The organism is Pseudomonas sp. DWRC2-2, from assembly GCF_049897885.1.
In the GTDB taxonomy this organism is placed as follows: domain Bacteria; phylum Pseudomonadota; class Gammaproteobacteria; order Pseudomonadales; family Pseudomonadaceae; genus Aquipseudomonas; species Aquipseudomonas azotoformans_A.
Genome location: NZ_JAFCXD010000011.1, coordinates 1 through 102846, shown reverse-complemented (window position 1 = coordinate 102846; position 102846 = coordinate 1). Strand labels below are relative to the sequence as shown.

At 61.3% G+C, this 102846-nt stretch carries 95 protein-coding genes and 3 pseudogenes; 46 read left to right on the top strand and 52 right to left on the bottom strand.

From position 1 onward, the window contains the following. Nucleotides 1–272 precede the first annotated feature (272 nt). The 8 genes from ACP7EW_RS29645 to pedF form a co-directional block, all read right to left on the bottom strand. Nucleotides 273–1736, bottom strand: coding sequence for a DASS family sodium-coupled anion symporter (locus ACP7EW_RS29645; protein WP_426221663.1), 1464 nt, complete (start codon nt 1734–1736; stop codon nt 273–275). A gap of 64 nt (nt 1737–1800) precedes the next feature. Beyond that, nucleotides 1801–3171: an ATP-binding response regulator gene (locus ACP7EW_RS29640; RefSeq protein WP_426221662.1), complete on the bottom strand. Its 1371-nt coding sequence runs from the start codon at nt 3169–3171 to the stop codon at nt 1801–1803. Further along, the gene (gene ercA / locus ACP7EW_RS29635; RefSeq protein WP_033899789.1) at nt 3155–4318 is read right to left on the bottom strand and encodes an alcohol dehydrogenase-like regulatory protein ErcA; all 1164 of its coding nucleotides are present in this window, start codon (nt 4316–4318) and stop codon (nt 3155–3157) included. Before ercA ends, ACP7EW_RS29640 begins: the two co-directional genes overlap by 17 nt. Before the next feature lie 104 nt (nt 4319–4422). Then, a complete protein-coding gene (gene pqqA, locus ACP7EW_RS29630; RefSeq protein WP_010209364.1) occupies nt 4423–4494 on the bottom strand; it encodes a pyrroloquinoline quinone precursor peptide PqqA in 72 nt (23 codons plus the stop codon). A 234-nt stretch (nt 4495–4728) separates the two neighbouring features. Next, nucleotides 4729–6249: an acetaldehyde dehydrogenase ExaC gene (gene exaC / locus ACP7EW_RS29625; RefSeq protein WP_426221661.1), complete on the bottom strand. Its 1521-nt coding sequence runs from the start codon at nt 6247–6249 to the stop codon at nt 4729–4731. Between the two features lie 14 nt (nt 6250–6263). After that, a complete protein-coding gene (locus ACP7EW_RS29620) occupies nt 6264–7202 on the bottom strand; it encodes a quinoprotein relay system zinc metallohydrolase 1 (RefSeq protein ID WP_426221660.1) in 939 nt (312 codons plus the stop codon). Beyond that, complete coding sequence (locus tag ACP7EW_RS29615) at nt 7199–7906, bottom strand: quinoprotein dehydrogenase-associated SoxYZ-like carrier (protein WP_426221665.1); 708 nt, start codon at nt 7904–7906, stop codon at nt 7199–7201. The genes ACP7EW_RS29620 and ACP7EW_RS29615 overlap by 4 nt, the downstream gene beginning before the upstream one ends. Before the next feature lie 39 nt (nt 7907–7945). Continuing rightward, complete coding sequence (gene pedF / locus ACP7EW_RS29610; RefSeq protein ID WP_426221659.1) at nt 7946–8407, bottom strand: cytochrome c-550 PedF; 462 nt, start codon at nt 8405–8407, stop codon at nt 7946–7948. A gap of 253 nt (nt 8408–8660) precedes the next feature. Here pedF and exaA point away from each other — a divergent pair, with 253 nt between their 5' ends. Together exaA and ACP7EW_RS29600 are read left to right on the top strand one after the other, a co-directional pair. Next, nucleotides 8661–10559, top strand: a complete 1899-nt coding sequence (gene exaA, locus ACP7EW_RS29605) for a quinoprotein ethanol dehydrogenase (protein WP_426221658.1) — start codon at nt 8661–8663, stop codon at nt 10557–10559. Nucleotides 10560–10644: 85 nt separating this feature from the next. Beyond that, on the top strand, nt 10645–11292 hold the full coding sequence (locus ACP7EW_RS29600) for a pentapeptide repeat-containing protein (protein ID WP_426221657.1): 648 nt from the start codon (nt 10645–10647) through the stop codon (nt 11290–11292). Here the strand turns inward: ACP7EW_RS29600 and ACP7EW_RS29595 are convergent. Next, nucleotides 11289–11915, bottom strand: a complete 627-nt coding sequence (locus tag ACP7EW_RS29595; RefSeq protein ID WP_177113218.1) for a response regulator — start codon at nt 11913–11915, stop codon at nt 11289–11291. The two genes, ACP7EW_RS29600 and ACP7EW_RS29595, sit on opposite strands and share 4 nt — an antisense overlap. Nucleotides 11916–12070: 155 nt before the next feature. On the opposite strand from ACP7EW_RS29595, the gene ACP7EW_RS29590 reads away from it, so the two are divergent. Both ACP7EW_RS29590 and ACP7EW_RS29585 read left to right on the top strand, forming a co-directional pair. After that, a complete protein-coding gene (locus tag ACP7EW_RS29590; RefSeq protein ID WP_122729259.1) occupies nt 12071–12610 on the top strand; it encodes a PQQ-dependent catabolism-associated CXXCW motif protein in 540 nt (179 codons plus the stop codon). A 27-nt stretch (nt 12611–12637) separates the two neighbouring features. Then, nucleotides 12638–13303 carry a response regulator transcription factor gene (locus ACP7EW_RS29585; RefSeq protein WP_028616973.1) on the top strand — a complete coding sequence of 222 codons (666 nt, stop codon included), beginning with the start codon at nt 12638–12640 and terminating at the stop codon, nt 13301–13303. 4 nt (nt 13304–13307) lie between these two features. Here ACP7EW_RS29585 and ACP7EW_RS29580 read toward each other — a convergent pair. From ACP7EW_RS29580 to ACP7EW_RS29570, 3 genes and pseudogenes are all read right to left on the bottom strand, one after another. Further along, nucleotides 13308–14420: pseudogene (locus ACP7EW_RS29580) on the bottom strand (hybrid sensor histidine kinase/response regulator); the annotation flags it as partial. 262 nt (nt 14421–14682) lie between these two features. Then, nucleotides 14683–15828, bottom strand: a complete 1146-nt coding sequence (gene nosP, locus ACP7EW_RS29575; protein ID WP_426221656.1) for a nitric oxide-sensing protein NosP — start codon at nt 15826–15828, stop codon at nt 14683–14685. 95 nt (nt 15829–15923) lie between these two features. Beyond that, nucleotides 15924–16742, bottom strand: coding sequence for a shikimate 5-dehydrogenase (locus ACP7EW_RS29570; RefSeq protein WP_426221655.1), 819 nt, complete (start codon nt 16740–16742; stop codon nt 15924–15926). Between the two features lie 156 nt (nt 16743–16898). Between ACP7EW_RS29570 and ACP7EW_RS29565 the strand changes: the two genes are divergently transcribed. The 3 genes from ACP7EW_RS29565 to ACP7EW_RS29555 all read left to right on the top strand — a co-directional run bounded on the left by ACP7EW_RS29565 (nt 16899) and on the right by ACP7EW_RS29555 (nt 17966). Next, complete coding sequence (locus ACP7EW_RS29565) at nt 16899–17270, top strand: hypothetical protein (RefSeq protein WP_061436074.1); 372 nt, start codon at nt 16899–16901, stop codon at nt 17268–17270. A 228-nt stretch (nt 17271–17498) separates the two neighbouring features. Beyond that, complete coding sequence (locus ACP7EW_RS29560) at nt 17499–17693, top strand: hypothetical protein (protein ID WP_010211349.1); 195 nt, start codon at nt 17499–17501, stop codon at nt 17691–17693. A 90-nt stretch (nt 17694–17783) separates the two neighbouring features. Next, nucleotides 17784–17966 (top strand): hypothetical protein, encoded by a 183-nt coding sequence (locus tag ACP7EW_RS29555; protein ID WP_033899763.1) that lies wholly within the window; start codon nt 17784–17786, stop codon nt 17964–17966. Between the two features lie 3 nt (nt 17967–17969). Here the strand turns inward: ACP7EW_RS29555 and ACP7EW_RS29550 are convergent, their stop codons facing one another. From ACP7EW_RS29550 to ACP7EW_RS29540, 3 genes are all read right to left on the bottom strand, one after another. Further along, entirely contained in the window at nt 17970–19037 is a 1068-nt protein-coding gene (locus ACP7EW_RS29550; RefSeq protein ID WP_010211353.1) for an AI-2E family transporter, read from the bottom strand. 103 nt (nt 19038–19140) lie between these two features. Next, nucleotides 19141–20349 carry a cytochrome c biogenesis protein DipZ gene (locus tag ACP7EW_RS29545; protein WP_426221654.1) on the bottom strand — a complete coding sequence of 403 codons (1209 nt, stop codon included), beginning with the start codon at nt 20347–20349 and terminating at the stop codon, nt 19141–19143. Nucleotides 20350–20375: 26 nt separating this feature from the next. Continuing rightward, the gene (locus ACP7EW_RS29540; protein ID WP_269133474.1) at nt 20376–20639 is read right to left on the bottom strand and encodes a DUF2790 domain-containing protein; all 264 of its coding nucleotides are present in this window, start codon (nt 20637–20639) and stop codon (nt 20376–20378) included. A 224-nt stretch (nt 20640–20863) separates the two neighbouring features. Between ACP7EW_RS29540 and yegQ the strand changes: the two genes are divergently transcribed. Further along, the gene (gene yegQ, locus ACP7EW_RS29535; protein ID WP_426221653.1) at nt 20864–22177 is read left to right on the top strand and encodes a tRNA 5-hydroxyuridine modification protein YegQ; all 1314 of its coding nucleotides are present in this window, start codon (nt 20864–20866) and stop codon (nt 22175–22177) included. Here yegQ and ACP7EW_RS29530 read toward each other — a convergent pair. The 6 genes and pseudogenes from ACP7EW_RS29530 to ACP7EW_RS29505 all read right to left on the bottom strand — a co-directional run bounded on the left by ACP7EW_RS29530 (nt 22174) and on the right by ACP7EW_RS29505 (nt 27864). Beyond that, nucleotides 22174–23376: a pyridoxal phosphate-dependent aminotransferase gene (locus tag ACP7EW_RS29530; protein WP_426221652.1), complete on the bottom strand. Its 1203-nt coding sequence runs from the start codon at nt 23374–23376 to the stop codon at nt 22174–22176. The two genes, yegQ and ACP7EW_RS29530, sit on opposite strands and share 4 nt — an antisense overlap. After that, the gene (locus ACP7EW_RS29525; RefSeq protein ID WP_426221651.1) at nt 23373–24032 is read right to left on the bottom strand and encodes an RraA family protein; all 660 of its coding nucleotides are present in this window, start codon (nt 24030–24032) and stop codon (nt 23373–23375) included. The genes ACP7EW_RS29530 and ACP7EW_RS29525 overlap by 4 nt, the downstream gene beginning before the upstream one ends. After that, complete coding sequence (locus ACP7EW_RS29520; RefSeq protein ID WP_426221650.1) at nt 24029–24697, bottom strand: RraA family protein; 669 nt, start codon at nt 24695–24697, stop codon at nt 24029–24031. The genes ACP7EW_RS29525 and ACP7EW_RS29520 overlap by 4 nt, the downstream gene beginning before the upstream one ends. 102 nt (nt 24698–24799) lie before the next feature. Then, nucleotides 24800–25555, bottom strand: a complete 756-nt coding sequence (locus ACP7EW_RS29515; protein WP_426221664.1) for a methyl-accepting chemotaxis protein — start codon at nt 25553–25555, stop codon at nt 24800–24802. Nucleotides 25556–25657: 102 nt separating this feature from the next. Next, nucleotides 25658–26479, bottom strand: a pseudogene (locus ACP7EW_RS29510) (cache domain-containing protein); the annotation flags it as partial. Nucleotides 26480–26544: 65 nt separating this feature from the next. Beyond that, entirely contained in the window at nt 26545–27864 is a 1320-nt protein-coding gene (locus ACP7EW_RS29505) for a Na+/H+ antiporter family protein (RefSeq protein ID WP_162240118.1), read from the bottom strand. Between the two features lie 247 nt (nt 27865–28111). On the opposite strand from ACP7EW_RS29505, the pseudogene ACP7EW_RS29500 reads away from it, so the two are divergent. Then, nucleotides 28112–29401: pseudogene (locus tag ACP7EW_RS29500) on the top strand (HAMP domain-containing protein); the annotation flags it as partial. Nucleotides 29402–29503: 102 nt separating this feature from the next. Then, complete coding sequence (locus ACP7EW_RS29495) at nt 29504–30259, top strand: methyl-accepting chemotaxis protein (RefSeq protein ID WP_420492067.1); 756 nt, start codon at nt 29504–29506, stop codon at nt 30257–30259. A gap of 25 nt (nt 30260–30284) precedes the next feature. On the opposite strand, the gene ACP7EW_RS29490 is transcribed toward ACP7EW_RS29495, so the two are convergent. The 4 genes from ACP7EW_RS29490 to ACP7EW_RS29475 are packed head-to-tail and all read right to left on the bottom strand — an operon-like array spanning nt 30285 to nt 32882. Beyond that, nucleotides 30285–31604 carry a sensor histidine kinase gene (locus tag ACP7EW_RS29490; RefSeq protein ID WP_426221649.1) on the bottom strand — a complete coding sequence of 440 codons (1320 nt, stop codon included), beginning with the start codon at nt 31602–31604 and terminating at the stop codon, nt 30285–30287. Then, entirely contained in the window at nt 31601–32269 is a 669-nt protein-coding gene (locus ACP7EW_RS29485; RefSeq protein WP_177111839.1) for a response regulator transcription factor, read from the bottom strand. Before ACP7EW_RS29485 ends, ACP7EW_RS29490 begins: the two co-directional genes overlap by 4 nt. Continuing rightward, complete coding sequence (locus tag ACP7EW_RS29480; RefSeq protein ID WP_426221648.1) at nt 32269–32580, bottom strand: PepSY domain-containing protein; 312 nt, start codon at nt 32578–32580, stop codon at nt 32269–32271. The genes ACP7EW_RS29485 and ACP7EW_RS29480 overlap by 1 nt, the downstream gene beginning before the upstream one ends. Next, the gene (locus ACP7EW_RS29475; protein WP_426221647.1) at nt 32580–32882 is read right to left on the bottom strand and encodes a PepSY domain-containing protein; all 303 of its coding nucleotides are present in this window, start codon (nt 32880–32882) and stop codon (nt 32580–32582) included. Before ACP7EW_RS29475 ends, ACP7EW_RS29480 begins: the two co-directional genes overlap by 1 nt. Nucleotides 32883–33039: 157 nt before the next feature. On the opposite strand from ACP7EW_RS29475, the gene ACP7EW_RS29470 reads away from it, so the two are divergent. The 9 genes from ACP7EW_RS29470 to codA all read left to right on the top strand — a co-directional run bounded on the left by ACP7EW_RS29470 (nt 33040) and on the right by codA (nt 40319). Next, a complete protein-coding gene (locus ACP7EW_RS29470; RefSeq protein ID WP_426221646.1) occupies nt 33040–34119 on the top strand; it encodes a patatin-like phospholipase family protein in 1080 nt (359 codons plus the stop codon). Nucleotides 34120–34242: 123 nt separating this feature from the next. After that, nucleotides 34243–34599: a 6-carboxytetrahydropterin synthase QueD gene (gene queD, locus ACP7EW_RS29465; RefSeq protein WP_003190259.1), complete on the top strand. Its 357-nt coding sequence runs from the start codon at nt 34243–34245 to the stop codon at nt 34597–34599. Nucleotides 34600–34726: 127 nt separating this feature from the next. After that, nucleotides 34727–35101, top strand: a complete 375-nt coding sequence (locus ACP7EW_RS29460) for a hypothetical protein (RefSeq protein ID WP_426221645.1) — start codon at nt 34727–34729, stop codon at nt 35099–35101. Further along, on the top strand, nt 35098–35295 hold the full coding sequence (locus ACP7EW_RS29455) for a helix-turn-helix transcriptional regulator (RefSeq protein ID WP_016980040.1): 198 nt from the start codon (nt 35098–35100) through the stop codon (nt 35293–35295). Before ACP7EW_RS29460 ends, ACP7EW_RS29455 begins: the two co-directional genes overlap by 4 nt. Nucleotides 35296–35321: 26 nt before the next feature. Then, nucleotides 35322–35768, top strand: a complete 447-nt coding sequence (locus ACP7EW_RS29450; protein ID WP_426221644.1) for a GNAT family N-acetyltransferase — start codon at nt 35322–35324, stop codon at nt 35766–35768. 3 nt (nt 35769–35771) lie between these two features. Further along, nucleotides 35772–36395, top strand: a complete 624-nt coding sequence (locus tag ACP7EW_RS29445; RefSeq protein WP_426221643.1) for an NUDIX hydrolase — start codon at nt 35772–35774, stop codon at nt 36393–36395. 190 nt (nt 36396–36585) lie between these two features. Continuing rightward, nucleotides 36586–37854: a cytosine permease gene (gene codB / locus ACP7EW_RS29440; protein ID WP_426221642.1), complete on the top strand. Its 1269-nt coding sequence runs from the start codon at nt 36586–36588 to the stop codon at nt 37852–37854. Next, nucleotides 37851–39056 carry a PucR family transcriptional regulator gene (locus ACP7EW_RS29435; protein ID WP_426221641.1) on the top strand — a complete coding sequence of 402 codons (1206 nt, stop codon included), beginning with the start codon at nt 37851–37853 and terminating at the stop codon, nt 39054–39056. The genes codB and ACP7EW_RS29435 overlap by 4 nt, the downstream gene beginning before the upstream one ends. Before the next feature lie 27 nt (nt 39057–39083). Next, on the top strand, nt 39084–40319 hold the full coding sequence (codA, locus tag ACP7EW_RS29430; RefSeq protein WP_426221640.1) for a cytosine deaminase: 1236 nt from the start codon (nt 39084–39086) through the stop codon (nt 40317–40319). Between the two features lie 9 nt (nt 40320–40328). Here the strand turns inward: codA and ACP7EW_RS29425 are convergent, their stop codons facing one another. From ACP7EW_RS29425 to ACP7EW_RS29405, 5 genes are all read right to left on the bottom strand, one after another. Next, a complete protein-coding gene (locus tag ACP7EW_RS29425) occupies nt 40329–42479 on the bottom strand; it encodes a lipase family protein (RefSeq protein ID WP_426221639.1) in 2151 nt (716 codons plus the stop codon). 14 nt (nt 42480–42493) lie between these two features. Beyond that, entirely contained in the window at nt 42494–43258 is a 765-nt protein-coding gene (locus tag ACP7EW_RS29420) for a hypothetical protein (protein WP_426221638.1), read from the bottom strand. Next, complete coding sequence (locus ACP7EW_RS29415) at nt 43251–44087, bottom strand: DUF4123 domain-containing protein (protein WP_426221637.1); 837 nt, start codon at nt 44085–44087, stop codon at nt 43251–43253. Before ACP7EW_RS29415 ends, ACP7EW_RS29420 begins: the two co-directional genes overlap by 8 nt. Then, nucleotides 44087–46105, bottom strand: a complete 2019-nt coding sequence (gene tssI, locus ACP7EW_RS29410; protein WP_426221636.1) for a type VI secretion system tip protein TssI/VgrG — start codon at nt 46103–46105, stop codon at nt 44087–44089. Before tssI ends, ACP7EW_RS29415 begins: the two co-directional genes overlap by 1 nt. Nucleotides 46106–46410: 305 nt before the next feature. Then, nucleotides 46411–47385 (bottom strand): diaminopimelate epimerase, encoded by a 975-nt coding sequence (locus ACP7EW_RS29405; protein WP_426221635.1) that lies wholly within the window; start codon nt 47383–47385, stop codon nt 46411–46413. Between the two features lie 350 nt (nt 47386–47735). On the opposite strand from ACP7EW_RS29405, the gene ACP7EW_RS29400 reads away from it, so the two are divergent. Next, on the top strand, nt 47736–48887 hold the full coding sequence (locus tag ACP7EW_RS29400; RefSeq protein WP_426221634.1) for an MFS transporter: 1152 nt from the start codon (nt 47736–47738) through the stop codon (nt 48885–48887). Nucleotides 48888–48945: 58 nt separating this feature from the next. Here ACP7EW_RS29400 and ACP7EW_RS29395 read toward each other — a convergent pair whose 3' ends face one another. The 14 genes from ACP7EW_RS29395 to ACP7EW_RS29330 all read right to left on the bottom strand — a co-directional run bounded on the left by ACP7EW_RS29395 (nt 48946) and on the right by ACP7EW_RS29330 (nt 63511). Next, the gene (locus tag ACP7EW_RS29395) at nt 48946–49863 is read right to left on the bottom strand and encodes a hypothetical protein (RefSeq protein ID WP_426221633.1); all 918 of its coding nucleotides are present in this window, start codon (nt 49861–49863) and stop codon (nt 48946–48948) included. Between the two features lie 649 nt (nt 49864–50512). Next, nucleotides 50513–51322 carry a hypothetical protein gene (locus tag ACP7EW_RS29390; RefSeq protein ID WP_426221632.1) on the bottom strand — a complete coding sequence of 270 codons (810 nt, stop codon included), beginning with the start codon at nt 51320–51322 and terminating at the stop codon, nt 50513–50515. A gap of 224 nt (nt 51323–51546) precedes the next feature. Continuing rightward, the gene (locus ACP7EW_RS29385) at nt 51547–53952 is read right to left on the bottom strand and encodes a TonB-dependent siderophore receptor (protein WP_426221631.1); all 2406 of its coding nucleotides are present in this window, start codon (nt 53950–53952) and stop codon (nt 51547–51549) included. A gap of 97 nt (nt 53953–54049) precedes the next feature. Beyond that, a complete protein-coding gene (locus ACP7EW_RS29380; RefSeq protein WP_426221630.1) occupies nt 54050–55003 on the bottom strand; it encodes a FecR family protein in 954 nt (317 codons plus the stop codon). Between the two features lie 26 nt (nt 55004–55029). Further along, on the bottom strand, nt 55030–55530 hold the full coding sequence (locus ACP7EW_RS29375; RefSeq protein ID WP_426221629.1) for a sigma-70 family RNA polymerase sigma factor: 501 nt from the start codon (nt 55528–55530) through the stop codon (nt 55030–55032). Nucleotides 55531–55613: 83 nt separating this feature from the next. After that, on the bottom strand, nt 55614–56258 hold the full coding sequence (locus ACP7EW_RS29370) for a CGNR zinc finger domain-containing protein (protein ID WP_177077853.1): 645 nt from the start codon (nt 56256–56258) through the stop codon (nt 55614–55616). Nucleotides 56259–56354: 96 nt separating this feature from the next. Continuing rightward, nucleotides 56355–56957: an adenylyl-sulfate kinase gene (gene cysC, locus ACP7EW_RS29365; protein ID WP_177111857.1), complete on the bottom strand. Its 603-nt coding sequence runs from the start codon at nt 56955–56957 to the stop codon at nt 56355–56357. Continuing rightward, nucleotides 56954–58183 (bottom strand): MFS transporter, encoded by a 1230-nt coding sequence (locus ACP7EW_RS29360; RefSeq protein WP_426221628.1) that lies wholly within the window; start codon nt 58181–58183, stop codon nt 56954–56956. The genes cysC and ACP7EW_RS29360 overlap by 4 nt, the downstream gene beginning before the upstream one ends. Before the next feature lie 10 nt (nt 58184–58193). Continuing rightward, nucleotides 58194–58964 carry a class I SAM-dependent methyltransferase gene (locus ACP7EW_RS29355; protein WP_426221627.1) on the bottom strand — a complete coding sequence of 257 codons (771 nt, stop codon included), beginning with the start codon at nt 58962–58964 and terminating at the stop codon, nt 58194–58196. A 7-nt stretch (nt 58965–58971) separates the two neighbouring features. Continuing rightward, nucleotides 58972–60108, bottom strand: a complete 1137-nt coding sequence (locus ACP7EW_RS29350; RefSeq protein WP_426221626.1) for a hypothetical protein — start codon at nt 60106–60108, stop codon at nt 58972–58974. Next, nucleotides 60105–60830: an SDR family oxidoreductase gene (locus tag ACP7EW_RS29345; protein WP_426221625.1), complete on the bottom strand. Its 726-nt coding sequence runs from the start codon at nt 60828–60830 to the stop codon at nt 60105–60107. Before ACP7EW_RS29345 ends, ACP7EW_RS29350 begins: the two co-directional genes overlap by 4 nt. 10 nt (nt 60831–60840) lie before the next feature. Next, nucleotides 60841–61569, bottom strand: coding sequence for a sulfotransferase family protein (locus ACP7EW_RS29340; RefSeq protein WP_426221624.1), 729 nt, complete (start codon nt 61567–61569; stop codon nt 60841–60843). Then, on the bottom strand, nt 61566–62789 hold the full coding sequence (locus ACP7EW_RS29335) for a transaldolase family protein (protein WP_426221623.1): 1224 nt from the start codon (nt 62787–62789) through the stop codon (nt 61566–61568). The genes ACP7EW_RS29340 and ACP7EW_RS29335 overlap by 4 nt, the downstream gene beginning before the upstream one ends. Nucleotides 62790–62806: 17 nt before the next feature. After that, nucleotides 62807–63511, bottom strand: a complete 705-nt coding sequence (locus tag ACP7EW_RS29330; protein ID WP_426221622.1) for an HAD family hydrolase — start codon at nt 63509–63511, stop codon at nt 62807–62809. Between the two features lie 253 nt (nt 63512–63764). On the opposite strand from ACP7EW_RS29330, the gene ACP7EW_RS29325 reads away from it, so the two are divergent. The 7 genes from ACP7EW_RS29325 (at nt 63765) to ACP7EW_RS29295 (ending at nt 69600) form a co-directional block, all read left to right on the top strand. Beyond that, nucleotides 63765–64565: a glucose 1-dehydrogenase gene (locus ACP7EW_RS29325; RefSeq protein ID WP_426221621.1), complete on the top strand. Its 801-nt coding sequence runs from the start codon at nt 63765–63767 to the stop codon at nt 64563–64565. Then, entirely contained in the window at nt 64558–66381 is a 1824-nt protein-coding gene (locus tag ACP7EW_RS29320) for a glycoside hydrolase family 15 protein (RefSeq protein WP_426221620.1), read from the top strand. The genes ACP7EW_RS29325 and ACP7EW_RS29320 overlap by 8 nt, the downstream gene beginning before the upstream one ends. A 48-nt stretch (nt 66382–66429) precedes the next feature. Next, a complete protein-coding gene (locus tag ACP7EW_RS29315) occupies nt 66430–66903 on the top strand; it encodes an isochorismatase family protein (RefSeq protein ID WP_426221619.1) in 474 nt (157 codons plus the stop codon). Continuing rightward, a complete protein-coding gene (locus ACP7EW_RS29310) occupies nt 66900–67460 on the top strand; it encodes a GNAT family N-acetyltransferase (protein ID WP_426221618.1) in 561 nt (186 codons plus the stop codon). The genes ACP7EW_RS29315 and ACP7EW_RS29310 overlap by 4 nt, the downstream gene beginning before the upstream one ends. A gap of 149 nt (nt 67461–67609) precedes the next feature. Then, nucleotides 67610–68242, top strand: coding sequence for a BRCT domain-containing protein (locus ACP7EW_RS29305; RefSeq protein ID WP_426221617.1), 633 nt, complete (start codon nt 67610–67612; stop codon nt 68240–68242). Beyond that, on the top strand, nt 68239–68601 hold the full coding sequence (locus tag ACP7EW_RS29300) for a VOC family protein (protein WP_033899695.1): 363 nt from the start codon (nt 68239–68241) through the stop codon (nt 68599–68601). The genes ACP7EW_RS29305 and ACP7EW_RS29300 overlap by 4 nt, the downstream gene beginning before the upstream one ends. 84 nt (nt 68602–68685) lie before the next feature. Next, on the top strand, nt 68686–69600 hold the full coding sequence (locus tag ACP7EW_RS29295) for an alpha/beta fold hydrolase (protein WP_426221616.1): 915 nt from the start codon (nt 68686–68688) through the stop codon (nt 69598–69600). Here ACP7EW_RS29295 and ACP7EW_RS29290 read toward each other — a convergent pair. Further along, on the bottom strand, nt 69534–70538 hold the full coding sequence (locus tag ACP7EW_RS29290; protein WP_426221615.1) for a GlxA family transcriptional regulator: 1005 nt from the start codon (nt 70536–70538) through the stop codon (nt 69534–69536). The genes ACP7EW_RS29295 and ACP7EW_RS29290 overlap by 67 nt on opposite strands. A 90-nt stretch (nt 70539–70628) precedes the next feature. Here ACP7EW_RS29290 and inhA point away from each other — a divergent pair, with 90 nt between their 5' ends. Continuing rightward, the gene (inhA, locus tag ACP7EW_RS29285; RefSeq protein ID WP_038845009.1) at nt 70629–71309 is read left to right on the top strand and encodes an isonitrile hydratase; all 681 of its coding nucleotides are present in this window, start codon (nt 70629–70631) and stop codon (nt 71307–71309) included. Nucleotides 71310–71394: 85 nt separating this feature from the next. On the opposite strand, the gene ACP7EW_RS29280 is transcribed toward inhA, so the two are convergent. Then, a complete protein-coding gene (locus ACP7EW_RS29280) occupies nt 71395–72024 on the bottom strand; it encodes a LysE family translocator (RefSeq protein ID WP_426221614.1) in 630 nt (209 codons plus the stop codon). A gap of 159 nt (nt 72025–72183) precedes the next feature. Here ACP7EW_RS29280 and ACP7EW_RS29275 point away from each other — a divergent pair, with 159 nt between their 5' ends. The 15 genes from ACP7EW_RS29275 (at nt 72184) to ACP7EW_RS29205 (ending at nt 92020) form a co-directional block, all read left to right on the top strand. Next, the gene (locus ACP7EW_RS29275) at nt 72184–72699 is read left to right on the top strand and encodes a sigma-70 family RNA polymerase sigma factor (protein WP_426221613.1); all 516 of its coding nucleotides are present in this window, start codon (nt 72184–72186) and stop codon (nt 72697–72699) included. Next, complete coding sequence (locus ACP7EW_RS29270; protein WP_426221612.1) at nt 72686–73636, top strand: FecR domain-containing protein; 951 nt, start codon at nt 72686–72688, stop codon at nt 73634–73636. Before ACP7EW_RS29275 ends, ACP7EW_RS29270 begins: the two co-directional genes overlap by 14 nt. A gap of 107 nt (nt 73637–73743) precedes the next feature. After that, nucleotides 73744–76227, top strand: a complete 2484-nt coding sequence (locus tag ACP7EW_RS29265; protein WP_426221611.1) for a TonB-dependent siderophore receptor — start codon at nt 73744–73746, stop codon at nt 76225–76227. Nucleotides 76228–76659: 432 nt separating this feature from the next. Beyond that, on the top strand, nt 76660–78099 hold the full coding sequence (locus ACP7EW_RS29260; protein ID WP_426221610.1) for an undecaprenyl-phosphate glucose phosphotransferase: 1440 nt from the start codon (nt 76660–76662) through the stop codon (nt 78097–78099). Continuing rightward, nucleotides 78099–79559: a mannose-1-phosphate guanylyltransferase/mannose-6-phosphate isomerase gene (locus ACP7EW_RS29255; protein WP_426221609.1), complete on the top strand. Its 1461-nt coding sequence runs from the start codon at nt 78099–78101 to the stop codon at nt 79557–79559. Before ACP7EW_RS29260 ends, ACP7EW_RS29255 begins: the two co-directional genes overlap by 1 nt. 1 nt (nt 79560) lies before the next feature. Further along, nucleotides 79561–80472: a glycosyltransferase family 2 protein gene (locus ACP7EW_RS29250; RefSeq protein WP_038845015.1), complete on the top strand. Its 912-nt coding sequence runs from the start codon at nt 79561–79563 to the stop codon at nt 80470–80472. A gap of 29 nt (nt 80473–80501) precedes the next feature. After that, a complete protein-coding gene (locus ACP7EW_RS29245; protein ID WP_033899680.1) occupies nt 80502–81278 on the top strand; it encodes a polysaccharide biosynthesis/export family protein in 777 nt (258 codons plus the stop codon). A gap of 14 nt (nt 81279–81292) precedes the next feature. Next, nucleotides 81293–83284: an exopolysaccharide transport family protein gene (locus ACP7EW_RS29240; RefSeq protein WP_314533723.1), complete on the top strand. Its 1992-nt coding sequence runs from the start codon at nt 81293–81295 to the stop codon at nt 83282–83284. Continuing rightward, nucleotides 83284–84474, top strand: a complete 1191-nt coding sequence (locus tag ACP7EW_RS29235; RefSeq protein WP_426221608.1) for a glycosyltransferase — start codon at nt 83284–83286, stop codon at nt 84472–84474. Before ACP7EW_RS29240 ends, ACP7EW_RS29235 begins: the two co-directional genes overlap by 1 nt. Beyond that, on the top strand, nt 84464–85792 hold the full coding sequence (locus tag ACP7EW_RS29230) for a GH39 family glycosyl hydrolase (protein WP_426221607.1): 1329 nt from the start codon (nt 84464–84466) through the stop codon (nt 85790–85792). The genes ACP7EW_RS29235 and ACP7EW_RS29230 overlap by 11 nt, the downstream gene beginning before the upstream one ends. 8 nt (nt 85793–85800) lie before the next feature. Beyond that, nucleotides 85801–87018 carry a glycosyltransferase family 4 protein gene (locus tag ACP7EW_RS29225; RefSeq protein ID WP_426221606.1) on the top strand — a complete coding sequence of 406 codons (1218 nt, stop codon included), beginning with the start codon at nt 85801–85803 and terminating at the stop codon, nt 87016–87018. Further along, complete coding sequence (locus tag ACP7EW_RS29220) at nt 87009–88112, top strand: glycosyltransferase family 4 protein (RefSeq protein WP_426221605.1); 1104 nt, start codon at nt 87009–87011, stop codon at nt 88110–88112. Before ACP7EW_RS29225 ends, ACP7EW_RS29220 begins: the two co-directional genes overlap by 10 nt. Nucleotides 88113–88114: 2 nt before the next feature. Next, the gene (locus tag ACP7EW_RS29215; protein ID WP_426221604.1) at nt 88115–89542 is read left to right on the top strand and encodes an O-antigen ligase family protein; all 1428 of its coding nucleotides are present in this window, start codon (nt 88115–88117) and stop codon (nt 89540–89542) included. After that, the gene (locus tag ACP7EW_RS29210; RefSeq protein WP_426221603.1) at nt 89542–90951 is read left to right on the top strand and encodes a lipid II flippase MurJ; all 1410 of its coding nucleotides are present in this window, start codon (nt 89542–89544) and stop codon (nt 90949–90951) included. Before ACP7EW_RS29215 ends, ACP7EW_RS29210 begins: the two co-directional genes overlap by 1 nt. 22 nt (nt 90952–90973) lie before the next feature. Beyond that, on the top strand, nt 90974–92020 hold the full coding sequence (locus tag ACP7EW_RS29205; protein WP_426221602.1) for an acyltransferase family protein: 1047 nt from the start codon (nt 90974–90976) through the stop codon (nt 92018–92020). A gap of 26 nt (nt 92021–92046) precedes the next feature. On the opposite strand, the gene ACP7EW_RS29200 is transcribed toward ACP7EW_RS29205, so the two are convergent. From ACP7EW_RS29200 to ACP7EW_RS29185, 4 genes are all read right to left on the bottom strand, one after another. After that, nucleotides 92047–92622 carry a DUF4174 domain-containing protein gene (locus ACP7EW_RS29200; protein WP_426221601.1) on the bottom strand — a complete coding sequence of 192 codons (576 nt, stop codon included), beginning with the start codon at nt 92620–92622 and terminating at the stop codon, nt 92047–92049. A gap of 164 nt (nt 92623–92786) precedes the next feature. Continuing rightward, the gene (locus tag ACP7EW_RS29195) at nt 92787–93419 is read right to left on the bottom strand and encodes a glutathione S-transferase (RefSeq protein WP_269133410.1); all 633 of its coding nucleotides are present in this window, start codon (nt 93417–93419) and stop codon (nt 92787–92789) included. Between the two features lie 12 nt (nt 93420–93431). Then, nucleotides 93432–94010 carry a GNAT family N-acetyltransferase gene (locus tag ACP7EW_RS29190; protein ID WP_426221600.1) on the bottom strand — a complete coding sequence of 193 codons (579 nt, stop codon included), beginning with the start codon at nt 94008–94010 and terminating at the stop codon, nt 93432–93434. Between the two features lie 70 nt (nt 94011–94080). Then, the gene (locus ACP7EW_RS29185; RefSeq protein WP_426221599.1) at nt 94081–96438 is read right to left on the bottom strand and encodes a DNA polymerase II; all 2358 of its coding nucleotides are present in this window, start codon (nt 96436–96438) and stop codon (nt 94081–94083) included. Between the two features lie 197 nt (nt 96439–96635). Here ACP7EW_RS29185 and ACP7EW_RS29180 point away from each other — a divergent pair, with 197 nt between their 5' ends. Together ACP7EW_RS29180 and ACP7EW_RS29175 are read left to right on the top strand one after the other, a co-directional pair. After that, entirely contained in the window at nt 96636–98867 is a 2232-nt protein-coding gene (locus ACP7EW_RS29180; protein ID WP_426221598.1) for a TonB-dependent receptor, read from the top strand. Nucleotides 98868–98954: 87 nt separating this feature from the next. After that, nucleotides 98955–99542 carry a hypothetical protein gene (locus ACP7EW_RS29175; RefSeq protein ID WP_426221597.1) on the top strand — a complete coding sequence of 196 codons (588 nt, stop codon included), beginning with the start codon at nt 98955–98957 and terminating at the stop codon, nt 99540–99542. 41 nt (nt 99543–99583) lie between these two features. Here ACP7EW_RS29175 and ACP7EW_RS29170 read toward each other — a convergent pair whose 3' ends face one another. After that, on the bottom strand, nt 99584–100051 hold the full coding sequence (locus ACP7EW_RS29170; RefSeq protein WP_426221596.1) for an SRPBCC family protein: 468 nt from the start codon (nt 100049–100051) through the stop codon (nt 99584–99586). 171 nt (nt 100052–100222) lie between these two features. On the opposite strand from ACP7EW_RS29170, the gene ACP7EW_RS29165 reads away from it, so the two are divergent. Beyond that, the gene (locus tag ACP7EW_RS29165; RefSeq protein WP_426221595.1) at nt 100223–100624 is read left to right on the top strand and encodes a GFA family protein; all 402 of its coding nucleotides are present in this window, start codon (nt 100223–100225) and stop codon (nt 100622–100624) included. Nucleotide 100625: 1 nt separating this feature from the next. Here the strand turns inward: ACP7EW_RS29165 and mrdA are convergent, their stop codons facing one another. After that, nucleotides 100626–102518, bottom strand: coding sequence for a penicillin-binding protein 2 (gene mrdA, locus ACP7EW_RS29160; RefSeq protein WP_016974809.1), 1893 nt, complete (start codon nt 102516–102518; stop codon nt 100626–100628). Between the last annotated feature and the right edge of the window lie 328 nt (nt 102519–102846).

Here is a 102846-nt window from a genome sequence, read left to right as displayed (position 1 = left end):
GCGCCCCGTCAAACACGCTGGCCGAACGCAGGCTTGAATCCGTGGGTAACCCGGCAGGACGCCGGGTTAGCCGCGCTGGGCCAAGGATGGCCCATCGCGGCGGCCCACGGATTCAAGCCTGCGTTCGGGCACACCGAGCCTAGGCGAGGTGCCGAGTGTTGGGGCGGAGCGTTTTGGTTACTTTTTGCGCTCTTCAAAAAGTGACCCGCTGTAAGAGCGGAACCATAAGCAGCCGTTACCCAAATAACGGATATACACCCAACCCAACCCAATCAAACCCACCCCAACCAACTCCAGTAAGTCACCGCAAACACCAACATCAACAAATAACCAACCAGCGTCACCAAAACCCCCACCTTGGCAAACTGCCGCGCCGTAAACGTCCCCGTCCCCAGACACACCATATTCTGCGGCGCATTGATCGGCAGAATAAACCCATAACTCATCACAAACCCCAACAGCATCGTCATCCCCAGCCGACTGAACTCCCCCGGCAACGTCTGCAACACCGCAATCAAAATCGGCAGCAGCGCCGAGGTCAACGCCGTCGCACTGGCAAACCCCAAATGAATCACAATCAAAAACGCCCCCAGAATCGCAAACACCCCCAGCGGCCCCACCTGATCCAACCCCGTGTGCGCCACCACCGCAGCCCCCAACCACTGCCCCGCCTGGGTGGTCAACAGCGCCGTGCCCAGACTGATGCCCACCCCGAACACAATCACCGTGCCCCACGGGATCCGCGACTGCACATCTTTCCAGGTCATCACGCCGATACCCGGCAGCAACAGCAACACCAACCCCGCGTACGTGGTCGAGGTGGTGTCAAAACTGTGCAAACGCCCTTCCGTGGCCCAGGCCAGCAGCAACATCACCGACACCGTCAACAGGCGCTTCTGCGGCCCGGTCATCGGCCCGATATCTACCAGCGATTGCGCCACCGCCTCCTTGCCACCGGGAATGCTGTCGGTCTCCGGCGGCAACAATTTGAGCACCAGGAACAGCAACACCGCCGACATGATCAACGCCCACGGCGCCCCCGCGATCAGCCAGTCGATCCACGACACGCGCTGACCAAGCATCTTGTCCATGAAGCCAACGGTCAGCAGGTTCTGCGCGGCGGAGGTCTGGATACCAACGTTCCAGATACTGGTGCCCTGGGCCACCACGATCATGATGCCGGCGGCAATGTTCGAGCGTTTGTCCACGCCGAACGCAGCGATCACGCCCATCATGATCGGCACCACGCAAGCACTGCGCGCCGTGGCGCTGGGCACCACCAGGCTGAGCAAAATAGTCACCGCAATCGCCCCCAGCAGGATGCGTCGGGTGCTGGTGCCGACGCGGCTCAGGGTGACCAAGGCGATACGCCGGTCCAGGCCGGTGTGGGTCATGGCGGCGGCGATAAACAATGCGCCCGCCACCAGCGCCAGCGCCGGGTTGGAGAAGCCGGTCAGCGCCATGCTGATGGCCGGGCTGCTGCCGATCAAATGGGTAGGGTCTTGCAGCGACGGCGCGGTGCCGAGCAGAAAGGCCATGAGCGAGGTGATCATGATCGCGCTGGCTTCATAGGACACCGCTTCGGTGATCCACACCACCACGGCAAACGCGAGGATCGCCAGCATGCGATGCCCGGCCACCGGCAAGTCGGCGGGCAGCGGCAACAGCAGCACGCCGGCCATCACCAGCACGGCGACCACCAGGCCCAGGGGTAATTTATAGGATGCCGCGCTCATCGGGTGCTCCAAGGCTCTAGATCAAGCCTTGAGCATGGGGCAAAACCATCTGGGACCTGTTGACCTAGGCCAATAACTGACTCAACACCGCCCGCAACTTGCCGGGTTTGACCGGTTTGTTCAGCAACGGTGCGTCCAGGCGGCGCAACGCACGGCGGCATTGGTCAGTGCGATCGGCCGTGATAATGACCGCCGGGATCTTGCAGGCAAAATGCTCGCGCAGCTGCTTGACCACCGCACAACCCACCACGCCATGGTCCAGGTGGTAATCCGCCAAAATCAGCTCCGGCGCCCTGCCTTGCAAGGCCAACAGCGCACCGGCCTGATCGGTGGCGGTGACCACTTCACAGCCCCATTGCCCGAGCAGCGCACGCATGCTTTCGAGGATGCTCACTTCGTTGTCGATCACCAGCAAACGCCGCCCCGGCAGCGGATTGCCGGTGGTCGGTTGCACCGGCAATTGGCTGATCGGCAACGGCATCTCATCACTCAACGGCACTTCGATGCTGAACATCGAGCCCCGCCCCGGCCAGGAACGCACGGCGATGGGGTACCCGAGGATCTCGGCGATTCGCTCGACAATCGCCAACCCCAGCCCCACGCCTTTGCGGTCGGAGGCGCGGCCGACATCGAGCTGGTTGAATTCCAGGAAGATTGCCTGCAGCCGGTCCGCCGCAATCCCACGCCCGGTGTCCCACACTTCCAGGCGCAAACGATCGCCGCGCCTACGGGCACCCAACAGGATGCAGCCATCGTCGGTATAACGGCAGGCATTGCTGAGGAAATTGCGCAGGATCCGCGTCAGCAGCCGCAGGTCGGTGCTGATCGCATAACGCCCGGTGTGCACCCGCAGGTTCAGCCCGGTCGCCTGGGCCACTGATTGGAATTCCGAGACGAGCGGCGCGAACAGTTCGTCGAGGCGATACAGCGCCACATCCGGTTTGACCGCCGCCTGGTCGAGCCGCGAGATATCCAGTAAGTCAGTGAGCAAATCCTCGGCGCCTTCCAACGCCTGGTGCGTGCGCTCCACCAGCACCTGTTCGACACTGGGCAACTGCCGTTCACGCAACGTGGCGATCAACAGCCGTGCGGCATTCAGTGGTTGCAGCAGGTCATGGCTGGCGGCGGCGAGGTATTTGTCCTTGCTGCGGTTGGCGGCCTGGGCGGCGTCGCGGGCGTCGCGCAGGTCCTGTTCGATCTGTTCGCGCTGGGCGATCTGCTGTTGCAGGTTGTGGTTGGCTTCCAACAGCTCATCGGTGCGTGCAGCGACGCGTTGCTCCAACTCGTCGTTGAGACGGATATAGCGCTTGCGCTCGGCCTCCAGTTCATCCAACCGCGCGGTGAGCTCCGGGTAATGGCTCTTGCGGGCCGACTGGTCGCTGAGCCCCAGTAGCCCCGCGAGCGCGCGCTGCTGGTCGTCAGAGAGCTTCGCCATAGACGACCTCGACATCACGCTGGCTCGACTCCCTCGGGTTGGTGAGGATGCACGGGTCGCCCATCGCATGCTGGGACAGGAACGGAATATCCGCCACGCGCACCCCATGCAGGCCGAGGGTTTCGTGGAAGCCGATGGCGTGCTTCAGCGCGATCAGGTGCTCCACCAGCCGCCCGCAGATCTGCCGGTGATTGAGGCCGCGACAGTCGATGCCAAAGGTTTCGGCAATCACCTTGAAGCGCTCCGGCGCCGAGCTGTAGTTGAACGCCACCACATGCTCGACCAGCACCGCGTTGCACAGGCCGTGGGGCAGATCGAGAAAACCACCGAGGCTGTGGGACATGGCGTGCACCGCGCCGAGGATCGCATTGGAAAACGCCAGCCCGGCCTGCATGCTGCCGAGCATGATTTTCTCACGCAGGGCAATGTCCGTGGGGTTGGCGATCATCTGCACCAGGTTGCCATTGATCAGGCGCATCGCTTCCAGCGCATGGGGGTCGGTGAGCGGGCCGTGGCCGGTGGAGACGAACGCCTCGATGGCATGCACCAGCGCGTCGATGCCAGTGCAGGCAGACAGGAACGGGTCCATGCTGGCGGTGGTTTCCGGGTCGATCAGCGACACGTCCGGCACCACCGCCTTGCTGACGATGGAGAACTTCATGCGTTCCTGCTGGTTGGAAATGATCACGAACTGCGAGACATCCGCCGAGGTGCCGGCAGTGGTGGGAATCAGGATCAGCGGCGGGCTGGGCACGCGAAGGGTGTCGACGCCCTCGAACTCAAGAATGCTGCGTCCGTGGGCCACCACAATGCCAATGGCCTTGCCGCAGTCCATGGGGCTGCCGCCGCCGATGGCGACGATCACGTCGCAATGGTTTTCGCGGTACACCTCGGCGCCCGTCATGACTTCTTCGACGCGGGGGTTGGGTGAAACGGCGCTGTACAGGCAGTAGTCGATGCCGAGGGCTTGCAGGCTGGCTTCCACATCGGCCACCCAACCGGCGGCGATCACGCCGGGGTCGCTGACCACCAGCACCTTGCGCGCACCGAAGGTCTTGGCGTAGTTGCCGACGTTGTGCCGGCAGCCGGCACCAAAGATGATTTCAGGCGAGACGAATTTACGCAGTTGGCTCAGGGTCTGGCTCATTGGAAAGCCTGTTTTTATTATTTTGGAAGAATGCGCTCCACACTAACCGATCCGGCTGCGAATGCAATCAGACCAAAGAGGCATCCTTCCAGCCGCTCCCGCGATCAGCGGCTAGCGAAGTACATCGTGACTTCGAAGCCGATACGCAGGTCGGTAAACGCAGGTTTGGTCCACATGGGGGCAATCCTCTTGTTGTGCCGGAGGGTTCCGGTAAGGGCATTAATGCATGGGTGGTTGAGGGGGCGAATACTACTTTCGAAGTAGCGAAGACACTGCATTAGTCGCGAATGTACAGAAGTCAAAATGTGGGAGCGGGCTTGCTCGCGAATAGGGTGTGTCAGCCACATATAGGTTGACTGATCCACCGCTTTCGCGAGCAAGCCCGCTCCCACAGTTTTGACCGCGTTGAATCAGAAGAAACCCAGCGGATTGATGTCGTAGCTCACCAGCAGGTTCTTGGTCTGTTGGTAATGGTCGAGCATCATCTTGTGGTTCTCACGCCCTACCCCGGATTTCTTGTACCCACCAAATGCCGCATGCGCCGGGTACAGGTGATAACAGTTGGTCCACACGCGCCCGGCCTTGATCGCCCGGCCCATGCGGTACGCACGGTTGATGTCGCGGGTCCACAGGCCGGCGCCCAGGCCGAACTCGCTGTCGTTGGCAATCGCCAAGGCTTCAGCTTCGTCCTTGAAGGTGGTCACGCCCACCACCGGCCCGAAGATTTCCTCCTGGAACACGCGCATCTTGTTGTGGCCCTTGAGCAGGGTCGGCTGGATGTAATAGCCGCTGGACAGGTCGCCCTCCAAACGCTCGGCCGCGCCGCCGGTCAACAGCACCGCGCCCTCCTCCTGGGCGATCTTCAGGTAGGAGAGGATCTTGTCGTATTGCTGCTCGGACGCCTGGGCACCGACCATGGTCTCGGTGTCGAGCGGGTTGCCGCGCTTGATCTTGACGATCTTCTTCATCACCTCCGCCATGAACGCCTCGTAGATCGACTCCTGCACCAGCGCCCGCGACGGGCAGGTGCACACTTCACCCTGGTTGAAGAACGCCAGCACCAGGCCTTCGGCGGCTTTTTCGATGAATTGCGGCTCGGCCTGCATGATGTCTTCGAAGAAGATATTCGGCGACTTGCCGCCCAGCTCCACGGTGGACGGAATGATGTTCTCGGCGGCCGCATGCATGATGTGCGCACCCACCGGGGTGGAGCCGGTGAAGGCGATCTTGGCGATGCGTTTGCTGGTGGCCAGCGCCTCCCCGGCTTCGCGGCCAAAGCCCTGCACGATGTTCAGCACGCCAGGCGGCAGCAGGTCGCCGATCAGCTCGGCGAAGACCATGATCGACAACGGCGTCTGCTCGGCCGGTTTAAGCACGATGCAGTTACCGGCCGCCAAGGCGGGGGCGAGTTTCCAGGCGGCCATCAGCAACGGAAAATTCCACGGGATGATCTGCCCGACCACGCCCAAGGGTTCATGGAAGTGATAAGCCGCCGTGTGTTCATTGATCTCAGCGGCGCCGCCTTCCTGGGCGCGGATGCACCCGGCGAAGTAGCGGAAGTGGTCGGCGGCCAGGGGCACGTCGGCGTTGAGGGTTTCGCGCACGGCCTTGCCATTGTCCCAGGTCTCGGCCACGGCCAGCACTTCGAGGTGTTGCTCGATGCGGTCGGCGATTTTCAGCAGCACCAGGGCACGGTCCTGGGCCGAGGTCTTGCCCCAGGCATCGGCGGCGGCGTGGGCGGCGTCGAGGGCCTTCTCGACATCGGCGGCGCTGGAGCGCGGGAACTCGGCAATCACTTCACCCGTCACCGGCGAAGTATTGGTGAAGTACTCACCCTTGATCGGCGCGACAAACTCACCGCCGATGTAATTGCCGTAGCGCGGCTTGAAGCTGACGATGGCGCCGGGGGTGCCAGGTTGGGCGTAGATCATGGTGAGGCCTCTGCTTATTGTTGGGTGTGGATGGGCTGCATCTGGGTGCGTTCGTAGTGGGGGTACAGGTGGGTCACGCTGCGGATCAGTTCATAGCGGCTGAGGCTGATCGCGGCGAATCGCTCGGGGATCGGGCTGCGGATCAGCTCGGGCATGTCGCTGCCCTGGGCCGCGCCGTCACGCAGCAACTGGTCGAGCCAGGCGAGATAGTCGCGCATCTGCTCGAAGGGTTTGGCGTCGCTCGCGACAGGGCCGTGGCCGGGCACGATCAGGGTCCAGGGCAAGCCTTGCAGGGTGGCAAGATCCGCCAACCAGATCGACAGCCCCGGTGAATGAGGCGTGGTGAGCGCACGCTGGTAGAACACCAGGTCACCGGCAAACAGCACGCCAGTCTTCTGGTCGAAGATCGCCAGGTCATCACCGGTATGGCCGCGCAGCTGCAGCAGTTGCAGGTCGTGGCTGCCGAAGCTTTTTACGCCGGGTTGCAGGGTCTGGTTGGGCAACACCACTTCGGTGCCGCGCATCCAGTCACCGACCCTGCGGTACAGGTTCTCGGCCAGGCTGTCGCCCTGCTCATGCAATCGCTCGGTGGTGCCGGCCAGGGCGCCGATCGGCACGTCCTTGAAGGCTTGGTTGCCCAGGGCGTGGTCGGGATGATGGTGAGTCAGCAGCACCTGGATCACCGGTTTGTCGGTGACACGGGCGATGGCCTGGCGCAGGGCTTCGCCGTAGCGTTTGGACGGCCCGGTGTCGATCACCACCACGCCAGGTTCGGTGACGATGAACCCGACGTTGACGATATTGCCGCCGTTGTCCTTGGCAAAGTTGTCGGTGCTGCCTTCCAAAAGCCAGGTGTTGTCGGCAATCAAACGCGGCTTGAGGCCGTAGTCCAACTCGGCCAGCACCGGTAGGCTGAACAGCAGCAGCCACAGCAGAATCCAGCGCTGGGTCATGGGATGGCCGCCTCGAACTGGCTGCCGCTGGTGTCGCGCAGGGTCAGGCGCGTGGGCCCGGCGCCCTCGATGTCGAAGGCCAGGCTGGGGTTTTCGCTGACCGCAGGGAACAGCGCCAGCCGCGCCAACAGTTGGTTATTCGCACCGTGCAGTTCGGCCTGGTTGATGAAGAATTCGGGAATGCCGCTGACCATGCCGTTATCCATCGGGTGGGCGACTTGCAGCTTCACGCGGCTGAATTCGGCAAGCGGGTAACGCCCGCCAAGCACCTCGCCGAGGTGGTCTTCCCAACCGGGCTGGGTGCGCACCACGCTGGGCGCCGTGCATCCGCCGCCGGCGGCATCGATCAGAGTCGAGCCCACGTGCCACAGGCCATCCCGGGTCAACACCGCCGCGCGTAACGGCGTGGCCTGTTCGATGCGAATCCGGATCGACAGCCACGGCAGCACGCGCTCCACGGGTTGGAAGTCGACGATCTGCGGCAGCGGATTCAGCTCGGCCCAGGCGAGGATCTTGACCACGTCACCCTTGAAGGCGCGGGCGTCGATTTCCAACGGCACCTGCCGCGCGTCCTCGGCGAACGGCGGCGCCATTACCTTCACCCGCTCGTCGAACACGAACGGCGCATTGTCGAGAAAACGCTGGTGATAGTAGGCCCACATCACCGAGGGCACCGGGTCGACAGGCGCGCCCCAGGCCAGCATCGGCAAACAGCATACCCACCACCCGCGCAGGCCCACGGCTTACTCCTCGACGTGCACGCTGTCGAGGTAGGTACGCACCGCCCACAGGGCTTCCTGGCTCAGGTAATCGGCCATTTTCGGCATGTACACCCGGCCATCGCGCACGGCGCCGTGGCGCACCCGTTCCACGAACCACTCATCCCCGGCGTCACCGGCATCGAGCATGCGCAGGTCGGGGGCGATGCCACCGGACTTGGCTTCCAGGCCATGGCACGCCGCGCAGTTCTGGTTGTACGCCGAGGCGCCGACTTCGACGGCCTTGTCATGCTCGGCGGTGGTGCGATAGGGGTTGGTGGCGGCCCAGCCATCGGCGTCCACCGGCACGCCGGCATCCTTGATCGGGGTGAGGCCTTTGGTTTCCACGGCGGTGGGCGTCACGTTGCCATGGGCCCAGACCGAACCGGTATTGATTGCACCGGCGAGCAGGCAGGCGGTGATCAAGGCGTTGCGTTTTGTTGTCATTATTTTTCCCTCAGGAGTGCACGCAAAACCTCTTGGCAGAGGCTATGGCAACCATCTTAGGAAGCCCCCGGCAGCGCCCGTATGCTGCTTTGGTGGGCGGGTTCTCATCCGTTGGTAGCAGGCCTTGTGGGGCACTGCTAAATCAGAGGCGGTTCGGGAAATTGTCCCGGCAACACCGGGACTTTTTCCGTATTCGCCAACCCAGCCAGGCAGCAACCTGTGCAGGCCAAAACCTCCACTGGGAACTGCAACCATGACAATAAGATCGCTACCCGCCCGCTCACCGCTAAGCCTTGCCGTGCAAGCTTTTGTGCTGGTGGGCAGCCTGTGCCTCAGTGCTGCGAGCTTTGCAGCCGCCGAACCTGCCGTCGCCAAGCAAACCCGTAATGTCACCTGGGAAGACATCGCCAACGATCACCTGACCACCAAGGACGTGCTGCAATACGGCATGGGCACCAATGCCCAGCGCTGGAGCCCCCTGGCGCAGGTCAACGACAAGAACGTGTTCAAGCTCACGCCGGCATGGTCCTATTCGTTCGGCGACGAAAAACAACGCGGACAGGAATCCCAGGCCATCGTCAGCGACGGTGTGGTCTACGTCACCGGCTCCTACTCCCGTGTGTTCGCCCTCGATGCGAAGACCGGCAAACGCCTGTGGACTTACAACCACCGCCTGCCCGACAACATTCGCCCGTGCTGTGACGTGGTCAACCGCGGCGCCGCGATCTTCGGCGACAAGATCTACTTCGGCACCCTCGACGCGCGCCTGATCGCCCTCGACAAAAACACCGGCAAAGTGGTGTGGAACAAGAAGTTCGGCGACCACGCCGCCGGCTACACCATGACCGGCGCCCCGGTGCTGATCAAAGACAAGGTCAGCGGCAAGGTGCTGCTGATCCACGGCAGCTCCGGCGATGAATTCGGCGTGGTCGGCCAGCTGTATGCGCGCGACCCCGACACCGGTGAAGAAGTCTGGATGCGTCCGTTCGTGGAAGGCCACATGGGCCGCTTGAACGGCAAGGACAGCACCCCGACCGGCGATGTGAAGGCGCCGTCGTGGCCAGATGACCCGACCACCGAAACCGGCAAGGTCGAAGCCTGGAGCCACGGCGGTGGCGCCCCTTGGCAGAGCGCGAGCTTCGATGCCGAGACCAACACCATCATCGTCGGCGCCGGCAACCCCGGCCCGTGGAATACCTGGGCGCGCACGTCAAAGGACGGCAATCCCCACGACTTCGACAGCCTCTACACCTCGGGCCAGGTCGGCGTCGACCCCAGTACCGGCGAAGTGAAATGGTTCTACCAACACACCCCGAACGATGCCTGGGACTTCTCCGGCAACAACGAACTGGTGCTGTTCGACTACAAGGACAAGGACGGCAAGGTCATCAAGGCCACCGGCCACGCCGACCGCAACGGCTTCTTCTATGTGGTCGACCGCAACAACGGCAAGCTGCAGAACGCCTTCCCCTTCGTCGACAACATCACCTGGGCCAGCCACATTGACCTGAAGACCGGCCGCCCTGTGGAAAACGAAGGCCAGCGTCCGGCCAAGCCGCTGCCGGGTGAAACCAAGGGCAAGCCGGTGGAAGTCTCGCCGCCGTTCCTGGGTGGCAAGAACTGGAACCCCATGGCCTACAGCCAGGACACCGGTCTGTTCTACATTCCGGGCAACCAGTGGAAAGAGGAATACTGGACCGAAGAGGTCAACTACAAGAAGGGCTCGGCGTACCTGGGCATGGGTTTCCGCATCAAGCGCATGTATGACGATCACGTCGGCACCTTGCGGGCGATGAACCCGACCACCGGCAAGGTGGTGTGGGAGCACAAGGAACACCTGCCACTGTGGGCCGGCGTGCTGGCAACCAAGGGCAACCTGGTGTTCACCGGTACCGGCGACGGTTTCTTCAAGGCCTTCGACGCGAAAACCGGCAAGGAACTGTGGAAGTTCCAGACCGGCAGCGGCATCGTCTCGCCACCGATCACCTGGGAACAGGATGGCGAGCAGTACATCGGCGTCACCGTCGGCTATGGCGGCGCAGTGCCGCTGTGGGGTGGCGACATGGCCGAGCTGACCAAGCCGGTGGCACAGGGTGGGTCGTTCTGGGTGTTCAAGATTCCGAGTTGGGATCAGAAAGCTGCCCAGAAATAACCCATGGAATATGCGGGGGCCGCCTTTTGTGGCGAGGGAGCTTGCTCCCTCGCCACAGGTACCCCGCCACCTTCGAGGTTTTGTGATGAGATATCTGCCGTTGTTACTTCTACTGTCCCTACCCTTCGCCCACGCCGACGACGCCGACGACGCCCCCCTGGTCATCAACGGTTGCACGCTTGCCGAGCATAGCCAATGCCCCGGAGCCAATCTCAAGGGCGCCAACCTGCGCAACCAGAACCTGAGCGGCATGAACCTGGCCGGCGCCGATCTGCGCGATGCCGACTTGCGCCACGCCAACCTGGACCTTGCCAACCTGGAAAAAGCCCAGTTGCAAGGCGCCAACCTGACCCGCGCCAGCCTGCAACAAGCCAACCTGCGCCTGGCCGACTTTACCGGCGCCGCATTGATGGCCGTGCAAGGCTGGGGGATGTTTGCCCAGGGCGCGCAATTTGAGAACGCCAACCTGAGCGCCGCCTACCTGCAATTTGCGCGGTTGTCGGGGGCCAAAATGCACAAGGCCAACCTGCGCGCGGCCGACCTGGAAATGACCTGGCTGAGCAAGGCTGACCTGCAAGGCGCCGACCTCAGCGACGCCAACCTGCAAGAAGCCAAGTTCGGTGAAAGCAACCTGGAAAAAGCCACCCTCAGCGGCAGCCGCCAGCACTATGCCAACTTTCAGGACGCGAATATGGAGGGCTGCAAAGACTGCCCCACCACCTGGGACCGCTAACCCGCCACCCGCACCACGCCCATGTCGATGCCCAGGTGCACCAGTTCGGCATGGGAACTCACCTGCAACTTGCTCTTGAGCAAAGTCAGGTGGTTGGACACGGTCTTGTTGCTGATACTCAGCTGGGCCGCAATCGAACGGGCCGGGGTGCCCTTGGCGAGCATCAGGAAAATCTCCAACTCACGTTGGGTCATGCTGTGCAGGCGGCGATCGGTGGGGTGGTACGCCAGCTGGGTAGCCAGGTCCTGTTCGATATAGGTGTGGCCATCGAGGATGCGCTCTACCGCTTCAAGCATCACCGCAGGCGAAGCGCGCTTGGTGAGATAACCCGACGCGCCCGCCTCCAGAGCCTGGCGCACCAGGGGCAGTTCGGCATGCTGGCTGAAAAACAGCACGCGTAATTGCGGCAGGCGCTGACGCAGGCGGCGGGTGGTTTCCAGGCCACTGATACCGGGCAGCCCAAAGCCGATGATCACCAGGTTAGGCACCGCCTCATGCACCCGCGCCAGGGCCTCTTCGCCGCTGGCCGCTTCGCGCACGTCTACACCCGGCAAGCCGCTGCGCAACAGCCCGGCATAGCCCAGGCGGACCACGGCGTGATCGTCGACCAACAGGATGTTCATAGCGGCCTCCAATGGCAGTGCTTGCTGTGCATGCTAGAACCCGAGGGCTTGCGGCGACCTACTACTTTGGTACTGGTTTTGCTGTCTATCGTCGCATTCCCAAGGCAGCGGGACTCGCGTGTAATGGGCGCATAACGATAAGGATTGGACCCGCCATGCTGCCCGCTCGACTGCCCCTTGCGGCACTGTTGTGCCTGTTCATCAGCCACGTACAGGCCGACACCCCATTGTTTTCCGCCGAGGGCTACCGCACCAGCCTGTATCGAAGCCCTACGCCCGATCATCTGCCCGGCGCAACCATCGTCGACACCCCAGCCCTGCAGACCCTGCTCAACCAGACGCCCGCACCGGTACTCATCGATGTGTACCGCCGCCAATGGCTGCAAGGCCGCTTCATCGAAGACCAGCCCCACGCCAACCTGCCCGGCAGCCACTGGCTGGCCAATACCGGCGACGGCGACCTCACCCCTGAATGGCAGGGCTACTTCGTGCGCCACCTGTACAAGTTCACCGACGGCCAACTGGCACGCCCGCTGGTGTTCTACTGCCGCTCCGATTGCTGGCTGAGTTGGAACGCGGTAAAACGAGCCGCCAGCCTGGGCTATACCTCTGTGTATTGGTACCGCGATGGCTTGGACGCATGGGAAGCGGCAAAACTGCCAGTGATGGCTGCGACACCCGAACCCTTTGAATAAAAAACCACAACAAGAAGGTGAACGGCCATGTACAAAATTTTGATTGCCGACGATCACCCGCTGTTTCGCGAGGCGATTCATAACGTCATCAGCGACGGCTTCCCCGGCAGCGACGTAATGGAAACCGCCGACCTGGACAGCGCCCTCGCCCTGACCCAGGAACACGACGACCTCGACCTGATCCTGCTGGACCTGAACATGCCCGGCATGCACGGCCTCAACGGTCTGATCAACCTGCGCAACGAGTCGCCTACCATCCCGGTGGTGATCGTCTCGGCCGAGCAGGACAAGCAGATCGTGCTGCAAGCCATCACCTACGGCGCCGTGGGTTTCATCACCAAGTCATCACCGCGCCTGCAAATGACCGAAGCCATCCAGCAGATTCTCAATGGCAACGTGTACCTGCCGCCGGACATCATCCGCACCCAGAAAAATACCGGGCAACGGCGCATGCACGACAGCCCGGGGTTTGCCCCGGAGCTGCTGCAGGCCCTCACGCGCAAACAGTTGCTGGTGCTGGAACGCATGACCAAGGGCGAGTCGAACAAGCAGATCGCCTATACCCTGGAGATTGCCGAGACCACGGTGAAGGCCCATGTGTCAGCGATTCTGCGCAAGTTGAATGTGCATAATCGGGTACAGGCGATCTTGAGTGCGGGAGACATCGATTTCGGCTCGTACCTGCGCCGCTGAACCCTCAGGGTCGGCTGAGCAGGTGACTCATCGCGGTTTTCAACTTCATTGGCCTTACCGGCTTATGCATCAACGTATGCCCCAACTCACGAATTTGCTGCTTTAACTCGTTGCTGTAGTTCGCCGTGATCATCATCGCCGGAATCGCACGGCCGCGGCGGGCGTTGATCCGCGCCACGGCATCCACGCCGTTCTGGTTGTCATCGAGGTGGTAATCGGCAATCAGCAGGTCCGCCTCGGCATGGTAGTTGTCTACCTGGCGCGCCAGGTCCTGTTCCGACAGCGCGGTGATCACACGGCAGCCCCAGCCTTCGAGCAAGGTGCGCATGCCGGCGCAGATTGCCGCGTCGTTATCCAGCACCCACACCCGCGCGCCTTGCAGGCGTTCGAGCATCGGCTCGCTCATGCACGGCGCCGGCAATGCCTTGGGCGCGGTCGCGCTCAACGGCACTTCTACCGAAAACATCGAACCCTGGCCCGGCCAGGACTTGACGCTGATCCGGTGGCCGAGGATGCCGGCAATCTTTTCCACGATGGCCAGGCCCAACCCCAGCCCGCGATCCTGATCCGGACGCTGCACATCGCCGCGCTTGAACTCCTGGAAAATTTCCTCCAGCCGGTCTTCGGCAATGCCCATGCCGCTGTCCCACACCTGAATCAGCACGCGCTGCTGCTGGCGCCGGCAGCCCAGCACCACACGGCCTTTGTAGGTATAGCGAAGCGCATTGCTCAGCAGATTGCGCAGGATCCGCGCCAGCAGCTGGATGTCGCTGTGCACCAGCGCCGAGCAGCCGATGAAGTGCAGTTCAAGCCCCTCGCTGCGGGCCAGTTCGGTGTATTCGGCGGCCAGGTTGTCGAGCAGTTCACTCAGGGCGAACGGCGCGATATCCGCCTTGATCACCCCAGCGTCCAGCTTGGAAATATCCACCAGGGTGCCCAACAGATTTTCCACGTCTTCCAGGGAGTTACTCACGTTACGCACCAGGGTTTCGCTCGGGCGCTCCAGCAAGGCACTGGTGAACAGCCGGGCCGCATTCAGCGGTTGCAGCAGGTCATGGCTGACGGCGGCCAGGAATTTCGTCTTCGACAGGTTGGCCTGCTCGGCCTCCCTTTGCGCCGCCACCTGCTGCCGGCACAAGGCCTCAGCGCGCAGCCGGGCGTTGATCAGCAGGTGGTTGCTGGCCTTGAGTTCGGCCATCGCCTGGTTCAGCGCGTCGGTGCGTTCGCGCACTTGCTCGGCCAGCACCACTGAATGCTGGAAGATGGTGTACGGGTCATTGCCCTGGGTCATGCCGGACTCGATGCGCTCGATCAGCGCCGCATTGATCCGCATCAACTTGTGGTTGTCCTGTTGCAGCCCGGTCACTTGAGCGGACAGGTCAGCGCCGGCCTCGGGCAATGGCGACCCCGGTAAAGGTCTGGTTGATGTGCATGCCATTGAACTGTTCTCCGTAGGTGTTGAAGCCCATCACCCGGTGGTCGCGCAAATAAGCACCGATCGGCTCCAGCTGGCCGGTGTCTTCCAGCTCCAGGCGGCGCAGGAAGCAATCGCAGCCGATGGTCAGCAGCAGGTCGCCAAGGCGCGCTTGCAGGCCGTCGAACAGGGTTTGCAGGTTGGGCAGGATCGGGCCTGGCTGCATGACGGTGAGCACGATGCCGTTTTCCACCGCGCAGTAGAAACTCAGGCTGAGGTCGGCATGCACCTGCTGGATCGAGCGCACGTAGTACTGGTCGTGAATGCGCACCGCCAGCGGGTGGGCGGCGAAGACGCGGTGATCGAGGTCGGCCACGGCCACGCCGATATGCCGTGCGTACTCTTCGGCGGCGGGCTCGGCGTTGAGTTCGAAGACGCGACGTGACGGGCTGTCGGCGCCGGTCACCACCAGTTTTTCCGTGCGCGGCAGGATGTGGTGCGTGGTGAACACCTCGAAATCCAGCCAGGTATTGACCAGCACCACCACCGCCGCTCCGCTGTGGAAAACACCGTTGAAGTACACGTGGGTGCGGGTGAGGAAGTTGTCGTCACCGGCCGAGCCGCCGAAGTGCGGGATATCGCCCAGGGCGGCACTGAGGGCGGCCAGCACCATTTCTTCACGGCTGGACAGGCCATCGAGCAAGGTCAGTGCAAAGGTATTGCCCTTGATCGGCGCCAACGTATTGCTGCGGCAGCCGCCGACCAGGCGCTCGACCATCTCCTGGGCGTTGATCAGGCTGAAGTGCTCCACCTGGTCGATGAGTTCGGTGGCGATGGAAAAGTGCGCGTGGTTGAAGCCCACGGCCGTGATGCAATTGCGCCCATAACCGTGGGCGGTGATCTCGCCGGCGCTGGTACAACCCACCACGCGCACGCTGCCGAAGCACTGTTGCAGCGCCTGGCCCAAGGCCTGCAAGTCATAGGAGGCCGAGCAAAAAAACAGCACGAAACCCAGGTACGGATGCAACAGCTGCCGGGCCAGCTCTTCGGCGGCCTGCCCGGCATCCGTGGCCTGGGACATGGCACTGACTACGCCTTCACTGTTGTGCATCGTTGGCTCCCCCTCTGAAGCACCAGTTTACGAAGCGCCAGGGGGGAGACCTATGCTACTTGGGTACTGGGTCGGGGATGCGATGGGATGAGGCGTCAGGCACGGGCAAAGGCCACGGCTTTCTCAAACTGCTCCGGGGTAGGACGCACTCCGGTGTAGAGCACGAACTGCTCCAGGGCCTGGATGGCGATCACTTCCAAGCCGGTGATCACCCGCTTACCCTTGGCACGTCCACGCACGATAAGTGGTGTTTCGGCGGGGATCGCCACCACATCGAACACAGTTTCGGCAGCATCCACCGCTCCAGCGTCGAATGCCAACGCATCTGCCTCAGCCCCGCCGGTCATGCCAATGGGCGTCACGTTGATCAGCATTTGCGGGCGCAGGTCACCCAGTTCGGCCAGCCACTCATACCCCAGGTTTTGCGCCAATGCCCGGCCAGCGGTTTCGTTGCGCGCCACGATCACGCCATTGGCGTAGCCACCATCGCGCAAGGCACTGGCCACGGCCTTGGCCATGCCGCCGCTGCCGCGCAGGGCGAAGGTCGAGTCCTGCGGCACCGCGTGCTTTTTCAGCAGTTGCTCGATGGCGATGTAATCGGTGTTGTAAGCCTTGAGGTGCCCGTCAGTGTTGACGATGGTGTTCAGCGAGTCGATGGCTTGAACCGAATCGTCGAGTTCGTCCACTAAGGCAATGGCAGCCTCTTTGAACGGCATGGACACCCCGCAACCACGGACGCCGAGCGCGCGGATACCACCGATCGCGCCGGGCAAATTCTGGCTGCTGAAGGCTTTATAGTAGAAATTCAGACCCAACTGCTCGTACAGGTGGTTATGAAACCGCAGGCCGAAATTCCCGGGGCGCGCCGACAGAGACATGCACAGTTGGGTGTCCTTGTTGGGGTGCATCTGCATGGGTAACTCCTTTGAGTAAGCAATTGGGTACAGACCTTACACAACCTTTACCTAGCGGCTGTGCTGTTTTTCAGAAATACGTTGTCTTAAAAGTATCCCCGCGACATTACTTGAGTCTATTGATTGCAGACCACAAGCGCTGGGGCTAACCGAGGAATGACCATGATTCGTACAATCCCCAAGATCGCCTTGCTGGTTGGCGCACTCGCGATGGCAGGCCAAGCCTCCGCCCACGGTGGTGGTTGGGGTGGCCCGGCCGTATTGGGTGCTTTAGTCGGCGCAGCCGTCGTGGGCTCCGTGGTTGCCAGCCAGCCACGTGAGGTCTACGTGCAGCAGCCGGTGTATGTGCAACCGCAGCCGGTGTATGCCGCGCCGCCGGTCTACTACGCACCGCCACCACCGGTGTATGTGCAGCAGCAGGTGTATTACCGCCCGGCGCCAGTGTATTACGGCCCACCGCGTGGCTATTACGGCCCACCACGCGGCTACTACGGTCCTCCCCACGGCTACTATGGCCGCGGCTGGTAATCGGATCGTCTGACAAAACAGGCCTCGCAGCGTTGCGGGGCCTTTTTTTGCCTGCAAAGTCCGGATTCAGGGGGTCAAGGTCGTTCTGGGGACAATACCCGGCGCCCAATCGCGCATCATCGACACCTATGTCTACTTGCCTGAACAGGCCTTGCGCTGTCATGTTTGTGTCACGACATACTTCCACTATCGATCCTGTCCACCCAATAACAACAAGGACGACTGACCATGCCCACGCAAAACCCGCACCGTACCGCTGGCCTTTGTACGTCCAGCAAGGTCTATAGCGCCCTCACCGAACTCAAGCACCTGGAAGGCCACCGCAGCGCCAAGTTTCTCGCGCTGCTGGCGGAAAACCTGGTGCGCAAGGGTCTGCTCAGTGAGCAGGAGGTGGTGAACATGCTTGATCAAGTGGTGGACTGACGCTTCGCGTCGATGACGACTATCGAGACAGGTGATTTTTCCTGCATCACCCCGCCCCGTAAAGTGACCACCATATCGTTGGAGGTCCTTATGCACACTGTTCAAATCATGTCCGTCATCGGCAGCGCCGTTCCCGCCCCTCTGCGCAAGCTGGGTCTGCTTGCCTGCTGGTACCTGGTACGCGATGGCGAAACCATCAGCGGCCCGCTGACATCCCTGTCCGACGCTGAGAAACAGCTGCAACACGCCTCGAATTTCAGGCTCCACGCCTGAGGTTCAGGGTAATGGCAACTTGACTCGCGGCTTGCTCTCCACAAACAACGCCCAACTGGACATGAACAACGCCGCCACCAACGGCCCGATCACAAAGCCGTTCAAGCCAAACACCGACAAACCGCCCAGGGTCGAGATCAGGATCAGGTAATCCGGCATCTTGGTGTCCTTGCCCACCAGGATCGGACGCAGCACGTTGTCCACCAGGCCGATCACAAACACGCCAAACAGCGCCAGCACCACGCCTTGCCAGATGGCGCCGCTCAACAGGAAGTAGGCGGCCACCGGCCCCCATACAATCCCCGCGCCCACCGCCGGCAACAGCGACAGAAACGCCATCAGTACCGCCCAGAGCAATGCACTGGGAATATCCAGGAACCAGAAGATAAGCCCGCCGAGCGCACCCTGTGTCACGGCCACCAGCACATTGCCCTTGACCGTGGCCCGCACCACACGATTGAACTTGAGTTGTAACCGGCGCTTCTGCGGCTCGGCCAACGGCACCGCCGTGCGCACCTTGCGCACCAGCTCCGGGCCGTCGCGCAGCAGGAAATACAGCAGGTACAGCATGATGAAAAAGCTCACCAGGAAATCAAACGTGCCCTGGCCGAAGCTGAACGCCTGGGTGGCAAAGAACTGGCTGCCCTGCATCGCGCTCTTGACGATCTTCTCGCGCAAGCCTTCCAGGTTGCCCATGCCGAAACGGTCCAGCAGGTGCTGGAAGTACGGCGGCAACACATTCTTGAACTGCTCGATGTACCCCGCCACGTCCAGCTTGCCGCTTTCGATGTTCTTGTAGAGCGTCGCGCCTTCCTGCACCAACAAGGCACTTGTGATGATCACCGGCAGGATCGCGATAATCAGGCAGGCACTCAAGGTGGCCAGGGAAGTGAGGTTGCGGTTCCAGCCAAAGCGCTGCTGCAGGCGGCGCTGCATCGGGGCAAAGATGATGCCGAGGATCACCGCCCAGAACACCGCGCCGTAGAACGGCAGCAGTATCCAGATAAACGCGATGGTCACCAGGCCGAGCAATAACAGCAAGGTCTTGAATTGCAGGTTGGTTTGATTCATGTCCGGTCCATGTCAGAAAAGCAACGGGCCCATGTAGGCCCTGTTGCTTAGTCCGCAGCGAAACCTGGGAGTGCCCTCGGTTATCGAACAAGCATAGACCGCCTCACTGAATCCCCTTCGCCTCCTTCAACAGTGTCTGGATCATCTGCTCCTGGGCGTCATAACGACCTTCGCCAAAATGGGTGTAACGCACCTGCCCCTTGGCGTCGACCAGGTAATGGGCGGGCCAGTACTGGTTGTCGAAGTTGCGCCAGATCGCATAGTTGTTGTCGATGGCCACCGGATAGGTGACGCCCAGCTTGCGCACCTGGTCCTTGACGTTGCCGATGATGCGCTCATAACCGTATTCCGGGGTGTGGACGCCGATCACCACCAAGCCGTCCTTCTCATAGGTCTTTGCCCATTGCTTCACGTAGGGCAACGTGTGCTGGCAGTTGATGCAGTCGTAGGTCCAGAAATCCACCAGCACCACCTTGCCTTTCAAGGATTCGCGGGTGAGTTCGGGTGAGTTGAGCCACTCGACCGCGCCGGCCAGCGACGGCATGGCACCCTTGGCATTGTCCCGCGCCGGGTCGGCCTTGACCGTGCTCACCACGTAATCCAGCACTTTGGGGACGGTTTCCAGCACGCCTTGCTCCAGGCTGCTGACGCCTTCGGACGAAGTACCGGCCAGCAGGGTTTTGTCGGCGCCAGTGGAAATCACCACCGCCGCCGCCAGCACCGCCACCCCAGCCCCACGGCGCAGCCAGCCAGTCACCGGAATGGAGGCCTTGAGTCGATTGACCAGGCCACGCCCGGCAAAAATCAGCGCGCCAAGGGACAACGCGCTACCCAGGCCGTAGGCCACCAGCAACAGGCTGGTCTGCGCATTGGCGCCTTGCAGCATCGCGCTGGTCAGGATCACACCCAGGATCGGCCCGGCGCACGGCGCCCACAGCAGGCCTGTGGCGACGCCGATCATCACCGACTTCAGCGGGCCGGACAGCGTGCGTCTGTCAGGATCGATACGGTTGCCCAACAACACAAAGGGGCGTGCCAGCCAGCCACCGACCCGCGCCGAGATCAGAGACAGCGCGAACAGCCCCATCACGATCAGTGCCACGTGGCGGCCGGTGTTATTGGCCTGAATCACCCATTCCGTGCTGACCACCGCAAGGCTGGACACCAGCGCGAAGGTCAGGACCATGCCGCCGAGCGTCAGCAGGATCGACCGGCGGGAGCGGTCGACGCCGGCGAACAGAAACGGCACCACCGGCAGGATACAAGGGCTGAGGACGGTCAGGATGCCGCCCAGGAATGCGATCAGTAGCATGACGTTCACCTTATGGCTGGAAGGACTCAGTTATCGCCGACGCAACCGTCGCCAAACTTGAGGTAATCCAGCACCTGGGTCTTGTCGTGGGAGTCCAGGTAGGTCATGCGCGCATTCACCACGCCGCAGGTGGGCTTGGAGTCCTGGCTCATCGACAGCACTTGCTTGATGTCCAGGTGAGTGCCGTAGTGGTAGGTCTGCGCGGTAACGGCGGCTTCGGCGCGGGCCGACAAGGTGCAGATGTTCAGGGCGGCAAACAGGCAGGCGGCGTAGATGGCTTTGGTGTTCATGGTGGTTGACTCCAGGTTCTCAGGGTTGGAGGCGATGTGCCTCGTTGGAATCAATTGAAAGCCCCTGAGGTATCGCGCCTGTGTCGGAAAACCGCGCGGATAAATCGATACGTATCCACAGCCCCCACCGATACACAGCGATACAAAAAGCCCAAAGGACGACCTGGATCAATAAACCGCCCTCGCCGCTCGGCTACCTTCGCGACCTTTTGCGACCCGTGCCCATGCCTCCGATCCTCGCCCCCGAACTGCTCGCCCCCGCCGGCACCCTGAAAAACATGCGCTACGCCTTTGCCTACGGCGCCGATGCGGTCTACGCCGGCCAGCCGCGCTACAGCCTGCGGGTGCGCAATAACGAGTTCGATCACGCCAACTTGGCCCTTGGCATCCAGGAAGCCCACGCCCTGGGCAAGCGCTTTTATGTGGTGGTGAACATCGCGCCGCACAACGCCAAGCTCAAGACCTTCCTCAAGGACCTGGCGCCGGTGATCGCCATGGGCCCGGACGCGCTGATCATGTCCGACCCTGGGCTGATCATGCTGGTGCGCCGGCATTTCCCCCAGATGCCGATCCATCTGTCGGTGCAAGCCAACACGGTGAACTGGGCCAGCGTGGAGTTCTGGCAACAGCAAGGGATCTGTCGGGTGATCCTGTCGCGGGAATTGTCGCTGGAAGAGATCGATGAGATCCGCCAGCAGGTACCGGCCATGGAACTGGAAGTGTTTGTGCACGGTGCCTTGTGCATGGCCTATTCCGGGCGCTGCCTGCTCTCGGGCTACATGAACAAGCGCGACGCCAACCAGGGCACGTGCACCAATGCTTGTCGCTGGAAATACCAGGCCACCCCCGCGGTGGAAAACGCCACGGGGGATATCGTCCAGCAATATCAGCCCACCCTGGGCATTGGCGCGCCCACCGACCAGGTGTTCCTGCTCCAGGAAGCCAATCGCCCCGATGAACAGATGCCCGCCTTCGAAGACGAGCACGGCACCTACATCATGAACGCCAAGGACCTGCGCGCCGTGCAGCACGTGGAGCGCCTGACCCGGATGGGCGTGCACTCACTGAAGATCGAAGGCCGCACCAAGTCGCACTTCTACTGCGCGCGCACCACTCAGGTGTATCGCCAGGCCATCGATGATGCGGTGGCCGGTCGCGCCTTCGACCGCACCCTGATGACCGACCTTGAATCCCTGGCCCAGCGCGGCTACACCGAAGGTTTCCTGCGCCGCCATGTGCACGACGAATACCAGAACTACCAGAACGGCAGCTCCGTGTCAGAGCGCCAGCAGTTCGTCGGCGAGCTGACCGGCGAACGCCGGGGCGAGCTGGCCGAGGTCAAGGTGAAAAACCGTTTTGCCGTGGGCAATCACCTGGAATTGATGATCCCTGCCGGCAACTTCCACTTCGACCTGGCCACTTTGCACAACGCCAAAGGCGACGCCATCGACGTCGCGCCGGGGGATGGGCACACCGTGTATGTGCCGCTCCCGGCGCAGATGGACCTGCGCTTTGGCTTGCTGATGCGCGACCTCTAACGCGTCGCCGCGCAGAACCGGTGGATCGCCGCGCAGGCCTGGCGCAACGAGTCGTCATCCAGGGCATAGGCGATGCGCAGGTACGGCGCCAGGCCGAAGGCGCTGCCGTGCACCACGGCCACATTGGCTTCGTCGAGCAAGGCGTGGGCGACGTCCTCGTCCGTCTCAAGCAACCTGCCGGCGGCCGAGGTGCGCCCCAGTAGGCCCGCGCAAGAGGCAAAGGCGTAGAACGCGCCGCTCGGGCTGATGCATGCCAAGCCAGGCGTGGCGTTGAGCAAGGACACGACCAGTTCGCGGCGCCTCTCGAAGACCGCCCGTGATTGTCGGATAAAGTCCTGTGGCCCGTTCAAGGCAGCAATGGCAGCGTGCTGGGAAATCGCGCTGGCCCCCGAGGTCTGCTGGCCTTGGAGCTTTTCCATGGCCTCCAGCAGCCAGCGCGGGCCGGTGGCGAAGCCGATGCGCCAGCCGGTCATGGCATAGGCCTTGGAGACGCCGTTCATGGTCAGCACCCGAGGCGCCAGGCGCGGCTCGACCTGGGCCAAGGTGTGGAACGCCTGGCCGTCGAACAGCAGGTGCTCGTAGATGTCATCCGCCAGCACCAGCACATGGGGATGCTTGAGCAACACGTCGGCCAGCGCCTGCAATTGCGGGCGATTGTAGACAGCGCCCGTCGGGTTGGACGGTGAATTGAGGATCAGCCAGCGGGTGCTGGGGTTGATCGCCTGGTCGAGGGCGGCCGGGGTCAGTTTGAAGCCGTCCTCGGCGTTGCACGGCACAATCTTCGACGTGCCGCCACACAGCTCGACCATTTCCGGATAACTGACCCAGTACGGCGCGGGCACGATCACTTCGTCGCCTTCGTTGAGGGTGGCGGCGAGTGCGTTGTAGATCACATGCTTGCCGCCGTTGCTGACGAGGGTGTCTTGCCAGGTCACGTCCAGGCCGTTTTCGCGACGGAATTTCTCCGCCACCGCTTCGCGCAGGGCGCGCACGCCAGCGACCTGGGTGTAGCGCGTATGGCCATTGCGGATCGCTTCGATGCCGGCCTGGCGAATGTGCTCCGGCGTATCGAAATCCGGCTCGCCAGCGCACAACGAAATGATGGTTTCGCCTTCGGCCCGGCGCGCGGCGACGCGGTCGATGATGCGGTAGGTAGCGGACGGTTGCGCCTGGGCCAGGCGCTTGTTCAGGGTGTTCATGAGCCCTTCCTCTGCAAGGTGTGATAACCCAGGGATTCACGGGCCTGCTTCAGCGTCTTGCCCGCCTCGATCTGTGCGCGGATCTGCGATTCCACCGCTTCAATCTGCCGTGCCACCTGCGCGACCTCAGCGGCACGGGCGCGGGGCACCACCAGTACGCCATTGGCATCGGCCACTACGATGTCCCGGGCGCACACGCGGGTTTCGCTGATTGCCACCGGCTGGTTCACCGACAGCACTTCGACGCGGTCCTTGCCGGTGCGCATGTAGCGGCCACGGGTGAACAACGGGTAGCCATCGCCCAGGGCTTTGCTGACGTCACGGCACACGCCGTCGATCACCGTGGCGGCTATCCCGCGCGCGCCGGCGTACTGGGTCATGATGTCGCCCCACACCGTGCAATCGGTGCGCCCGGCGTTGGCGATGACCACCACATCCCCTGGCAGCACGTCTTCGATGAAGTCGCCCACCGAGCCCGGTGGCGTGTTGGCCGGCACGTATTGCACGGTAAACGCCGGACCGACCACAGTGCCACGGTAGTTATCCAGCGGCGCGATGCCCAGGCATTGGCCGGGGATGCCCAGCTTGTCCATGGCGTCCGAGACGCCAGGGGTGTCCAGCCCTTCGAACAGGGCAACCCAGTGTTGATCGTTCATCGGGCAGACTCCACGCGGATGGCTTCGAATTGGCTGTCGTGCATCACATCGGCGACCGAACGGCCACTGCGCACGGCGTCAACCATGCCCGCTTCACGGGTGGCGATGCGCTCGCCCAGGTCGAGCACCTGCTCGATCACCGCAGCCGGGATGAACACCGTGCCGCAGCGGTCGGCGATCACGAAGTCATCTTGCGCGACGTCGACACCGCCTACGTTGAGGGTGACGCCGGCGTCCACCTGCACCACACGGTTACGCGCGCTGATCATGGTCACGCCACGGCCGTACACCGGATAACCAATGGACGCGCTGCCGTCGATGTCACGGCTGAAACCGTCGATCACCGAACCCCGGATATGTTTGGCGACCGCGGCGTTGGCGATGATGTCGCCCCAGCAGGAAATGCCATCGATGCCCCCTGCAATCACCAGCACGCGGTCATCCGCGGTGATCGCGTCGATCACCGGGGAAATCAGGTGCGCCGTGGGCGCGTCATCGGTCTTGGGGGCCAGTTTGACCGTGCTGGCCCGGCCGACCACTTTGGGACAGTCCCACAATGGCCGGATGCCGACCACCGCGCCCGTCAGTTGCAGGAAATCCAGTGCGTCGGAAACCGTGTTGGTATCGAGTTCAGCCAGGCGCTGAAGCGGGTCGACAAGTGACATGAAATGAGCCCCTGTTGTGGTTGGGGCTCAAGTCTCACTGAGGGGCGGTGATCGGTATATTCGTATTAACGTTAGGCAAACATACGCTTTACCTATGAAAGATCAGATGCGGAACTGGCCGACCAACTGCCCCAGGCGCTGGCCCAGATCCGCCAGGCTGCGAGAGGTCTGGGCGCCCAGTTGGGTCTCATCGGCCACGCTGTCCACCGCCACGGCAATCTGATGCACGCTGCGGTTGATCTCTTCGGCCACGGCGGTCTGCTCCTCGGCGGCGCTGGCAATCTGGGCGTTCATCGAATTGATGGTGCCGATCAACTGGGCCATGGTGTCCAGGGACGCCCCGGCTTCGTTGGCCTGGGCCGAGGTGCCGTCGCCGGCATCGCTGGAACGGCGCATGGCCTCCACCGCCGCCTCGGTGCCTTTTTGCAGGCGGTCGATCATGCCCTGGATTTCCTGGGTGCTGGTCTGGGTGCGACTGGCCAGGGCGCGCACTTCATCGGCGACTACCGCAAAACCACGCCCGGCCTCCCCTGCCCGCGCCGCTTCGATGGCGGCGTTGAGCGCCAGCAGGTTGGTCTGCTCGGCGATAGAACGGATCACGCTGAGCACACTGACGATGGAGGACACGTCCTGCTGCAGGCTGTCGAGGGATAAGCCGCTGCTACGAATATCGCTCACCAGCGCATGGATCTGTGCAATGCTGCCATCTACCACACGCTTGGCGGCCTGGCCTTCGGCGTCGGTCTGCTGGGCCGCGACCGAGGCACCTTGGGCACTGCGCGCCACTTCTTGCGCAGCGGATGACATCTCATTGATCGCGGTGGCGACCTGATCAGTCTCATGGCGCTGGCGTTCCATGGCTTGTTCGGAGCGCTGGGCCTGATCGGAGACCTGGCTGACCAGGCCGGTGAGCTGGCTGGTCATCTCGGTGATCTGGCGCACCAGCCCGTGGATCTTGTCGACAAACCGGTTGAACGCGCCCGCCAGGTCGCCCAGCTCGTCCTGACTGGTGATGGCCAGGCGGCGGGTCAAGTCACCTTCGCCGGCGGCGATGTCGTCGAGGTTGGCTTTCATCAAGTGCAGCGGACGCAGGATGGTATTGGCCAGCAGCATGCCGACGGCCGCGATCACCAACAGCACCACCACCGCCACGCCGAGAATGCTCAGCAGCACGCCCTCCATGCGTTTCTGCACCTTGGCTTCGACCACCGCCACCTGGGCTTCAATGCCGTCCAGGTTCACCGACGTACCGATGACCATGTTCCATTTCGGCAGGTATTCGGTGTAGCCGAGCTTGGGCACCAGTTCGGTCTGGCCCGGCTGGGTCGAGCTGTATTGCAGGTAGTGGGTGCCGTCCTTGCCGACCTTGACCAGGTCGCGATTGACGTACACACCATTGGGGTCGCGGTTGTCCTTGAAGCTCTTGCCCACGCCGTCGGGGCTGTTGCCCTTGAACAGGCGGATGGTCTCGGAGTCGTAGCCGAAGAAGTAACCGTCCTTGCCGTAGCTGGTGTTCGACAGGAGCTTGACCACTTGGGCGCGGGCGGCGGTATCGCCGGGGGCCGCCGCGTCGTAGAGCGGCTTGACGGTGGTCATGGCCACTTCGACATAACTTTGCAGCGTGGCCTTGGCGTCGTTGAGCAGGCGCTGGCGGGTTTCATCCACCTCATTGCGCGCCTGCCCCTGCAGGATCCACACGGTGGTCAGGCTGATGACCACGGCAAACAGCAACACCGGCACTACGGCGAGGGACAGGACTTTGGCCTTGAGGCTCAGACGCATGGCTTTTCTCTCTCTTATTAGTGGCGACTGGAGAGGTTATCGGCCGGTTACGCTGAACCTGTAGATCAGAGGGTCATCGCCGCCAGCCAGCCAAACGCCAGCAACGGGATGTTGTAGTGCAGGAACGTCGGTACCACCGTGTCCCAGATATGGTGATGCTGACCGTCGACATTCAGGCCGGAGGTCGGGCCGAGGGTGGAGTCCGAAGCAGGCGAACCAGCATCACCCAGGGCACCGGCCGTGCCGACAATGCACACGATGGCCACCGGGCTGAAGCCCAGCTGCACGCACAGCGGTACAAAGATCGCGGCCAGGATCGGCACCGTGGAGAACGACGAGCCGATGCCCATGGTCACCAGCAGGCCCACCAGCAACATCAGCAACGCGCCGACCCCACGGTTATGGCCGATGAACGCCGCCGAGGTTTCCACTAGCGAGCGCACGTCGCCCGTGGCCTTGAGTACTTCGGCAAAGCCTGACGAGGCGATCATGATGAAGCCGATCATCGCCATCATCTTCATGCCTTCGGTGAACAGGTCGTCGGTATCGCGCCAGCGCACGATGCCCGACACCGAGAAAATCAGGAAGCCGGCCAGGGCGCCGATGATCATCGAGTCCAGCCACAGTTGGATGATGAACGCCGAGGCAATCGCCAGGCCGGCCACCAGCAGGGTCAGCGGGTTGTATTGCACCGCCACTTGCTCGACGCGCTCGATTTTTTCCAGGTCATACACGCGTTTTTTGCGGTAGCTGATAAACACCGCCACCAGCAGGCCCACCACCATGCCCAGCGCCGGCAGGCTCATGGCGTGAGTGACGTTGACCTGGCTGATGTCCACCCCGCTCTTGGCCACGTTGGCCAGCAGGATCTGGTTGAGGAAGATATTGCCAAAGCCTACCGGTAGGAACATGTAGGGCGTGATCAGGCCGAAGGTCATCACGCAGGCGATCAGGCGGCGGTCCAGTTGCAGCTTGGTCAGCACGTACAGCAGCGGCGGCACCAGCAACGGAATGAACGCGATGTGGATCGGCAGAATATTCTGCGAGGCAATCGCCACCACCCACAGCAAGCCGATCAGCAGCCATTTGACGTGATTGCCGCCGCTGGCCTCCTGACGGTCCACCAGCAACAGCGCCTTGTCAGCCAAGGCGTGGGCCAGGCCGGATTTGGCAATCGCCACGGCGAAAGCGCCGAGCAAGGCGTAGGACAATGCAACGGTTGCACCACCGCCCAAGCCGCCGTTGAAGGCTTTGAGCGTGGCGTCGATGCCCAGGCCACCGGTCAAGCCACCCACCAGGGCGCCGACGATGATGGCGATGACCACATGCACGCGGGACAAACTGAGCACCAGCATGGTGCCGACCGCGGCAATGACTGCGTTAATCATGGTTACCTCAAGCAGAAAAACATAAAAAACAGGCATGCCCGCGCCCAGGCGGCCATGGGGTGGCAGCCAGCGTGCAGGCTTGAAGGAGGTCTTATTAGAGGGCGCGCACTTTGCAGCAGGTGGCGTCGCATGTCAAAAAACGGCGCCGCTTTCAAATTTCAATTGAACGTTTAAATAATAAAGATTCGGAAAAAGTGGCCGATAACCTGACTCTCTGTGTTTTCAGGTTTAAGGATGCTCCTCGATGTCCCTCAGACAGCTCTCCATTCAATGGAAAATCACCCTGCTCGCTGGCCTCTGCCTGCTGGGAATCGTGACCCTGCTGGTGGGTCTGTCGTTGTATCGCATGGAGCAGAGTTCGCAGCAGGTCAAGGCGTCCAGCATGCAGATGCTGGATGAAGCCGCCCAGGCGCGCATCGAGGCCCAAGGCGAAGTGCAGGCATTGGGCATTCGCCGCCAGTTCATGGACGCCTATCAGTACGGCCATGGTTTTTCCCGCCAGGTGCTGTTCTTGCGTGAGCAGGCCGAGAAGCGCTTTCTCGATGCCTTCGACACCCGCGAAGACTTGACTCGCCAGGTCAAGGCCGCGTTGCAGGCCAACCCGGATTTGCTCGGCCTGTCCCTGGTGTTCGAAGCCAATGCCCTGGACGGCAAGGATGAGCTGTTCGCCGGCCAGGCCGAGCTGGGCAGTAACGACAAAGGTCGCTTCGCCCTGTACTGGTCGCAGCCGACACCCGGCAAGCTGGAGTCGATGGCGTTGCCGGAAAGCGACATGTCCGACACCCGCGTCGGCCCCAGCGGTGAAAAGGCCAACGCCTGGTTCACCTGCCCCCGCACCACACTCAAGCCGTGCGTGATCGAACCGTATTTCTACAGGATCAACGGGCAAAACGTGCTGATGACCAGCATCGTGTTCCCGTTGATGGTCAACGGCAAAGTCATCGCCTCGCTGTCGGTGGACATCAACCTCAACAGCCTGCAGGCCGTGAGCCAACAGGCCAGCCAGAAGCTGTACGACGGCCAGACCCAGGTCAGCATCCTCAGCCCCACCGGTTTGCTCGCCGGCTACAGCCCGGACGCGAGCAAGCTCAGCCAGCGCCTGGACCAGGTCGATACCGCCAACGGTACGCAATTGATCAGCGCCCTGGCCAGCAGTACGCAAATCCGTAGCCTGCGCACCGACCACCAACTGAAGGTACTGGCACCGTTCGCGCCAATCCCGGACGGCAAGTCTTGGGGCGTGTTGCTGGATGTGCCGGAGAAAGTCCTGGTCGGCCCGGCTGAAGCATTGAAAGCACAGATGGACGCCGATAACACCCGCGGCACCTTGCTGGAACTGGGCCTTGGCCTGCTGGCTGCGGTGGCCGGCTTGATCCTGGTGTGGTTGATGGCCCGCAGCGTGACCCGCCCGATCCTCGGCGTGGCCCGCATGCTCGAAGACATCGCCAGCGGCGAAGGCGACCTGACCCGGCGCCTGGCCTACGACAAACAGGACGAGCTGGGCCAACTGGCTGGCTGGTTCAACCGCTTCCTCGACAAGCTGCAACCGATCATTGCCGAGGTGAAACGCTCGGTGCAGGACGCCCGTGGCACAGCCGATCAATCCGCTGCGATTGCTACTGAAACCAGCGCCGGCATGGAACAGCAATATCGCCAGGTCGACCAGGTGGCCACCGCGTCCCATGAAATGAGCGCCACTGCCCAGGATGTGGCGCGCAGCGCTGCCCAGGCCGCACAAGCCGCCCGCGACGCCGACCAGGCCACCCGTGATGGCCTGAAGGTGATCGACCGCACCACGCGCAATATCGGCGAGTTGGCGGCCGACATGAGCACGGCCATGACCCAGGTCGAAGGCCTGGCCGCCAACAGCGAAAAAATCGGTTCGGTGCTTGAAGTGATTCGCGGCATTGCCGAACAGACCAACCTGCTGGCCCTCAATGCTGCCATCGAAGCCGCCCGCGCGGGTGAGGCCGGCCGTGGCTTTGCGGTGGTGGCCGACGAAGTACGCAACCTGGCGCAGCGCACCCAGGAATCGGTGGAAGAAACCCGCCTGGTCATCGAACACCTGCAAAGCGGCACCGAAGAGGTGGTCGGCTCCATGGGCAACAGCTACCGCCAGGCCCAGGGCAGCGTCGAGCAGGTGGGGCAAGCCGTGACGGCCCTGCGCCAGATTGGCGATGCCGTGACGGTGATCAGCGACATGAACCTGCAGATCGCCAGCGCCGCCGAAGAGCAAAGCGCCGTGGCCGAGGAAATCAACAGCAACGTGGCAACCATTCGCGATGTGACCGAGTCGCTGTCGGAGCAGGCGAATGAATCGGCACGGGTGAGCCAGGCGTTGAACAGCCTGGCGAATCAGCAGCAGGGGTTGATGGATCAGTTCAGGGTGTGATCAGCCCCTTGCCGAAGCGACAGGCTTATCCCTGGCGCTTCGGCAATTCGATCAGCACTTTCAGCCCGCCCAACTCGCTTTCCTGCAACTGCAGCACCCCGCCCCACACCTCGACGATATCCCGCACAATCCCCAACCCAAGGCCATGACCATGGATCTGTTCATCCAGGCGCGTGCCACGGCTGAAGACCTGGTCACGCTGGGTTTCAGGAATGCCGGGGCCGTCATCTTCTACCGCCAACAAGTAGCTGTGCTCGGCCTCGGTAACGGTCAAGCGCACCTCGGCATCTGCCCATTTGCAGGCGTTATCCAATAGATTGCCAAGCAACTCCAACAGGTCTTCTCGGTCCCAGGGCAGCTGCAAGCCGGGCGCGGCGTGGGAGCTCAGGTCCAGGTGTTCGCCGTGGATCATGTTGAGGGTAGCGAGCAAGCCGGGCAGTTCTTTTTCGCAATCAAACAGCGCGCCCGGTAGGGTTTCGCCCGCCAGGCGCGCACGGTTGAGCTCGCGGTTGAGGCGGTGCTGCACCTGTTCCAGATGATCGCGCAACAGCTTGCCCAGCTCGGGATGATCCTTCAGCGCGTCGCTCGACGCAGCGCTCAACAGCACCGCCAGCGGGGTCTTGAGGGCATGGCCGAGGTTGCCCAGGGCATTGCGTGAACGCTTGAGGCTGTCTTCGGTGTGAGCCAGCAGATGGTTGATCTGCGCCACCAGCGGCTCCAGCTCCTGCGGCACCTGGGTGTCGAGTTGTGAACGCTGGCCCTGTTGCAGTTGGGCGATCTGGTTACGCGCGGTTTCCAGCGGGCGCAAGGCGCGGCGCACAGTGATCCGTTGCAGGATCAGCACCAGCAGCAGCGCCGCCAGCCCCAGCACCAGGCCGATCTGGCGCATCAGGCGGAAGCTTTCCCGCACCGGCGTGTAGTCCTGGGCCACGCTGATGGAGATTGGCTGGCCGAAGCGTTTGTAGTCCTCGCGCAACACCAACAATTGCTGGCCTTCCGGTCCCAGTTGCAGGTTGCCCTTGAGTCCCGCCTCGGGAAGATGCGGCAGGTCCTGGTCCCACAACGAGCGGGAGCGCCAGTGCTTATCGGCAAAATCGATACGGAAATAGTGCCCCGAAAACGGCCGTTGATAGGCCGGCGACAGGCGTTTCTCATGCAGTTGCAAACCTTCAGGACCCCGTACCAACGCCACCAACAAGCTCTCGCTGTCGTTGCGCAAGCCGGCTTCCAGATAGCGCTGCAACCCCGTTTCGAATAACCACAGGCTGGTTTGCGCCAGCGCTACGCCGACGACCACCATCACGCTGACCAGGCCCAGGCTCAGGCGCCGTTGGATCGACCTCATGCGCCGCTGGCGCCAAACCGGTAACCCTGGCCGCGCCGGGTCTCGATCACACTGCGGCCCAGCTTGCGACGCAGGTGGTTGACGTGGACTTCCAGCACATTGGAGTCGCGCTCGGTTTCGCCGTCATACAGATGCTCGGCCAGGTGGCTTTTCGACAGGATCTGTTCGGGGTGCAGCATGAAATAACGCAGCAGGCGGAATTCGGCGGCGGTCAGCTGGATCTCCGCGCCATCGCGCAGCACGCACTGGCGGCCTTCATCCAGGTGCAGGCCGGCGGCCTGCAGGGTCGGTTGATTCGCATGACCGTGGGAGCGGCGCAACAGCGCCTGGATGCGCAGGTGCAGTTCCTCGGGGTGAAAGGGTTTGCTCAGGTAATCATCGGCACCCGCCTTAAGCCCTTCGATGCGCTCGGCCCAGGAATCGCGAGCCGTGAGGATCAGCACCGGGATAGCCAGCGCGGCGGCACGCCATTGCGCCAGTACCTCAAGCCCAGGCAATCCCGGCAGGCCCAGGTCAAGAATGATCAGGTCATAGGGTTCGCTGCGCCCCTGGTACGCGGCGTCGCGACCATCGGCGAGCCAGTCGACGGCATAACCCTGGCGTTGCAGCCCGGCCAGCAGTTCATCGGCCAGGGGAACGTTGTCTTCCACCAAGAGCAGGCGCATCAGTCTTCCTCGTCTTTGATCAGCACACCCGTGGATGCGTCCAGCTTGATCTCGCGCACCACGCCGTCGGCGGTGACCAGTTCCACTTCATAGGCATATTTGCCGTGCTTTTTTTCAAGTTCGGCCTCCAGCAGACGCGAACCCGGATGACGCCCCATGGCCTGCTCCAGTAACTGTTCCAAAGGCAGGATGACCCCTTGCTGGCGCAGCGCCAAGGCCTCGTCCTGATCGAGATCGCGGGCCGCCAGACTGGAGCAAAAAACCAGAAGCACCAACGCCATTCGACTGCCGGTGTTTAGATTTACCTTCATTACGTTTCCTGATGATTCTTGAGAATCTGCCCGGTCAGCGCGTCCAATTCAATCTCCCACTCGATGCCGTTGGTGTCTTCCAGTTCAACTTGGTACAGGTACTTGCCGTACTCCTCGTCCAGATCGGTATCCAGCAGCGTCGAACCGGGATGCAGGGCCAGGGCCGTGGCTTCCAGTTGATCAAAGGCGATAATAGTAACAGTGGCAGGCACTTTCAGTGACTTGTCGGGGTCCACGGCTCGGGCCTGGGTCGCCGTGAGAGCGATGATACCGGTGGCGACCAGCACTGTAAGTCGCTTCATGAGAGTCTCCGTTTCAAGATTTTTCCTACGTCCGCCACCGTACCGTCTGCAACTTAACTGAAACTGAATTGCCACCATGGCAATTTCCCACAAGCCTCTTCACCCATCGCCGTGAGAGATTTCCTATACTGCCCCGCTCGTTGCATGAGAGACCGGAATGACAGCCATCCACATCAAGTTTCCCGCCCTGACCCTGAAGGCCGGCAAACGCGCCTTTGCCCGCATTCGCGAGCAAGGTCTCAAACCCGCCGACGTCGGTATCCTGCCCGGCGCGGCCGGCGGCCCCAAGGCATTGGGCATCCAGGGCCTGGACCTGGCGCTGTTCGGTGATTGGCTACCCCGCGCGCCACGGGAACGGGCATTGGTCGGCGCGTCCATCGGCTCCTGGCGGTTTGCCAGTGCGTGCCTGCCCGACCCGGTGCAAGGCCTGCTGGACCTCGGCCGCCTGTACAACGAACAACGCTTTGCCAAGGGCGTGACCATGGCCGAGGTCAGCCAGAGCTGCCAGCGCATGCTCGACGACCTGCTGGCCGGTCGCGATGCACGGGTGCTGGACAACCCGAACTATCGCCTGAACATCATGGTGGTCAAGAGCCACGGCCTGCTCGCTGATGACCACCGTGGGCGCCTGGGGCTGGGCCTGTCGTCAGTAATCGCCGACAACCTGCGCGGCCGCGCGCGGCTGTCGCGGCACTTTGAACGGCTGATCATCCACGACCCTCGCCAGGCGCCCCCGGTGCATCCCCTGAAAGACTTCCCGTCGCGCTTCCTGGCCCTGGAACTGGGCAACCTGCGCCAGGCCCTGCTGGCCTCGGGCTCGATTCCCATGGTGATGCAAGGCGTGCGCGACCTGCCGGGCGCAGGCGCCGGCACCTACCGCGACGGCGGCCTGCTGGACTATCACCTCGACCTGCCTTACCACGGCGACGACATCGTGCTGTACCCACACTTCACCGATCGGGTCATCCCCGGCTGGTTCGACAAGGGCCTGCCATGGCGGCGCAGCAACCCGCAGGGTTTGCAGGATGTGTTGCTGCTGGCGCCGTCCAGGGACTACCTCGCCCGCCTGCCCCACGGCAAGCTGCCAGACCGCAGCGACTTCAAGCGCTTCATGGGCGACGACCCAAGCCGTAACAAGTACTGGCAGACCGCGATGAGCGAGAGCCAGCGGCTAGGCGATGAGTTTCTGGAACTGGCGGATAACGGCCAATTGGGCGAGCGCCTACAGCCCCTGTAGCCGCTGGCCCAATTGGCCGTTATCCGCCAGCAAGCCGATGCCTACAGAGGGACGGTATGCGCGGCAATGGCTCAAGCTGTTAAACTCGCCGCCTGCCAGATACCTGACCGAGCTGAAAACACTGTGGAAATCTTCAAAGAATTTACCTTCGAGTCCGCCCACCGCCTGCCCCACGTACCGGAAGGCCACAAATGCGGGCGCCTGCATGGGCACTCGTTCAAGGTGGCGATCCACCTGAGCGGTGACCTGGATCCCCATACCGGCTGGATTCGCGACTTCTCGGAGATCAAGGCGATTTTCAAGCCGCTCTATGAACGCCTCGACCACAACTACCTCAATGACATCCCAGGCCTGGAAAACCCAACCAGCGAAGTGCTGGCCAAGTGGATCTGGAACGAGTTGAAGCCCCTGCTGCCTGAGCTCAGTGCAATTCGTATCCACGAAACCTGCACCAGCGGTTGCATCTATCGCGGCGAGTAATCAGCTGCGTGCAAAAGAACCACCTGCGGGTGGTTTTTTTGCGCCTGCCAGTCATCCATGTAAAGCACCCTTGACACACCAATAGCCTGCGCCTAATGTAAAGCACCTTTTACTCATGGAGATGGTTATGTCGGTCAAGCGCTCCTTAGTGGAATTCACCGTGACCCTGCTGGCGTATATAGCCTGCGTCGTGGTTTCCAGTGCCTACATGTCGTCCATACCCGACGGCGCCGGCAAAATTGCCCTGGCTTTGCTGCCGGTCATCCCGATGATCGCCATGGCAATTGCGATCATCCGTCGGCTGAACGCCATGGATGAAATGGGCCGCAAGATCCAGTTGGACGCGCTGGCCGTGGCCTTTGTGTGCACGGCGCTGACGACCTTCAGCTATGGCTTCCTGGAAACCGCTGGCTTCCCACGGCTGTCGGCCTTTATGGTATGGCCGATCATGGGCGGCGTCTGGTGCGTCGCCACGATCATCGGCGCAAGGCGCTACCAATGAACAACCTGATGCGCCAGTTGCGCTCGGAACTGGGCTGGTCCCAGGCCGACCTCGCCGAACGCCTGGGGGTGTCGCGTCAAACCGTCAACGCCATCGAGACCGGCCGCTACGATCCAAGCTTGCCCTTGGCGTTCAAGATCGCCAAGGTGTTCGAGCGGCCTATCGAAGGCATCTTCGAAGCGCCGGCAGACTGATCGACTGTCCAGAGGAGCCCGCTGCAATGATGCGCCCCGCCACTGCTGATGATGTTGCTGCCATTGAGGCGATTGTCCAGGCCGCCTATTCACCGTATATCAAGCGGATCGGCCGCAAGCCCGGGCCGATGCTGGAGGATTACCGCGCGCGGGTGCAGGCCGGTGGCGTGCACGTACTGGAGCATGCCGGGCAGGTTCAGGGGTTTATTGTGCTGCTGGCGGATGGTGACGCACTGTTGCTGGATAACCTGGCGGTCGCCCCGGACGCCCAAGGGCTGGGCTTGGGCCGACTGCTGATGGATTTTGCCGAACGCCAAGCGCTCGATGCCGGCTTCATGGCCATTCGCCTATACACCAACGAAGCCATGACCGAGAACATCACGCTGTACACCCGTCGAGGCTATGTCGAGACCCACCGGGCCAAAGAACACGGCCTGCGCCGGGTGTACATGACCAAACAACTCGCGGAGTAACCCATGGAGAACACTTGGCTGACCCAGGCCAAACGCTTGCAGGCGTTGGCGTCCACGGGGCTGCACTTTTGCACCGATGATTTCGAGCGCGAGCGCCTGGAAGAAATTGCCGAGATTGCCCACAGCATGCTCGCGCAGTTGGGCAATGTGCCCTTGGAGCGCATCACCGGGTTGGTTACGGACTTCGCCAAACGCTACTCGACGCCGATGATCGATGTGCGCGGTGCGGTGATCCAAGGCGATCGGATTCTGTTGGTACGGGAGTTGACCGACGGCTGCTGGGCGCTGCCAGGGGGTTATGCGGATATCGGCTTGTCGGCGGCGGAAAACATCGTCAAGGAGATTCGCGAAGAAGCCGGGCTGACGGTGACCGCGCGGGCCCTGTACAGCGTGACGCACAAGGCCAAGGGCTTGTATCGGCCGGATGTGCGCGATTTCTACAAGCTGTACTTCCTCTGTGAACCGGTAGACCAGTCGGCGCCGATGGCGGGGTTCGAGACCACCGAGGTGGGCTTTTTCCGCCTGGACGCGCTGCCGCCGCTGTCCCGCGGGCGCACCATTGAAAGTGACCTGGAAGCCGCATTCGCCTTCCATCGTGGCCAGACCACCCAGACGCTGTTCGACTGATCCAATTTGTATCACTGCTGCACCGCTTTCGTGCCCGACTGGGCACGGCGAACACTCCTTCCAGCGTTTCTCCCCTGTTTGGCTATAAATACTGTGCACGGTGCACAGCGCCCGCCGTGCGCACATCACTGCCGCCGGTTTGGCACGCGCGGTGCAATAGGCCTGCGTCACTCACTCAGGGAGCAAGCACATGACGCAGCAAGAACCGGGCAACGATTACCCCCTCAGCGAAGTCCCGATGCATGCGCGCAAAGGCCTGGCGTCTACCGCCATGGTGCTGCTGGGCTTTACCTTTTTTACCGCGACCATGTTTGCTGGCGGCAAGCTGGGGGTGGCGTTCAGCTTCACCGACATGCTTGGCGTCGTAGCCATGGGTAACCTGCTGCTGGGCATTTACGCCGCAGGCCTGGGTTACATTGCCTTCAAGAGCGGGCTGAATTCGGTGTTGATGGGGCGCTTCTGCTTTGGCGAAGTGGGCAGCAAGCTCAGTGACTTGATCCTCGGTTTCACCCAGATCGGCTGGTACGCCTGGGGCACCGCCACGGCCGCCGTGGTGCTGGGCAAGTATTTCGAGCTGGGCCAGGGCAGCGTCCTTGCGTTGATGGTGCTGTTCGGCCTGGTGTTCTGCGCCACGGCGTACATTGGCTATCGCGGGCTGGAGATCCTGTCCTACATCGCGGTACCGGCCATGGGTATCCTGCTGTTTCTGTCGATGTGGGTGGCCACGGTCAAAGTCGGCGGGCTGGATGGGCTGCTGGCGGTGGTGCCGACTGGTGAACTGGACTTGTCCACGGCGATCACCCTGGTGTTTGGCACCTTTGTCAGCGGTGCGACCCAGGCCACCAACTGGACGCGCTTTTCGCGCTCGGCCAAGGTGGCGGTGTTGGCCAGCCTGATCGGTTTCTTCGTAGGCAACGGCTTGATGGTGCTGATCGGCGCCTACGGTGCCATCGTCTATCAGCAACCGGACGTGGTCGAAGTGTTGCTGCTGCAAGGTTTTGCCATGGCGGCGATGGCCATGTTGCTGCTCAACATCTGGAGCACCCAGGACAACACCATCTACAACTTCGCGGTGGCCGGCTGCAACCTGCTGCGCACCAAACGCCGCAAGACCGTGACCCTGGCCGGCGCGGTGATCGGCACGCTGCTGGCGTTGCTTGGCATGTACGACATGCTGGTGCCGTACTTGATTCTACTGGGCACGGTGATTCCGCCGATTGGCGGGGTGATCATGGCGGACTTCTTCTATCGCTATCGCGGCCACTACCCGCGCCTGGCGGATGCGCGTCTGCCGGCATTCAACTGGCCGGGGCTGGTGGCCTATGGGGTGGGCACGTTGCTGGCGTTCAACTCGCCTTGGGTCGCTCCATTGGTGGGTATCGTGGCCGCGTCGTTGACCTACATCGTGCTCACCGCCGTAATGCGCGTGCGTGCGCCCTTGGCTGACGCCCAGGCATGAGCCTGACCCTCGCCGATGTGCTGGCCTTGCCGGGCCTGGAGTCCATGCACCTGCGTGCCGGCGCCGCTGGCCTGGATAATCGCGTGCGTTGGCCGTATGTGGCGGAAAACAGCGGGATCGCTGAGTGGGTGCTGGGCGGCGAACTAGTGTTCGTCACCGGGATCAATCACCCACGCGACGAAACCAACCTGCTGCAACTGCTGGAGGAAGCCTGCGAACGTCAGGTGGCCGGACTGGTGATTCTGACGGGGCCCGCTTATATCCAGGCGATTCCCCAGCGTTTGCTCGACGCCGCCGAAGCCGCCGGCATGCCGCTGATCGAACAGCCCTACTCGTTGAAAATGGTGCTGGTGACCCAGGCCATTGGCTCGGCGCTGATCCAGTCCGAGCAATTGGGACGCTCGCGGCATGATGTGCTGGAGCGCTTGCTGACCGGCGATTACCAGTCACTGGATTTGTTGCTGCATCGGGCGTCACAACTGGGCATGGCATTGGCCGGGCATTGGCAGGTGGTTCAACTGCAACTGGAAGGCAGTGAGTTGCTGTTTGCCCAGGGTGATGCGGCTTCTGTGGAGGTGCAATTGGCCCGCCAACATGACGGTATCAGCCGTCGATTGCGTCAACTCTCGGCCGGTTTGCCGGTACTGGGGCGGGCCGGGCAATGGACGATGCTGCTCCCGGCTCCGGATGCTGTCGCAGCATTGGCTAACCGCCAGCAATTGGCCAACTGGCTCAACCCATTGAACCTGCGCCTGGCACCGCTCAAATTGTTTATCGGCCTGAGCGCCGCCGCTCACCCACCGGCACGCCTGGCCCAGGGGCAGGATGAGGCCCGCCAGGCGCTGGCGGCTGCACGACGCTTCAGCGAACGCGCCGGGTTATGCGTGTACGACGAACTGGGCGTACTCAAATTGCTCAGCGGCGTGCGTGATCGCGCCCTGCTCGACCAATTCCTGAATGAACGCCTGGGTCCATTGCTGCGCCACGACCTGCACCACGGCCCCAGCCTGATGCCCACCCTGGAAGCCTGGTTCCATGAGAATGGTAACCTTGTGGCCGCCGCCCAGCGGCTGGCCGTGCACCGCAACACCCTGACACACCGCGTCCAGCGCATCGAAGCCCTGTGCGGGCTGACGCTGGATAATGCTTATGATCGCCTGGACATCGGTATCGCGCTGATGATCTGGCGACTGTCCGCCTGATTGTTTTTAGCCAAGAGGAACTTGCCCATGCACATCATCAACGCCCGCCTGCGCAACCGTGAAGGCCTGCATGATCTGCACCTGGAACATGGCCGGATCGCCAATATCACATTGCAATCGGGGTCAACGATTGCGGCGGCCGACGACCTGGACGCAGCCGGCAATCTGGTGATCCCGCCTTTCGTCGAGCCGCATATCCATCTCGACGCCACCCTGACCGCTGGCGAACCGCGCTGGAACATGAGCGGCACCCTCTTCGAAGGCATCGAGTGCTGGGGCGAACGCAAAGCCACCATCACCCAGGAAGACACCAAGACCCGCGCCAAGAAGACGATCCAGGCCCTCGCCGCCCACGGGATCCAGCATGTGCGCACCCACGTTGACGTCACCGACCCGGACCTCACCGCGCTCAAGGCCATGCTGCAAGTACGTGAAGAAAGCACGCACCTGATCGACCTGCAGATCGTGGCATTCCCCCAGGAAGGCATCGAGTCCTATCGCAACGGCCGCGAACTGATGGAAGAAGCCATCCGCCTGGGCGCCGACGTGATCGGTGGCATCCCCCACTTTGAATACACCCGCGACCAGGGCGTGAGTTCGGTGAAGTTCCTGATGGACCTGGCCGAACGTACCGGCTGCCTGGTGGACGTGCATTGCGACGAAACCGACGACCCGCACTCGCGCTTTCTCGAAGTGCTGGCCGAAGAAGCCCGCAGCCGCGACATGGGGGCCCGCGTCACCGCCAGCCACACCACCGCCATGGGCTCCTACGACAACGCCTACTGCGCCAAACTCTTCCGTCTGCTGGGGCACTCGGGGATCAGCTTCGTCTCTTGTCCCACCGAGAGCATTCACCTGCAAGGCCGCTTCGACAGCTTCCCGAAACGCCGTGGTGTCACCCGGGTCAATGAACTATTGGAAGCCGGCATGAACGTGTGTTTCGGCCAGGACTCCATCGTCGATCCCTGGTACCCCCTGGGCAACGGCAACATCCTGCGGGTATTGGAAGCCGGTTTGCACATCTGCCACATGCTCGGCTACCGCAACCTGCAAAGCGCCTTGGACCTGGTGACCGACAACAGCGCCAAGGCCATGGCCCTGGGTGAGCGTTACGGCCTGGAGCCCGGACGGCCAGCCAACCTGTTGATCCTCTCGGCGGACAGCGACTATGAGGTCATTCGCAGCCAGGGCTTGCCGCTGTACTCGATCCGCAACGGCAAGGTGTTGATGAAGCGTCAGCCGGCGCAGGTGGAGTTTGTGTAAACGCCAGGCTCAGACGATCGAGTCGATATCCAGCGTTTGCGCCCTCCCCCATTCGTGATGCAACGCGGGAGGAATGCGGGCGACTTGCGACAGTTCACGGTTTTCACGGTGGCTGAACCAGCGCTTGAGGCTGGGTTGCAAGTGGGCGCTATGGGCCTGGCTGCCGTAGACATCACGGGCTTCCAGGCGTCGCCAGCGCAGGGTCGCAAGGCGCTCACGGCTGGTGTGCAAGCGGTCGATCTCGCTGTTCAAGGCATCATGATGTTCATAGCCCCGATCGTTGGCGGGCCTGAGACGGGCCAGCTCCCGACGCTTGTTGCGCAGTTGCTCGCGCATGGTTTCAAGTGCCAGGTCGAGCAACTCGAACTCTCTTGGCGTGACCAGCGGGCCGTTGCTTTCCTGGGTTTGTTGCCAGCGACGGAGCGTCGCCCAGGCCGCCGGGATGTAGCTGGCAGTCATGAAGTGCTGGTTGGCCTGGAACAGCTGTTTCAGCAGGTTATCCCGCTCGGGCATATCGCCATGGAGTTGCAAGGCTCGGTTGCAACCCGCCTCCTGGATGGACTCACAACCGGGCTTCCACAACACCGAAGACTGTATGCCGTCTGGCAGCATGATCGGCATGAAGTGGTGTTGTTCGCCGTGGTGTTGGTAAGGGTTTCCACCAAGGCGAACCAAACCGGCGGCGAACAGCAGGCCGCCCGGCGCGGGGGCGCTGAACAGGGTGATGGCGCCGGGGATCCAGAGTTTGGCGGTGGTGTTCATCCACGGGGCCGGCACGCTGGGGACGGGGTCGTTGTGATTGACGATGCGATGGTGGACCAGGGTTGAGGCGCCCTCGGTAAATTCGGAGTCGGCGGCACGGGGGGCGCCGTAGGTGTAGAGGAGGATGTTGTAGTTACGGTCCTGGGTACGACGTAGCCCTTCTGCCAATAACAAGGCAATTGCACCGCCAAGGCTGTGGCCGCAGATGATTATTCGTTGGTCGGTATGGAATTGATCGAGATACCGCAGCACGAAATCACGCATTGCCCGGTAAGCCTGATAAAAACCTTGGTGGGCCTTGCCGACACCTTCTGTGAAAGGGACCTGATGGGCGTTTGCATCTCGCATCCCGTCTGCGGCGCTGGCAGTTCCACGCACTGCAATCAGGATTGCTTCATCGTGGTGGGTGATAAACGCTTGGGTATCTGTACCAAAATGCTCATCATCGAAAAAATGCAACCGCGCTGGATGTTCTTGCTTTTCCCTAAGCTCTGGTCGGTTTTGTGGGTACAACGAGGGATCGAAGGGCAGAATCTCGAAGCGCTGAGAGTAAGAGACCTCTTCGTAAATGGGGTAGAAACGCTTCACTTGTTCTGCATCAAACCGCCAAGCCTGTTGGTAACCCGAAAGACTTTCAGCGAATAGATGCCCAACACTGGGATCGTGGGGGAAGCCAACTTGGTCTTGGGGACTTTTAGATGGCTCCTGACCGAAATTGCAGTAACTCAAAGTCGCCATCAATGCTAGTTGATAGAGATTCAAGGCGCAAAAGCTGTCGTCGGTTGAAAGTATCGGACGGAAGGCCCGTAGTGGTCGAACCTCCAGAGCGGTGTGGTTGTTGGGAAACAATACGATTCCCGCCAAGTTTGATTGGGGTGGTCCGAACCCCAGGTCGCCCATCATTTTCAATGCGTGCCGCTGGGGCTCATGACTCCGAGGTGCAATCGGTGGCAAGTGGGCGACATGCCGGACTAAATCACGCACTTCCACCTGATAGAACCGGTTGGCCTTTTGCTGAGCAGGATTACTTTTGGGGCGCTGACCATCAGCGGCAGCAAAGCGAGCCTGCTCAGCCCGAACTTGAAGCTCGGTGATAGGGAGCTTGTAGGTAGAACGCAACATCAGCCAATGATATGGCTGCTCTTCGCCTGAATACAGGTCATCAAAAATAAGTACCACGGGCCCACAGTAAATATCTTGCACCTTGCCAAACCCTTCTCCATTGAGCCTGCCTTTGTACTCCTGCCCTGCACTATCGTAGACGGTGTAAGGCAGGCCACCGTATAACGTTCCCACGCCCAGTTCATCGACCAGGCTAAAGCTCACCCAATGCCCGCGCAACGAACAGGCTGGTTTGCTATCACTGAAAAAAGCTTGCTTCCTTGCATCCAGCTTCATGGCCTTGCTCCTTGTTATTCACATGACGGATAGACATCACAGACGCGACCATCCGGCATTTTTACTGGTTTAAAGTCGGAGGTGTTGCCGTTACAAAACGCATAAAGATCCTCAAAGTTTTTACCTTTACAACGCTTCCAGCCGCCTGGTACTGCTACCCAGTTGTCACCAACAGCGGGTTCTTCCTCACCAACGACAGTCACTACCATCCTGAGCGTTTTCCCTGGTAGCTGATCTCTTTGCACAAGACCTGACAACGAACTCACTTTGCTCGCATAACTGCATTTTAGAATCTTGATGATCGCGTGCTGGGGCCCCACCGTCCGAAACGACCACTGACAACGCCGATGCAACTCCTGAACCCCCGTCGCTGGCATCCCCAATTCATCAACGTCCGAATCATCTAAAATTGGGAAACCTGTGAGGTCTCCCCCAACATCCGTATCTCGCTTCCCCCACTTCGCATACAGATCAAAGTCCACACTTCGTAAAACCGTAGGGCAACCTTCAATCATCTCACTCAACGGCAACTGAAAACTCACGCGTTCGGCCACAGGCTTGTAGCTCGCAATAAAAATCTTTCGCTCCGGTCGCTTGCCCCGACGCCTAGGCAACATGCAGGTTTCCCCTGTCGCAGGCCCGTAGTTGGCACCACCGATGAAGCGGAACTCCGCCGGCAGATCCACCTCCAGCGTAAAGCTATCAACCGGCTTGCCCGCACACCCTGTCAGCCCCAGCATCCCCACCACACCCCATACACCCAGGCTTCCTTTATTCATCCTTTCCTTCCATTGTTCGCCACTGCTCCACCACCCGCTCAAAGTGATCCGCCGGTGCTTCCCCAACCAACGGTTGCCACCGAATGACACTGCTTCGGGTGGTCTCCTCCAACCGTCGTACCACCAGAAACTCCAATCGCTCCGGCCCCCGCCATTGCCAGGCACGTGCCTGCTCCAGCACCTGGCTCAGCCAGATTTTCGGGTCCTGGAATTCCACCAATGCGACTAGGTCTTCGCTGTGTTCGGCCAACAGATAACGCAGGATATTGGCGTGCAGGATCGCTTCGGCGTTTGGGTTGGGTGTGTTCAGCCAAGGGACCGGATCAGGCAGCGGATACTCGCCGGGAGCCGGGTTATCAGCCATTCGCCAGCGGTCTTCGTGCCAGTAACACAGGCTGATCAAGGGGCCGAGGAATACCGGCCAGTGCTCAGGACATAGATAGTCCAGCGCACGCGCGAGGGTACGGTTGTCGTGAAAGCGGTACAGCGATTGCTCGCCCTCCGGCCCCGTCAGCAAACGGTCGCGCCAGTGCCGGGTCACGCTTGTCAGGTCCTCGCCTGGCAAGCTGCCCAGCCAGCCCCAGTGACCCTCGGGCTGTTGCAAGAGGTCTCGTAATGCAGGCTCGCTCATCTGCTTCAGCAGTAGGATGACGGGACCTTCCATCATGAGTTCCGCCAGCAAAGTCTCACCATAGAAGCTGCGGTAGTCCGACAAGCTGCGCACCGCCAGCAGTCGTTCGCGTGCGGCGTTCTGTCCCTCAAGGATCAAACACAGATGCCGCCCTGCCTGCTGTTGTTGGGCCATCCATTGGCCTGGCATGTCCTGCATCAGGCAGCCCTCCCCGGCAGATCACAGAGGCCTTCACGGCAGCGTTCGCACACTGGGCAGTAGTCCGCCCCCAGTTGCCGGGCCAGGTTCATGGTCGAGCCTTGTGCCTTGGAGACCTCTGGCGCACCGGACATTCTCAAGGCGCTCGCCAACGGGGTCGCAGACGGTGAGCCGCCAACGGCAATGGGACGACTGCTGAAAATGCCACCAGCCTGGATGACCAGATGCTCTCCACCAGCCTTGAGACTCAGCTGCGCACCGGCATCGATTACCAGGCTGGCACCGGACTTGAGGTGAAGTTGCTGCCCAGCCTCGATGACCAGGGTCTGCGCCACCTGGGTCCGGCTATCGCCTTGTACATCAAGGTAGTCATTGGCCTTGAGCACCACTTTGCGGTCGCCGGTGATGTGGCGATGTTCTTCGCCTTCCAAGTGAGCCGTGCTCAAGCCATGGACGACTTCTCGCCGCTCCCCCATGACCTCCAACCGACTGTCATGGCCGACCCTTTGCTCCAGGTCCCGATGTGCACGCAGGTAGACAAGCTCCTCGCCACGGCGATCTTCCAGGTACATCTCGTTGGCGCCTTCGCCCCCAAGGGAACTGCGGCTGCGCAAAACGCTACGGGTCTTGTGCTGCGGCAAGGGATAGGCCGGCCGGTGCAACGCATTCGGCAGGCAGCCGTTGATCAACGGGCGGTCGGGATCCCCGTCCAGGAAGGTCACCAACACCTCCATGCCCACACGCGGGATCATCATTGCGCCAAACCCGTCACCGGCCCAGCCAGATGCCACTCGCACCCAGCAACTGCTTTTATCATCCGCAGTGTCCAGGCGGTCCCAATGAAAGCGCACCTTTACCCGACCATAGGCGTCGCAATGCACATCCTCACCGGCGGGCCCGGTCACGGTTGCGGTCTGGCTGCCATTGATGGTCGGCTTGGGATGCCTGAGAGACGGCCGACGCACGGCCTGCCAAGGTGTTGCGGTAAAGCGATTGCGATAGCCGTGGAACGCGTCGGTTGCCGGCGTTGCTTCCTCCAGCACCTGGGGTTGATAACCCTCATGACGCACCGACGTGATCAGCCACAGGTCGTTGCAGGATGGATCGGGATGATCTCGTATCTCAAGGAAGTGCCCACTGCGCAGCACTGGCTGATCACTCTTGCCCAATGCCCGATGCCGGTCGCGCTGGTGACGCTCCAGGCCCCGCTGCGCCAATTGCTTGCCACGGGTATGACCGGTGAATCCTGCCGGGTACTGATAGTCCTCAAGGGGGAGTGTCGACGCGACACCTGCGCTGTCGTGCAGGTGCAAGGAAGGATGTTCGAAGTCGTAATCACGGCGCACCGTCCTTTGGCTGCGGGTGGCCAAGCGCACGTCGAATCGCTGGATAACCCTTGTCTCGACTTGGGGTCCGCCGGGAGCGCTATAGCGTTGCCCGGGTAAACGCCCAAACACCGTCTGGTCATCACCAAATACCAGCAGATGATTGTCTAGGCTGTGACGAAAATGGTAGTGAATGCCTTCCTCTTCACAGAGCCGCTGGATGAAGTGCAGGTCGCTTTCTGCGTACTGCACGCAGAACGTACGCGCCGGATAAACCACCGGGCCAAGTTCAAACACGTAGGCATCCGCCAGGATGCCATGCTGCTCAAGGACCTGCGCAATGATCTGCGGCACACTGCGTTGCTGGAAAATCCTCTGGTCATGCCGATGTGCAAGACAGGCCAGCCGGGGCGCCAGGGTCAGGTGATAACGCGTGATGCGCCGACCTGGGTCGTCCCGTCCGATGGCGTAAACCTGCCCATGCAAGCCTTCGTTCGCTTCACCAAGATCCAGGTAAGCGGGTTGGTGGAGCAGCGCCTCCAGATCAAGGGAAGGGTTTTCGCTGACCACCTGTATATGGATGAAAAAGGGTTGATCGAGGACTTCATTACCTTTGAATGCCAGGACTTGCAAAGCAGTGTTTATCTGTGGAAGAACCAAATTGAAACGTGACGAAACAAACGCGTTAACCATCCGTGGGCACCCGCCGTTAATGAATGAAAACCCTGAGATACTTCCCCTTGCTGGACATCGAATCAGTCAGCAAGAGCAAGCGCTTGAATATCTCAAAGCTTAGCTATTCCGGGCGAAAATCGGCCGTTCCAAAATAAAACAGAAGTTTCGTACGACGAAGTTAGAAGTATCTTTTACAAGATAATAAAACGAGCCCATGAAACACTGTTTATGAACAAGAAACGCCCTACACCGCAATTCATCAACATGACTAACCGATATAGAAACAGCCGACACCGAATCACAGTATCAGCCGTTAAACAACTTCACGGTTGCGGCTCTGCGGCCCCGAACAGACTGACGTTCAGTACCGTCTCGCCCTCGGTGTGCAAGCGAACCGGCGCAATGCCACCAGGCATCACTACTGCTACCTCGCCACTCTCGACCCAGCCCGCCCGCCACGCCGCACAAGCCACCGCACTGGCGCTGGTTCCGGAAGACGCGGTGGGTCCCTCTCCTCGCTCGAAGACCCGCGCGATGACTCGATTGCCGGGCTGGCGTGCCGCCCATTGCAAGTTGACGCCTGCCGCACAAGGCCGACCACCACCCGCCGGGGGCGCAAACGCAATGTTCTTCAAGGGCTCGAACAGGGCCGGCTGCTGCATCTGTGCGTTATCCGGCAATGCAGATACCCGCTCGACCAGCGTCACACAATGGGGGTTGCCCACCCGCACGAATTGGCTGGTTGCCCACTGGGGGTTGATCGCCGCCAACTCGCTCACATGGCTCCGTTCAGTGTCATTCACATCCGCCTGCGCCCCCACTGCCGCAGCCCCGAAAGCGGGGGCTCCCAACTCAAGCCAGAACCCTGAAACCTGCTCACGGACTGCCGGTTCAACCCAAGTCGACACAGGTGAGACCGCGTCCGATTTGTCGTGGTGCACCCGCAACTCACAGGCCTCGCTCATCAGGGCCTGGTCAGTGAGTGCCTGGGCGAAAATCGTCAGGCCGTTGCCACTGCGCTCGGCCAGGGAACCGTCGGTGTTGACGATCAGCAGGTCAAATGGCGGCTCGGCCTGGAACGGCCCGACCAGCAAGCCATCACAGCGATGGGCCTTGGCACCAACCGGACGTGGCATTGAGCCCCATTCGCATTCGGACGCGATGGCCGACGAGGTCCAGACGTTGCGAGTGTACGCGGCCTGTGCAGCGTTCTCGGGCACATCAATGCCCATGTTTCTCAATGAGGTCGGGCTGACCACACCGTAGATGTTGCCGCGGGCGTCGTAGAAAAGGGTCATGCCGCTGTGCACCTGAAGATCTTCATCGGTGGGTCCTTGTCGTTGCCTGAATATTGAGACAACAGCGTATTACAGAAGCGACCTACAGCGGGAGGCGGCCTGGAAGGTGGTAATCCACCGCGAGAACCCAGGGGTTCAAAAGCCCCCACAGGGATTACGCACCTTCCAGACCGTCTCCTACGCACTCGATACTGCTTGTGTGGCGACGAACCGTCGTGACGTTCCAGATGTGTAAAAATAAAATTCATGACCATCGCCATCTCAAGGGAACGCGGCTCGCGCCCCATGGCCTGATGTGCAAGGATGTCACGCCGGACATCGTTCGTAGAACGCAAAACCAAGGATTTTTCATGACTGCCATCCCCACCTCAGCGCCCGTGGTTCCCGGGCGGCTGGAGCAAATGTCGACCCGTATCGCTTTCTTCATTGCCGGCTTCGGCATCGCAGCCTGGGCGCCGCTGGTGCCCTATGCCAAGGCCCGTGCCGATTTGAGCGAAGGCACTCTTGGCCTGCTGCTGTTGTGCCTGGGCGTCGGTTCGATCATCGCCATGCCTGCCGCCGGTGCGTTGGCCTCACGTTTTGGCTGCCGACGCGTGCTCAGCGCCGGGACGATCATGATCTGCCTGGCATTGCCGATGCTGGCGACGGTCAGTTCTATTCCGTTATTGATGGCCGGGTTGTTTCTGTTTGGCGCCGGCCTGGGCACGGTGGATTCCACCGTCAACCTACAGGCGGTGATCGTCGAGCGGGCCAGCGGCAAGACCATGATGTCAGGCTTTCACGGGCTGTTCAGCCTGGGTGGGATTGTCGGTGCAGCGGGCGTTTCAGCGTTACTAGGACTAGGACTTTCGCCACTGCAAGCGACCCTGGTGGTGATCGTCATCACGCTGGCGGCACTGCTCAAGGCCGCGCCGCACCTGCTGCCCTACGGCAGCGAGAGTTCGGGCCCGGCGTTTGCCGTGCCCCACGGCGTGGTGCTGTTCATCGGTTGCCTGTGTTTTATCGTGTTCCTGGCCGAAGGTGCGGTACTCGACTGGAGCGCGGTGTTCCTCAGTGCCGAACGCGGCTTGGACGAAGCCTATGCGGGACTGGGTTACGCGGCCTTTGCCTTGACCATGACTGCGGGTCGATTGACCGGAGATGCCATCGTGCGTCGGCTGGGCGCTACCCGGGTGATTGTGTCCGGCGGCGCGCTGGCGGCCGCCGGCACATTCCTCGCCACCTTGTCACCGGCTTGGGAAATGGCCCTGCTGGGTTATGCATTGATAGGCGCCGGTTGCTCCAACATCGTGCCAGTGCTCTATACCGCTGTCGGCAAGCAGACGGTCATGCCAGAACATATCGCCGTGCCGGCCATTACCACCCTGGGCTATGCGGGGATATTGGCTGGACCGGCCGTGATCGGGTTCATCGCCCATGGCAGCAGCCTGGCGACTGCGTTCCTGTTGATCGGTGTGCTGCTGGCGGCGGTGGCGGTGAGCGGGAAGATACTGCGCGTATGAACACCAAGCGGCATGAGCAGATTGTGTCCTTCAAGCGGCTCATGCGGGCTTGCGTAGGCTACTTCCCCTTCTCTTCTTTATCGTTTTCAAGCCAGCGATCAATGCTGTAGTTCTTCAGCCAGCCATCGTCATTCAGGCTTCCGAAAGGGCTGTAACCATTGGCTTTGTAACTGTCCAGAGAGGCCATCAAACCCGGCCTCTCCATCAGGTTCTTGGCCAGGTACACCTGTTGCTCGCTGTACTTTTTCAAAGGAAACCCGGTGCGCACATCCCGCAGAGGTTCACCGTTATTGCCTATTTGATTGGGATCCTTGGCGATTTCAATAATCGTGTCTTTATTCACGTACCGATGCCTTTGTGTACCGAAAAAGAACGTGCGGTCTTCCGATTTGTCCCGCCAGTCATCAAACATGCCCTTGAACGCCTGGACAACCTGAGCATCGGTTTTCGCATGGAACGGGTCCGCGCTCTGCGTATTGGGGTTGGTATTGCCAATCTGCGAGTCGCCTGCCTTGGTCAAGCTGTCATGCGTGATTTCACCGCCCTTTGCGGTGATCGCATCGTTCAATCGAGGTCGGTTGAGTATCTCTCGCGCCAACATGATGGTGCGCTCAGAGACTTTGCTACTGCTGGGTTCTTCTTTGGCGATCTCCTGCAATGAACCTTGGGTCAGTCGGCCATCCTTCTTGAAAGCGTCCAGCAATGACAGGTTGTTTTTCAAGTCGGTCGCCAGCAGATGGTCGTCCGAGCTGACGAAGGGGTTGCCAACTTTCGTCATGCCTCCATACAGGTTCTGGCCGTCGAAGTGCCGGTCGGCGCCGTTCGCGAAACGGGGGTTGATTGGCTGCGTGGCCGGCAGCGCCTTACCCAGTGCACGGGCATCGACCTCAAAGCGAGACTGACCACTCCCCGTTGGCTCAGGTGTGTTGGACCCAGCTGCTTGCGTATAGCTCAGATTATTGACACTACCAATCATGACTCACCTCCACCCTATCTAGATTCCGTAGCCTGGGTCTTGATTGCCTGATCCTCGAAAGGGCCTCGAAATCAAGATGGCACAAGCAGCGATTGAGTGGTCCTGAGAAAACAAGGGTTCCGAAGAGGGTCGTCCAAAACACTGGATATGCCCCTCGGAATCTTAAGCGCTTGTAACCAACTGCCCTGCCGCGCACCCATGCTCTGGAAAATCCTGCTGTGTGACAGGGTGAAACCTAGCGCCGGGACACCTTGCTCCAAAGGCTCGCTAACATTGAAAACACAGGGTTGGGCGCCGACTGCTCCGTAAACAAACGAGAACCTTTGTCAAAATCCTCGGCGGTGGGCGCCTTGAAGCTGAACCTGGGTGAGGATGTGAGGTTCAGCTCTTGAGGTTTTCTGGAGTTTTGCGCCTCATGCGCCAGTGCAGTCACGGTCGATGCGGTATACGGAGAGTGACGGGAATCAAATGATGTCGAGTTCATGGTCCAGACCTAATCCGGTAGATGAAGGCCCCCATCGGCATTCAATGGCCGGTGGATATTGTCTTTGTGGTACGTCTTCGCGAACAGTTCCACATGATTGGGGTGTATTGGCTGCGCCAGCACTTGTAGCCCCCAGCCGTGTAGTGCACAGCAGGGGACCCGGGTCTAACGAAGCAATGTGTAGAGTTCCTGGCGAGAAATCCTGCCATCGCGCTGCCAACTGTAGATGTTATCCATCGCTGACCTCAGATCAGAGCGCGCCATGACTTCCCGCGAAAGCTGGGTGAGATGGTCGTTGTACGGATTGCCGGTCAACGGTTGCATCGCACGTGCATTAAGATCCCTGAGTTTTATCGTGCTGCTGAAGTACCCTCCTTTCAACGCATTGAAATTGTTCAGTACGTCTTGGATGATTTGCTTGTCGTCACTCAGTTTCAGCGGATTGTCCGAGCGAACAAAGCTCCTGATATCGTCTTTGGACAAACGACCATCCAGAGCACCGGTGCTGCCATTTCTATCGAGGGATTGCAGCAGTCCGGGGCGCCGCAGCAGTTCGTTCGCCAGTCGTATGTTCGGGTCTTTGTAAGGATTGCCGGTCAACGGTTGATTGGCGACTTTCTGCAGGCTCTGTTGCGTGATGTCGCGCGAAGGCCAGCGTCCCTTGAACGCGCCATAATTATTCAAGAGGCCTTGCGCCAGTTGTTCGTTGCTCTGTTTCGAGTAATAAGGGTCCGGCAACGTCGGCGTCGGACGCGGCGGCGGGCCAGGATTCGGACGCAGGTTTCCGGGCAACGGCCGCGGCGGCGGGCTACCGAATATCGGTCCGGCTTGATTGGACTGCGCAGTGAAATTGACGCCTACCGTGACCTGGACATTTGACCCGGTGACAGACCGCTCGGCAGCGGGTTTTGCATCTCCAAGGGAGGCGTTATCGGGGGAAAGAGCGACGCTCTGATTGTATGCTGATACCGACATTCCAGTTCTCCAGTTCGGTCTATTCAGGTGCCTGGCCTTGAGTCGTCAAGGTAACCAGCGAAGGCAGGCATATCCTGTGTGGCCGAACGGTGGGAACCGGTTCCTGAGACCGCTGAAAGTAACCAGAATCGAAGTAGGAAGAACATCTGATCGAGTGAGAGACAAGCCACTCTATCGGCAGGCAGTGCCGCTCAACCCGAGCAGGAAGAGCGGCAACATTTCAATCAAAACCCGACGCTGGCCTGTACGAAGAAGGTTCGAGGCTCGCCCAGGTACAGCCCGGCATTGTTGTCACTGGAACGGGTGTAGTGCTGCTGGTCAAAGACGTTTTTTACGCCCACACCCAATTTCAGGTTGGACAACTGTTCGCCAAAGTCATAACCGCTGCGCACGTTGACCGAGACATAACCGGGGATATCACCGTACTGACCGTCAGCCGTGCCCTGGGTGACGTAAGTGCTGGTCGTGCCTGGCGCACGCTGGCCCGACTGGGCGTACACATCCAGGTTGTGGGTCCAACGGTTGACGTCATAGCGCAGGCCCAAGGTGGCCACTTCACGGGAGTACAGCGGCAGGTCACGGCCCTTGAACGGTACGTCGCCTTCCGAGGTGGCCTTGGTGTAGGTGAAGCCGGCATTGGCGGTCAGGCCGTCCAGGCGCGGGTCCAGGTTCGACAGGTCATAGTGGGCGGACGCTTCGATGCCGGTGTGCTTGGTCGCACCGAGGTTGGTCCAGCCCACATCGTTGCTGACGTATTGCAGCTCATCCGAGAAGTCGATGTAGAAGAACGTCAGTTCGCCGCCCCACACATTGTCGTTGTAGCGCGTACCCACCTCGTAGGTCTTGGCCTTTTCGGGGTTCAGACCATTCGCGGTCTGGTCGCCGGTGCCGCCCTGGCCCAGTTGGAAATATTGCAGGCTGCCAAACGACGTCTCGTAGTTGGCGAACAGTTTCCAGGCGTCGGAGACGTGGTACATCACGCTCAGTGCCGGCAGCGGTTCATTGTTGTGGACTTCGCGGCGTTTTTCCTGGGTACGCGTGCCGTTCAAGGCAACCACCGGGCGATCGTGCCATTCGGTACGGATGTCTTCGAAGCGGATGCCCGGCGTGATGGTCCACTTGCCGATATCGACCTTGTTATCGATATAGAACGCGTTGGCCTCGGTGCCCCCGGTGCGGTCCTGGTAGACGTGACCGTCGCTCTGCCCACCCGGCGTCGGCACATTGTTGACCAGGTTCAGGCTGGTGGCCTGCTCATGCATGCCTTCCTTGAGGTAGCGATAGCCCAGGCTGACTTCCTGGGTGCTCGGGCCTACGTCGAACACATGGGACACCCGTGGCTCGATGCCAAAGGTGTAGTAGGTGCGCGGGTAGGAGCCGATCGTCTTGAGGTCGCGGTTGGCGATGTTGCTGCCGCGGAAGCTGTCGGAGTAATAAGTCAGCACTTCGGCCTGGGTGCGGTCGTCGATCTGGCGGATGTACTTGAAGGATACGTCCTTGCGGCGTCCGCTGAAATTGTCCCAGTCACGCACCGATTGGTACGGGTTGGCATCGAACTGCTTCTGGGTCAGGCCGCCGGGCATATCGGCGCTGGCGTCGTAGTAGTGGAAGTTCAGCGAGAAGTCGTCTTGATCGGTCGGCGCCCAGTGGGTCTTGAAGATGACGTCGTCGATGTCGTTGGAATTGTTGCTGTTGCGGTAACCGTTGCCATTGACCCCGGAGTACAGCAAAGCGGCGCCGATGCCGTTGTCGGCGGTGCCGCCGATAAAGGCGTTGTCCACGTGCTTCCAACCGCCGTGGGCAGAGGTTTGCAGGGTGGTGCCGACTTCGCCGGACAATTTCTCGGGGATGGCACGGGTCACGAAGTTGATCACGCCGCCGACGTTTTGTGGCCCATAACGCACGGAACCGGCACCGCGCACCACGTCGATACTCTCCAGGTTGCCGGCGGAAATCGGTGCCATCGACAGCTGCGGCTGGCCATAAGGCGCAAACGCAGCCGGCACGCCGTCGATCAGCACGGTAGAACGTGGCGACAGGCGCGACGTCAGGCCACGTACGCCGACGTTGAGGGAAATATCACTGCCGCCAGTGCCGTTGGATTCCTGCACCTGCACGCCAGGCACGCGACGCAGTACGTCACCGACGTTCATTGCGCCTTGCTCCACCATGGCTTCGCGACGGATCACCGTGCGTGCGCCGGGATGGTTCTGCACCACTTCAGCGTTGGCGTCGCCGAGCCAGTCGCCGACCACCTTGATATCGGTGGCGCCCAGTTCCAGGGGCGAGCCGGCTTCACCGGTGCCGCTGTTCAGCGGGCGCAGGGTCACGGAACCGGCGTCGATCTGGTAGTCCAGGCCGCTGCCTTGCAGCAATTGGCGCAGGGCTTGTTCGGGGGAAAGGTTGCCGTCTACCGCCGGTGCCTGCTTGCCCGCGACCAACTCGGGGCTGAAGAACACTTGCAGGGCAGTCTGCTGGCCCAATTGGCTCAGCGCCGCGCCCAAGGGCTGGGCCTGGATGTGAATGGCGTCGGCGGCGTCGGCCGTAGGCAGCGCGGCACTGACCGCAAGCGCCAGGGCCAGCGGCGCCCAGCGGGAGATTTTATTGTTGTTAACGGCAAGTTTTTTCACGTCGAACCTAGTCCTGTGATCGCAAGAGTATGCGGCTGTTAATGCAAACCAGTTGCAGTTGCAGGAGAAGACGAAGAACTCGAAAAAAACCTGAATGTCAGCGTGAAATAATTTCCTGGCTGCCGTCCGGCAAGGTGCGCAAGGCCACCGGCAGGATATGCGGCAAGGCCTTGAGCAAGGCGTCGGTGTCATTGGCCTTGAACACGCTGGTCAGGCGCAGGTTGCCCACCGCGGGCGTACTGACCCGCAGCGGTTGCTCGCGATAGCGCGAAACTTCCCGTACCACTTCGCCCAGCGACGCGTTGTTGAAGACCAGCTTGCCCGTGCGCCAGGCGGTCAATTCTTCAGTGTTCACTGCGTAGGCAACAGCCACCGATCCTGTGTTGTCGACGTGGGTCCCCAGGCCTGCCGTCAACGTGACCACCTTGTCCGGTGAATGCCCTTGCACTTTCACAGTGCCGGCCTCGACCATCACGCGAGTCTGGTCGTCATCACGACGCACATCAAAGCGCGTGCCGGTCACCGTCACCTGCCCTGCCCCAGCGGCCACTACAAAGGGTCGAGTGGTGTCATGCTCAACGCTGAACATTGCCTCGCCCTGCTTGAGTTCCACGCCGCGCCGGCCCTTTTCATAACGCACCGCAACCACGCTGCGGCTGTTGAGGTCCATCACCGAACCGTCGGGCAAGGCCACCTGGCGATGTTCACCCAGGCGCGTGCTGAACTCGGCACTGTAGGGTTTGGGATGATCGAGCCCGCTGAACAGCCCCAAGCCCAACGCGACGGCGACCACACTGGCGGCCACCGCGTAACGCAACACGGCGCGGCGCTTGGGTCGTTCCACCGGGGCCTCGCATAACGCCTGCAAGCGTGCCTTGGGCAGCAAATCGGTGGCACTCCACAGGCCTTGTAGCACATCAAATTCGTATTGATGATCGGGATGCTCGTTGCGCCACGCATCAAAGCGCTGGCGCTCGGCAGCGCTAAACTCGGTGTCTTGAAGGCGCACAAACCATTGCGCGGCTTCGTCTCGGGCACGGTTATCCATCATGGAAGATCCTGTTTCAAAGCGGGCAGTCATGGCGCCATCGCGTCCAGGCGGTCGCGCAGATGCCGCAGGGTGCGGATCATATACTTTTCCACCATGTTTTTAGACAGCCCCAGGCGTTCGGCGATTTCCTGCTGGGTCAGGCCTTCGATCTTCTGCCAGATGAAAATCTTGCGGCAGTTGAGCGGCAGCTCGGCCAAGGCCCGCTCGATGGAGTCCGCCAACTGGATCGCGTGCATGAAATGCTCCGGGTCGCCGCTGTGGGGCGAGCACTGATCAAAGGCTTCCAGCGTGATGGCTTCACGCCGATCTTCGCGTCGATAGGCGTCCACTGCGATATTGCGCGCGGTCTGATGCAGGTAGGCGCGCGGTTGCTCCACCTGATCGGATTTCGACTCCAGCACCCGCACAAAGGTGTCATGGGCCAGGTCTTCGGCCTGTTGACGGTTTCTCAGGCGGCGCGTCCAGGTTCCGATCAACTCTTCGTAATGTTCGAAAAAGCCTGTTCTGCGGGGCGGCTGAGGGATCATCGCGGGTGCACTGGGGAGGCGGGGCGTGAATAGTAATGCTTCCTATTAAGTGGAGCAATTGCTACCCGTCGTACACCTGGAAACTATTGCGTGCTGCCCACCTGCTTGAGACGGCTGAGTTTTTCGCGGCTACCACACACACTCATCTGGCACCATTTGCGCTGCTTGTTCTTGGAGATGTCGAAGAACACCCAGTCGCAGTCAGCGGCACCGCAAATGCGCAACGCGTGCAGATCACCGGACATCAGTAACTGCGTGGCCTCAATGGCCAGGCGCCCGAGCACCATAGCTGTCAGCTCCTGAGCCGTCGCGCAGGGCTTCCACGCCCAGGCAGGCTTGCCCTCCACGGACCGCAGCACCCGCCAGGCAACACCTTGCTGGAACACCTGGTTGATCTGCTGCAAAGCCTCATCGGGCGCGGCACCCTGTAACGACAACGGATAGAACACCGCGTACAGGCATTCCCTGAACGCAATGATCGCGTCCAGGTCCGGCTGGTAAGCCATGGAGGAGGCAAACACCATCGGTTTGTAGTCGTCGAACTCTCGGGCCGAGATCAACGACGCATGCAATGCCCATTCGAAGAAGAACTGAAAGCTGGTGAGCCGCTCTTCCATGACCTTGAGCGAAGTGCCGGGACGACGGCCATTGGTGGTATTGATAAAGTCCAATACCCGGGCCCCACCAATCAGACGGATCGATTTTGCAGTGCCCGTAAAATGTGTCATGCCTGCTCCTGAAAAAACGCGTTCTCCCTGCGATGGCGCAGATTACCCTGTTTTTTCGAGTTGCAGACACTGTCATCCCTGCGCAAAGACAGACGGCTAAGTGCGATCGTCGTTATGCGCGATCCAATCAAGAATCGTCGCGACCGACTGTTCCACTGAAAGCGCCTGGGTATCCAGGTGCACTTCCGGAAACACCGGCACATCGTAGTGGGAGTCGATGCCAGTGAAGTGCTTGATCAACCCCGCACGGGCTTTTTTATACAGGCCCTTGGGGTCACGTTGTTCGGCGGTTTCCAACAGCGCGTCCACATGCACCTCAACAAAAAACTCATTGCCGATGATCGAGCGCGCGTAGTGCCGACTGGCCGACGAGGGAGAAATCAGCGCCACGATCACGATCAGCCCTGCCTCCAGCATCAACCGCGCCACTTCGGCGACCCGGCGGATATTCTCGTCACGGTCGCTGTCGGTAAAACCCAGGTCTCGGCACAGCCCGCCACGCACCGAGTCGCCGTCGATAATGGCAGTGATCCGGCCCTGTTCCTGCAGGGCATTGTCCAACGCATCGGCAATGGTCGACTTGCCGGACGCGGAGAGGCCGGTCATCCAGATGACCACGGGGTTATGTTTCATGCCAGAGCGGTGACTGAACGCAAACGCGTGCAGGTTCCGGTGCGGCGTGTCTGGAAAATAACTCATGACTGTTCACCCTCCTTGACCGAAACAGGCTGTTTGCCCAACAGGAACACCATCACGCATTGCACGAACAACAACAGCGCCACCACCCAGTAGACGGTCGAGAACGACCCGGTCAGGTCCTTGGAAAATCCGCCCAGGAAATTGCCGCACACGCCTCCCAGGCCGATCAACACGTTGGCAATGCCAAAGGCCTGGGTCAGCCGACTGACCGGGACGATCTGCCCGATGTAACTGGGCACCAGCCCGAAGATGGGATAAAACGCCAACGCAAACAAAAATGCCGCCAGGTAGAACAACGGCAGGCTGTTGAAACTGAATACCAGGGTGGCAGCCAGCCCCGCACTCAGGAAACACATCGCCAGCGACGCGCGCACCCCGACCTTGTCGGCAATCCAGCCCACCAGGAAGCCCGACGCCATGCCCACCGCGCCGATGGTGGTCCAGATAAACCCGGCATCCTGTACCGACACACCCAATTCATCGCGCAGGAACGGCGCCAGGTACGTCTGGAACGGCAGCAACGCCATGCCATTGAGAAAGGCGATGGCCCAGGTCAGGTACAACGAGCGGCTGAGCCAGGGCTGGTGGCTGTCAAACGCGGTGGCGCGTTCCCCGGAAAACCCGGTGTCTTGGCTCGCAGCGAAGTTACGCAATAGAAACCAGGCCACCACGCACAGGGCCACCGAGATCAGGCCGGCGGTGAGCCAGATCGAGCGCCAGCCACCATTCAATGTCAGGAACGACACCAGCAAACCGTTGATGAATACGCCGTAGCTGGTGCCACTGGAAATCAGCCCCATGACCCGCGAGCGATTACCGGGACTGAAGCCCTTGGTGACGATCTCTGCCAACGGGATGTACACCGAGGCGGAACAACCACCGAGCAGGATCAACAGCGCCCCCGACAACCAGATGCTGTTGCTGACACTCAACCCCAGCAGCGCCAGGGACGTCATCACCGTCGACACCAGGCTGATTTTCCACCCCTCGAAAAACCGGCTGATATAACTGGTCACCGATGAAAACAGCAGGAAGCCAATCTGCGCGCCGCCAGTGATCAAGCCCACCGTGGTGTAGTCAAAACCGATGTCGCGGCGCATGTCCACCACCAGGTTGGCGAACAGGTAGACGCCAAAGCCATAGGTGCTGGCCACGAACCCGGTGAGGACCACCGCCAGCACGATGCTGTCCAGTGGCCGGGCATTGCTCTGTACGAGTGTACTCATCAAACCCTCCTTATTCGGCGCGCGCGGTGTGGATGACGAAGTCGCAATCCATCATGTCGTAGTCACGTTCGAAGTCGCCGTAACTCTCATGGTCGGTAAACCCGGACTTGAGCACTTCCCCCTTCAACTCGCCCGGCAAAAGGGGATACACCTGCAGCCGGTATTGTTCCGTGTCATCAAAGGAATAGATGAACTCACACAGGTGCTCATCGACCTCTCCCAGGCTGACCGAAGCATTTGTACCGCAGTAATAGTAATTGCCGCTGGCCTTGTAGTTGCCGGCACGAATGGCGAAAAAATTGCGTTGGTCCACGATCAGCAAGCCGCCCGGCTTGAGCAAGGCCCTGAACTTCGTCAGCACCCGCAACCGATCGTGGGCAGCGAAGACATGGCACAACGAGCTGCCCAGGCACACCACCGCATCGAACTGGCCAAGTTCCTGGGAGTCCAGCGAGTGCCAGTCGCGGTAATGGGACTGAATGTCCAAGCCATGCTTGCGAAAGTTCGCCCGCGCCTTGGTCAGCATGGTGCTGCTGCCGTCCGTGGCCACCACCTCAAAGCCCGCCTGCTTGAGTTGGACGGCGTGGAAGCCGCTGCCCGTCGACACGTCGATCACCGACCGCACGCCGTGGCTGCGCAGCAGGTTTTCGAAGAACCCGTCCTCCCCCGCTTTGCGTTTTTCCCAATCGATCAATTCATCCCAGCGCTCGACGAAATCCTCCGAGTACTGCTTGGCATAACTGGCGACTTCGTTGTGCTTGCGCCCCGATATCTGATTCATCACACACCTACCAGGTTGAATTTTTGAAGGACAGGTACTTGCTCGCCAGCTCGCGGGCAAACTCGGCGGACTGCTCGATGGACATGGTGTTCTTGGAATACCCCAGCATCGATTGCATGACAGCCATGCACTGCGGGTTGTAAGTCACCGAACCATCACAATGGATTTCGTCGATGCCATCCTGGCTCTGGCAGATGCTGTTGATGCGCACCGCCTCATCCTGTGGGCAGGCGTCGGAGAACTGCACCTGGATCTGCCCATCGTGCAGCCGCACCGGATACCCACCCGGAAGCCCCAGAGGCCCCGGCGCATGCACCAGGACCGGCACGGGCGAGAACAGCCCTTCGATGACCGTGACGGCAGAGCAGGCGGTGAGGAACTGCCCGTCCACTCCGCCCAGGCGACGGAACTCGGATTTCACCGTCGAGAAAATCGCCTCGGCCGGCAGACGCACCACCTCTGGCCGGTCACGCACTTCATACAACAGACGGTAGCTGGCCCGCGCAGGTAACCCACCACGCGGCACGTAGTGGCTGAAGTAATGCTGGGCATACAGCTGCACTTGCACATCCGCAGGCGCACATTCGAGCAACCGTGCGATGGAGAAACGCACCGCTGGAATCAGGTTGGCCACATTACCCACGCCAATATCCGGCGCCAGGCCGATGCGCGCCAAGATCGGGTTGACCGCATCCGGGAACGCCGCATTCACGGTTTTAGTGGTGATGCCAGAGGCTTTCACCGCCCGCATCAGGCAATGCATCAACGTCAGGTGCATGGGCAGCCAGGGGCCGAACTGGGCCTGGTCGAGCTTCTCGAACGACAGCTTGGGCAGTCCGGTGATCACCCGCCAGGACTGCAGCGACGCGCAGTTCACCAGCATATCCGGGGCTTCTTCACGTAGCAGCTGCGTGACCCTGCCGATATCCGTCAGGTCGGCAACCACGGGCTTGATGTCGATAAACTGGCCCAACTGCGCACACGACAACGTCACCAGGTTGCACAAGCGGATCGTGGCTTCTTCATTGCGCCCCAACACCACAAAGTCGAACGCGTTTTTCGGCCCCAGAATCTTCAGGATCTGCAGGCATAGGTTGCCGGCGCCTACCAGCAGCAGCTTTTTCTTGCGCACCGGAAGGCTCATCGTGGGTAGGCTCCGTTGTCGACCGGAATCACACGGCCGGTGATGTGACGCATCGCATCACCCACCAGCAGCAAGATGACCTCGGCCACGCCACTGGGCAGGATCGGGTCCTTGAGGACTTCCTGGCGGGCGTACTCGGCGCGTCGGTATTCGGGGATGGTGCCGTAGATCGCGGTGTCATGGATCAGCGCCGGGGACACCACGTTCACCCGCACGAACGGCGCGAAGTTCCAGGCGTTGGCCTTGGTCAGGCCGATCACCGCGGCCTTGGTGGCGCCGTAGAGCGCGTCGCAACTGCCCACTTCACCGGCCACTGAAGCGATGTTGACGATGCTGCGCGGGGCTTCGCGCTTCATCTCCCGTTCGGCAAAGTCTTTGGAGAGGTAGACCAGCGCCTTGAGGTTAACGGTGAGGATCTCGTCGATCTGCTCATCGGAGTAGGCGTAGACACTTTTACCGTGATAAATACCGGCGTTGTTGACCAAACCGTAAATACTTGGATGCCGCTCATACAGTTTTGGAATAAAGCCCTTGATAACGGCCATGTCCGAAAAGTCAGCAATATGCGCTTCAAACACGTCAGCGCCATAGACACCTTGCAGCACTTTCAGACCCTCGGCATCCTTGTCCGCACCGATAACGAAATAACCCTGTTGAATCGCCAGTTCCACAGTCGCCCGACCAATTCCATTGGCCGCTCCGGTAACAATCAACTTTTTCATACAACAATCCCTATTGGCAAAATTCATTCATGCGCGCGTAATACGTACGGTGATACTCGTACATCGCCTTTAAATTCGGATATTGATCAAATAGCTTGATATCAACGTGCGGATTATCTGGAGAAACAATCCGCTCACTGTTTTCCGCGTCGACATGCCAACTACGCCACGTTTTCCATTGTTGGGGACACTCACGTTTCCATGTCATGGCGTGTGGCAGAAACTCTATATTCAAATGATCACAGAGTTTACGGATCACTCGTTCTGGTTCTGCGGCCAGATCATCCGCATTGATCACATAGGGCACTTTGCCGGTCAGTTTGGTGACCACACAAAATATGTCATACAGTGCTTTATGCCCAATGGCCTGCAAGGGCATATCGGGATGCACCCGATGATGGGAAATAATACTGCTGGCAGGTTCACGAATCAGAAAGATATTGTCCTGTTGCGCGAGAAAGCCAACATCAACTTTCAAATCGTCCAAACAGTGGTAACACATGTCTTTATGGAAGACGTTCGCACGCTCACGGGCATTCAGTAGATATTCTTTTATACCTGGGTAAGTCGTGGGCAAACTGTGATCCCACTCATCCGAAGGAATCGCCGAGTCCTCGGAAAACGCCATGTGCGCAAAAGGTTCATGGAAGACCTCAAAATCGCCCCGCTCGATAAACACGCGTTCGAGCACCGTGGAGCGCGAACGTGGGTGGGCCCACAACCCGATCATCCGGTTCATGCGATCACCCCAAATTCAGCGGCGAGCAATGCGTTGAATGCGCGCTTGAACGGTGTCGTCACGGGGCAGAGCCGAACGCAGTAATCCGCCAGGCGCCGGTGCGCGCTATTGGCTTCATTGCAGGCGTTGATAAAGGCTTCATGGTTGCCGAAGTCGTACGGTTCGATGCTATCGACAAAGTAGGCTTCGTAGAAATACGGGATACGGATCAGCTTCGCGAAGGTCGAGGCCGGGGGTTTCTGGGGTTCTTGCGCGGGTACGACCGGTTTGCCGTGGCTTTCGCGCTCAATCAGGAACTCCACTACGTCCGGCGTCAGTGTGTAGCAGGTCGCGGTTTGCCCGGTCTTTTCCAAGTGCCAGCAATGCTTGTTGCCCCGTTCGTCCACATCGACCTTTATGCTGGAAAGCAGAGTCTTGACCGGCACCTTCGAGGCTGCCACCAACGCCTGGATCTGTTCGTAGATCATCAACTCGGCCCAACGCAGATCATCGGCGCTCAAGACAAGGCCACGCTCGGCAGCCTGCAGGGTGAACTCGGGCTGGCAGGCGAAACGCCCAATCATGAAAGTGATCACGTACTTGCAGCGACTGGTGTCGATACCGTTGCTGCGCGCCGTCGCCCTGCCACGCTCGATGGCCTGGATACCGGCCTGGAACTGGGCAACCGTGAAGCAAAAAGTGATATTAATCGAAGCGCCCTGAGCCACCAGTTGCTCGACGGTGGCCATCCCTTCCAGGCTGCCCGGCACCTTGACCATCACGTTCGGCGCCAGGCGCTGCAGTTCCAACCCTCGGGTGGTCATGCGCTCGGTGCAACGCACGTCCACCGGGTCAACCTGGGCAGAAATCCAACCTTCAGCCTGTGCCGATTGAACCCACCGCGACTTGAGCGTGGCAGCCCCTTCGACGATGACTTCGTTGTACAGCTGCTTGCGCAACTCATTAGGCGACAGCTTGACCAGGTTGAAACGTGAAGACCAATACTCGCGCTTTTCGAGGATGACAGCCGTTACCAACCGAGGGTTAGTGGTCGCACTGCACAAGCCCCAGGGCTGGGAGAACTCATCCGGCATCAACGCTTGGATATAGGTCGCGGCCGCCGGGTACTTTTCCAGCAGGTGTTGTTTATACGGCAGGTAGACGGCAGGCGATGAATCCCACCACACTTGCGAAGATTGATCGTTGCGTTTGAGCCGTTCCAGGTAACCAAGTGTATTCACGACGCCTCCTCCCTGAGTCAATTAAAAATGGTCAATACTTCACGTATGTCGGCAATCGGCAATGCCCCTGCCGCGGCCAACTGCGAGTGCCGATGCGCAGGACCAAAGCCCAACACTTTTATATTGGCCGCTACCGCAGCCTGGATACCCGTCACACTGTCTTCCACCACCAGCGCATCACTCACATCAATGCTGTAAGTCCGGCAGGCCGTCAGGAACACCAAGGGATCAGGTTTCCAACTACCCAATTCATAACAGCTGAATATTCGCCCTTCGAAATAAGAAAACAGTCCCGCCAGGCGCAAGCAATGCTCTATCTTGTTGCGTGGCGCACTCGAAGCAACGCAATAAGGCACGTCCAAACTTTCCAGGACTTCCAACATTCCATCCGTGGCTTTTAAACTGAGTGTCAGTGCGTGCAGCGCCCGCTCACGAAAACGCTGTTCAAACGCGTCGTCCACACTGACATTTAATAATCCCTCAGCTTCGCGCAAACACTCAGCAATCTTGCGCCCACGAAAGTGTTCGATAAAACGTGTGACATCAAGCAGCGTGTCGCCCTGAGTCAGGGCATTAAGCATGGAAATCAATACAGACAGGGTTATTTCTTCACTTTGGACCAGAACACCGTCGCAATCGAAGATAACTAACTTAGGCACGCCAACTAAGGCCGCTGCTTTTACCTGAACTGGTAGTTCCCCTATATCGGCCGAAAGGCACATAGAAATCTCTTATAGGTGGCCCCGCGATGACTTCCGAACTACCAACGGAGCGGGTTGATGTGTGCCTATAAGACACGCGGCGAAAAAGCCTGTCAAACGCTTTTGAGCGGTTTTTTAGTATCTTATGGTTATTTTTTATAGTTCTGTTATTCCATTTTTCACCATGGTTGTAGTCGCTAATTTCACACGGGTGAACTTCCCTTGCGCGCGATCAGTCAGCTACTTGAACTCGCGAATTCAAGGTCGGTGAGCAATGCGTATCTCGTTGGAGCAACAAGTGGCGCTGGTGACCGGTGCCAGTTCCGGAATCGGTGCCGGCGCGGCCAAGGCTCTGGCGCAAGCCGGAGCGGCGGTAGTGCTGAATTACAACAGCCAGGCCGCGCCGGCCGAGGCACTGGCAGAACAGATCAGAGCCGAGGGTGGCCGGGCGATTGCCATCGGCGCCAACGTGGCTAAAGAAGAAGAGGTAGAACGGCTTTTTGCCCAGACCCTCGATGCCTTCGGCCACTTGGACATCCTGGTGGCCAACTCTGGGATGCAGAAGGACGCCAACCTGGTGGACATGAGCCTGGATGACTGGAATGCGGTGATCGGCGTCAACCTCACCGGCCAATTCCTGTGTGCCCGCGCGGCGGTGCGCCTCTTCAACCGCCAGGGCGTGCGCGAAGGCGTGTCGCGGGCGGCGGGCAAAATCATCCACATGAGTTCGGTGCACCAACTGATCCCCTGGGCCGGGCACGTGAACTACGCAGCGTCCAAGGGTGGCGTGGAGATGTTGATGCGCACCCTCGCCCAGGAAGTCAGTGAGCAACGCATCCGCATCAACGGCATTGCGCCGGGGGCGATTCGCACCGCGATCAACCGAGCCGCCACCGAAGGCGCGGCAGCACAAGAGCTGCTCAAGTTGATTCCCTACGGGCGGATCGGCGACGTGGAAGACGTCGCCAACGCGGTGGTGTGGCTGGCCAGCGATGCGTCCGATTATGTGGTCGGCAGTACGCTCTTTATTGATGGCGGCATGAGCCTGTATCCGGAGTTCCGTGGCAATGGTTGATCTGAACGAACCACAAAGCGCCATCGATGCCCACGGCATCATTGGCGATATGCGCAGTGCGGCATTGGTGAACGACAAAGGCAGTATCGACTTCTTCTGCTGGCCGGAATTCGACAGCCCCTCTATCTTCTGCTCGCTGCTGGACAGCCCCGACGCCGGCATTTTCCAACTCACACCGGACCTGCCCAACGCGCGCCGCGAACAGATCTACCTGCCCGACACCAACGTGCTGCAAACCCGCTGGCTCAGCGACGAGGCCGTGGTAGAGATCACCGACCTGTTGGCCATCAGCGAAGAGATCGACGACTTGCCGCTGTTGATCCGCCGCGTGCGGGTGGTCAGCGGCAAGGCCGACATTCATCTGCGCTGTGCGGTGCGCCATGACTATGCGCGCACGCCCACCCAGACCACCCGTGACAACGGCACGGTGTGCTTCAGCGCCGAAGGCCAACCCGGCCTGCGTTTGTCCAGTAGCCATCCACTGCAGATCAAAGACGGTGCCGCCGTGGCCAGCTTTACCCTGGAGCAGGAAGAAGGTGCCGAATTCGTCCTCGGCGGCCAAGAGGATGAACGGGTGGACAGCAGCTGCACCGACTTGGCGCTGGCCCACACCTTGAAGTTCTGGCGCGGCTGGATCGCGCAATCGAACTACCGTGGGCGCTGGCGCGAAATGGTCAACCGCTCGGCCCTGGCGCTTAAGCTCCTGACGTCGCGCAAACACGGCGCGATCATCGCCGCCGCCACCTTCGGCCTGCCGGAAACGCCGGGCGGCGAACGCAACTGGGACTACCGCTACACCTGGATCCGCGACGCATCCTTCACCGTCTACGCCTTCATGCGCCTGGGGTTTGTCGAGGAAGCCAACGCCTATATGCGCTGGCTCAAAGGCCGCGTGAGCGACTGCTGTGGCCAACCGACCAAGATCAACATCTTGTATGGGATCGACGGTCGCCAGGAACTGCCGGAAGCCGAGTTGGAACATTTCAGCGGCCATGGCGGCGCCAAGCCGGTACGCATCGGCAACGAAGCCTTCGACCAGATCCAGCTGGACATCTATGGCGAGCTGATGGACGCGGTGTACCTGGTCAACAAATACGGCGAGGCCATCTCCCATGAAGGCTGGAAACACACCGTGGAGGTGGCTGATCAAGTCTGTGAAATCTGGAACACCAAAGACGTGGGCATCTGGGAAATGCGCGGCGAGCAGCATCACTTCCTGCACTCACGACTGATGTGTTGGGTAGCGCTGGATCGCGCCATCCGTTTGGCTTCCAAACGTTCGCTGCCGGCGCCGTTCGCACGCTGGGACCAGACCCGCCAAGCGATCTACGCCGACATCTGGAGCAACTTCTGGAACGAAGAGCGCGGGCATTTCGTGCAGCATACCGGCACCACCGCGCTCGACGGTTCGATGCTATTGATGCCGTTGGTGAGGTTTGTCGCGGCCACCGACCCGCGCTGGCTCTCGACCCTGGAAGCCATCCAGGAAAGCCTGGTGCGCGACGGCATGGTCTACCGCTACCGCAACGACGACAGCCAGATCGACGGCCTGCAAGGCACCGAAGGCGCATTTGCGGCCTGCTCGTTCTGGTACGTCGAATGCCTGGCCCGCGCCGGACAAGTGGAAAAGGCCCACCTGGAATTCGAGCAACTGCTGCGCTACGCCAACCCCTTGGGTTTGTACGCCGAAGAGTTCGACAACCAGGCCCGCCACCTGGGCAACACGCCCCAGGCCCTGAGTCACCTGGCGTTGATCAGCGCGGCGACGTTCCTGGACCGTAAACTCAGCGGGGAGAAAACCACCTGGCAACCCTGAAGTGGCCTGTGCACAATGGGCAGCCCCTCGACCACGGACAGGAACGCCATGCGCCAGGTACTGCTGATCATCGATGTGCAACCCTCCTTCAACCCGCCCGCGTGGCTGGTGGACGGCATCAACGCCCTGCTGGGGCGTATGCCGTCAGTCGCCACCGTGGAGCGCCACGACGAGAGCGTCACGCCCTTCGCCCGGCAACTCGGCTGGCAACCGGCGCCGAACGACCAGAGCCTGGTGGCCGCCGATCGCATCTTTATCAAACACGGCTATGCGCCAACACCCGAGACCGTCGCCTACCTCAAAAGCCTCGCGCCGCAACGCGTGCTGGTGTGTGGTATCCAGACCGACACCTGCGTGCTGGCGGCCGGGTTTGCGTTGTTTGACGCGGGATTGCAGCCGACCTTGATCAGCGACCTGACGATGGGTTCGTCGCTGGATCGGTCGGGGCAGTTGGGGGTGGATCTGTGGCGGCATCATTTTGGGCAAGTGGTTGATCGGGACCAGGTCGCTGCCACCTTATGACCCCCTTCCCTACCCTGCGCACGCCACGCCTGCAGTTGCGGGAATTAGTGGCTCAAGATGCCCAGGCGCTATTCGCCATCTACCGCGATAGCGACAGCATGCGCTGGTTCGGCGCTGACCCGATGACCGAAATCAGCCAGGCACAAGCCCTGATCGAGACCTTTACCCAATGGCGTACCCAGCCTAATCCGGGCACTCGCTGGGGGCTTGAGTTCGAGGGCAGGCTGATCGGCAGTTGTGGCTTATTCAAGTGGAACCGTGGATGGAACAGTTGCGCGCTGGCCTGCGAGCTTGCACCCGACCTCCGAGGGCAAGGCCTGATGAGCGAAGCCCTGCGCGCCACACTGGAATGGGGTTTCATGCAGATGCACTTGCACCGTGTCGAAGCGCTGGTTCATCCACACAACCACGCGTCCCGCGCGTTGCTGGAGCGTCTGGGCTTCAAAGTCGAAGGAAAACTGCGAGAAGCCGGATTCTGGAACGGCCAGCGGCATGACCTTGAGGTGCTGGGGCTACTGGCGCAAGAATGGTCGGACATGAAAAAGCAAGGTATATAGCGGTATCTGAAGCGCACACTCCATTCGGTATTCAAGGAAAGAATATGACCTCACGCATCCCCCGTGCTGTTGAACCTCACCTTCACTCCCGACAAAGCCAAGTACATCAATCAGACGATAGAAACTGAAGAATTAAGGAGCAAGGACGCATGGTCGATCTTCATCAGGAATTCGAAAAAAGCGTGTTCTTCCATCAGGCACGGATCGATCGGCGCTCTGCCGATGCTCTGATTGGTATCACCGCCGGTTTGACCGCCGATGGAAAAATCAATCAGTTGGAGGCCGAGTTTCTCAAGAGCTGGATAGAAAACCACCTGGTACATCTGGAAGATCCCGTGGTGAATATTCTGTACCAACGCCTCGCTGATATGTTGAGCGATGGAGTGTTGGATGAAGATGAGTCAATCGAATTGTTGGAAATACTGCATCAGTTTGCAGGGCTTCCCGTCGGGGCGCCTCAACGCACTGCAAACGTCAGCAGCCTACCGCTGAATGATCCGATTCCCGAACTCGACTGGCTCGATAGGGTGTTTCTGTTTACAGGGGTCATGGCTTACGGGCCTCGGAAAGACTGCGAATCGCTCGTCACCGAACGCGGCGGCGTGATCGGTAATTCGGTCAGTAAAAAGGTGCACTTTCTGGTGGTGGGCAGCATCGGTAATGAGCAATGGCTGCACAGCTCCTACGGGACCAAAATCAAAAAAGCCGTAGAATTGCGAAACAGCGGTGTGCCCATCGCAATCATCAGCGAAACCCATTGGCAGCAGGTGTTGTTCGGTTGAAACCTATTGTCTCCGTGCTCATACATGTCCCGGACTGGCGCGTAGCCACGCAGTGGTACTGCGCGGCCTTTCCACTGGCGACACGCATCTACCACCAGCCGGATGATTTTGGCCATCTGGATGTAGAGGGCGTGGCTATCGAAATCGTCAACGCCGATAGCAAGGTCGCCTGCGGAGCCGCGGGGTCGGTTGTGTATTGGCGGGTAGAAGACTTGCCACAAACAGTGCAACGGCTGGAGAAACTGGGGGCAATCCTGTATCGCGGACCAATGGCGATTGAAGGAGGGGATCGGATTTGCCAGGTGCGCGATCCGTGGGGCAATTGCATCGGGTTGCGCCAGCTCGGCCTAGACAAGTAAGCCCACTGCCGCAAATCCCACCCCTACCCGTCACGGCTTTCGACTAGAGTTCCAGTCTCTCTGGCAAGCCGATGAACGCTCACCATGACCATTACCGCCCCACTGCTCTACGTACGCACGCCCATGCTCGATATCGCCTACGAAGCCCACGGCCCCCTCGACGGTGAGCCGGTGATCCTGCTGCATGGTTTCCCCTATGACCCGCGCGGCTATGACGCGATTGCGCCGGTACTGGCCGAGCGTGGTTACCGGGTACTGGTGCCGTACCTGCGCGGTTACGGCCCGACGCGGTTTATTAACGAGCAGGTGATGCGTTCCGGGCAGCAGGCGGCGTTGGGCAAGGATCTGCTGGATTTCATGGATGCATTGGCGATCCCGCAGGCCACCCTCGCCGGCTACGACTGGGGTGGGCGAGCCGCGTGCATCGTTGCGGCCCTATGGCCCGAGCGGGTGCGCGGGTTGGTGACCGGGGATGGCTACAACATCCAGGACATTGCCAAATCCCTCATGCCACGGGCGCCTGTGACGGAGCATCGCTTGTGGTACCAGTTCTACTTCCATACCCAACGCGGCGTAGACGGGTTGACCGCCAACCGTGGCGAACTGTGCAAGTTACTGTGGGCGCTTTGGTCGCCCTCCTGGGCAGAGGGGCCGAGCTTGTATGACCAGACGGCGCCGTCGTTCGATAACCCGGATTTTGTCGAGGTGGTGATTCACTCCTATCGCCACCGCTTCATGTATGCGCCCGGTGACCCGGCGCTGGAAGCCTTTGAACAGGCGTTGGCGTTGCAGCCGCCGATTTCGGTGCCGAGCATTTCGCTGTGCGGTGCCGATGATGGCGTGGGCCCGCCGCCTGAAGTGGATGATGATGTCGAGCATTTCAGCGGGTTTTACCGACGCCAGGTACTCCCCGGCGTGGGCCACAACTTTCCTCAGGAAGCGCCGCAGGCCACGCTCGACGCACTGCTGGAATTGCTGGGCGAAAAGCGTTCGCGGTAAGCCTGGGGTGTGACCGACAAGGCGCGCAGGAAGCTGCGACGCAGGGTCTCTTCGCTGCCAAAGCCACACTGCACGGCGATGCGTTTGATCGAGACTGCGCTGTCAGCCAACTGCCGGCGCGCGGTTTCGACGCGGATCAATTCGACGGCGCGTGCCGGGGTCTGGCCGGTTTCGGCGCGGTAGTGGCGTACAAAGCTGCGTTCGCTCATGCCGGCTTGGGCGGCCAGGGTCGAGATGCTCAAATCCAGGGTGAGGTGTTCGGCGATCCAGGCGTGGAGTTCGGCGAAGCGGCTGTCGTCTTTTTGCAGGGACAGGGTCACGCTGAATTGGGACTGGCCGCCGGGACGCTTGAGGAACACCACCAGGTGCCGCGCCACTTCCAGGGCCACGGCGCGGCCCAGGTCTTCTTCCACCAGCGCCAGGCACAGGTCGATGCCAGCAGTGACGCCGGCGGATGTCCAGACGGCGCCTTGCTGGATAAAGATCGGGTTGGACTCCACCGTCAACGCCGGGAATTTGCGCGCCAGTTCTTCACAACGCGTCCAGTGGGTGGCTACGCGACAGCCATCGAGCATGCCGCTGGCGGCCAGCAAAAACGCGCCGGTACACACCGAGGTCATGCGCCGGGTATGCCTGGCTTTCTCGCGCACCCACTCCACCAGCGCCGGGTCTTCGGCGGCGCCGTAAACGCCCCAGCCACCGGCAATCACCAACGTATCGCACGATGCATCGACGGCGGGCAGCGGCTGGGCCAGCAGTGCCAAGCCAGCCGACGTCATCACCGGCTCCGCTTGCGCGGCGATCACCGACACGGCGTAGGGCAACGGCAGGCCGCGTTGACGCGCCAGGTCATTGGTGGAGGCGAACACCTGCAACGGCCCGGTGACATCCAGCACCTGGGCGTTATCGAAAGCGAGTACGTGGACGATTCTGGGCATGATTGGCGTGATTCGTGGGTTCAATGGCGTACTCGCCAAAGCCTAGGCCTCTAAAGTGAAGCCGTCCACCCCTTTGACGGAGCGCTATTCATGACCTTGCAGATTGGCTTTGTGTTGTTCCCCGGCATCCAGCAACTGGACCTCACCGGTCCTTATGACGTGTTGGGTTCGTTGCCGGATGTGAAGTTGCACCTGGTGTGGAAAGACCTGGAACCGGTCACTTCCAGCACCGGCCTGGTGTTTACACCGACCATGACCTACGCCGACTGCCCGCGCCTGGATGTGATTTGCGTGCCCGGAGGCTCAGGTGTTGGGGCGCTGATGGAAGATCCGCTGACGTTGGACTTCCTCAAGGTTCAAGCTCAGACCGCGCGCTATGTGACGTCGGTGTGCACCGGCTCGCTGGTACTCGGCGCCGCCGGTTTGTTGCGCGGGCGCAAGGCGACGACGCACTGGGCCTATCACGACCTGCTCGCCCCGCTCGGTGCGATCCCGGTGCAAGAACGCGTGGTACGCGACGGCAACCTGTTGACCGGTGGCGGCATTACGGCTGGCATCGACTTCGCCCTGACGTTGGCGGGCGAGTTGTACAGCGAAGCGGCGGCGCAGCTGGTGCAGTTGCAGATTGAATATGCGCCGGCACCGCCGTTCGATTCCGGGCGTCCGGACACGGCGCCCAAGCATGTGTTGGAGGAAGCCAACAAGCGCACGGCGGAATCGCGCAGGGTGCGTGGGGAGATCGTTGCGCGGGCTGCGGCTCGGTTGGGGTGATTCGGCATAGCACCTGTGGATACTGCAAAAGCGATGTTTGGGTCGGGTCGGGGACATATCCGTTATTTGGGTAACGGATATGTACTCAGGATGGCCGAGACATCACCGCCAAACGCACCGCCAGCACCGTCAGCACCGTCGCCAACCCCCACTTCTGCAGCCAGGCACCTTTCGAGCGCCTGGCAAAAAACCGGCTGAGCGCTCCACCAAACACCCCCAGCAGCACATGAAACACCGCTGCAATCAAGGTCAGCACGCCCCCCAGCACCATCAACTGCACCGCAATAGACCCCGCCTCCGGCCTTACAAACCGCGGCAAGAACACCAGAAAAAACAGCAAAGCCTTGGGATTGAGCAAGCTGTTGAGCATGGCTTGCAGAAACACCCGCCCCAAGGGCACACGACTGACCTGCACAGCGTCGCCTCCAGCATTTTTCTGCACCGTCTTGAACACCAACCACAGCAAGTAGACCACCCCGGCATACCGAATCAGGTCAAATGAGGGCGGCCAGCTGGCAACCAACGCCGTCACCCCGGTGGCAGTCAAGGCGGTCAACAGCAGATCAGCCACGCCGATGCCCAAGGCCGACGCCATCCCACCGCGCCAGCCGTGGGTCACGCCATGACTGATCACGAAGGCCATATTCGGCCCCGGCGATAACAGCAACAACAGCACCGCACCGGAAAATACCGCCAGGGTCGCAAGGTCGATCATGCTCAAGCCCTCCACCGGGAAAGTCCGCAGATTAGTCCGTGCACGTTAAGCGGACAAAAAATTGTGCTGGATACATTCTTCTCAGGTAATTGCGAATCGCCACGACCAACGACTAGAATGCGAAACATTATCAATTAAGATAGTTGCGCCAGGATGCCCATGTCGAGCGATCACCCACTGGACCACGCCGCCATCGGCCAGCTCTACCATACCCATCATGCCTGGCTGCGCGGCTGGTTGAGCCGCCGCACGGGCTGTCGTGAACACGCCGCCGACCTGGCCCAGGAAACCTTCGTGCGCTTGCTCAATGCACGCCGCCAGCAAACCTTGCAGCAGCCGCGCGCGTACCTCAGCAGCATCGCCCGCAGCCTGATGATCGACCAATACCGGCGCCGTGAACTGGAACGCGCCTACCTCGAAAGCCTCGCGTATTTCCCGCAAGTCGAGGTGCCGTCGGAAGAAACCCGCCTATTGATCCTCGACAGCCTGGAGCGCATCGACCGCCTGCTCGACCAGCTCAAGCCGCGCGTGCGCGAAGCCTTTTTGCTCGCGCAACTGGACGGCCTGACGTGTGCACAGATCGCCCTGCGCCTCGGCGTGTCCAAAGCCACGGTGGAGCGCGACCTGTCCAAAGCCCTGCACGCGTGTTACCGGTTGCGTTATGTCGAAGGCTGACGCGCAACTGGTCGACCAGGCCATTCAGTGGATGATCACCCTGCGTTTCAATGTCGCTGACGACGCCGCCACGGTCGCGTTCGAACGCTGGCTGCACACCAGCGCCGAACATCAACGGGTGTGGCAGCGCGTGGCGGCGATGAATGACGATTTCAGCCAACTACCGGCCCAGGTCGGCCGGCATGCACTGCGTGGAGCACGTCAACGCATCAGTCGCCGTGAAGGCTTGAAACTGCTGGGCCTGGTGGTCGGCGCCGCCGGTTTGACCTGGTTCGGTCGCGACTACACGCCCCTGCCCGCCTTGATGGCCGACTACCGCACCGCCACCGGTGAACGACGTTGGGTGGCATTGAGCGACGGCAGCCGAATCCAGCTCAACAGCGCCAGCGCGATCGATGCGTCGTTCAACACAGAACGACGTCTGGTGCAGTTGCGCCAGGGCGAAATCGTGGTGAACACCGGGACCGACAACCGCCCCTTCTGGGTCCAGACCCGCGACGGTTACCTGCGCGCCCTCGGCACGCGATGCCTGGTGCGCGAAGAAGCCCAGGGCACCCTGCTTGCCGTGCAGCAAGGCGCGGTGGCGGTATTTGCCGACAGCCAAGCGGCCAGCGCACGCCAGGTCTTAAAGCCCGGCGAAACGGTGGTGTTCAACCGCAGCGGCATTCGCCCGGCGGTCGCCAACGGCCTGGACCCCTGGGCCTGGAGTGAGGGTGTGATCAGCGCCCACAACATGCGCCTGGACGACTTTCTCACCGAACTGGCCCGCTACCGCAACGGCGTGTTGCGCTGCAGCGAGGCAGTGGCCGGGTTGCGGGTGTCGGGGACTTATCAGTTGGACGACACCGACCAGGTGCTGGGCCTGGTGGCGCAATCGCTCAAGCTCGATGTCACTTACCGAAGCCGCTATTGGGTGACCGTTTCACCGCGCGCGTGATTGTTTAAAAAAATAAATGAGGTGAATACTCATTGCCGCTCGACCTGTAAGGAAAGGCCGATCAACAGGCCGGTTTTGTCCACTTCCTTCAGGAGCATTCCGCGGTCATGCAAGCGTTCCCCTCCCCACGTTCCCCCCTCAAGCGCGCGGTCCAGGCCGCCTTGCTTGGCGTCTGCCTGAGCGGCGCCCTGCCACTGGCCGTGATGGCCGAAACACCGGCCAACGACACCCAGGCCCGCGACTGGAATATCGCCTCCGGCGCCCTGGCCAGTGCGCTGGACCAGTTCGCCCGTCAGGCCGGCATCAGCCTGTCGTACGACGCCACCAGCGTGGCCGGTAAAACCAGCTCGGGCCTCAATGGACGCTTTGATCCTCAGCAAGCGCTCGAACAACTGCTGCGCGGCCAGGGCCTGCAAGCCCAACGCCAAGGCAACAGCACCTGGATGCTGCTGCCGCAAGCAGGCGACGCCAGCACACTGAACCTGGGCGCCACATTGATCAACGGCGAACGTTTGGGCGCCACCACCGACGGCACCGGTTCCTACACTACCGGCGCGGTCACCATCGGCAAGGGCGAACACAGCCTGCGGGAAACCCCGCAATCGGTGAGTGTGATGACCCGCCAATTCATGGACGACCAGAACGTCACCACCATCGATGACGTGATGGAACGCACGCCCGGCATCACCTCCTACGAATCACCCATGGGCGGCAAGTATTTCTACTCCCGAGGCTTCAAAATGCTCGGCCAATACCAATACGACGGCGTGCCCCTGGACATGGGCAAGGACTACGTCCAGGCCGACAGTTTCAGTGCGAACATGGCGATCTACGACCGTGTGGAAGTGCTCAAGGGCGCCGCCGGCATGCTCAAGGGGGCCGGCACCGCCAGCGGTGCGGTGAACTTCGTGCGCAAGCGGCCCCAGGCCAAGCCCACCACCAGCCTGTCGTTGTCCGCCGGCACCTGGGACAACTACCGCGCCGATGTCGACACCGGCGGCCCGCTGAATGACAGCGGCACCCTGCGCGGTCGCGCGGCGGTGAGCCAGCAGACTCGCGGCTCTTACATGGACATCGCCAAGCGCCATGACCAGGCATTCTACAGCGCGCTGGATTTTGACCTCACGCCAGACACCACCCTGGGCGTCGGCGCCAGCTACGAAGATGTCGACGCCAGCCCGTGCTGGGGTGGCCTGCCGCGCTACGCCGACGGCAAAAGCGCCAACCTGAGCCGCTCGACTTGCCTGGGCCAATCCTGGAACGACTGGCAAAGCCGGCGCACCACGTTCTTCGCTGACGTGACCCACCACTTCAACGATGACTGGACACTCAAGGTCGCGGCGGTGCACAGCCGCAACCTGCAAGACACCAAATATGCCGCCAGCGAAGGCACCGTCAACCACGGCGACCCGGCGCCCACCGCCAACTCCTACGCCGCATTGATGGACTACGACCACAAGGACTACGGCCTCGACGCCTATATCGACGGCAAGTTCGAAGCCTTCGGCCTGGAGCATGAACTGATCCTCGGCGCCAACGGCAGCCGTGGCACCCAGGACGACGTCTACGCGATCCAGAACCTGCCCAAGCGCCAAAACATCTATCAGCCCGACCACCACTTCCCGGAACCGGCCAACAACACCTTCTGGCCGAACATGTACCGCGGCGGCACGGTCAAGGAAACCGCCACGCAATACGGCACCTACGCCACCTTGCGCCTGCGTCTGGCCGAGCCGTTGATGTTCATCGTGGGCAGCCGTGTGAGCTGGTACGACAACCGCCGCGAGTCCTACAACCTGGGTTGGGGCGAGTGGTCGCTGCAGGATGCACACAGCAAGGAAACCGGCGAGGTCACGCCGTTCGCCGCACTGATCTATGACCTTGATGAGCACCTGTCGGTGTACGCCAGCTACGCGGATATCTTCCAGCCGCAAAGTTCCTACGCCACCGCCGATGGCGCGGCGCTCAAACCCAAGATCGGTGACAACTACGAGCTGGGCATCAAGGGCGAATGGTTCGATGGGCGCCTCAACAGCTCCCTGGCCCTGTTCCGCGCCATCGAGAAAAACGGCGCCGAAACCGACTACGCCAGTTTCTGCCCGACCTCCGCCGATGGCTATTGCTACACAGACAAAGGCAAAGTGCGCGCCCAGGGCGTGGAGGCCGAAATCAGCGGTGAAGTGCTCGAACGCCTGCAAGTATTCGGCGGCTACACCTACACCCAGACCCAGTCCCTGAACACCCTCGACACCACTAAAGAAGGTGGCGTGTCCAACACCTACGTGCCTCGGCACATGCTACGGCTGTGGGGTGACTACCAGCTCGACGGCGCGTTGTCGAAATGGAGCGTAGGCACCGGTGTCAATGCACAAAGCAGCAACTACCGCGTGCAGGGCATCAAGCTCGAACAGGCCGGTTATGCGACCTGGAGCGCACGCGTGGCGTACCGCATCGACGACACTTGGACGGTCGCGCTCAACGGTAATAACCTGTTTGATAAAAGCTACTACAACACCGTCGGTACCGCCTCCTGGGGCAACTTCTACGGTGAACCGCGTAATTTCACCGTGAGTTTGAAAGGCAACTTCTGATCCGGCGAAAATCCCGCAGGTGGGGCACTTAGCGTGCCCTGCCAATCCCTCCCTGTCCCCCTTTCCCACCTCGTTTCGAAAAAGGTTTTTCCATTAAGCAGGAAAAATCTCACATTTGTTCCTACACTCAAAAACACAGCTAATGACCGAGTGTTCAGACAAGGAACGTCAATAAAATGCCGAAGAAAAGACTCATTAACCTGTCTAGCATGCCACCTCCGCACCATAGTCAATTCATTGACTGAATACAGTAAGGGAACACTCCTTTAGTCACTACCCCCGCAAAATCCCTTCAAATGGATAGCTGCATTTGGAATGGAAAGTTGCGTATTACCCAGAGTAGCCGGTTTGATCTGAGCTCTAAAGCAGCCTGCTGCTTTATTGAACACACCCTCAAACAGCGAAGTCTGGAGTGCAATGAGGGATGTTTTTATGCGAGAGAAGTCGTCCGTCGACAGTTTGTTTTTAACACGCGCCGGTTTTGTTGAGTTCTTTGTTGTTTTCGTCAAGTTGATCCATGGCCTGACGGCCATTTTGCCCCCACTGGTCCTGGTGCTCTTCCTGGACCCGATGGACCCCGAGCTGCGCGCCCATTTCCTGGGGCTGCTGGTGTTTTTCGCGGTCCTGACCATTATTCTGTTCCAGGCCCTGGGCATCTATTCCGAAGAATTGTTCAGCAACCGGCTGCGCTTGAAAACCAAGATCAAGGCCTGGACGGCGGCCTTTTGCATCCTGCTGTTCATGTACCAGATCCTGCAGTTCTTCCCACAGTTGACCCCGCGCAACCTAGTGACCTGGTACGTCGCCAGCCTGGCGCTGTTCTGCCTTGAACGCCTGGTGATGTTGCGCCTGTACCGTCGGCTGATGCAGTCCGGCAAATACCTGCAACGCACGGTGATCCTGGGCTTTACCGACACGGCCGTACACGTCGCTGATCACTTGCAGCGCAACGGGGATATCCGTTCCGGCCTGATCGGTTTCATCGACGACCGCACCGAGCGCATTCCCAAGGAACTGAGCAACCTGCCGTTGCTGGGCAACACCCGCGACCTGGAAAAACTGATCCGCGCAGAGCAGGTCAATCAAGTGATGATCTGCCTGCCCTGGGCCGCCGAGCAGCGCATCCACGGTTTGGTCAACCGCCTGCGGCAGTTGTCGGTGAACGTGATGCTGGTGCCGGACATGGCCGCCCTGCGCTACGGCCACAGCAAGATTACCGACGTGGGCGGCATCCTGATGTTCAACACTTCGCAACTGCCGCTGCGCGGCTGGTCGCCGGTGATCAAGCGCTGTGAGGATTTGCTGCTCGCCAGCCTGGCCTTGGTCACGCTGTCGCCGGTGATGCTGGCGACGGCGATTGCGATCAAGCTCGACTCCAAGGGCCCGGTGCTGTTTCGCCAGAATCGCTACGGCTACAACGACAATGAAATCCGCGTGTTCAAGTTCCGCTCGATGTACACCGACCAGAGCGACTTCACCGCCGAACGCCAGACCACCCGCGAAGATCCGCGCATCACCCGCGTGGGCCGCATCATCCGCAAGACCAGCATTGACGAGCTGCCGCAACTGTTCAATGTGCTGCTGGGCAACATGTCCATGGTCGGCCCGCGCCCGCATGCCACGGCGACCAAGGCGGCCGGCATTCCCTTTGAAGTGGCGGTCAGCGAGTACAGCTCACGGCACCGGGTCAAGCCGGGTATCACCGGCTGGGCGCAGATCAATGGTTACCGGGGCGAGACCGACACCCTGTTCAAGATCCAGAAACGTGTCGAGTACGACCTGGAGTACATCTCCAAGTGGTCGGTGTGGTTTGACTTGTACATCGTCTTCATGACGGTCCCGGCCGTCCTTTCCACCAAGGAAGTCTATTGATGAATACCCTCAACGGATTAATTCCCTGCATCATTTCCGGTGGTTCGGGCACGCGGCTGTGGCCGGTGTCCCGGCAGAACATGCCCAAGCCGTTCATGCGCATGCGCGACGGCCAGAGCCTGCTGCAAAAAACCTTCCAGCGCGCCGCCAAATTGCCCGGCGTGGAAAGCGTGTTGACGGTGACCAACCGCGACCTGCTGTTCCGCACCCTGGATGACTATCGCCTGGTCAATAAGGCCCACCTGCCCCTGGACCTGTTGCTGGAGCCGTTCGGCCGCAACACGGCGGCGGCAATTGCCGTGGCGGCGTTGCACGTGCAGGAACACTTCGGCGGCGACGCACAGTTGCTGGTGATGCCCGCCGATCATTTGATCCTCAACGAGGTGGCGTTCGCCGAAGCCGTGACCCAGGCCCGCGACCTGGCCGAAGCCGGCTACCTGGTGACCTTCGGCATCCAGCCGGATCATCCGGAAACCGGCTTTGGCTACATCGAACAAGGCGAGCCGTTGAGCACGGGCAACCGGGTCAAACGCTTCGTCGAAAAACCCGACCTGGCCACTGCCCAGGCCTACCTCGACGGCGGCAAACACCTGTGGAACGCCGGCATGTTCTGCTTCAAGGCCAGCACGCTGGTGGACGAGCTCGCGGCCCATGCGCCCGACGTGCTGGAAGCTGCGCGCGCCGCCCTCGACCACAGCCAGAGTCTGCAGAACAAGACCTCGCGCCAGCGCGAACTGGACTCGGAGGCCTTTGGCAGCGCGCCGGATATTTCCATCGACGTGGCGCTGATGGAGAAGTCCAGGCAAGTCGCCGTGGTGCCCTGCGACATCGGCTGGAGCGACATCGGTTCCTGGGAAGCCCTGCGCCAGCTCACCCCCAGCGACGCCCATGGCAACCAGGTCAATGGCGAAGCGATTCTGCATGACGTACACAACTGCTACATCGACTCGCCCAAGCGCGTACTCGGTGCCGTGGGCGTGCGCGACCTGATCATCGTCGACACCCCGGACGCCCTGCTGATCGCCGACGCCCACCGCAGCCAGGATGTGCGCTACATCGTCGCCGAGCTCAAGCGCCAGAACCATCCGGCGTACAGCCTGCACCGCACGGTCACCCGGCCTTGGGGCACCTACACCGTGCTGGAAGAAAGCAGCCGCTTCAAGATCAAGCGCATCGTGGTCAAGCCCCAGGCGTCGCTGTCGTTGCAGATGCACCACCACCGCAGCGAGCACTGGGTGGTGGTCAGCGGTGCGGCGCAGATCACCAACGGCGAGCGCGAATTCCTGATCAACGCCAACGAGTCCACCTACATCCCCGCCGGGCACAAACACCGCCTGACCAACCCCGGCATCATCGACCTGGTGATGATCGAGGTGCAGAGCGGCGAGTACTTGGGCGAGGACGACATCGTGCGCTTCGACGACATCTACGGGCGCGCCCCGGCTGAAGTGAAAAAATGATATGCGTACGTCTCTGATCATTCCGACCCGTAACGCCTCCAGCCACCTGGCACGCCTGCTGCCGGCGCTGCGCATGCAAACCCTGCAACCTGACGAAATGCTGGTGGTGGACAGCGCCTCCAGCGATGACACCGTGGCGCGCTTTCGCGAGTTCGGCGCACGGGTCGAGGTGATCGACGCGCGTGATTTCAACCATGGCGGCACCCGGCGCTGGGCCAGCCAACAGGTGGGCGGCGATGCACTGATCGTCATGACCCAGGACGCGATTCCCGCCACCCCCGAGACCTTCGCCAACCTGCTCGCCGAATTGCAGCAGGACCCGCTCAACGGCGTAGCCTACGGTCGCCAGTTGCCGCATCCCGATGCGGGTGTGCTGGGTGCGCAATCGCGGCACTTTAACTATCCGGAACAGAGCCGCAGCAAGAGCCTCGCCGATGCGCCGGAGTTGGGCATCAAGACCTGCTTCAGTTCCGACTCGTTTTCCGTGTACCGGCGCAGCGTGCTGGAAGCAGTGGGCGGTTTTCCAGCGGATGTGATCGGCAGCGAAGACGCCTTTGTCGCTGCGCGCATGCTGCTTGAAGGCTACAAGGTGCGCTACGCCGCCACGGCGCTGGTGCATCACTCCCACGATTACAAACTCATGGATGAGTTTCACCGCTACTTCGATATCGGCGTGTTCTACGGCCGCGAACCGTGGATCAAACAGGCCTTTGGCGACGCGGGGGGCGAAGGCAAGCGCTATGTGCTGGCCGAACTCGCGGCCTTGCGCAAAGCCGGGGCCTTGCACCGCGTCCCCGAAGTGCTGGTGCGCAGTGCATTCAAACTGCTCGGCTACCGGCTGGGCCATCTGGAGCGTCGCCTCCCCCTCGCCCTCAAGCGGCGCATCAGCATGTTTCCCGGTTATTGGAGGTGAGCATCATGACCTACAGGAAGTCCCCCTTGATGAAACGAACCCTGCTCGTCGTGGCCATGATGGCCCTGGCCGCCTGCAATACGCCGGCACGCATCGTCCCGCCCGATGGCAAGACGGTCGAGGAAGGCAAACGCGCCCTCGAGCAGCTTGCCCAACTGCCGCCGGCGGTGGAACGCATCCGCATCGGCGACCAGTTGCGCATCGTGCGCGATGCCGGCGAAATGCCGACGCTGTCGGCGTTCAACGTCAGCACCATTTATGAGCTGACGCTGTACACGGTGCAGACCGACGGCAAGATCAACTATCCGTTCCTGGGGCCGGTACAGGTCGCCGGTCGCCAGCCTTCGGAACTGGCCACGGAGTTGACCGGCAAACTCGCACCCATTTACCGCGAACCACGCGTGACGGTGAACATCAACCAGGCGCCTGGCAGCTCGATCATCGTCGGCGGCGCGGTGAACAACCCGACGGCGGTGCAGCTCGGCACGGCCAACACCCTGGAGCAGGCCATCCTCGGTGCCGGCGGGGTCAGCGCGGCGGGCAACGCGAGCATGGTCGCCCTGCTGCGCGAAGACGCCCAGGGCGCGTATCGCGCGTACTTCCTGGACTTCAGCCAACTGCTCAAGACCGGCCCCAACGGCCGCAAACCAGTGCGCCTGCAACGCGGCGATGTGGTGTTCGTGCCCAAATCCAACGTGGGCGAGCGCATCCAAGGGGTGGATACCTACATGAACCAACTGATCCCGTTCACCAAGTCCATTGGGGTGGGCTACAACTACACCCGAACCAGCGGCGGCAATAACTAAAGGAGCGACATCCCATGATCGAGATCCGTTCTTTTCGTGATCTTCTGCGCTTGTTCTTCATCTTCCGGCACGAGTTCAAACTCGCGGCGATTGCCGCGCTGGTGATCATCCTGCTGGGGGCGTTCCTGCTGCCGGCCAAGTACGAGTCCACCGCGCGGCTGTTGGTGAAACCGGGGCGTGATTCGACCTTGCCTATCGAGATCAGCAACCGCCAGGCGCTGGTGATGCCCAGCACCCAGCGCGACCCGATTGTCGACGAGGAGCGCCTGCTCACCGGCCGGCCCATCGTGCGTGCGGTGGCCGAGCATTACCTGGAAGTGATCGAAAACGCGCCGCCGCCAGAGGGCTTCTGGAAGCGCACCAAGTACTACGTCAAGAGCGGCGTGGGGGCAGTGTTCGACGGCGTGCGCGTGGTCATGGAAACCGTGGGTATCGTTGAGAAAACCACCCCGGTCGAACGTCTGGCCGCCGGCCTGGAGAAGAACTTCGAGGTGAGCCACGCCGCCGGTTCCACGGTGATGGACATCACGTTCAAGTGGAGCGACCCGGAAATCGCCCAGGCGGTGGTCAAGGATTGGGTCGAGACCTACATCAATGAGCGCACCGAGGCCTTGGGCCGCAAGAGCCTTTATGCCTTCTATGAGGGCCAGGTGGCCAACAGCGCGACCGAGATCAAGAGCTACAAGGAACAGATCCTCACCCACCTGAACGAGATCGGCGCGGCGAGTATCACCGACCGCCTGGAAGACTTGTCCGAGCGCATCAACGTGCTGCGTGGCGAGACCTTCAATACCACGCGGCTGATCGCGTCCTCCGACAGCGCCATTGCGAGCACGCGCACCCAGCTCAAGGGCCAGCCCAAGGAAGTCACCACGGTACGCCAGATCGCACTGAACCCGCAGCAACAGGATTTGCGTCGCCTGCTCAACCAGAAGCTGCTGGAAAAGGCCGACATGATGCGCACCTACACCGACAACGCGCCGCCGGTCAAAGCCCTGGACGCGTCGATTCGGGCGATGCAGGTGCAGGTCAACAGCGAGGCCAGCACCGTGCAAGCCTCGGAAAACCGTGCGCCGAACACCCTGGAAATCCACTTGCAGCGCGTGTTGCTGGATGAAACCAGCAACAACCTGGCGCTGCGCACCCAACTGGTTCAACAGCAGAAACAACTGGTGAACCTGGAAGCGCAACGCAAAGAGGCCCTGGAGATTGAACCGGAGCTGGCCCGCCTCTCCCGCGAGCTGAACACCACCGAGCGCAACTACGCGCTGTACGTGGATAACCTGGAAAAATCGCGCATCGACCGCGAGCTGGACAACAGCCAGATCAGCAACATCGCCGTGATCGAAGAAGCCACCCTGAACCCGGGTCGCATCTTCCCGAAAACCCTGGTGATGCTGGTGTTGGCGATCCCGTTTGCCATCGTGGTCGGCCTGCTGGTGATCTACCTGTGCTACCTGCTCGACCAGCGGATTCACGACGGTGGCCTGGTGGAGCGCAAGTTCGGCCTGCCCCTGTGGACCACCCTGCCGGAGCTGGACACCTCCACCGCGCAAAGTACCAACGCGTTCAATGCGAGCATCTATCGCTTGTACAGCCTGCTGCAGCCCGACCGCATTGCCGAGCAAGGCCTGACCCTGGGCCTGACCTCGGCGCGCCATGGCGAAGGGGTGACCTTTGTGGTCGAACAACTGCGCCAGTTGCTGCACGAGAACGGCATCAACGTGCGGGTCGGCGGGCTGGAAGCCGCCGCGCCGGGTGAAGTGGTGCTGCTCGACGCCTCGGCCCTGCTGGACAACCGCGAGGCGTTCGTCAACCTGCGCCGCGCCGACCTGATCGGCCTGGTGGTGGAAGCGCGCAAAAGTACCGTGCCGGTGGTGGAGCATGCGCTGTCGATCCTCAACACCGCGTTTGGCAAGGTGGACGGCATCATCATCAACCGCCGCAAGTTCGAAGTGCCGAGCAAAGTACTGCACACCATCGGCAAATACCGAGGAGCGTTCTGATGCGTATCGCCCTGCTCGCGCCCTTGCCGCCGGAAAAGAACGGGATCGCCGACTACGCGAACCATTTCCGCACGGCACTGGAACAACTCGGCGTGACGGTGCTGACACCGTTGGCCGGGGTGGCGGGCAATTCCGAGGCGATCCAGCACGCCATCGCGGCGTTCGCCTGGCAGTCCGTCGACTTGGTGCACGCTGAGTTGGGCGGCGGGCGGCTGGGGGAATTCCTGGCCTTGCGTGAACTGCGCAAGGCCTACCCGCAGCTGCCGTTGACCGCCACCGTGCATGACCCGGAGCGCATCGTGTGGCGACGTGAACACCTGCCCTTCCCCTTGAACCTGATGGAACGTTTGCCGAGCCCATTGCCCCAGGCGGCAGTGGTGCTGGCCGACCCGCTGACCCTGCGCGAAGAACGCCAAGTCGCCAAGGGGCTGACCCGGTTGGTAACCCTCACCCGCCTGGGCGCCGACTGCTTGACCCAACGCATGCAACTGCCGGCCGGCAAAGTCGCGGTGATCAACCATGCCAACCTGGCGATTGCGCCGGCGCCGCTACCGTCACTGGACACCCTGCGGCTGCTGTATTTCGGCTTTATCTACCGTGGCAAAGGCATCGAAGATCTGGTGCAAGCCTTGGCGGATGTGTTCAAGCAAGCCCCCGAATTGCGCGCCCGCGTGCGCCTGACCCTGGCCGGCGGCACGGCCGCCGAAATGGCGTTTGGCGCGGGCGGCAACTACCTGGAACAACTGAACGCGCAGATCGCGACACTGGGCCTGACCGACGCCATTGACTGGCGCCTGAACCTGCCGGCCGATGAGATCGCCCAGACCATCCAGGCCCACCATGTGATGGTGCTGCCCTACCGTGAATCGAAAAAACTCGGCCTGCTCGGGCGCCAGCGCGGCACCAGTGGCGCGTTGTCCTGGGCCACCGCCTGCGGGCGTGGCGCGATCACCTCTGACGCGCGCGCGTTTGCCGAGGAAGTCGCCAGCGGCAACGGCGCGATCTACCCCGAAGGCGATGTGGCCGCGCTGGGCGAACAACTGCTGCGCCTGGCGCGCACGCCACTGCTGGCAAGGGATTGGGCCGAGCGTGCCGGGGAAATCGGTCGCGAACGCCTGTGGCCGTTGACCGCGCAGAAATTCAAACAGCTCTTCGAGCAGGCCATCAGCGGAGACCCTTATGGCGCGTAAACGCACCTACCTCGCCACCTTTGCGCTGGTCGCCGCCCTGGGCCTGACCGCATTCTTATGGGGACGCCAAGCGGACGCCGAAAGCCATGTGCTCAAGGGCAGCAAGGAGGTGGTGTGGAAGGATTTCCTGGGGGTGAATGCGCAGTTCCTGTGGTTCAGCCCCGAGCGTTACCAGAAGCAGATCGACCGCCTCAAGGCCCTGGGCCTGGAGTGGGTGCGCCTGGATTTGCACTGGGATCAACTGGAAACCGCGCAGAACCAATACAAGCTCGCCACCCTCGATGAACTGGTGGGCAAACTGCAACAGAACCAGATCAAGTCGGTGTTTTACCTGGTGGGTTCGGCACGCTTTATCACCAGCGCGCCACCGCTGTCGCTGTACCCGGACCAGTACCCGCCAAAAGACCCCAACGTGTTCGCCAACCGCATGGCGTTGCTCTCCCAGCGCTACCCCAGCGTCGACGCCTGGCAAGTCTGGAACGAACCGAACCTGATCGGCTTCTGGCGCCCGGTGGCGGATCCTGCCGGCTACGCGAGCCTGTTGACCGTCACCACCAACGCCTTGCGCTCAGTGAACCCGACCAAACCGGTGGTCGCCGCCGGCATGGCGTTCTTCAGTGAAATGCCCAACGGCCAGACCATGTTCGACGCCTTGGGCGCGCTGGGCGTGGTCAGTCTGAACACGATCATCTCCTACCACCCCTACACCCAATTGCCCGAAGGCAACGACCCGGCCAACCTGGATTTCATCGCCAAGACCACCCAGCTCAACCAGGTCCTGCGCAACGGCGGCGTGCAAACCTTGTGGAGCACCGAGTGGGGCTGGTCGACCTACAAGGGCCCAAAAGACGCCCAGGACATCATCACGCCACAGGCACAGGCCGACTACGTGGTGCGCCGCCTGGCGCTGATGAGCGCGATGGATTACGACAAGATTTTCCTGTTCACCTTGAGCGACCTCGACCAGCGCGCCAGTGTGCGTGACCGCTCCTATGGCTTGCTGGACATCGACACCAACCCCAAGCCGGTCTACACCGCGCTGAAGAACTTCCTCGATATCAGCGGGCCGAAGCTCACGCCGGGCGATCCGCCGGCTGCCGACGCATTGCCCGACGGCCTGTTCAGCATCGGCTGGACCCGCACCGACGGGCGCAAGCTGTGGTTCTTCTGGTCGGCCCAGGGCGGCAACGCGCACTTGCCGGGCTTGGCCAGCGCCACCCTGTACGACCCGCTGCGCGGCACACAAACCCCGGTGAGCGGCGCCAACGGCCTGACCGTTCCGGTCAAGTCGAACCTGCAAATTCTGTTATGGGAGTGAGGCCTGCCATGCGCATTTTATGGATCCTGCCCTACTCGCCCTGGCCCGCCACCAGCGGTGGCAAGACGCGCCAGTTCCACCTGCTGCGCAGCCTGGCCGCACGTGGGCATCGGATCACCTTGCTGCTGCATGACAAGCACCCGGTGTCGCTCACCGACCGCCAGGTGCTGGAGGCCTTTCTCGAGCAACTGATCATCCTGCCGCGTCGCCCGTTGCGCAGCGTTAAGACCCTGATCGCCGGGCTGTTCGCGCCCTACCCGCTGCTGGCCAGCGTGAATGGCTTGTCGGGCGCGTTGCAGGACCGCTTCAACCAACTGCTCAACGAATACTGGGATGTGGTGCAGATCGAGCACACGTACACCTTTCAACCGTATGAAGATGCGCTGGCGCGTAAATCCCAGCCGTTCGTGCTGACCGAACACAATGTCGAGTCCGCGCTCGGCGCGGCCACCTATGACCGCCTGCCAGGCTGGGCGCTGCCGTTCATTCGCTACGATCAATGGCGCTATACCCGCTGGGAACGCAGGGTGATGCGCCAGGCCACGCAGGTGGTGGCGGTGACCGACAGCGATGCCCAGACCCTGGAAAAAATCGCCGGCAAACCGGTGTCGGTGGTGGTCAATGGCGTGGATTGCGATCACTTCGCAGCGGCGCGTCCCGACCCGTCGACCCGCCGCGTGCTGTTCCTGGGCAACTATGAATACGCGCCCAACGTCGACGCCATCGAGTGGGCCCTGGATGAAATCCTGCCCAAGGTCTGGGCGCGTTGCCCGGATGCGCGCATGAGTGTGTGCGGCTTCGGCATGCCGGACAGTTGGCGTGAACGCTGGCCGGACCCGCGCATTGAATGGCAGGGTTTTGTGCCCAACCTGCTGAAATTGCAGTCGAGCTGTTCGGTGTTTCTGGCGCCGTTGCGTCACGGCGGCGGTTCCAAGCTCAAGGTGCTGGAGGCGTTGGCCGCCGGCTTGCCGTTGGCAAGTACCGAACAAGGCGTGTCGGGGTTGGACCTGGTCGAAGGCCTGGACTACCTCGGCGGGCAGACCGCCGTGAGCCTGGCCGATGCCGTGGTGCGCCTGCTGCAATTTCCCGACGCCGCCGCGCCCATGGGCGAAGCCGGCCGTGCCTACGTACGCCGCGCCCATGACTGGAGCGTCGCCGCCAGCCAGTTGGAAAAAGTGTACGCCAGCCTTTCGCCCCTGATTCACAAGGAGCCCGCATGCGTGTAGGCCTGGATTACCGCACCGTCGGCACCTCGCCGCAATCGGGCATCAGCCGCCAGGTGTACGCGCTGGAAAGCGCCCTGCACGGTCTGCCAGGCATCGAGCTTGAGCGGTTTACCGTGGCGCCCCTGGGCGATGAAACCCGTTTGCAGGCCCATTGCCCGGCCTGGGGCTGCGCCAAGACCGCGATGCACCAGCCGCAGAATCGCCTGCGGTTCGAGGCCGGTTTTCTGCCGCGTGCGTTGCGTGAACAGCAGATCGACCTGTACATCAGCACCTTCAATATGGGCCTGCCTTTGCCGCCCAAGCCGAAGGGGCTGCGCACGGTGGTGCTGTTGCATGACCTGTTTCAGATCACGCTGAACAACTACCACGCCAACCGTCTGAAGGCGCTGATCTACAAGACCTGCGATCGCCTGTCGATTGCCTACGCGGTGCACAGCGCCGACCGGGTGTGGACGCCGTCGCAATACAGCGCCGATGAAACCGCGCGGTTGTTTCCCAAGGCGGCCGGCAAGATTCGCGTACTGCCCAATCAGGTCGATGGCTTTGCCGACCTGGCGGCGGACCTCAGCGCTCGCCAATTGCCCGAGCGCTTTTGGTTGCTGGTGGGCACGCGTGAACTGCGCAAGAACGTGCCGTTCCTGGTCGACGCCTGGCAGCAGGCGCGGCAGCAATCCGCCGCCGTGCCGGAGTTGGTGCTGGTGGGCAGTCTTGAGCATTTGCCCGAGGCCCAGCGTACCCTGCCGGGGATACGCGCACTCAGTGGCGTGTCGGACGCCGAATTGCATGCGCTGTACCGCCAGGCCTCGCGCCTGTGGCAGCCTTCCTATGCCGAAGGTTTCGGCCTGCCGGTGATCGAAGCTTTGAACGTCGGCACCCCAGTGGCGGTGGCCAGCGGTACCTCGCTGGATGAAATCACGCCGCCTTCGGCGCCGCGCTTTTCGCCCACCGACGGCCCGGCATTGACGCAACTGATGCTCAGCCTCGGCGAACGCACTGAAGAAGCATCCCCCGAGCAACACCGGCAATGGGCGCAACGCTTCAACCATCACGCCTACCGCCGACGCCTGGCCGAATTGATCGAGGAACTGAAGTGAGAATGACCCTGCCCAGCCTCGTCGCCATCCTCTTCGGCCTGTTGTTTGGCGCCGTTGCCCTGCTGTTGTCGCCGGCCAAGGCGTTCCTCGCCGTGATCGGCCTGGCCGGGGCGGTGACTATCTTGCGCTTTCCATTCTGGGGCCTGTTGCTGTTCGCGCTGGTCGCTACGTTCATGCCGTATTCCACGATCAACCTGGGCATTCGCAGTACCGTCAGCGAAGCCATTTTGGCGATGACCTGGGGCGCCGTGCTGTGGAACAGTTTCCTGGTACGCCTGCAGGATACGCCGAGCCTCACCCGGCGCCCGACCGACCAGATGCTGTTGTGGCTGATGCTGTTCAGTGTGTTTCCCTTCATTGTCGGCCAAGTCACCATTCACGCCGACAGCAGCGGCGTGGCCAACTGGCTGCGTTGGTTGCTGAACTTGTCGGGCGTATTCCTCTGCGCCAAGTTGCTGGTGGACCACAAGCACCGCGAATCCCTGGTGATCGCCCTGCTGCTGGGTAGCCTGGCGATGCTGGTGCTGTCGATCGCAGTGTTCGTGCGCACGCGCTCCGGGGCTGGCATCGCGCCGGTGCTGGCGCTGTTCAACTACGGCAACTTCGACATGCTGAAATTCGGCCTGGAAGCCATGGCTTCGCGCATGGGCTCGCCGTGGATGCACCCGAATGCCATCGGCGGGATCATGGCGCTGTTGCTGCCCCTGGCCTTCTGTTTCGGCATGACCGAACAAGGCTGGAAACGTGCATTGGGCCTGGGCGTGGCGTGCCTGGGCGCGGCGGCCTTGCTGCTGGCGAGTAGCCGGGGGGCGATGGTCAGCCTGGCGTTGGTGCTGCTATGGATGGCCACGCGCCGGGTGCCCTACACCGGGCGTCTGCTGATGATCGGCGCGGTGTTGACCGTCGTGCTGGTGATGGCCTACCCACCGTTGCAGGAACGCTTGGCGACGATCTTCTCTTCGAGCAACGCCAGTACCGAAGTACGTTTCGACGAATACCGCATGTTCCCGCAGGCGGTGGCGTCGTACCCGTTCGGCATCGGCTTCAAGGTCGACCCACCGGTGCCTGACACCCACCTGCTGGGCATCTCCAACCTGTGGCTGAACTACATCTACAAGACCGGCATTGTTGGCATGCTGTTCTTCATCGCGGTGACCGTGCGCTGGTGGCGTGAAGCCCGCCCGGAAAACGGCCCGATCCGTCTGACCAAAGACAATGCGCTGTGGCTGGGCACCACGGCCGGGATTCTCTCGGCGCTGGTCAGCGGCCTGTTCGACCACTACTTCAGCTTCGCCGTGGTGATGGTCGCGCTGTTCTGGCTGATGGTCGGCATCAACGTGCTGGAGGCACGCCGGTTGTTTCCGGCACGCCTACCGCAGGTGAAACCGGTGGTCTTTCGAAAACCCGTGCTTGATGGCGCGAAGCCCTGATGCTGGGCTCCGCCGTCTGGCTGACGCTGGCGACACTGCTGGGCCTGTGCCTGGGCTTTGCCCGCGAATGGTTGCTGGTGGCGGCCTGGGGCGCGGGCGAGCGCAGTGATGCGTTCCTGATTGCGCTGTTTTTGCCGGAAGCGCTGCGCATGTCACTCGCCGGCGGCGTGCTGAGTGCGGCCGCGCTGCCGCTGTACCTGGCGCGCAAGGACCACGAGCGACTGGGTTGGCTGGCCGTGTTGTTCCCGGCGCTGCTGCTGATCGCGCTGGCCACCAGCCTATTGCTGACGCTGCTGGCGCCGTGGCTGGTGCAACTGCTCGGACCGGGCTTGGCGGCGAGCGCCACGGCGCTCGCCAGCAGCAACTTGCAGATCGTTGCCTGGTGCGTGCCGGGGTTGATGCTGCACGCGCTGTTCAGCATCCCGTTGCAGGCCAGCGAACGTTTTGTGCTGGCCGGCCTGGGTTCGTTGCTGTTCAACCTGCCGCCGGTGACCTACCTCGCCCTCGCTGGCACCGCGACCCAACCGCACTCGCTGGCCCTGGCCTGCCTGGTCGGTAGCCTGTTGATGCCGTTGGCGCTGCTGCCATCGATGTGGCGCCAGGGCTGGCGGCCGTGGCGCTGCCAATGGTCGCTGGCGCCGCTGCGGGAGTTGGGCCAGCGCATCGGTCCATTGTTGCTGAGCAACGGCGCCAGCCAGGGCCTGGCCCTGATCGAACGGCTGGTGGCGTCGCTGCTGGGTGAAGGCGCGGTGACCTGGGTCAACCTGGCGCGCAAGCTGATGAACCTGCCGCTGATTGCGCTGATGAGCCTCAACCAAGTACTGCTGGGCATGATGAGCCGCCGTCAGGGCGATGAGCGCCTGGCCCTGCTCAAGCGCGGCCTGGAAACCGCCAGCGTACTGACCCTGCCCGCCGGTGTCGGCCTGGTGGCGGCGGCCCCGAGCCTGGTGGCGTTGCTGCTGCCCAAGCAATCGCTGGACTCGCCATTGCCGCTGCTGCTGGCCTGGTTTGCCGTGCCGCTGGTATTCGGCGCCTGGAACGCGTTGCTCGCGCGGTATGCCTACGCGGCCGGGGACACGCGCCAGCCACTGCGCTGCGAATTGCTCGGCAGCCTGGTCAACGTATTGCTGCTCGGCGTGCTGCCGTTTGTGTTCGGCCTGGCGGGGATTCCGTTGGCCGCACTGGCCGGGGTGATCTGCACCGCGCTGCTGCTGATGCAACGCCAGGCCTTGCTCGGCGCCCTGCCCTGGGCCCGGAGCTGGCTGCTCAGTGCCGTGCTGATGGGCGTCGCGGCGTTGGCGCTGTTTCGGATAGAAGGCGTGTGGCTGCAACTGGGGCTGAGCACCCTGGCCGGCGCCGTGGTGTTGCTGGGCATGGGGCTGTGGCTCAAGCCGTGGCGCAAGGCATGAATGATCGATCGGGGATAGGCGGATGAAACATCGTTGGATTCAAATGGACATTGCCAAGGGCATCGGCATCCTGATGATCGTGTACGGTCACAGTTGGTTCGTGGCGAACTCGCTGGAGCTGCAGTACCCGATCATCGCCTCGTTCATCTTGCCGTTGTTCTTTTTCCTCTCCGGCGTGTTCTTCAAGCCCGAGCAGCCGTTTGTGGAAATGGCCGTGCGCAAGGCCGACGGTCTGCTCAAGCCGTTTTTCTTCACCATGCTGGTGTATGTGATCGTACGCGACGTGCTGCGCGGCCAACCCCTGCTGCCGGACATCGGCGGCGTGCTGTATGCCTCGGTGGATACCATTCCTTGGCAGGCGCTGTGGTTTCTGCCGCACTTCTGGGTGGCGATCCTGTTCAGTTGGGTGATGCTGCGCTTGATCCAGCGCCTGAAGCTGTCACTGCCGGTAGGCTGCCTGCTGATGGCGGTACAACTGTTGATCGGCATCTGGGTTCTGCCGTGGTTCTGGCAAATCCCGGTGAGCGTCGGCGGGCAGACCTGGACGTTGCCCGGCCTGCCCTTCGGCCTGGAAATCACCCTGATCAGCAGCACCTACTTCATCTGCGGCTACCTGCTGCGCGACTGGCTGCGTCGACATGAGGGATCGTGGCTGGGGCTGCTGATGTCGGTGGCGTTGTTCGCCGCCGTGTTCCTCTACAGCCACGCCACCATGGACCTGGCGCAGCGCCGCTACGACCACTGGCTGTGGACCAGCCTGCTCGCGGTGCTCGGCGTGTACGCATGCTGGTCGCTGGCGCGGGTGCTGATGGTGTCGACCGTCATCACACGGGCGATGACCTACATTGGCCAGAACACCTTGATCCTGCTGATCTTCCACGGCGAGATCCAGCACAAGACCGTGGACCTGCTGGAGCGCCTGGGGCTGCACGCACTTGTGGCGGCCTGCGTGGGTTTTGGGGTGGCCGTGGTGGTGCCTTTGTTGATCGGGGAAGTGATCAAGCGGGTGGCGTTTTTGCGGTTTTTCTACTTTCCGTTTCCGGTGCGCAAGCCACAAAAAACCCTGTAGGCGTTCGCACCTACAGGGTCTTGGGTTCAGTCGTCGAGTTGTTGCGGGGCTGGCTTGGCGCCGTGTTTGGCAGGCTTGGCGCCCTTGGCTGGAGCCGGGGCAGCAGGTTCAGGCTCCGGGGCGGCGTCGGTTTCTTTCTCGGCCATCGGCATCTGGTCGATGGCGCTGAAGAACTCTTTCAGGTCGAGGGTATCCGGTGGCACGGTCTTCTCGACTTTCTTCTCGCCGTCCTTGCCCACCAGGATCACTTTGGTGCCACTGCCGGCACCCAGCTTGAGGGCACGGATCAGTGCATTCGTTTCCGGAGGCGTGAGCTTTTTATTGTCCTTGGGGTCCTTGGCGAACTTCTCGCCTTCGGCGCCGATGCTGCCGAACTTCACGGTGTAGAACACCATGTTGCGTTCTTCGAAAGACTGCTTGGTCGCAGGCTCGTCCAACTGTTTCTTGAGGGTCGCCAAGGTGTCGTTGCCGGAATCAAGCTCTACCACCACCAGCGGCCGGGCCTTGCCCAAGTCTTGCTTGAGCGGGTTGATATCATCAGCAGCCAACAGCGGCCCCGTAAAAGCCATCAAGGTAGCCAGGGTCAGCGACCGGATGAGCATGCGCACCTCCTTTGTATTCCATGCAGGGTTCTTGAGTTTCATGTCTGCGACAGTCAAATTCAAGGATGATTCCTACACCACTTTAAGAAAGCGTAGGACAGGACGCCCGCTACGCAAGGGTTTGGTAGGCTCAAGTGTCATTGTTTCCACTGATTTCGGAAACATCATGAGACCTTCCACTCGGGCCAATGCCGTGCAAATACGGGGGCGACGATGGGGTCGGCATCCACCTGCGCCAGGCTCTGGGCAAAGCCCGGCGCCAAGCCGTTCAATGCCTCTCGCGCTTCATCCCAGCGCGACACCGCCGCCGCCATAAGGCCCAACGCATTCGGCACGCCGTTGGGCGCAAACAATTGCTCGTCGAACTGATCGGCGAACACCACCCAGGCCTGGTGCAGGTAACGTCGGGTGCCGGTCACCAATTGCGCCTGCACGGTTTCGTTGACATTGCCGAGCCAGCGTTGCGGGTAGTCGATGATGCCGATCGCCGAATAGCAATTGGCGGCGATGTACACCAGGCCGCGGATGATCTGCGCGCGATTGCCGGCCAGCAGGTCCGAGGCGGGATATTCCAGGCCGAGGTGGATCAGGATCGCGGCACTTTCGGTCAGCACCTGGCCATCGGCGGTGACCAGGGTGGGCACCTGCTTGAGCGGGTTGATCCGGGCCAGTTCATCACTGCCCTCACCCTCCGCCCAGGAGGCCGCGTCCACCCGTCGCCAAGGCACTGCACAGCGCTGCAAGGCGATTTCGATCATGCAGGAGCCGGATTCGTCGATGCCATACAGCGTGTACATGGGCTTTTCCTCCTAACGGTGCAGTTTGGCCTGCAAGTTGGCCTTCACCTGCGGCCATTCAGAATCGATGATGCTGAACCGCACCGAGTTGCGCTTGCGCCCGTCGGGCATGATGCGTTCGTGGCGCACGATGCCTTCCTGCACGGCGCCGAGGCGCAGGATCGCGGCGCGGGACTTTTCGTTGAGTTCATCGGTGGTGAATTGCACGCGCACGCAGTCGAGCACTTCGAACGCGTAGGTCAGCAACAGCAGCTTGGCTTCGGTGTTGATCGCGCTTTTCTGCGTGGACAGCGCCAGCCAGGTATGGCCGATTTCCAACTTGCGATTGACCCGGTCGACCTTCCAGAACCGCGTACTGCCGACCACTTGGCCGTCTTCACGACGCACCAGGGTGAACGGGATCACGCTACCGGCGTCACGCCCCGCCAGGGCGGTGTCGATGTACTGATCAACCGTGTCCGGGCCCGGTACGTTGGTGACCTTCAGGTTCCACAATTCGCCATCGGCGGCGGCGTCGAGCAAGGCGGCCTTGTGCTCCCTTTGCAGGGGCAGGAGTTCGACCGTGGTGCCGGTCAGTGTGATCAGGGTCATGGTGGCAGCGCCGTCTGGGTGGTCATCAGAGACAGAGAGTGCAGGCTGCCGCCCTGACGAATCAAGCGTTTTAAAACAGGCCCATCTGACCGCCCACCAGGGTGCTGAAATCGTCATTCACGAACGGCAGGATCGCATCCGCCACCGGCTGTAATTGCCGGGTGACGTAGTGGTCGTAATCGATGGGCGCTTGCCGCACTTCCAGCGGTTCCGGGCCGTTGACGCTGATCACGTAGCTGATCCAGCCACCGCGCTGGTACTGGCGCGGGCGGTTCAGGCGGTCGTTGTACTCATCGGCCAGACGCGCGGCGCGCACATGGGGCGGCACGTTGCGCTCGTAGTCGTCCAGCCGGCGGCGCAGACGTTTGCGGTAGATCAGCAATTCATCGAATTCGCCACTGAGGGTACGGCGCACGTAGTCGCGGATGTAGTCCTGATGCGGCTGGCGATGGAAGATGCGCTGGTAGAGTTCCTGCTGGAATCGACGGGCCAGGGGCGACCAGTCGCTGCGCACGGTTTCCAGGCCTTTATAGACCATTTCTTCGCTGCCATCGCTGCGCACCACCAGACCGGCATAGCGTTTTTTGCTGCCCTCCTCCGCGCCACGGATGGTCGGCATGAGGAACCGCGTGAAGTGGGTTTCGTACTGCAACTCCAAAGCGCTTTGCAGGCCGAACGCGGTGAGCAAGTGTTCGCGCCACCAATCGTTGACGTGCTGCACCAAGGCCCTGCCGATACGGCTGGCATCCTCCTGGGAATGCGCGCTGCCGAGCCACACGAAGGTGGAATCAGTGTCGCCGTAGATCACCTCATAGCCTTGGGCTTCGACCAGTTCGCGGGTCTGGCGCATGATCTGGTGGCCACGCATCGTGATCGACGAGGCCAGGCGTGTATCGAAGAAGCGGCAGCCGCTGGAGCCGAGTACGCCGTAGAAGGCGTTCATGATGATTTTCAGGGCCTGGGACAGCGGCGCGTTGTGTTCGCGCTTGGCCTCTTCGCGGCCTTCGGAAACCCGCGCGACAATGGACGGCAAACAATGCCGGGTGCGGGAAAACCGTGCGCCGCGAAAGCCTTCTACCGAGGCACTGTCGTCGGGGTACTTGAGGCCTTCGATGAGACCCACCGGGTCGATCAGGAAACTGCGGATGATCGACGGGTAGAGGCTTTTGTAGTCGAGCACCAACACCGATTCGTAAAGGCCGGGGCGTGAGTCCATGACAAATCCGCCGGGGCTGGCCTGGGGCGGTTTGTCGCCCAGGTTCGGCGCGACGAAGCCCTGGCGATGCATCAACGGCATGTACAAATGGGTGAACGCGGCGACGGAGCCGCCGTTGCGGTCGGCCGGCAAGCCGGTGACGCTGGCGCGCTCCAGCAGGAACTTGAGCAGTTCGGTCTTCTCGAAAATCCGCGTGACCAGCTCGCAGTCCTTGAGGTTGTAGCGCGCCAGGGCGGGCTTGTCCTCGGCGAACATGCGGTTGATCTCGTCCATGCGCTGGTACGGCGTGGAAATGTCCTTGCCTTCGCCCAGCAGGGTTTGCGCGACGTTCTCCAGGCTGAAGGATTCGAAGCTCCAGGTGGCCGAACGCAGGGCTTCGATGCCATCGATGATCAAGCGCCCCGCTGCGGCGGCAAAGTAATGATTGCGGCTGCCGTGTTCGCGCCAAGCCATCGGTTCTTCGCCCCGGCCGAGCATGAGCGGCACATTGAGGCGCTGGGCATGTTCGTGCAGCACGCGCAGGTCGAACTGCACCACGTTCCAGCCGATGATCGCATCGGGGTCGTGCAGCGCCAGCCACTGGTTGAGGCGTTCGAGCAGTTGGGCACGGGTGTCGCAATAGTCGAGCTTGAAGTCCACGGCGTCGGTTTTGTTCGGCGGGCCGAGCATGTACACCTGACGCTCGCCGCAGCCTTCGAGGGCGATGGAATAGAGATCGCCCTGGGCGGTGGTCTCGATGTCGAGGGACACCAGTTTCAGCGGCGGACGGTAGTCGGGCGCGGGTTTCATCTGTGCGTCGCACAGTACGCCGTTGGCGTCGGGCGTGCCGCCGAACCACACCGGGGCGGTGATGAAACGCTCCATCATGTAGCGTTCGGGCGGGCGCACGTCACCTTCGTAGACGTCGACGCCCGCCGCGCGCAGGCGTTTTTCCACGTCCATCGCCTGGCGATGCTGGCGGGTGTACAGGCCGAGGACGGGGCGGTGATGGAAATCGCACAGTTGCAAGGGGCGCAACTCGATGTCGCGCTCGCCCTTGAGCAGCCAATCCAGCGGCTTGCGATGGGCCTCAGGGATGAACATCACCGAGGTCTGCACGGGTAGGCGGACAAACCTCGGGCCCTGGTCGGTGGCCAGCCAGAAGCTGACCTCCGTGCCCGCCGGGGTATCGCGCCAATGCCGGGTCAGGACAAAACCCTGCTGTAAATCCACCGTACCGCACCTCAGGAATCGCTTTCAGGGCGTGATTCTACTCGGCATCCACGCGCGCAGACCGTGTCAGTAAAAATTTGTTGCGCGACGTTAATAATAATTACTATCATTCGCGCCGGAGTCGTATCCGCGCAGTGAGGACGCGCAACGCCGTTGCCCTTTTCCTCACACATGACGGTTAGCCGTCAGGATCGCCCATGCCCGCCCCATTCGCCGTGCCGTTGCGCCCAACCCTGCTCGCCCTGTGCTGCTCCCTGAGCCTCAGCGCTCACGCTGCAACCCCAGCCACCCCGCAGGATGCGAACACCGGCCAGGAAGGCAACACGCTGGAACTGGGCGCCACCAACATCAACGCCGATGCCCCCGCGCCAAGCGCCCTGCCCCCTGTATATGCGGGTGGCCAAGTGGCACGCGGCGGTCAATTGGGTGTGCTGGGCAACCAGGACATCATGGACGTGCCGTTCAGCATGGCTTCCTACACCGAGAAACTGATTCGCGACCAGCAGGCCGAAACCGTCGGCGATGTGCTGCTCAATGATTCGTCCGTGCGCCAGGCGTCGGGGTTTGCCAACCAGGCGCAGACCTTCATGATCCGAGGCCTGCCACTGAATGGCGACGACATTTCCTTCAACGGCTTGTACGGCATCCTGCCGCGCCAGATCATCTCCACCGACGCCTTGGAGCGCGTGGAAGTGTTCAAGGGCCCGAACGCCTTCATCAACGGCGTGACGCCCGGCGGCTCGGGGATCGGCGGTGGTGTGAACCTGCAACCCAAGCGTGCCGATGATGTGCCGTTGCGTCGATTCAGCACTGATATCAGCAGTGATGGCCGGGTGGGCGAACACTTGGATATTGGCCAGCGCTTCGGTGAAGACAACCGTTTTGGCGCACGGGTGAACCTGTCCCAGCGCGAAGGCGATACCGGTATCGATGATGAAAGCCAGCGCTCGAAGCTGTTTGCCGTCGGCCTGGACTACCGTGGCGATGCGTTGCGCTTGTCGAGTGACTTTGTGTACCAAAAGCAGCGCATCAACGGCGGGCGTAACTCGGTCTTCCTGGGCACCGCCACCCATGTCCCGGATGCACCGTCGGCCGACACCAACTACGCGCCGAGCTGGAGCAGCACCAACCTTGAGGACACCCTGGGGATGCTGCGTGCCGAGTATGACTTGAACGATAACTGGACGGCCTATGCGGCGGCAGGCGCCAAGCACACCCGCGAAATGGGGCGCTACTCGTCGGTGACCCTGACCGATAACCTGGGCAATGCCACCGCCAGCGGTTCGACCATCGCCCATGAAGAAGACAACAGCAGCGTCATGGGCGGCCTGAACGGCAAGTTCCAGACCGGCCCTGTGAGCCATCGACTCAACTTCGGCTTGGCCGGCATCTGGACCCAGGCGCGCAACGCTTATGTGTTCGCCAGCCCACGCACCCTCACCAATATCTACAACCCTGTGACCGGTGCGCCACCGGCCCTGAACAACCCACGCAATACGCCAGGCACGGATTTCAGCGACCCGACCATTACCGCCAAGACCTTTGTGCGCAGTACGGCGGTGTCCGACACACTGGGGTTCTTCGATGACCGCCTGCTAGTGACGGTCGGTGCACGCCGCCAGCAGATCGTGGTGCAGGGCTACAACTACATGAGCGGCACGCGTACCGCCAACTATGACGAATCGATCACCACGCCGGTCTACGGCCTGGTCTTCAAGCCGTGGGAGCATGTGTCCTTCTACGCCAACCGCATCGAAGGTTTGGCCCAGGGCCCGACCTCCCCCGTCAACTCGGGTAACCGGACCATCATCGGCGGCGGCGAGGTGTTTGCGCCAGCGCGCTCCAAGCAGATTGAGGCCGGCGTGAAAGTTGATATGGGCACCTATGGGGCAACGCTGGGTGTTTACCGTATCGAACAACCTGGGGCCGGTTACGTTCAGGTCATCGATGCAACGACAGCGCGCTACGTTCGCGAAGGCCTGCAGATCAACAAAGGCGTTGAGTTGAACGTCTTCGGCGAACCGGTCAGCGGCCTGCGCTTGCTGGGAGGCGTGACCGTCATGAAGACCGAACTCAAGGACACGCAAAACGGCGCCAACGACGGTAACCGCGCCATCGGTGTGCCTTCGTTCCAGCTCAATGCCGGCGTGGATTGGGATGTGCCCGGCCTGCAAGGTGTAACCCTCAACGGTCGCATGTTGCGCACCGGTGGGCAGTACGCCGACGCCGCGAACAACCTGAGCCTGCCCGCATGGAACCGCTTCGATATCGGCGCGCGCTACAACTTCAAGGTGGCCCAGCGTGATGTCACCCTCGGCGCCACCGTGGAGAACGTCGCCAACGAGAAGTACTGGGAATCGGCCCAGGGCGGTTTCCTGAGCCAAGGCGATCCGCGCGTCGCCAAGCTGTCGGCCAGCGTGGACTTCTAACAGAACGGCAACAACGTGAGTCGGCAGATTTGCGCATCGCCGGCTCACCACTAGACTCAGGGCTTCTCTCACATGGAAGTCCTGACAATGAAGTTATCTCGCTCCCTTCGCCAGGCAATCGCCTTGGCCACTCTACTGTCCGCCGGCAACCTGGTGGCCCATGCCGCCGATATCCCGCTGTCCAAATCCCTTGAAGCCGATGAAGTCACCACCAAGGTGCTGGCGGTAGATGCCGCCAAGCATCAAGTCGTGCTTGCGGGTGCCGAGGGCCGTGAGGTGCATGTGCAACTCACCGATGCCGCCAAGGACCTGGGCAACCTCAAGGTCGGCGACCAGGTCAAGGTGTTGACCACCCACTCGGTCGCGGCCGTGCTGGACACCGACGTGGACAAGAGCGCTCCGGACGCCAGCGAAAAAGCCGGCGTGATCCGCGCCACCGCCGACAACCCCAACCCAGGCGGCGCGGCCTTCCGCCAGGTGCAGGTGCAGCTGAAGATCACCCATATCGACCTGAAGAAAAACCAGGTCACTCTGGAGAATCCAGCCGGCGCGACGAAAGTGTTGAAGGTTGAGAAACCGGAAATCCGCGCCGGCCTCAAAGACCTCAAGGTCGGGCAGAGTGTGGTGGTGACTTACACCGACACCCTGGAGATCACCACCGTTCACGAAGGCTGAGACCGGTGAAAGGCGGGCATCACTGAGGATGCCCGCTACCCTCAAGCCTGGCGGGCCTGGCTCAGGTAGTTTTCGATGTTGCCCATCTGTTCGTCCCAACCACGGGAATTCATTTTGAAGGCCTTCTGCCGTCGTGCCTCAGGCACGGCATCGAACCCGGATTCGACCACCCGCAGCAGAATGCCCGGCGCCCGATCCTCAATCGTGAACTCCACCAAGGTTGGGGTTTCCTGGTCGTAGTCGATACCCTCCTCTACCGCGAAGGGATGCCACCAGAAAGAAAACAGTGTTTGCGGCAGGATACGTTCGATCCTGGCCTTCCAGATCACATGTTCGTAGCCCGGATAAGTGATCGGCGCCTCGATACTTTGCCCAGCAACGAAGGTTTGACCCTTGAGTGCGATACCGAACCAACGGCCGAATTGCTCGGCATCGGTGAGGGCTTCCCAGACCTGTTTACGTGTAGCGTTGAGCAGGACTTTTCGTTCGATTCGATCCAATACGTGCATAAGTCACCTCCTCCATTGACAGTAGGCGACATCGAACAATGCGCAACCTTTCGGCCACGCATTGGTGTTGCGACTTGCTTCAGAACGTCCACTTGGCGGAACAAAGGCAATGGCTATGCGCCGCGTGGTGGCAAAAGGTAGATTGTCTCCTCTCCTCTGAGGTGACGTGTGATGACCCAACCACTCAATGGCAGTTGTTTCTGCAAGGCTGTGCGGTACCAGTTAGACAGCTTGGATATGCCTATCAGCCACTGCCATTGCGACAGCTGCCGCAAGGTGCATGCGGCGGCATTTGTGGCGACAGCCGGCGTGATGCGTGAGCACTTTCGCTGGACACAGGGCCAGGAGTGGCTGGCGTCCTTCGAATCGTCGCCGGGCAAACTTCGGCATTTCTGCTCGCGCTGCGGCTCACACCTGATGGCGGAGCGTGGGCATCAGCCCCACGTCATTGTACGGGTGGCGACGCTGGACGATGATCCGGGCGTCAGGCCCACCGCGCACATCTGGACGGTCCATGATGTGCCTTGGCTGGCCTACGAAGGCGTAGACCAGTGGGATGAGTGGAAAGCCTGAATCACACCTTGGGGTCGCCCGGCGCTTTGGCTGGCGTCGCATATTGGGGTTTCAGGTGGCCTTCCTGGTCGAGCAGCCAGGCGTCCATGATCTGGCGCACCACCGGACCTGCCACGCGACCGCCGGCCTCGCCGTTTTCGATCATCACCGAAATCACGATCTTCGGGTGTTCCGCTGGCGCGAAGCCGACGAACAGGGCGTTGTCGCGATGGCGCTCGAGGGTCTTCTCACGGTTGTAACGCTCGCCCTGTTTGATCGCCACCACTTGCGCCGTACCACTCTTGCCGGCAATGCGATATTGCGCGCCTTGTGCGGCAGCACGTGCAATGCCGCGTGGGTCGTGCATCACCAACTGCATGCCGTGATTGACCTGTTCCCAATCACGTGGATCCTTGAGGACCACGTTGGGCATCGGGTTTTCATCCACCGGCGGCACGCCGTTGATGGTCTTGGCCAGGTGCGGTCGGTTCCACACGCCTTTGTTGGCAATCAGTGCGGTGGCCTGGGCCAGTTGCAGTGGCGTGACCTGCATGTAGCCCTGGCCAATGCCGAGGATCACGGTTTCGCCCGGGAACCAGGGTTGGCGGCGCGTGGCGCGCTTCCAGGCCTGGGAAGGCATCAGGCCGGCGGACTCTTCGAACATGTCCAATGAGACTTTCTGGCCCAGGCCGAACTCAGCCAGATAGTCATGCAGGCGATCGATGCCCAGCTTGTGGGCCAGGTCGTAAAAATAGGTGTCGTTGGAGCGCATGATGGCCGCGTCCATATCTACCCAGCCGTCACCGCTGTGGTTCCAGTTGCGGTATTTATGGTCAAAGTCCGGCAATTGGTAGTAGCCAGGATCGAACACGCGGGTTTGTGCAGTGACAACGCCACTGTCCAAGCCGGCGATGGCGACTTCCGGTTTGATCGTCGAGCCTGGCGCGTAGAGACCCCGTAGCACGCGGTTGAACAGCGGCCGGTCGATGGAATCGTGCAGTGCAGCGTATTCCTTGAAGCTGATACCGGTAACAAACAAGTTCGGATCGAAACTGGGTTTGCTGACCATGGCGAGAACTTCGCCGGTTTGCGGGTCCAGTGCAACCACCGAGCCACGGCGATCCCCCAGGGCTTCTTCTGCTGCTTCCTGAAGGTGCACATCGAGACTCAGCACGATGTTTTTGCCGGGAATCGGGTCGGTGTGCTTGAGTACGCGCAGTACGCGGCCTTGCGCATTGGTCTCGACTTCTTCATAGCCGACGTGGCCATGTAGCTCCGACTCGTAAAAGCGCTCGATACCGGTCTTGCCGATGGACTGCGTACCGCGGTACTCCACGGAGTCGAGGGCTTTGGATTCTTTCTCGTTGATCCGGCCTACGTAACCGATGGAGTGCGCAAAGTGAGCGCCCAGGGGGTAATGGCGGACGAACTGCGGTTCTACGTCTACGCCAGGGAGGCGGAACTCGTTCACGGCCAGTAGAGCGATCTGCTCTTCGGTCAGTTCGTAGAACAAGGTCACAGGGACGAAGGGATGGCGTGCCTGCTTCAGTGCTTTGTCGAAGACCGCGCGGTCTTCGGCCGGCAGGTGCAGCAGGCTGACGATAGCGTCCAGCTCGCCCTTGAGGTCAGTGGTGCGTTCACGGGTGATTGTCAGGTTGTAGCTGGGGCGGTTGTCGGCCAGTACCACGCCGTTACGGTCGTAGATCAACCCACGCGTCGGGGTGATCGGCAACACGTGGACACGGTTGTTTTCGGAAATCGTGGAGTGGTAGTCAAACTGTACGACCTGCAGGAAGTACATGCGCCCTACCAGGGCGCAGGTGATGCCAATCACCAACAGCGCACAGGCGAGCAGGCGCTTGTTGACTAGGCGGTTCTCTTTTTCGTGATCTTTGATCGGTATCGGTTCAGGCATTTCTACAGCATCTCGTTGAAGAAGGTCGACGCCGCGTCCTGCGGATAAAAGATCAATCCCTGTGAAAATGTGCTGCACCATACCAAAAATGCGGAAACACTTTGCATCGAATTCCCGAACGGCATGCTAATGAGCCGTTTTTGAGAGGAGTTGCGCAGAGGACGCTTGGTGTTATGAGGTTGATGTATGGTGGCTGGATTTTCGACCGCCCAAAACAAAACCCCATCTGCTTTCGCAAATGGGGTTTCGGAATTTAATCTTGACGATGACCTACTCTCACATGGGGAAACCCCACACTACCATCGGCGATGCATCGTTTCACTGCTGA

Excerpts from the sequence above, each read along its gene's own strand:
- ACP7EW_RS29645 (WP_426221663.1), bottom strand. The coding sequence starts at position 1,736 with ATGAGCGCGGCATCCTATAAATTACCCCTGGGCCTGGTGGTCGCCGTG.
- ACP7EW_RS29640 (WP_426221662.1), bottom strand. The coding sequence starts at position 3,171 with ATGGCGAAGCTCTCTGACGACCAGCAGCGCGCGCTCGCGGGGCTACTG.
- ercA (WP_033899789.1), bottom strand. The coding sequence starts at position 4,318 with ATGAGCCAGACCCTGAGCCAACTGCGTAAATTCGTCTCGCCTGAAATC.
- exaC (WP_426221661.1), bottom strand. The coding sequence starts at position 6,249 with ATGATCTACGCCCAACCTGGCACCCCCGGCGCCATCGTCAGCTTCAAG.
- ACP7EW_RS29620 (WP_426221660.1), bottom strand. The coding sequence starts at position 7,202 with ATGACCCAGCGCTGGATTCTGCTGTGGCTGCTGCTGTTCAGCCTACCG.
- ACP7EW_RS29615 (WP_426221665.1), bottom strand. The coding sequence starts at position 7,906 with ATGCTGGCCTGGGGCGCGCCTGTCGACCCGGTGCCCTCGGTGATGTGG.
- pedF (WP_426221659.1), bottom strand. The coding sequence starts at position 8,407 with ATGACAACAAAACGCAACGCCTTGATCACCGCCTGCCTGCTCGCCGGT.
- exaA (WP_426221658.1), top strand. The coding sequence starts at position 8,661 with ATGACAATAAGATCGCTACCCGCCCGCTCACCGCTAAGCCTTGCCGTG.
- ACP7EW_RS29600 (WP_426221657.1), top strand. The coding sequence starts at position 10,645 with ATGAGATATCTGCCGTTGTTACTTCTACTGTCCCTACCCTTCGCCCAC.
- ACP7EW_RS29595 (WP_177113218.1), bottom strand. The coding sequence starts at position 11,915 with ATGAACATCCTGTTGGTCGACGATCACGCCGTGGTCCGCCTGGGCTAT.
- ACP7EW_RS29590 (WP_122729259.1), top strand. The coding sequence starts at position 12,071 with ATGCTGCCCGCTCGACTGCCCCTTGCGGCACTGTTGTGCCTGTTCATC.
- ACP7EW_RS29585 (WP_028616973.1), top strand. The coding sequence starts at position 12,638 with ATGTACAAAATTTTGATTGCCGACGATCACCCGCTGTTTCGCGAGGCG.
- nosP (WP_426221656.1), bottom strand. The coding sequence starts at position 15,828 with ATGCACAACAGTGAAGGCGTAGTCAGTGCCATGTCCCAGGCCACGGAT.
- ACP7EW_RS29570 (WP_426221655.1), bottom strand. The coding sequence starts at position 16,742 with ATGCAGATGCACCCCAACAAGGACACCCAACTGTGCATGTCTCTGTCG.
- ACP7EW_RS29565 (WP_061436074.1), top strand. The coding sequence starts at position 16,899 with ATGACCATGATTCGTACAATCCCCAAGATCGCCTTGCTGGTTGGCGCA.
- ACP7EW_RS29560 (WP_010211349.1), top strand. The coding sequence starts at position 17,499 with ATGCCCACGCAAAACCCGCACCGTACCGCTGGCCTTTGTACGTCCAGC.
- ACP7EW_RS29555 (WP_033899763.1), top strand. The coding sequence starts at position 17,784 with ATGCACACTGTTCAAATCATGTCCGTCATCGGCAGCGCCGTTCCCGCC.
- ACP7EW_RS29550 (WP_010211353.1), bottom strand. The coding sequence starts at position 19,037 with ATGAATCAAACCAACCTGCAATTCAAGACCTTGCTGTTATTGCTCGGC.
- ACP7EW_RS29545 (WP_426221654.1), bottom strand. The coding sequence starts at position 20,349 with ATGCTACTGATCGCATTCCTGGGCGGCATCCTGACCGTCCTCAGCCCT.
- ACP7EW_RS29540 (WP_269133474.1), bottom strand. The coding sequence starts at position 20,639 with ATGAACACCAAAGCCATCTACGCCGCCTGCCTGTTTGCCGCCCTGAAC.
- yegQ (WP_426221653.1), top strand. The coding sequence starts at position 20,864 with ATGCCTCCGATCCTCGCCCCCGAACTGCTCGCCCCCGCCGGCACCCTG.
- ACP7EW_RS29530 (WP_426221652.1), bottom strand. The coding sequence starts at position 23,376 with ATGAACACCCTGAACAAGCGCCTGGCCCAGGCGCAACCGTCCGCTACC.
- ACP7EW_RS29525 (WP_426221651.1), bottom strand. The coding sequence starts at position 24,032 with ATGAACGATCAACACTGGGTTGCCCTGTTCGAAGGGCTGGACACCCCT.
- ACP7EW_RS29520 (WP_426221650.1), bottom strand. The coding sequence starts at position 24,697 with ATGTCACTTGTCGACCCGCTTCAGCGCCTGGCTGAACTCGATACCAAC.
- ACP7EW_RS29515 (WP_426221664.1), bottom strand. The coding sequence starts at position 25,555 with ATGGAACGCCAGCGCCATGAGACTGATCAGGTCGCCACCGCGATCAAT.
- ACP7EW_RS29495 (WP_420492067.1), top strand. The coding sequence starts at position 29,504 with ATGGAACAGCAATATCGCCAGGTCGACCAGGTGGCCACCGCGTCCCAT.
- ACP7EW_RS29490 (WP_426221649.1), bottom strand. The coding sequence starts at position 31,604 with ATGAGGTCGATCCAACGGCGCCTGAGCCTGGGCCTGGTCAGCGTGATG.
- ACP7EW_RS29485 (WP_177111839.1), bottom strand. The coding sequence starts at position 32,269 with ATGCGCCTGCTCTTGGTGGAAGACAACGTTCCCCTGGCCGATGAACTG.
- ACP7EW_RS29480 (WP_426221648.1), bottom strand. The coding sequence starts at position 32,580 with ATGAAGGTAAATCTAAACACCGGCAGTCGAATGGCGTTGGTGCTTCTG.
- ACP7EW_RS29475 (WP_426221647.1), bottom strand. The coding sequence starts at position 32,882 with ATGAAGCGACTTACAGTGCTGGTCGCCACCGGTATCATCGCTCTCACG.
- ACP7EW_RS29470 (WP_426221646.1), top strand. The coding sequence starts at position 33,040 with ATGACAGCCATCCACATCAAGTTTCCCGCCCTGACCCTGAAGGCCGGC.
- ACP7EW_RS29460 (WP_426221645.1), top strand. The coding sequence starts at position 34,727 with ATGTCGGTCAAGCGCTCCTTAGTGGAATTCACCGTGACCCTGCTGGCG.
- ACP7EW_RS29455 (WP_016980040.1), top strand. The coding sequence starts at position 35,098 with ATGAACAACCTGATGCGCCAGTTGCGCTCGGAACTGGGCTGGTCCCAG.
- ACP7EW_RS29450 (WP_426221644.1), top strand. The coding sequence starts at position 35,322 with ATGATGCGCCCCGCCACTGCTGATGATGTTGCTGCCATTGAGGCGATT.
- ACP7EW_RS29445 (WP_426221643.1), top strand. The coding sequence starts at position 35,772 with ATGGAGAACACTTGGCTGACCCAGGCCAAACGCTTGCAGGCGTTGGCG.
- codB (WP_426221642.1), top strand. The coding sequence starts at position 36,586 with ATGACGCAGCAAGAACCGGGCAACGATTACCCCCTCAGCGAAGTCCCG.
- ACP7EW_RS29435 (WP_426221641.1), top strand. The coding sequence starts at position 37,851 with ATGAGCCTGACCCTCGCCGATGTGCTGGCCTTGCCGGGCCTGGAGTCC.
- codA (WP_426221640.1), top strand. The coding sequence starts at position 39,084 with ATGCACATCATCAACGCCCGCCTGCGCAACCGTGAAGGCCTGCATGAT.
- ACP7EW_RS29425 (WP_426221639.1), bottom strand. The coding sequence starts at position 42,479 with ATGAAGCTGGATGCAAGGAAGCAAGCTTTTTTCAGTGATAGCAAACCA.
- ACP7EW_RS29420 (WP_426221638.1), bottom strand. The coding sequence starts at position 43,258 with ATGAATAAAGGAAGCCTGGGTGTATGGGGTGTGGTGGGGATGCTGGGG.
- ACP7EW_RS29415 (WP_426221637.1), bottom strand. The coding sequence starts at position 44,087 with ATGCAGGACATGCCAGGCCAATGGATGGCCCAACAACAGCAGGCAGGG.
- tssI (WP_426221636.1), bottom strand. The coding sequence starts at position 46,105 with ATGGTTAACGCGTTTGTTTCGTCACGTTTCAATTTGGTTCTTCCACAG.
- ACP7EW_RS29405 (WP_426221635.1), bottom strand. The coding sequence starts at position 47,385 with ATGACCCTTTTCTACGACGCCCGCGGCAACATCTACGGTGTGGTCAGC.
- ACP7EW_RS29400 (WP_426221634.1), top strand. The coding sequence starts at position 47,736 with ATGACTGCCATCCCCACCTCAGCGCCCGTGGTTCCCGGGCGGCTGGAG.
- ACP7EW_RS29395 (WP_426221633.1), bottom strand. The coding sequence starts at position 49,863 with ATGATTGGTAGTGTCAATAATCTGAGCTATACGCAAGCAGCTGGGTCC.
- ACP7EW_RS29390 (WP_426221632.1), bottom strand. The coding sequence starts at position 51,322 with ATGTCGGTATCAGCATACAATCAGAGCGTCGCTCTTTCCCCCGATAAC.
- ACP7EW_RS29380 (WP_426221630.1), bottom strand. The coding sequence starts at position 55,003 with ATGATGGATAACCGTGCCCGAGACGAAGCCGCGCAATGGTTTGTGCGC.
- ACP7EW_RS29375 (WP_426221629.1), bottom strand. The coding sequence starts at position 55,530 with ATGATCCCTCAGCCGCCCCGCAGAACAGGCTTTTTCGAACATTACGAA.
- ACP7EW_RS29370 (WP_177077853.1), bottom strand. The coding sequence starts at position 56,258 with ATGACACATTTTACGGGCACTGCAAAATCGATCCGTCTGATTGGTGGG.
- cysC (WP_177111857.1), bottom strand. The coding sequence starts at position 56,957 with ATGAGTTATTTTCCAGACACGCCGCACCGGAACCTGCACGCGTTTGCG.
- ACP7EW_RS29360 (WP_426221628.1), bottom strand. The coding sequence starts at position 58,183 with ATGAGTACACTCGTACAGAGCAATGCCCGGCCACTGGACAGCATCGTG.
- ACP7EW_RS29355 (WP_426221627.1), bottom strand. The coding sequence starts at position 58,964 with ATGAATCAGATATCGGGGCGCAAGCACAACGAAGTCGCCAGTTATGCC.
- ACP7EW_RS29350 (WP_426221626.1), bottom strand. The coding sequence starts at position 60,108 with ATGAGCCTTCCGGTGCGCAAGAAAAAGCTGCTGCTGGTAGGCGCCGGC.
- ACP7EW_RS29345 (WP_426221625.1), bottom strand. The coding sequence starts at position 60,830 with ATGAAAAAGTTGATTGTTACCGGAGCGGCCAATGGAATTGGTCGGGCG.
- ACP7EW_RS29340 (WP_426221624.1), bottom strand. The coding sequence starts at position 61,569 with ATGAACCGGATGATCGGGTTGTGGGCCCACCCACGTTCGCGCTCCACG.
- ACP7EW_RS29330 (WP_426221622.1), bottom strand. The coding sequence starts at position 63,511 with ATGTGCCTTTCGGCCGATATAGGGGAACTACCAGTTCAGGTAAAAGCA.
- ACP7EW_RS29325 (WP_426221621.1), top strand. The coding sequence starts at position 63,765 with ATGCGTATCTCGTTGGAGCAACAAGTGGCGCTGGTGACCGGTGCCAGT.
- ACP7EW_RS29320 (WP_426221620.1), top strand. The coding sequence starts at position 64,558 with ATGGTTGATCTGAACGAACCACAAAGCGCCATCGATGCCCACGGCATC.
- ACP7EW_RS29315 (WP_426221619.1), top strand. The coding sequence starts at position 66,430 with ATGCGCCAGGTACTGCTGATCATCGATGTGCAACCCTCCTTCAACCCG.
- ACP7EW_RS29310 (WP_426221618.1), top strand. The coding sequence starts at position 66,900 with ATGACCCCCTTCCCTACCCTGCGCACGCCACGCCTGCAGTTGCGGGAA.
- ACP7EW_RS29305 (WP_426221617.1), top strand. The coding sequence starts at position 67,610 with ATGGTCGATCTTCATCAGGAATTCGAAAAAAGCGTGTTCTTCCATCAG.
- ACP7EW_RS29295 (WP_426221616.1), top strand. The coding sequence starts at position 68,686 with ATGACCATTACCGCCCCACTGCTCTACGTACGCACGCCCATGCTCGAT.
- ACP7EW_RS29290 (WP_426221615.1), bottom strand. The coding sequence starts at position 70,538 with ATGCCCAGAATCGTCCACGTACTCGCTTTCGATAACGCCCAGGTGCTG.
- inhA (WP_038845009.1), top strand. The coding sequence starts at position 70,629 with ATGACCTTGCAGATTGGCTTTGTGTTGTTCCCCGGCATCCAGCAACTG.
- ACP7EW_RS29280 (WP_426221614.1), bottom strand. The coding sequence starts at position 72,024 with ATGATCGACCTTGCGACCCTGGCGGTATTTTCCGGTGCGGTGCTGTTG.
- ACP7EW_RS29275 (WP_426221613.1), top strand. The coding sequence starts at position 72,184 with ATGTCGAGCGATCACCCACTGGACCACGCCGCCATCGGCCAGCTCTAC.
- ACP7EW_RS29270 (WP_426221612.1), top strand. The coding sequence starts at position 72,686 with ATGTCGAAGGCTGACGCGCAACTGGTCGACCAGGCCATTCAGTGGATG.
- ACP7EW_RS29265 (WP_426221611.1), top strand. The coding sequence starts at position 73,744 with ATGCAAGCGTTCCCCTCCCCACGTTCCCCCCTCAAGCGCGCGGTCCAG.
- ACP7EW_RS29260 (WP_426221610.1), top strand. The coding sequence starts at position 76,660 with ATGCGAGAGAAGTCGTCCGTCGACAGTTTGTTTTTAACACGCGCCGGT.
- ACP7EW_RS29255 (WP_426221609.1), top strand. The coding sequence starts at position 78,099 with ATGAATACCCTCAACGGATTAATTCCCTGCATCATTTCCGGTGGTTCG.
- ACP7EW_RS29250 (WP_038845015.1), top strand. The coding sequence starts at position 79,561 with ATGCGTACGTCTCTGATCATTCCGACCCGTAACGCCTCCAGCCACCTG.
- ACP7EW_RS29245 (WP_033899680.1), top strand. The coding sequence starts at position 80,502 with ATGAAACGAACCCTGCTCGTCGTGGCCATGATGGCCCTGGCCGCCTGC.
- ACP7EW_RS29240 (WP_314533723.1), top strand. The coding sequence starts at position 81,293 with ATGATCGAGATCCGTTCTTTTCGTGATCTTCTGCGCTTGTTCTTCATC.
- ACP7EW_RS29235 (WP_426221608.1), top strand. The coding sequence starts at position 83,284 with ATGCGTATCGCCCTGCTCGCGCCCTTGCCGCCGGAAAAGAACGGGATC.
- ACP7EW_RS29230 (WP_426221607.1), top strand. The coding sequence starts at position 84,464 with ATGGCGCGTAAACGCACCTACCTCGCCACCTTTGCGCTGGTCGCCGCC.
- ACP7EW_RS29225 (WP_426221606.1), top strand. The coding sequence starts at position 85,801 with ATGCGCATTTTATGGATCCTGCCCTACTCGCCCTGGCCCGCCACCAGC.
- ACP7EW_RS29220 (WP_426221605.1), top strand. The coding sequence starts at position 87,009 with ATGCGTGTAGGCCTGGATTACCGCACCGTCGGCACCTCGCCGCAATCG.
- ACP7EW_RS29215 (WP_426221604.1), top strand. The coding sequence starts at position 88,115 with ATGACCCTGCCCAGCCTCGTCGCCATCCTCTTCGGCCTGTTGTTTGGC.
- ACP7EW_RS29210 (WP_426221603.1), top strand. The coding sequence starts at position 89,542 with ATGCTGGGCTCCGCCGTCTGGCTGACGCTGGCGACACTGCTGGGCCTG.
- ACP7EW_RS29205 (WP_426221602.1), top strand. The coding sequence starts at position 90,974 with ATGAAACATCGTTGGATTCAAATGGACATTGCCAAGGGCATCGGCATC.
- ACP7EW_RS29200 (WP_426221601.1), bottom strand. The coding sequence starts at position 92,622 with ATGCTCATCCGGTCGCTGACCCTGGCTACCTTGATGGCTTTTACGGGG.
- ACP7EW_RS29195 (WP_269133410.1), bottom strand. The coding sequence starts at position 93,419 with ATGTACACGCTGTATGGCATCGACGAATCCGGCTCCTGCATGATCGAA.
- ACP7EW_RS29190 (WP_426221600.1), bottom strand. The coding sequence starts at position 94,010 with ATGACCCTGATCACACTGACCGGCACCACGGTCGAACTCCTGCCCCTG.
- ACP7EW_RS29180 (WP_426221598.1), top strand. The coding sequence starts at position 96,636 with ATGCCCGCCCCATTCGCCGTGCCGTTGCGCCCAACCCTGCTCGCCCTG.
- ACP7EW_RS29175 (WP_426221597.1), top strand. The coding sequence starts at position 98,955 with ATGAAGTTATCTCGCTCCCTTCGCCAGGCAATCGCCTTGGCCACTCTA.
- ACP7EW_RS29170 (WP_426221596.1), bottom strand. The coding sequence starts at position 100,051 with ATGCACGTATTGGATCGAATCGAACGAAAAGTCCTGCTCAACGCTACA.
- ACP7EW_RS29165 (WP_426221595.1), top strand. The coding sequence starts at position 100,223 with ATGACCCAACCACTCAATGGCAGTTGTTTCTGCAAGGCTGTGCGGTAC.
- mrdA (WP_016974809.1), bottom strand. The coding sequence starts at position 102,518 with ATGCCTGAACCGATACCGATCAAAGATCACGAAAAAGAGAACCGCCTA.